Source organism: Alteraurantiacibacter aquimixticola (assembly GCF_004965515.1).
Lineage (GTDB): Bacteria > Pseudomonadota > Alphaproteobacteria > Sphingomonadales > Sphingomonadaceae > Alteraurantiacibacter > Alteraurantiacibacter aquimixticola.
The window spans coordinates 1-114,278 of record NZ_SSHH01000002.1 but is presented as its reverse complement, the minus strand read 5'-3'; the positions used below and the strand labels follow the sequence as shown (position 1 = coordinate 114,278).

Annotated in this window: 110 protein-coding genes, 1 tRNA gene and 2 pseudogenes (1 of these 113 running past the window's edge); 46 read left to right on the top strand and 67 right to left on the bottom strand. The window is 63.9% G+C overall.

What is annotated here, in order from left to right; all coding sequences use genetic code 11:
- Nucleotides 1-734, bottom strand: partial view of a two-component system sensor histidine kinase NtrB gene (locus E5222_RS07005; protein WP_246021596.1) — the 5' portion only. The gene continues 331 nt to the left of window position 1, outside the view; only the first 734 of its 1,065 coding nucleotides appear in the window; its start codon is at nt 732-734; the stop codon falls past the left edge of the window.
- Nucleotides 731-1,753, bottom strand: coding sequence for a tRNA dihydrouridine synthase DusB (gene dusB / locus E5222_RS07000; protein ID WP_136693062.1), 1,023 nt, complete (start codon nt 1,751-1,753; stop codon nt 731-733). Before dusB ends, E5222_RS07005 begins: the two co-directional genes overlap by 4 nt.
- 71 nt (nt 1,754-1,824) lie before the next feature.
- Here dusB and E5222_RS06995 point away from each other — a divergent pair, with 71 nt between their 5' ends.
- The 3 genes from E5222_RS06995 to E5222_RS06985 are packed head-to-tail and all read left to right on the top strand — an operon-like array spanning nt 1,825 to nt 4,007.
- Entirely contained in the window at nt 1,825-2,979 is a 1,155-nt protein-coding gene (locus E5222_RS06995) for a bifunctional 2-C-methyl-D-erythritol 4-phosphate cytidylyltransferase/2-C-methyl-D-erythritol 2,4-cyclodiphosphate synthase (RefSeq protein WP_136693061.1), read from the top strand.
- Between the two features lie 12 nt (nt 2,980-2,991).
- The gene (locus E5222_RS06990) at nt 2,992-3,513 is read left to right on the top strand and encodes a hypothetical protein (protein WP_136693060.1); all 522 of its coding nucleotides are present in this window, start codon (nt 2,992-2,994) and stop codon (nt 3,511-3,513) included.
- Nucleotides 3,513-4,007 carry a CinA family protein gene (locus E5222_RS06985; protein ID WP_136693059.1) on the top strand — a complete coding sequence of 165 codons (495 nt, stop codon included), beginning with the start codon at nt 3,513-3,515 and terminating at the stop codon, nt 4,005-4,007. The genes E5222_RS06990 and E5222_RS06985 overlap by 1 nt, the downstream gene beginning before the upstream one ends.
- Here the strand turns inward: E5222_RS06985 and E5222_RS06980 are convergent.
- Nucleotides 3,968-4,429 carry a type II toxin-antitoxin system RatA family toxin gene (locus E5222_RS06980; protein WP_136693058.1) on the bottom strand — a complete coding sequence of 154 codons (462 nt, stop codon included), beginning with the start codon at nt 4,427-4,429 and terminating at the stop codon, nt 3,968-3,970. The two genes, E5222_RS06985 and E5222_RS06980, sit on opposite strands and share 40 nt — an antisense overlap.
- On the bottom strand, nt 4,429-5,382 hold the full coding sequence (gene lipA, locus E5222_RS06975) for a lipoyl synthase (RefSeq protein WP_281276768.1): 954 nt from the start codon (nt 5,380-5,382) through the stop codon (nt 4,429-4,431). Before lipA ends, E5222_RS06980 begins: the two co-directional genes overlap by 1 nt.
- A gap of 29 nt (nt 5,383-5,411) precedes the next feature.
- On the opposite strand from lipA, the gene E5222_RS06970 reads away from it, so the two are divergent.
- Entirely contained in the window at nt 5,412-6,059 is a 648-nt protein-coding gene (locus tag E5222_RS06970; protein ID WP_136693056.1) for a carbonic anhydrase, read from the top strand.
- Nucleotides 6,060-6,071: 12 nt separating this feature from the next.
- Here the strand turns inward: E5222_RS06970 and E5222_RS06965 are convergent, their stop codons facing one another.
- Nucleotides 6,072-6,728: a hypothetical protein gene (locus E5222_RS06965; RefSeq protein WP_136693055.1), complete on the bottom strand. Its 657-nt coding sequence runs from the start codon at nt 6,726-6,728 to the stop codon at nt 6,072-6,074.
- Here E5222_RS06965 and E5222_RS06960 point away from each other — a divergent pair.
- Nucleotides 6,727-7,443, top strand: a complete 717-nt coding sequence (locus E5222_RS06960; protein ID WP_136693054.1) for an NYN domain-containing protein — start codon at nt 6,727-6,729, stop codon at nt 7,441-7,443. The genes E5222_RS06965 and E5222_RS06960 overlap by 2 nt on opposite strands.
- A 3-nt stretch (nt 7,444-7,446) precedes the next feature.
- Here E5222_RS06960 and E5222_RS06955 read toward each other — a convergent pair whose 3' ends face one another.
- Both E5222_RS06955 and mutL read right to left on the bottom strand, forming a co-directional pair.
- Entirely contained in the window at nt 7,447-7,950 is a 504-nt protein-coding gene (locus tag E5222_RS06955; protein ID WP_136693053.1) for a hypothetical protein, read from the bottom strand.
- Nucleotides 7,950-9,767: a DNA mismatch repair endonuclease MutL gene (mutL, locus tag E5222_RS06950; protein WP_136693052.1), complete on the bottom strand. Its 1,818-nt coding sequence runs from the start codon at nt 9,765-9,767 to the stop codon at nt 7,950-7,952. The genes E5222_RS06955 and mutL overlap by 1 nt, the downstream gene beginning before the upstream one ends.
- A gap of 183 nt (nt 9,768-9,950) precedes the next feature.
- Here mutL and E5222_RS06945 point away from each other — a divergent pair, with 183 nt between their 5' ends.
- The 8 genes from E5222_RS06945 to E5222_RS06910 all read left to right on the top strand — a co-directional run bounded on the left by E5222_RS06945 (nt 9,951) and on the right by E5222_RS06910 (nt 17,941).
- On the top strand, nt 9,951-10,997 hold the full coding sequence (locus E5222_RS06945) for a rod shape-determining protein (RefSeq protein ID WP_136693051.1): 1,047 nt from the start codon (nt 9,951-9,953) through the stop codon (nt 10,995-10,997).
- A 33-nt stretch (nt 10,998-11,030) separates the two neighbouring features.
- Complete coding sequence (gene mreC, locus E5222_RS06940) at nt 11,031-11,924, top strand: rod shape-determining protein MreC (protein ID WP_136693050.1); 894 nt, start codon at nt 11,031-11,033, stop codon at nt 11,922-11,924.
- On the top strand, nt 11,924-12,478 hold the full coding sequence (gene mreD, locus E5222_RS06935; RefSeq protein WP_136693049.1) for a rod shape-determining protein MreD: 555 nt from the start codon (nt 11,924-11,926) through the stop codon (nt 12,476-12,478). Before mreC ends, mreD begins: the two co-directional genes overlap by 1 nt.
- Before the next feature lie 3 nt (nt 12,479-12,481).
- Nucleotides 12,482-14,512, top strand: a complete 2,031-nt coding sequence (gene mrdA, locus E5222_RS06930; RefSeq protein WP_136693048.1) for a penicillin-binding protein 2 — start codon at nt 12,482-12,484, stop codon at nt 14,510-14,512.
- A 47-nt stretch (nt 14,513-14,559) separates the two neighbouring features.
- Nucleotides 14,560-15,627 (top strand): rod shape-determining protein RodA, encoded by a 1,068-nt coding sequence (gene rodA, locus E5222_RS06925; protein ID WP_136693773.1) that lies wholly within the window; start codon nt 14,560-14,562, stop codon nt 15,625-15,627.
- Between the two features lie 87 nt (nt 15,628-15,714).
- Nucleotides 15,715-15,790: transfer RNA gene (locus tag E5222_RS06920), tRNA-Lys, on the top strand.
- 261 nt (nt 15,791-16,051) lie between these two features.
- Entirely contained in the window at nt 16,052-16,780 is a 729-nt protein-coding gene (locus E5222_RS06915) for an SDR family oxidoreductase (RefSeq protein WP_136693047.1), read from the top strand.
- A gap of 6 nt (nt 16,781-16,786) precedes the next feature.
- Nucleotides 16,787-17,941: an alpha-hydroxy acid oxidase gene (locus tag E5222_RS06910; RefSeq protein ID WP_136693046.1), complete on the top strand. Its 1,155-nt coding sequence runs from the start codon at nt 16,787-16,789 to the stop codon at nt 17,939-17,941.
- On the opposite strand, the gene E5222_RS06905 is transcribed toward E5222_RS06910, so the two are convergent.
- The gene (locus E5222_RS06905) at nt 17,942-18,943 is read right to left on the bottom strand and encodes an NAD-dependent epimerase/dehydratase family protein (protein WP_136693045.1); all 1,002 of its coding nucleotides are present in this window, start codon (nt 18,941-18,943) and stop codon (nt 17,942-17,944) included. It abuts the gene before it with no gap.
- 276 nt (nt 18,944-19,219) lie between these two features.
- Between E5222_RS06905 and E5222_RS06900 the strand changes: the two genes are divergently transcribed.
- On the top strand, nt 19,220-20,026 hold the full coding sequence (locus E5222_RS06900) for a M48 family metalloprotease (RefSeq protein WP_136693044.1): 807 nt from the start codon (nt 19,220-19,222) through the stop codon (nt 20,024-20,026).
- On the opposite strand, the gene E5222_RS06895 is transcribed toward E5222_RS06900, so the two are convergent.
- Nucleotides 20,017-20,535, bottom strand: a complete 519-nt coding sequence (locus E5222_RS06895) for a flavin reductase family protein (protein WP_136693043.1) — start codon at nt 20,533-20,535, stop codon at nt 20,017-20,019. The genes E5222_RS06900 and E5222_RS06895 overlap by 10 nt on opposite strands.
- A gap of 119 nt (nt 20,536-20,654) precedes the next feature.
- Between E5222_RS06895 and ribB the strand changes: the two genes are divergently transcribed.
- From ribB to E5222_RS06870, 5 genes are read left to right on the top strand one after another with little or no spacing between them, the layout of a single operon-like run.
- Nucleotides 20,655-21,953 (top strand): 3,4-dihydroxy-2-butanone-4-phosphate synthase, encoded by a 1,299-nt coding sequence (gene ribB / locus E5222_RS06890; protein WP_136693042.1) that lies wholly within the window; start codon nt 20,655-20,657, stop codon nt 21,951-21,953.
- Entirely contained in the window at nt 21,954-22,484 is a 531-nt protein-coding gene (locus tag E5222_RS06885; protein WP_136693041.1) for a CYTH domain-containing protein, read from the top strand.
- Nucleotides 22,484-22,903, top strand: a complete 420-nt coding sequence (gene ribH, locus E5222_RS06880) for a 6,7-dimethyl-8-ribityllumazine synthase (protein WP_136693040.1) — start codon at nt 22,484-22,486, stop codon at nt 22,901-22,903. The genes E5222_RS06885 and ribH overlap by 1 nt, the downstream gene beginning before the upstream one ends.
- Nucleotides 22,900-23,826, top strand: coding sequence for an aldo/keto reductase (locus E5222_RS06875; protein ID WP_136693039.1), 927 nt, complete (start codon nt 22,900-22,902; stop codon nt 23,824-23,826). The genes ribH and E5222_RS06875 overlap by 4 nt, the downstream gene beginning before the upstream one ends.
- Nucleotides 23,827-23,865: 39 nt before the next feature.
- Nucleotides 23,866-24,177, top strand: coding sequence for a hypothetical protein (locus tag E5222_RS06870; protein WP_136693038.1), 312 nt, complete (start codon nt 23,866-23,868; stop codon nt 24,175-24,177).
- A 24-nt stretch (nt 24,178-24,201) separates the two neighbouring features.
- Here E5222_RS06870 and eno read toward each other — a convergent pair whose 3' ends face one another.
- Complete coding sequence (gene eno, locus E5222_RS06865) at nt 24,202-25,488, bottom strand: phosphopyruvate hydratase (RefSeq protein ID WP_136693037.1); 1,287 nt, start codon at nt 25,486-25,488, stop codon at nt 24,202-24,204.
- A 198-nt stretch (nt 25,489-25,686) separates the two neighbouring features.
- On the opposite strand from eno, the gene E5222_RS06860 reads away from it, so the two are divergent.
- From E5222_RS06860 to lexA, 8 genes are all read left to right on the top strand, one after another.
- Nucleotides 25,687-26,199 (top strand): hypothetical protein, encoded by a 513-nt coding sequence (locus E5222_RS06860; RefSeq protein WP_211196114.1) that lies wholly within the window; start codon nt 25,687-25,689, stop codon nt 26,197-26,199.
- 6 nt (nt 26,200-26,205) lie between these two features.
- The gene (locus E5222_RS06855; protein ID WP_136693036.1) at nt 26,206-26,661 is read left to right on the top strand and encodes a phage holin family protein; all 456 of its coding nucleotides are present in this window, start codon (nt 26,206-26,208) and stop codon (nt 26,659-26,661) included.
- 2 nt (nt 26,662-26,663) lie between these two features.
- The gene (locus E5222_RS06850) at nt 26,664-27,056 is read left to right on the top strand and encodes a hypothetical protein (protein WP_136693035.1); all 393 of its coding nucleotides are present in this window, start codon (nt 26,664-26,666) and stop codon (nt 27,054-27,056) included.
- Nucleotides 27,057-27,080: 24 nt separating this feature from the next.
- A complete protein-coding gene (locus tag E5222_RS06845) occupies nt 27,081-27,587 on the top strand; it encodes a hypothetical protein (RefSeq protein WP_136693034.1) in 507 nt (168 codons plus the stop codon).
- Between the two features lie 90 nt (nt 27,588-27,677).
- Nucleotides 27,678-27,905 carry a DUF4170 domain-containing protein gene (locus E5222_RS06840; protein ID WP_136693033.1) on the top strand — a complete coding sequence of 76 codons (228 nt, stop codon included), beginning with the start codon at nt 27,678-27,680 and terminating at the stop codon, nt 27,903-27,905.
- A 62-nt stretch (nt 27,906-27,967) separates the two neighbouring features.
- Nucleotides 27,968-28,438 carry a cyclic pyranopterin monophosphate synthase MoaC gene (gene moaC / locus E5222_RS06835; protein ID WP_136693032.1) on the top strand — a complete coding sequence of 157 codons (471 nt, stop codon included), beginning with the start codon at nt 27,968-27,970 and terminating at the stop codon, nt 28,436-28,438.
- Nucleotides 28,435-29,658 (top strand): molybdopterin molybdotransferase MoeA, encoded by a 1,224-nt coding sequence (locus tag E5222_RS06830; protein WP_136693031.1) that lies wholly within the window; start codon nt 28,435-28,437, stop codon nt 29,656-29,658. The genes moaC and E5222_RS06830 overlap by 4 nt, the downstream gene beginning before the upstream one ends.
- An 88-nt stretch (nt 29,659-29,746) precedes the next feature.
- Complete coding sequence (gene lexA, locus E5222_RS06825; RefSeq protein WP_136693030.1) at nt 29,747-30,439, top strand: transcriptional repressor LexA; 693 nt, start codon at nt 29,747-29,749, stop codon at nt 30,437-30,439.
- Between the two features lie 116 nt (nt 30,440-30,555).
- On the opposite strand, the gene E5222_RS06820 is transcribed toward lexA, so the two are convergent.
- Nucleotides 30,556-32,739 (bottom strand): ComEC/Rec2 family competence protein, encoded by a 2,184-nt coding sequence (locus E5222_RS06820; RefSeq protein WP_136693029.1) that lies wholly within the window; start codon nt 32,737-32,739, stop codon nt 30,556-30,558.
- A gap of 28 nt (nt 32,740-32,767) precedes the next feature.
- Between E5222_RS06820 and gltX the strand changes: the two genes are divergently transcribed.
- Both gltX and E5222_RS06810 read left to right on the top strand, forming a co-directional pair.
- Complete coding sequence (gltX, locus tag E5222_RS06815) at nt 32,768-34,204, top strand: glutamate--tRNA ligase (protein ID WP_136693028.1); 1,437 nt, start codon at nt 32,768-32,770, stop codon at nt 34,202-34,204.
- Nucleotides 34,205-34,248: 44 nt separating this feature from the next.
- Nucleotides 34,249-35,535, top strand: a complete 1,287-nt coding sequence (locus tag E5222_RS06810; protein WP_136693027.1) for a citrate synthase — start codon at nt 34,249-34,251, stop codon at nt 35,533-35,535.
- A gap of 55 nt (nt 35,536-35,590) precedes the next feature.
- On the opposite strand, the gene E5222_RS06805 is transcribed toward E5222_RS06810, so the two are convergent.
- The 4 genes from E5222_RS06805 to E5222_RS06790 are packed head-to-tail and all read right to left on the bottom strand — an operon-like array spanning nt 35,591 to nt 39,504.
- Complete coding sequence (locus E5222_RS06805; protein ID WP_136693026.1) at nt 35,591-36,973, bottom strand: sensor histidine kinase; 1,383 nt, start codon at nt 36,971-36,973, stop codon at nt 35,591-35,593.
- 3 nt (nt 36,974-36,976) lie between these two features.
- Nucleotides 36,977-37,933: a hypothetical protein gene (locus E5222_RS06800; RefSeq protein WP_136693025.1), complete on the bottom strand. Its 957-nt coding sequence runs from the start codon at nt 37,931-37,933 to the stop codon at nt 36,977-36,979.
- A 35-nt stretch (nt 37,934-37,968) separates the two neighbouring features.
- Nucleotides 37,969-39,177: a hypothetical protein gene (locus E5222_RS06795; protein WP_136693024.1), complete on the bottom strand. Its 1,209-nt coding sequence runs from the start codon at nt 39,175-39,177 to the stop codon at nt 37,969-37,971.
- Nucleotides 39,178-39,201: 24 nt separating this feature from the next.
- Nucleotides 39,202-39,504 carry an Hpt domain-containing protein gene (locus E5222_RS06790; protein ID WP_136693023.1) on the bottom strand — a complete coding sequence of 101 codons (303 nt, stop codon included), beginning with the start codon at nt 39,502-39,504 and terminating at the stop codon, nt 39,202-39,204.
- A 72-nt stretch (nt 39,505-39,576) separates the two neighbouring features.
- On the opposite strand from E5222_RS06790, the gene E5222_RS06785 reads away from it, so the two are divergent.
- Nucleotides 39,577-42,201 carry a coiled-coil domain-containing protein gene (locus tag E5222_RS06785; protein ID WP_136693022.1) on the top strand — a complete coding sequence of 875 codons (2,625 nt, stop codon included), beginning with the start codon at nt 39,577-39,579 and terminating at the stop codon, nt 42,199-42,201.
- On the opposite strand, the gene E5222_RS06780 is transcribed toward E5222_RS06785, so the two are convergent.
- The 23 genes from E5222_RS06780 to ndhC form a co-directional block, all read right to left on the bottom strand.
- On the bottom strand, nt 42,198-42,488 hold the full coding sequence (locus E5222_RS06780) for a DUF1467 family protein (RefSeq protein ID WP_136693021.1): 291 nt from the start codon (nt 42,486-42,488) through the stop codon (nt 42,198-42,200). The genes E5222_RS06785 and E5222_RS06780 overlap by 4 nt on opposite strands.
- A 14-nt stretch (nt 42,489-42,502) precedes the next feature.
- Entirely contained in the window at nt 42,503-44,152 is a 1,650-nt protein-coding gene (locus E5222_RS06775) for a ribonuclease J (RefSeq protein ID WP_136693020.1), read from the bottom strand.
- Nucleotides 44,149-44,928 (bottom strand): type III pantothenate kinase, encoded by a 780-nt coding sequence (locus E5222_RS06770; RefSeq protein WP_136693019.1) that lies wholly within the window; start codon nt 44,926-44,928, stop codon nt 44,149-44,151. The genes E5222_RS06775 and E5222_RS06770 overlap by 4 nt, the downstream gene beginning before the upstream one ends.
- A 3-nt stretch (nt 44,929-44,931) precedes the next feature.
- Nucleotides 44,932-45,657, bottom strand: coding sequence for a biotin--[acetyl-CoA-carboxylase] ligase (locus E5222_RS06765; protein ID WP_246021595.1), 726 nt, complete (start codon nt 45,655-45,657; stop codon nt 44,932-44,934).
- A gap of 1 nt (nt 45,658) precedes the next feature.
- Entirely contained in the window at nt 45,659-47,122 is a 1,464-nt protein-coding gene (nuoN, locus tag E5222_RS06760) for an NADH-quinone oxidoreductase subunit NuoN (protein WP_136693018.1), read from the bottom strand.
- A complete protein-coding gene (locus E5222_RS06755) occupies nt 47,122-48,666 on the bottom strand; it encodes an NADH-quinone oxidoreductase subunit M (protein ID WP_136693017.1) in 1,545 nt (514 codons plus the stop codon). The genes nuoN and E5222_RS06755 overlap by 1 nt, the downstream gene beginning before the upstream one ends.
- On the bottom strand, nt 48,663-50,660 hold the full coding sequence (gene nuoL, locus E5222_RS06750; RefSeq protein ID WP_136693016.1) for an NADH-quinone oxidoreductase subunit L: 1,998 nt from the start codon (nt 50,658-50,660) through the stop codon (nt 48,663-48,665). Before nuoL ends, E5222_RS06755 begins: the two co-directional genes overlap by 4 nt.
- 7 nt (nt 50,661-50,667) lie before the next feature.
- Entirely contained in the window at nt 50,668-50,973 is a 306-nt protein-coding gene (nuoK, locus tag E5222_RS06745) for an NADH-quinone oxidoreductase subunit NuoK (protein WP_136693015.1), read from the bottom strand.
- Nucleotides 50,970-51,590, bottom strand: coding sequence for an NADH-quinone oxidoreductase subunit J (locus tag E5222_RS06740; RefSeq protein ID WP_136693014.1), 621 nt, complete (start codon nt 51,588-51,590; stop codon nt 50,970-50,972). Before E5222_RS06740 ends, nuoK begins: the two co-directional genes overlap by 4 nt.
- A gap of 26 nt (nt 51,591-51,616) precedes the next feature.
- On the bottom strand, nt 51,617-52,102 hold the full coding sequence (nuoI, locus tag E5222_RS06735; RefSeq protein WP_136693013.1) for an NADH-quinone oxidoreductase subunit NuoI: 486 nt from the start codon (nt 52,100-52,102) through the stop codon (nt 51,617-51,619).
- Complete coding sequence (locus E5222_RS06730; protein WP_169053513.1) at nt 52,099-52,578, bottom strand: hypothetical protein; 480 nt, start codon at nt 52,576-52,578, stop codon at nt 52,099-52,101. The genes nuoI and E5222_RS06730 overlap by 4 nt, the downstream gene beginning before the upstream one ends.
- An 8-nt stretch (nt 52,579-52,586) precedes the next feature.
- Nucleotides 52,587-53,633, bottom strand: a complete 1,047-nt coding sequence (gene nuoH / locus E5222_RS06725) for an NADH-quinone oxidoreductase subunit NuoH (RefSeq protein WP_136693011.1) — start codon at nt 53,631-53,633, stop codon at nt 52,587-52,589.
- Nucleotides 53,634-53,763: 130 nt separating this feature from the next.
- A complete protein-coding gene (nuoG, locus tag E5222_RS06720) occupies nt 53,764-55,788 on the bottom strand; it encodes an NADH-quinone oxidoreductase subunit NuoG (protein ID WP_136693010.1) in 2,025 nt (674 codons plus the stop codon).
- Entirely contained in the window at nt 55,788-56,603 is an 816-nt protein-coding gene (locus tag E5222_RS06715; protein ID WP_136693009.1) for a hypothetical protein, read from the bottom strand. The genes nuoG and E5222_RS06715 overlap by 1 nt, the downstream gene beginning before the upstream one ends.
- On the bottom strand, nt 56,600-57,892 hold the full coding sequence (nuoF, locus tag E5222_RS06710; protein ID WP_136693008.1) for an NADH-quinone oxidoreductase subunit NuoF: 1,293 nt from the start codon (nt 57,890-57,892) through the stop codon (nt 56,600-56,602). Before nuoF ends, E5222_RS06715 begins: the two co-directional genes overlap by 4 nt.
- Complete coding sequence (gene nuoE, locus E5222_RS06705; RefSeq protein WP_136693007.1) at nt 57,892-58,560, bottom strand: NADH-quinone oxidoreductase subunit NuoE; 669 nt, start codon at nt 58,558-58,560, stop codon at nt 57,892-57,894. The genes nuoF and nuoE overlap by 1 nt, the downstream gene beginning before the upstream one ends.
- Nucleotides 58,560-59,546: a hypothetical protein gene (locus E5222_RS06700; protein ID WP_136693006.1), complete on the bottom strand. Its 987-nt coding sequence runs from the start codon at nt 59,544-59,546 to the stop codon at nt 58,560-58,562. The genes nuoE and E5222_RS06700 overlap by 1 nt, the downstream gene beginning before the upstream one ends.
- Complete coding sequence (locus tag E5222_RS06695) at nt 59,543-59,866, bottom strand: nuclear transport factor 2 family protein (protein ID WP_211196132.1); 324 nt, start codon at nt 59,864-59,866, stop codon at nt 59,543-59,545. Before E5222_RS06695 ends, E5222_RS06700 begins: the two co-directional genes overlap by 4 nt.
- A 22-nt stretch (nt 59,867-59,888) precedes the next feature.
- On the bottom strand, nt 59,889-60,071 hold the full coding sequence (locus E5222_RS06690; protein ID WP_136693005.1) for a hypothetical protein: 183 nt from the start codon (nt 60,069-60,071) through the stop codon (nt 59,889-59,891).
- Entirely contained in the window at nt 60,068-61,273 is a 1,206-nt protein-coding gene (locus E5222_RS06685; protein WP_136693770.1) for an NADH-quinone oxidoreductase subunit D, read from the bottom strand. Before E5222_RS06685 ends, E5222_RS06690 begins: the two co-directional genes overlap by 4 nt.
- 5 nt (nt 61,274-61,278) lie before the next feature.
- Nucleotides 61,279-62,139: an NADH-quinone oxidoreductase subunit C gene (locus tag E5222_RS06680; protein ID WP_136693004.1), complete on the bottom strand. Its 861-nt coding sequence runs from the start codon at nt 62,137-62,139 to the stop codon at nt 61,279-61,281.
- On the bottom strand, nt 62,139-62,693 hold the full coding sequence (locus tag E5222_RS06675; RefSeq protein ID WP_136693003.1) for a NuoB/complex I 20 kDa subunit family protein: 555 nt from the start codon (nt 62,691-62,693) through the stop codon (nt 62,139-62,141). The genes E5222_RS06680 and E5222_RS06675 overlap by 1 nt, the downstream gene beginning before the upstream one ends.
- Nucleotides 62,690-63,064, bottom strand: a complete 375-nt coding sequence (gene ndhC, locus E5222_RS06670) for an NADH-quinone oxidoreductase subunit A (RefSeq protein ID WP_136693002.1) — start codon at nt 63,062-63,064, stop codon at nt 62,690-62,692. Before ndhC ends, E5222_RS06675 begins: the two co-directional genes overlap by 4 nt.
- A gap of 258 nt (nt 63,065-63,322) precedes the next feature.
- Here ndhC and E5222_RS06665 point away from each other — a divergent pair, with 258 nt between their 5' ends.
- From E5222_RS06665 to E5222_RS06655, 3 genes are all read left to right on the top strand, one after another.
- Nucleotides 63,323-64,519 (top strand): thiolase family protein, encoded by a 1,197-nt coding sequence (locus tag E5222_RS06665; RefSeq protein WP_136693001.1) that lies wholly within the window; start codon nt 63,323-63,325, stop codon nt 64,517-64,519.
- 71 nt (nt 64,520-64,590) lie between these two features.
- On the top strand, nt 64,591-64,998 hold the full coding sequence (locus tag E5222_RS06660; protein ID WP_136693000.1) for a hypothetical protein: 408 nt from the start codon (nt 64,591-64,593) through the stop codon (nt 64,996-64,998).
- A 93-nt stretch (nt 64,999-65,091) separates the two neighbouring features.
- The gene (locus E5222_RS06655; protein WP_136692999.1) at nt 65,092-65,487 is read left to right on the top strand and encodes a hypothetical protein; all 396 of its coding nucleotides are present in this window, start codon (nt 65,092-65,094) and stop codon (nt 65,485-65,487) included.
- Between the two features lie 94 nt (nt 65,488-65,581).
- Here the strand turns inward: E5222_RS06655 and E5222_RS06650 are convergent, their stop codons facing one another.
- A complete protein-coding gene (locus E5222_RS06650) occupies nt 65,582-65,974 on the bottom strand; it encodes an SH3 domain-containing protein (protein WP_246021594.1) in 393 nt (130 codons plus the stop codon).
- Nucleotides 65,975-66,191: 217 nt separating this feature from the next.
- On the opposite strand from E5222_RS06650, the gene E5222_RS06645 reads away from it, so the two are divergent.
- Entirely contained in the window at nt 66,192-67,490 is a 1,299-nt protein-coding gene (locus E5222_RS06645) for an ammonium transporter (RefSeq protein ID WP_136692997.1), read from the top strand.
- Between the two features lie 183 nt (nt 67,491-67,673).
- Here E5222_RS06645 and E5222_RS06640 read toward each other — a convergent pair whose 3' ends face one another.
- The 6 genes from E5222_RS06640 to E5222_RS06615 form a co-directional block, all read right to left on the bottom strand.
- On the bottom strand, nt 67,674-68,363 hold the full coding sequence (locus E5222_RS06640; RefSeq protein WP_136692996.1) for an esterase/lipase family protein: 690 nt from the start codon (nt 68,361-68,363) through the stop codon (nt 67,674-67,676).
- A 25-nt stretch (nt 68,364-68,388) separates the two neighbouring features.
- Nucleotides 68,389-69,795, bottom strand: coding sequence for an NAD(P)H-dependent flavin oxidoreductase (locus E5222_RS06635; RefSeq protein WP_136692995.1), 1,407 nt, complete (start codon nt 69,793-69,795; stop codon nt 68,389-68,391).
- Nucleotides 69,796-69,819: 24 nt separating this feature from the next.
- Entirely contained in the window at nt 69,820-70,572 is a 753-nt protein-coding gene (locus E5222_RS06630) for a class I SAM-dependent methyltransferase (protein ID WP_136692994.1), read from the bottom strand.
- Between the two features lie 81 nt (nt 70,573-70,653).
- Nucleotides 70,654-71,781: a peptide chain release factor 2 gene (gene prfB / locus E5222_RS06625; RefSeq protein ID WP_136692993.1), complete on the bottom strand. Its 1,128-nt coding sequence runs from the start codon at nt 71,779-71,781 to the stop codon at nt 70,654-70,656.
- Nucleotides 71,782-71,893: 112 nt separating this feature from the next.
- Nucleotides 71,894-74,461 (bottom strand): penicillin-binding protein 1A, encoded by a 2,568-nt coding sequence (locus E5222_RS06620; protein WP_136692992.1) that lies wholly within the window; start codon nt 74,459-74,461, stop codon nt 71,894-71,896.
- Between the two features lie 61 nt (nt 74,462-74,522).
- Nucleotides 74,523-75,485 carry an N-acetylmuramoyl-L-alanine amidase family protein gene (locus tag E5222_RS06615; protein WP_136692991.1) on the bottom strand — a complete coding sequence of 321 codons (963 nt, stop codon included), beginning with the start codon at nt 75,483-75,485 and terminating at the stop codon, nt 74,523-74,525.
- 468 nt (nt 75,486-75,953) lie between these two features.
- Between E5222_RS06615 and E5222_RS06610 the strand changes: the two genes are divergently transcribed.
- The gene (locus E5222_RS06610; RefSeq protein ID WP_136692990.1) at nt 75,954-78,680 is read left to right on the top strand and encodes an Rne/Rng family ribonuclease; all 2,727 of its coding nucleotides are present in this window, start codon (nt 75,954-75,956) and stop codon (nt 78,678-78,680) included.
- 86 nt (nt 78,681-78,766) lie between these two features.
- On the opposite strand, the gene E5222_RS06605 is transcribed toward E5222_RS06610, so the two are convergent.
- Together E5222_RS06605 and E5222_RS06600 are read right to left on the bottom strand one after the other, a co-directional pair.
- The gene (locus E5222_RS06605) at nt 78,767-79,402 is read right to left on the bottom strand and encodes a class I SAM-dependent methyltransferase (RefSeq protein ID WP_136692989.1); all 636 of its coding nucleotides are present in this window, start codon (nt 79,400-79,402) and stop codon (nt 78,767-78,769) included.
- 81 nt (nt 79,403-79,483) lie between these two features.
- Nucleotides 79,484-80,212 carry an SDR family NAD(P)-dependent oxidoreductase gene (locus E5222_RS06600; RefSeq protein ID WP_136692988.1) on the bottom strand — a complete coding sequence of 243 codons (729 nt, stop codon included), beginning with the start codon at nt 80,210-80,212 and terminating at the stop codon, nt 79,484-79,486.
- 249 nt (nt 80,213-80,461) lie between these two features.
- Between E5222_RS06600 and E5222_RS06595 the strand changes: the two genes are divergently transcribed.
- Both E5222_RS06595 and zapE read left to right on the top strand, forming a co-directional pair.
- Entirely contained in the window at nt 80,462-81,244 is a 783-nt protein-coding gene (locus E5222_RS06595) for a succinate dehydrogenase iron-sulfur subunit (protein WP_136692987.1), read from the top strand.
- Nucleotides 81,241-82,365, top strand: coding sequence for a cell division protein ZapE (zapE, locus tag E5222_RS06590; RefSeq protein WP_136693769.1), 1,125 nt, complete (start codon nt 81,241-81,243; stop codon nt 82,363-82,365). The genes E5222_RS06595 and zapE overlap by 4 nt, the downstream gene beginning before the upstream one ends.
- On the opposite strand, the gene E5222_RS06585 is transcribed toward zapE, so the two are convergent.
- From E5222_RS06585 to E5222_RS06530, 12 genes are all read right to left on the bottom strand, one after another.
- Complete coding sequence (locus E5222_RS06585; RefSeq protein ID WP_136692986.1) at nt 82,362-84,260, bottom strand: XrtA/PEP-CTERM system amidotransferase; 1,899 nt, start codon at nt 84,258-84,260, stop codon at nt 82,362-82,364. The genes zapE and E5222_RS06585 overlap by 4 nt on opposite strands.
- A 10-nt stretch (nt 84,261-84,270) precedes the next feature.
- Nucleotides 84,271-85,827, bottom strand: coding sequence for an exosortase A (xrtA, locus tag E5222_RS06580; protein WP_136692985.1), 1,557 nt, complete (start codon nt 85,825-85,827; stop codon nt 84,271-84,273).
- Complete coding sequence (locus E5222_RS06575; protein ID WP_136692984.1) at nt 85,817-87,052, bottom strand: TIGR03087 family PEP-CTERM/XrtA system glycosyltransferase; 1,236 nt, start codon at nt 87,050-87,052, stop codon at nt 85,817-85,819. The genes xrtA and E5222_RS06575 overlap by 11 nt, the downstream gene beginning before the upstream one ends.
- Nucleotides 87,053-87,057: 5 nt before the next feature.
- Entirely contained in the window at nt 87,058-88,113 is a 1,056-nt protein-coding gene (locus E5222_RS06570) for a FemAB family XrtA/PEP-CTERM system-associated protein (RefSeq protein ID WP_136692983.1), read from the bottom strand.
- Nucleotides 88,110-89,018 (bottom strand): XrtA system polysaccharide deacetylase, encoded by a 909-nt coding sequence (locus E5222_RS06565; protein WP_425456250.1) that lies wholly within the window; start codon nt 89,016-89,018, stop codon nt 88,110-88,112. Before E5222_RS06565 ends, E5222_RS06570 begins: the two co-directional genes overlap by 4 nt.
- A 31-nt stretch (nt 89,019-89,049) precedes the next feature.
- Entirely contained in the window at nt 89,050-90,210 is a 1,161-nt protein-coding gene (locus E5222_RS06560) for an XrtA/PEP-CTERM system-associated ATPase (RefSeq protein ID WP_136692982.1), read from the bottom strand.
- 26 nt (nt 90,211-90,236) lie between these two features.
- Entirely contained in the window at nt 90,237-91,859 is a 1,623-nt protein-coding gene (locus tag E5222_RS06555) for a preprotein translocase subunit YajC (protein ID WP_246021592.1), read from the bottom strand.
- 16 nt (nt 91,860-91,875) lie between these two features.
- Nucleotides 91,876-92,856, bottom strand: a complete 981-nt coding sequence (locus E5222_RS06550; RefSeq protein WP_136692980.1) for a P-loop NTPase family protein — start codon at nt 92,854-92,856, stop codon at nt 91,876-91,878.
- Between the two features lie 10 nt (nt 92,857-92,866).
- Nucleotides 92,867-94,384 (bottom strand): XrtA system polysaccharide chain length determinant, encoded by a 1,518-nt coding sequence (locus E5222_RS06545; RefSeq protein ID WP_136692979.1) that lies wholly within the window; start codon nt 94,382-94,384, stop codon nt 92,867-92,869.
- Nucleotides 94,385-94,409: 25 nt separating this feature from the next.
- The gene (locus E5222_RS06540) at nt 94,410-95,054 is read right to left on the bottom strand and encodes an XrtA/PEP-CTERM system exopolysaccharide export protein (protein ID WP_136692978.1); all 645 of its coding nucleotides are present in this window, start codon (nt 95,052-95,054) and stop codon (nt 94,410-94,412) included.
- A 190-nt stretch (nt 95,055-95,244) separates the two neighbouring features.
- Nucleotides 95,245-96,471 (bottom strand): pyridoxal-dependent decarboxylase, exosortase A system-associated, encoded by a 1,227-nt coding sequence (locus E5222_RS06535; RefSeq protein ID WP_136692977.1) that lies wholly within the window; start codon nt 96,469-96,471, stop codon nt 95,245-95,247.
- Nucleotides 96,468-97,991, bottom strand: coding sequence for an acyl-CoA ligase (AMP-forming), exosortase A system-associated (locus tag E5222_RS06530; protein ID WP_136692976.1), 1,524 nt, complete (start codon nt 97,989-97,991; stop codon nt 96,468-96,470). The genes E5222_RS06535 and E5222_RS06530 overlap by 4 nt, the downstream gene beginning before the upstream one ends.
- Nucleotides 97,992-98,270: 279 nt before the next feature.
- Here E5222_RS06530 and E5222_RS16740 point away from each other — a divergent pair.
- The 4 genes and pseudogenes from E5222_RS16740 to E5222_RS06510 all read left to right on the top strand — a co-directional run.
- A pseudogene (locus E5222_RS16740) lies at nt 98,271-98,852 on the top strand (GNAT family N-acetyltransferase); the annotation flags it as partial.
- Between the two features lie 162 nt (nt 98,853-99,014).
- Nucleotides 99,015-99,311, top strand: coding sequence for an acyl carrier protein (locus E5222_RS06520; protein WP_136693767.1), 297 nt, complete (start codon nt 99,015-99,017; stop codon nt 99,309-99,311).
- A 7-nt stretch (nt 99,312-99,318) separates the two neighbouring features.
- Entirely contained in the window at nt 99,319-99,987 is a 669-nt protein-coding gene (locus E5222_RS06515) for an alpha/beta hydrolase family protein (RefSeq protein ID WP_246021591.1), read from the top strand.
- Nucleotides 99,984-100,781 (top strand): hydrolase 1, exosortase A system-associated, encoded by a 798-nt coding sequence (locus tag E5222_RS06510; RefSeq protein WP_136692975.1) that lies wholly within the window; start codon nt 99,984-99,986, stop codon nt 100,779-100,781. Before E5222_RS06515 ends, E5222_RS06510 begins: the two co-directional genes overlap by 4 nt.
- On the opposite strand, the gene E5222_RS06505 is transcribed toward E5222_RS06510, so the two are convergent.
- From E5222_RS06505 to E5222_RS16905, 8 genes and pseudogenes are all read right to left on the bottom strand, one after another.
- Nucleotides 100,740-101,939: a class I SAM-dependent RNA methyltransferase gene (locus tag E5222_RS06505; protein WP_136692974.1), complete on the bottom strand. Its 1,200-nt coding sequence runs from the start codon at nt 101,937-101,939 to the stop codon at nt 100,740-100,742. The genes E5222_RS06510 and E5222_RS06505 overlap by 42 nt on opposite strands.
- Complete coding sequence (locus E5222_RS06500; protein WP_136692973.1) at nt 101,936-103,327, bottom strand: NAD(P)H-hydrate dehydratase; 1,392 nt, start codon at nt 103,325-103,327, stop codon at nt 101,936-101,938. The genes E5222_RS06505 and E5222_RS06500 overlap by 4 nt, the downstream gene beginning before the upstream one ends.
- A complete protein-coding gene (locus E5222_RS06495) occupies nt 103,314-103,685 on the bottom strand; it encodes a hypothetical protein (protein WP_136692972.1) in 372 nt (123 codons plus the stop codon). The genes E5222_RS06500 and E5222_RS06495 overlap by 14 nt, the downstream gene beginning before the upstream one ends.
- On the bottom strand, nt 103,678-105,543 hold the full coding sequence (gene ilvD / locus E5222_RS06490) for a dihydroxy-acid dehydratase (RefSeq protein WP_136692971.1): 1,866 nt from the start codon (nt 105,541-105,543) through the stop codon (nt 103,678-103,680). The genes E5222_RS06495 and ilvD overlap by 8 nt, the downstream gene beginning before the upstream one ends.
- Nucleotides 105,544-105,652: 109 nt before the next feature.
- Nucleotides 105,653-106,381, bottom strand: a complete 729-nt coding sequence (locus E5222_RS06485; protein WP_136692970.1) for an N-formylglutamate amidohydrolase — start codon at nt 106,379-106,381, stop codon at nt 105,653-105,655.
- On the bottom strand, nt 106,378-107,190 hold the full coding sequence (locus E5222_RS06480) for a 4-(cytidine 5'-diphospho)-2-C-methyl-D-erythritol kinase (RefSeq protein ID WP_136692969.1): 813 nt from the start codon (nt 107,188-107,190) through the stop codon (nt 106,378-106,380). The genes E5222_RS06485 and E5222_RS06480 overlap by 4 nt, the downstream gene beginning before the upstream one ends.
- A 111-nt stretch (nt 107,191-107,301) precedes the next feature.
- A complete protein-coding gene (locus tag E5222_RS16910; RefSeq protein WP_425456249.1) occupies nt 107,302-108,369 on the bottom strand; it encodes an electron transfer flavoprotein-ubiquinone oxidoreductase in 1,068 nt (355 codons plus the stop codon).
- Between the two features lie 474 nt (nt 108,370-108,843).
- A pseudogene (locus E5222_RS16905) lies at nt 108,844-108,930 on the bottom strand (FAD-dependent oxidoreductase); the annotation flags it as partial.
- A gap of 123 nt (nt 108,931-109,053) precedes the next feature.
- On the opposite strand from E5222_RS16905, the gene E5222_RS06470 reads away from it, so the two are divergent.
- The 5 genes from E5222_RS06470 to E5222_RS06450 form a co-directional block, all read left to right on the top strand.
- The gene (locus tag E5222_RS06470; RefSeq protein ID WP_136692967.1) at nt 109,054-109,791 is read left to right on the top strand and encodes a uracil-DNA glycosylase family protein; all 738 of its coding nucleotides are present in this window, start codon (nt 109,054-109,056) and stop codon (nt 109,789-109,791) included.
- Between the two features lie 44 nt (nt 109,792-109,835).
- Nucleotides 109,836-111,548 carry a lytic transglycosylase domain-containing protein gene (locus E5222_RS06465; protein WP_246021590.1) on the top strand — a complete coding sequence of 571 codons (1,713 nt, stop codon included), beginning with the start codon at nt 109,836-109,838 and terminating at the stop codon, nt 111,546-111,548.
- Complete coding sequence (gene moaB / locus E5222_RS06460) at nt 111,548-112,075, top strand: molybdenum cofactor biosynthesis protein B (protein ID WP_136692965.1); 528 nt, start codon at nt 111,548-111,550, stop codon at nt 112,073-112,075. Before E5222_RS06465 ends, moaB begins: the two co-directional genes overlap by 1 nt.
- Before the next feature lie 42 nt (nt 112,076-112,117).
- Complete coding sequence (locus E5222_RS06455; RefSeq protein ID WP_136692964.1) at nt 112,118-113,203, top strand: PA0069 family radical SAM protein; 1,086 nt, start codon at nt 112,118-112,120, stop codon at nt 113,201-113,203.
- Between the two features lie 80 nt (nt 113,204-113,283).
- Nucleotides 113,284-114,278, top strand: a 995-nt coding sequence (locus tag E5222_RS06450) for an outer membrane beta-barrel protein (protein WP_136692963.1), incomplete at its 3' end; no start/stop codon positions are given.

Genomic DNA, 114,278 nt, shown 5'->3' with positions numbered 1-114,278 from the left:
GAGATGAGGTTGATCAGCACCTGCACCAACGCACCCTCATTGGCGAGGACATCGGGCAGGGATGGATCAAACTCTTCTTTTAAATACAATGGCTTGTCTGATGCAGCTTTTACCGTGTCGCAAGCACGATGGATGGCCGCATGGAGGTTGAGCGGACCGACCGGCTCAGCCTTCTCACGTCCCAAGCGCTGCATCCGGTCGATCAGTTGGGCGATGCGGTCCACCTCATCGGCGATAAGGTTGGTGAGGTCGCGCTTGCCCTCATCCAGCTGCCGCGCGATCAGCTGGGCGGCGCCGCGAATGGCGGCGAGCGGGTTCTTGATCTCATGCGCCAAAACTGCGGGACCGCGCAGCGACACGCGCCGCTCCTCGTCTCCGAAACGCTCGCCTTGTCCTGAGTCGGAAAGGGTCACCACGCGCCAGCCGGTATGCGTCTGCAAGGGTGAGATGGTGAGATTGACCGACACCGTCTTGTCCTCGCGCTTCAGCGGCAGGCCGCGCGCGATCAGCTGCTCTTCGGTCTGCTTAATGCGGCGGGTGATCTCCGGCTCGCCGAAGTCGAGTATTTCGGTGACGTCACGGCCCCGTAACCGCTTGGCGCTGCGTCCCAGCAGGTTTTCCGCTGCCGGATTGGCCGAATGGATCAGCAGGTCTGGAGAGACCACCAGCATGGCAAAGGTCAGGCCGGCGATCTGGTCAGCCGCACCCGGTATGCCATTTGCCGGCTTGTTCACGCGGCGCGGCGCCTGAGGAAGGGGGTGTAGAACCGCTCCAGCTCGTCGAGGACCACCTTGGGATCGTCGATGAAATTGGCCTTGTTGCGGAAATCGGCCGAGCCGTGCAGGCCCTTCGTGTACCAGCCCAGATGCTTGCGGGCGATCTTGGTGCCGACATTCTCGCCATAATGGTCGAGCATCGCCTTGTAGTGCTCCACCAGCGTTTCATACTGCACGTCGAAGTTGGGGCTCTCCAGCTTCTCGCCCGTCTGCCACCAATGCATCACCTGGCCGAGCAGCCACGGCTTGCCATAGGCGCCGCGCCCGATCATCAGCCCGTCCGCGCCGGACTGGTCGAGCGCCTTGGCCGCGTCCTCGATCCCGCAGATATCGCCATTGACGATGACGGGGATGGAGACGGCTTCCTTGACCTTGCGGACGAAGGCCCAGTCGGCCTGGCCCTTATACATCTGGTTGCGCGTGCGGCCGTGGACGGTGATCATCTTCACGCCGAGATCCTCGGCGATCTTGGAAAGTTCGGGCGCGTTGAGGCTGGCATGGTCCCAGCCCATGCGCATCTTCACCGTCACGGGGACGTTGACCGCCTTCACCGTCGCTTCCATCAGCTTGCGGGCCAGAGGCACCTCGCGCATCAGGGCGGAGCCGGCATATTGCCCGACCACCTTGCGCACCGGGCAGCCGAAATTGATGTCGATAATGGCCGCGCCATTGTCTTCCTGCAGTTTGGCCGCCTCGCCCATGGAATGGGGATCGCAGCCGACCAGCTGCATCGACACCGGCTCCTCGATCGGAGCCCACTCCGCCTTCTGGATCGACTGGCGCGTTTCGCGAATGGCCGCCTCGCTGGCGATCATCTCGGTCACGTTGAGGCCGGAGCCGAAGCGGCGGACGAGTTCGCGGAACGGGCGGTCGGTCACGCCCGTCATCGGCGCGAGCACGACGGGGCAGTCGATCTGTACAGGACCGACATGGATCGGCTTCATGGCCGGGGGTGTGGGAAGTGTGGCGTCTTGCATGATGTGCCTAAATATTGGGCAGCGCATAGTGGATTGCGAGGGGGGCCGCAAGCCGCTAGCGCGCCAGGGCAATGTCGCAAATGCAAAACAGCGCCAGCCCTGCCCTCGCCGCGGTGATCGTCGCCGCCGGGAAGGGCCTGCGCGCCGGACAGCCTTTACCCAAGCAATTCGCCATATGGCGCGGCAAACCGGTGCTGCGCGACGCGGCGGAAAAGCTGGCGGCGGCAGGTGCCGGGAAGATTTGCGTGGTCATCCCCGAAGGCGCGGACGCGATCGCTGCAGAAACCTTGAAAGGTATCGAACCGCTGATCCTCGTCACCGGAGGCGACACGCGGCAGGAATCGGTGCGCGCCGGGCTGGAGGCACTGGCCGCAGATCCGCCCGCTCACGTCCTCATCCACGACGCCGCCCGCCCGGATTGCCCGCCCGAAGTCGTCGCGCGGCTGGTCGCAGCCCTTGCCGATCACCCAGCCGCCATCCCCACCCTGCCCTTGGTCGATTCCGTGGTCGAAACCGACGGCGCCACCATGGGCAACAAGGCCGAGCGCGAACTGCTGCGCCGCGTGCAGACGCCGCAGGCCTTCCGCTTTGCCGATATCCTCGCCGCGCATCGAGGCTGGACGCGCGAGCCCACCGCAGGCGACGATGCGCAGATTGCCCATTCCGCCGGCCTCTCGGTCGCGCTGGTCGACGGGGACGAGCGGCTGGCCAAGCTGACATTCGCAGGCGATTTCGCCGAAAGGAGCGCCATGATCCGCACAGGAACAGGCTTTGACGTCCACCGCCTTGCCGAAGGTGAGGAATTGTGGCTCTGCGGCTTGAAGATCGAGCATGACAAGGGCCTTGCGGGGCACAGCGATGCCGATGTCGCTCTGCACGCGGTGGTCGATGCCGTGCTGGGCGCGTGCGGCGAAGGCGATATAGGCCAGCATTTCCCGCCCAGCGATCCGCAATGGCGCGGCGCGCCCTCGTCCCGCTTCGTGGAGCATGCCGTCTCGCTGGCGGCGGCGAAGGGATATGCGATCGGCAATGTCGATCTCGCCATCATTTGCGAGGCGCCCAAGATCGGCCCGCATCGGGACGCCATGCGCGAGCGGCTGGCGCAGTTGCTTGGCGTTCAGCCTGATTGTGTCAATGTGAAGGCCACGACCACGGAGAGACTCGGTTTTACCGGGCGCGGCGAAGGAATTGCCGCACAGGCCGTTGCCACGCTGGTCGCCAACTGAAGGATCGCAAACATGGTCAAGAAACTTGCAGCTTCGCTCGCCCTGGCCGCCATGGCTCTGTCCGCTCCGACGCAGGCACAGAACCGCCCCGATTTCACCGAGGACGAGATTACCGCGATGGCGCTCTATGCCATGCCGCTCGCCTTCAGCAGCCTGCAGCGCAAATGCGCCAGCGTGCTCGATCCCCAAGCCTATATCTATGCCTATGGCGATGAGCTTTCGGAGCGCCTGCGCATCTCCGCCAACGGCCAGTTCCCCTATGCCCGCGCTGCGCTGATGAAGTTTGCCGGCGACCGGGAAGACCCGATGCTGACCATGGTGCAGAACCTGCCGCCGGAAACGCTGGAGCCGCTGGTGAGCGAGATGGTGACGGCCAAGGTCTTTTCCGAAATCAAGACGAGCGATTGCGGCGAATATGATCGCGTGCTCGCCCTGCTCGATCCCCTGCCGCCGGAAAACCTCGCCCAGTTGGCGGGTTTCCTGGCGGTCAAAGCCAATCGCGAGGCAAGCACGCAAGGTGCACTCGGACTGTAATGGATAATCTGCTGCCCCCCGAAGTCGTCGCCCTCGCCCGCCGCGTGGTGGAGGAGAACAAGGCCGCCGGTCGCACCATCGCGCTGGCGGAAAGCTGCACAGGCGGGCTGGTCGCTGCCGCGCTCACCGAGATTCCGGGCAGTTCGGCGGTGCTCGACCGGTCCTATGTCACCTATTCCAACAAGGCGAAGCAGGAATGCCTGGGCGTCTCCTCCGACATTATCGATGCCTTCGGCGCGGTGTCGGTCGCGTGCGTTTATGCGATGGCTGACGGCGTGATGGAGCGATGCGACGCCGATGTGGCGGTCGCCATCAGCGGCATTGCCGGTCCCGATGGCGGCAGTGAGGAAAAACCGGTGGGCACGGTGGTATTCGCCCGCCTGAAGCGCGGCGAGGAAAAGCCGGAAGCGGAAAACCGCCTGTTCGAGGAAAAGGACCGTTCCGGCGTGCGCCTTCAGGCGACGCTTTGCGCGCTGGAATTGCTGTTGCCGTAAAGGTCTTCGGCGCGTTGTTCGAACGCGGCGACCATCTTGCGGAAGGCGCGGTCGAAATACTGGCCGGCAAGCGCCTCGAACATCAGGTTCTTGAAGGTGAAATCGACGCAGAAGTCGATCTCGCACCCGCCATCATCGGCCGGCTTGAAAGTCCAGACATTGTCGAGATCGCGCAAGGGGCCGTCGATATAGTGCACGCGCACCGTATTCGGCCGTTCGAGCTCGACCTTGCTGGTAAACTTTTCGCGGACGGCCTTGAAGCCGACCAGCATGTCCGCCTCCAGCTCCGTCTCGCTCTCATCGCGCACGCGCGTGGCGACTACCCACGGCAGGAAGAGCGGGTATTTGGCGACATCGGCCACAAGGTCGAACATCTGCTCGGCCGAGTAGGGAAGCTTACGGGTCTCGCGGATCGACGGCATCAGTTCTTGGCCCTGGCCTTTTCCAGTCGTTCTTCGCGCGCGGCGCGCATTGCGGCAAAATCGTCGCCAGCATGATAGCTGGAACGGGTTAACGGGCTGGAAGCGACCTGCAGGAAGCCCTTGGCCCGCGCCACCGCCCCATAGGCGGAGAAGACTTGCGGGGTGACGAAATCCTCAACCTTCGCATGTTTCGGCGTCGGCTGGAGATACTGGCCCATGGTGATGAAATCGACATCGGCGCTGCGCATGTCGTCCATCACCTGGTGGACTTCCAGCCGCTGCTCACCAAGGCCCAGCATGATGCCCGACTTGGTGAAGATCATCGGATCGTGGCGCTTCACCTCCTCCAGCAGGCGCAGCGAAGCGTAATAGCGCGCGCCCGGGCGGATGGTGGGATAGAGCCGCGGCACGGTCTCCAGATTGTGGTTGTAGACGTCCGGTCCCGCTTCGCAGATCGCCTCCACCGCTTCGCGCATCTTGCCGCGGAAATCGGGGGTGAGGATCTCGATCGTCGTGTCGGGCGTCTCCCGGCGAAGCGCCTTGATGACTTTCACGAACTGGCCGGCGCCGCCATCGGGAAGGTCATCCCTGTCGACACTGGTGATAACGATATGCTCCAGGCCCATCTTCGCGGCGGCGATCGCGGTATTTTCGGGCTCCAGCGGATCGACCTTGCGCGGCATGCCGGTCTTGACGTTGCAGAAGGCGCATGCGCGCGTGCAGACATCGCCCAGGATCATCACCGTCGCGTGCTTCTTGGTCCAGCACTCCCCGATATTGGGACAGGCTGCCTCCTCGCACACCGTGTTGAGGCCGAGGTCGCGCATCAGCTGGCGTGTTTCGTGATAGCCTTTGCTGACCGGAGCCTTGACCCGGATCCAGTCCGGCTTGCGCTGGCGCGGGGCGTTGGAGAGGTCGTTCATGCCGGTCCACTTAGTGACCTCGCTTGCCAGAGGCAATGCCGCGCGGCAAATGGAGCGCCATGAACAGCGAATCTCCCGAACTCGACACCCTGATTGCCGGCTACCGGCGCTTTCGCGAACGAGGCTGGAAGCTCGAGCGTGACCGCTGGGCCGAGCTGAAGGAAGGCCAGGAACCGCGCGTGATGGTGATCGCCTGTTCGGACAGCCGCGTCGATCCCTCGCAGATCTTCGACGTCAATCCGGGCGAGATCTTCGTGGTACGCAATGTCGCCGCGCTTGTCCCGCCTTTCGAGACCTCCCCCGGTCATCACGGCGTATCTGCGGCGCTCGAATTTGCGGTGCAGTTCCTCAAGGTGCGTGAAGTGCTGGTGATGGGCCACGGCCTGTGCGGCGGCTGCCAGGCGGCGCTGACGCGCAACCTTCATGGCAACGAGCCGGGCGAAGGCGGTTTCGTCGCCGACTGGATCGGCATGCTGGACGAAGCGCGCGATGCCGTCGCCCACGAACATGGCACTGAAGGCCGCACAGCCGAACGCGCGATGGAAATGGCGGGCGTGAAAGTCAGCCTCGCCAACCTGCGCACCTTCCCTTGCGTCCAGAGCAAGGAGGGCAAAGGCGAGCTGACCTTGCGCGGCGCCTATTTCGCGATTTCGGACGGTGTTCTCCACCTGCTCGACGAGGCTTCGGGCGAGTTCAACCCGGCCTAGGCCCGCCCTGGATCAGCATTCGCCAAAGACCGGATAGGGTTTCCCGAAACACCGGACGAGCGTGTCGGTCGCCTCGATATTGATTGGCCAAGTCATTTCCTGGCCGGCCTGTTCCCTGAACAGGCGTTGTGTTTCGGACCAGTTGGGCGGTTCCGGCACTGCCAGCAGCCGCTCTCGCGCGGCGAGCAGCGCTTCGCGATCGGACCGGAGGAAGGCGATCATAGCATCGAAATAGGCCTTGCCGGCGGCGTCACTTTCCATGGCACGCCTCTCCTCGATCAACGATATCGCTGCCGCATAGTCGCCACCGCCTGCACGCAGTTGGCCTTCGTGCAAGAGCAGTGCGCCTTGATGGAAGGGATGCAGGTTTGCGCCATTGCGTTCACGCCACTGGGAAAGCAGTACAGCCACCGCGGTGTAGCAGCCCTCCTGCCGCGCCAGGGGGCGCCAGCCCCACTCTTGCCGCGGCCCGTCGCCGTCCGGCCGTACGCCCTGATCGAAATCCTCGAAGCTCATCGCGAGCAAGGCTTCCGGGTCTTCGATACATTCCGAATAGGACTTCTGTGGCGCGAACCCGCACAGGAGGATCAGCGGCAGTATCAGTGGGATTCGCCGCAAAGCCCTCTCCATCTTGCACTCTCCATTTCCACAGGCCACATAACCGGCCATGCCTGAAGCTGAACTCAAGAATATCGCACTGCTGATCGATGCAGACAATGCCAGCCATGCCGGGATCGATCCGGTGCTGACCGTGCTGGCAGAGCTGGGGCAGGTGAATATTCGCCGCGCCTATGGCAACTGGGCCAAGCCCGCGCTCAGCAACTGGAACAAGATCACCCATCGCTATGGCTTGCAGCCGGTGCAGCAGTTCGACCTGACCAAGGGCAAGAACGCCACCGACATGGCGATGACGATCGATGCGGTCGATATGCTGTATGACGGCAAGGTCGATGGCTTCGGCATCATGAGCAGCGACAGCGATTTCACTCCGCTGGTCACGCGGCTCAGGCAGGACGGGCTGATCGTCTATGGCTTCGGCAGCGACAAGGCGCCCGAGGCGTTCAAGACCGCCTGCACCCGCTATATCGATGTCGACCAGTTGATCCGCACGTCCCAGGCTGACGACAGCAAGTCCGGCGCCAGCGCCAGCGAATTCGACAAGGAACTGATCGCCCTGCTCGGCGCCGCATGGAAAGCCTCCAGCCGCGACGATGAGGGATTTGCGCGGCTGCACGAAGTTGGCCAGATCGCCGGCAACCGCTCCAGCTTCGACGTGCGCAATTACGGCTTCAAGCGCCTGTCCGACCTGATGCGCGCGGCCTCCGACCACTTCCTGATGGAACGGCGCGACGACAAGCAGCTCTACGTCAAGCGCCTGCGCTGATCCTCAAGCCCCGCATTGTACGAGGCCGGTGCCGGTATAGACGACGCGGCCCCAGCGGTCGCGCAGGCTGATCGTGCCTTCGTAATCCCGGACCTCGTCGCCCGACTGCGCGCCCTCGCCTTCCACTTCCAGCCGCAGCGAATAGACGCGGCCGTTATAGAGCGAGCGGGTAGCAAAAGGCAGCTCCCGTGCTCCGGGATCGGCGGCAAAGCGGATGATCTCCCCCTCCACCTTCATGAACGCGTCGGCCTGGCGCGCAATCACACGTGCGCCGAGGCTGGTGCCGGGGGCATAGGAGCATGAGGCGCCGTACATGTCGTGCTGCTCGATATCCGGCGTGAGGATCGGTTCGGGCGTGACCGGCAGCAGCGGCGGCTCGCTGTCATTGGCCTGTTCGACCATGGCGACCGCTTCCTCGTCGAACATCGCCTTTTCCTCCGGAGTTACCTCCGCTTGGCAGGCTGCCAGTGCCGCTACCGCCAGCGGCACAAGAACTACGCGACGCATCAATGTCTCCCGAAGAGCTTCTCGACATCATCCATGGACAGTTTCACCCATGTCGGGCGGCCATGATTGCACTGCCCTGAACGCGGTGTCGCCTCCATCTCGCGCAGCAAGGCATTCATTTCCGTGACATTGAGCGTGCGCCCGGCACGGACCGATCCATGGCAGGCCATTGTCGCCAGCACATGCTCGATCTTCTCGCCCAGCAGCAGGCTGTCGCCATGCTTGGCAAGGTCATCCGCGAGGTCCTGCAGGAGCGATTGCGGATCGGCACGCTTGAGGGATGCCGGGAGCGCGCGCACCAGCATCGCGCCGGGGCCGAAGCGCTCGATGACGAGGCCGAGCTCGGCAAATTTGTCGATCTGTTCTTCCAGCCGGTCGCAGGCCGGTTCGTCCATTTCGACCACGTCCGGCATGAGGAGGGCCTGGCTGGCGGCGACCTTGTCCCCCGCACCTGCCGCGCGCAGGCGTTCGAGCACGATGCGTTCATGCGCCGCGTGCTGGTCCACGATGACAAGCCCGTCCTCCGCCTCGGCGACGATATAGGTGTTGGCAACCTGCCCGCGGGCGATGCCGAGCGGATACTGCCGCGCCTCTTCAGACAGGTCCTCCGCCGCCTCTGCCCGGCCCTGCGGCAGCGCCATGACATCGCTTTCCGCACCGCGCCATGCGGCGGCTGGCTCTCCGACGCGAGGTTGCGGGGCTGACCAGTCACGCCCGCCGAAGATAGAGCGCATCGTGTCCTGCACGGGGAAGCCGGGTTGAGGCGCAGCGGCGGGCTCCACCTGCCAGCGGCCCATTGCCGCCGCGTCGGGGGTCTGCGCGCTGCGCCGGTCGCCGGTCGAAAGCGCCTGCCTCAGGCCCGAAACGATGAAGCCGCGCACTCCGGCGGAATCGCGAAAGCGCACCTCGGTTTTCGCCGGATGGACATTCACGTCCACATCTTCGGGCGGCAGGGTCAGGAACAGCGCCAGCACCGCGTGCCGGTCACGCGCGAGCATGTCGGCATAGGCGCCGCGCACCGCGCCGGTAAGCAGCCGGTCCTTCACCGGGCGGCCATTGACGAAGAGGTATTGGTGATCTGCCACGCCGCGATTGTAGGTCGGCAGGCCGGCCACGCCCGTCAGCCGCATCTCCCCGCGCTCCATGTCGAGCGACACGCCATTGTCCGCCAGCTCGCGCGCAACGATCTGCGCCACCCGTTCCTCCACCTGCTGGCCGGGCTGGAGCTGGAAGATACGGCGGTCGCCATGGGTGAAGGTGAAACCGATATCGGGGCGGGCCATGGCGAGGCGGCGCACGACATCCAGGCAGGCGGCATATTCGCTGCGCGATGTGCGCAGGAATTTGCGGCGCGCGGGGATCTTCGCGAAGAGGTTCTCCATTCGCACCCGCGTTCCGGGCGGCAGCGCGGCGGGGCCTTCCTCTGCGACGATGCCGTGATCGACCACACGGCGCCAGCCCTCATCCGCGCCTCTCACCCGGCTTTCGATGGAAAGCCGCGCGACGCTGGCGATGCTGGGCAATGCCTCACCACGGAAACCGAGTGTGGCGACCTGTTCGATCGCCTCGTCAGGCAGCTTCGAGGTAGCATGCCGTTCCAGCGCGAGCGCCATGTCGTCCGCCGACATGCCGCAGCCGTCATCGGTCACCTCGATGCGCGAGAGCCCGCCTTCCACGATGTGCACGGCGATTTGCGTGGCCGCGGCATCGATGGCATTCTCCACCAGCTCCTTCAGCGCGGAGGCCGGACGCTCCACCACCTCGCCCGCGGCGATGCGGTTAATCAGCGTTTCAGGAAGGCGGCGGATTTGCGGCATGGGCAAACCCTAGCGGTGACCTGCCGACATTTCGAGACGAGCGGTGAAAAAACCCCCGGATTGTCCGCACAAAATTTTGGAATTTTCCTGCGCTTCGCGCTAGACAGCGGCTTCCTTCGCACCTCTCGCTGCAAATGGCGCAGATCTTGTCGCCACTTCCCGCAGTAACATACGGAAAATTCAATGGGTTCCTTTTTCTCGAATATGTTCAAGTTCGGTTCGCAAAACATGGCCATCGACCTGGGAACGGCCAACACACTGGTTTACGTGCAGGATCGCGGGATCGTACTGAACGAGCCGTCCGTGGTGGCGATCGAGACGATCAACGGCATCAAGCGGGTCAAGGCCGTGGGTGACGATGCCAAGATGATGATGGGCAAGACGCCCGACAACATCGAAGCCATCCGCCCGCTGCGCGACGGCGTGATTGCCGATCTCGACGTGGCCGAGGAGATGATCAAGGAATTCATCCGCAAGGTGCACGGCAAGCGCACTTTGCTGCGCTATCCGGAAATCACGATCTGCGTGCCTTCAGGCGCGACCTCGGTGGAAAAGCGCGCCATTCGCGATGCGGCCAGCAATGCCGGGGCGTCCGAAGTCTACCTGATCCTCGAACCGATGGCGGCTGCCATCGGTGCGGACATGCCGGTAACCGAGCCGGTCGGCTCCATGGTCGTCGATATCGGCGGCGGCACGACCGAGGTGGCCGTGCTCTCGCTGCGCGGCCTCGCCTATACCACGTCGGTTCGTACCGGCGGTGACAAGATGGACGAGGCAATCGTCTCCTATGTCCGCCGACACCACAATTTGCTGATCGGCGATGCCACGGCGGAGCGGATCAAGCAGGATTACGGCACCGCCGTCGTTCCTGAGGACGGGATCGGCGAGCAGATCACCATCAAGGGCCGCGACCTCGTCAATGGCGTGCCGAAGGAAATCACCATCAACCAGGCGCATATCGCAGAGGCGCTGTCCGAACCGATCGGTGCGATCGTGGAAGGCGTGCGCATCGCGCTGGAAAACACCGCACCCGAACTCGCCGCCGATATCGTCGACCAGGGCATCGTGCTCACTGGCGGCGGCGCGCTGATCCGCGGGCTGGACGATCACCTGAAGGAAGAGACCGGCCTGCCGGTCAGCATCGCCGAGGATCCGCTCACCTGCGTGGCCATGGGCACGGGTCGTGCTATGGAGGACCCGATCTATCGCGGCGTGTTGATGACCGCCTGATAACGGGACAATTTCAAGGAGGGCGTGGCGGTTATGGCGCCGCCGGTTGCACACAGGTCTGGATCGAACAAGCGGGCGCAGCTGGGGCTGTTCGCCGGTTACGTTGTCGCGGGCGCCAGCGCGCTTGTCGGCGCCATCCTCCTCGTAATTTCGATCTGGAGCCCGCAGACCTTCCAGGGCCTGCGTACCATGGCCAGCGACCTTGCCTCCCCCGCCGGGCAGGCCGGTGCCGTTACGCGCACGGGCGGCCGCAGCTTCTTCGAGGCGATTGCCGGATATTACGACGCCGGCAGCAAGAACGCGGAGCTTGAGCGCGAGATCGCCATTGCCCGCGTTCGCCTGGCCGAGGCGGAGGCGCTGCGGCAGGAGAATGAGCGGCTGAAAGGCGTGCTCAACCTGATGAGCGGCGATACCGAACCCGTCGCTACCGCGCGGCTGATCGGTTCGACTTCCTCCAGCACGCGCCGCTTCGCCTATCTCTCCGCCGGGACCGACGACGGGGTGACAAACGGCATGCCGGTCACTTCTCCCATGGGCCTCGTCGGGCGCGTGCTCGAAGCCGGGCGCGACAGTTCGCGCGTGCTGCTGCTGACCGATACGGAGAGCATGGTGCCGGTGCGCCGCGCGACGGACGACGTGGTTGCCTTTGCCGAAGGGCGCGCGGACGGTTCGCTGCGCATTCGCCTCATCAATCTCGGCATCAACCCGATCGAGCTGGGTGATGTCTTCGTCACCTCCGGCGCGGGCGGGCTGTTTCGCCCCGGCGTGGCAGTGGCGATGGCGACCGAGATCACACAGGATGGCGCGATCGCCCAATTGCTCAGTAATCCGGCCGCTACCGATGTCGTGATCGTGGAGCCGATCTGGCACAGTGACGCTTTGCAGGCGAGCGAACAGCCGCCCGAAATCGCGCTGCCGGAAGACTGATGGAGCAATTCAACCCCCGCGCCCGCCGCGATGCCTATGGCAACAAGATCAACCGCGACCATTCGCCCGTGCTCGCCCATGGCATTCCGTGGGCGACGATCCTGATCGGCTCGCTCACGCCCATGTTGCCGGTGATCGCTGCCGCGCCCGTCCTGCCGCCGATGGGCCTGATGTTCCTGATCGCCTGGCACTTGCTGCGCCCGGGCCTGCTGCCGCTGTGGGCGGGCCTTCCGCTCGGCCTGTTCGACGATCTCTATTCCGGGCAGCCTTTCGGGAGCGGGATCATGCTGTTCTCGCTCACGCTGATCGCGCTCGACCTGCTGGAGATGCGCTTTCCCTGGCGCAGCTTCTGGCAGAACTGGCTGGCCGCCGCAGCGATCATCATCACTTACCTGCTCGTCGCTGCGCTTGTTTCCGGCGCGCAGATGACTCTGCTGCGCATGGGCGTGATTGCCCCGCAGCTCTTGCTCTCCATCGTCCTGTTTCCCATTATCGCCAGCATAGTGGCATTGCTGGACCGCATTCGCCTGTTGCGGGTACGGCGCATCGGATAGGCGATGGATACCAAGATCTCGACCAACCAGCTGAAGGACACGTTCGACCGCCGCACCTTTGTGGTGGGCGCGGTGCAGGGCGGCATCGGCCTGCTGCTGGCGGCGCGCATGGGCTATATCGCCGTGGCCGAGAACGAGAAGTACCGGATGGAGGCGGAGAGCAACCGGGTGAACCTCACCCTGATCCCGCCGCGCCGTGGCTGGATCCTCGACCGCAATGGTTCCCCGCTCGCCTCAAATCGCGCCGATTTCCGCGTCGATATCATCCCGGAACGGATGGGCGATGTCGAAGGCACGGTCGATACGCTCAGCGACCTGCTTAATTTCACCGAGGCGGAGAAGCAGGACCTGCTCGACAGGCTGGAGGATTCTGCCGGCTTCAGCGCAGTGCCCGTCGCCAGCGGCCTGCAATATGAGAAATTCGCCGCCGTCAGCGTGCGCTTGCCCGAACTTCCCGGCGTGGTGCCGCAGCGAGGTTATTCGCGCTACTACCCCACCGGCCCCTCCGTCGGCCACCTGATCGGCTATGTCGGCGCGGCGAGCCGCGAGGAATACGAGGAAGAGCCGATCCCGCTGCTGGTCACGCCCGGCTTCAAGATGGGCAAGGACGGTCTCGAAAAGCAGTTCGAGCAGCAATTGCGCGGCGAACCTGGCGCGCGCCGCGTGGAAGTGACCGCCGGGGGGCGGATCATTCGCGACCTCGAAATGCGCGACGACGTGCAGGGCAATGCCGTACGCCTGACGATCGACGGTCCGCTGCAGGACTATGCCGCGCGCCGCCTCGGCCTCGAATCGGGTTCGGTCGTGGTGATGGACTGCCTGACCGGCGACCTGCTGTGCATGGCCTCCATGCCCAGCTTCGATCCGAACAGCTTTTCCGACGGGATCGGCCGCGTCGAATACCAGATGCTGAGCGAGAACGATCGCGTTCCGCTGCGCAACAAGGTGCTGAAGGGGCTCTATCCGCCTGGATCGACGGTAAAGCCGATGGTTTCCATGGCCTTCCTCGAAGCGGGGCTCGACCCGGAGGAAACGGTGTTCTGTGGCGGCGGGCTGCAGGTCGGCAATCGCCGCTTCGGCTGCTGGAACCGGCGTGGACACGGCCAGGTCAACATGGCCAAGGGCATCTACCAGAGCTGCGACGTCTATTTCTATCACTTCGCCCAGCGCCTCGGCATGGATGTGATCGCCCCGATGGCGCGGCGCTGCGGCATGGGGCAGACTTTCCCCCTGCCAGTGGTCAGCCAGTTTTACGGCACCGTTCCCGATCCGGCGTGGAAGCTGGAGAAGTACGGCCAGCAATGGCAGCCTTTCGACACGGTCAACGCCACTATCGGCCAGGGCTATATGCTGGCCAATCCGCTGCAGCTGGCGGTCATGTCCGCGCGGCTTGCGACGGGCCGTGAAGTGGCACCGCGGCTTGTGCTGGACGGTCAACAGCAGCCCGCCTTCCAGCGGTTGGGTTTCACCGATGAGCACGTCCATGTGATCCAGAGCGCGATGAGCGACGTTGTCAACGGACCGGGCACGGCGGGCCGCGCGCGCCTTCCCATCCAGGACGTGCTGATGGCTGGCAAGACCGGTACGGCACAGGTGGTCGGCCTCCATATTTCCGATGGCAAGTCCGGTCCTTGGCGCTATCGCGACCACGGATTGTTCATCTTCTTCGCCCCCTTCGACAACCCGCGCTATGCCGGTGCGGTAGTGATCGAGCATGGCGGCGGTTCGGGCGCAGCCTATCCGGTCGCGCGTGACGTGATGACCTTCCTGCTCGATCCGCAAAAAGGCCTTGAGGCGCTGCATGCGCTTGAGAGGCAATGGGGTGGCACCGCGCAGCAGCGGCTCGATGCCGATTACGCCCGCTATGCCGAGGCGGCGGGGATCGACTTGCCGCCACCGCCAGACCCCATCACGCTTGCCCAACGGGTCGAGGCCGAAGCGCGTGCCGCCGCGACCGAGCCAGAACAGGCGGTGACGGAAGCCATCGCCCCCAGGGGCGAGGCCAACCCCACGGCTCCGGGTATCGCCACGTGAAGGGCGCGGTCACCCTTCCCGCCCCGCTGGCGCAGGTGCCCTGGGCCATGCTGCTGCCTTTGATGGCGCTGGTGCTGTTCGGCGCGGCGGTACTGCATTCGGCGGCGGGAGGATCGCTGTCTCCCTATGCCGATTCGCACCTCATTCGCTTCGGTGTGTTCCTGGTGATGGCGCTGGTGATGTGGCGCGTGCCGCGTGAATGGGCCTTCATGCTCGCCTACCCAGCCTATGGCGCGGTCCTGCTACTGCTGCTGGGCGTGGAGATCATTGGCCAGGTGGGCGGTGGCAGCCAGCGCTGGCTGGAACTTGGCCCTATCCGTATCCAGCCATCCGAGCTGATGAAGCCGACCATCGTGCTGGTTCTGGCGAGCTATTTCCACACCATGCCGGTGGGCATGATCGGCACATGGCGCGCGATCGTCCCGCCTGCTGTACTGATGGCGCTGCCCATGGCGCTGGTCCTGTTGCAGCCCGACCTCGGCACAACGCTAGCCATTGCCTTTGGCGGGACCGTGTTGCTGTTCCTCGCCGGGCTGCCCGGAAAATGGTTCCTCGGTGGCGGCATTGCGGCCATGGTGGTGGCCCCGCTCGCCTATTTCTTCGGCCTGCAGGATTACCAGCGCCGCCGCGTGACGACCTTCCTCGATCCCGAGAGTGATCCGCTGGGCGCGGGCTATCACATCACCCAGTCGAAAATCGCCATCGGCTCGGGCGGCATTCCCGGCAAGGGCTTTGGCGAGGGTTCGCAGAGCCATCTCGATTACCTGCCGGAACCGCATACCGATTTCGTCTTCGCCACCATGGCTGAGGAATGGGGGCTGATCGGCGGCATTTTCGTGCTGCTCGTCTTCGGCATCATCCTGCGCTGGGGCCTCAATGTCGCGCGCGCCGCGCCCGACCGGTTCAGCCGTTTGCTGGCGGGCGGGATGACTGCGACGATCTTCTTCTACGTCGCGATCAACCTGATGATGGTGATGGGTTTGGCGCCGGTGGTGGGCATTCCCCTGCCCTTCATGAGCCATGGCGGATCCTCGATGATGACCAACATGATTTGCATCGGCACGCTGATGATGGTGGACCGCTGGAACCGGAAGGCACGAACTTCTTCGATCTGACCCCTTTTCAGGCGCGAATTCTCCGCTATATGAGCGCCTCACGATGATTCGCCGCACGGCAACATCGGCTCCCGGAATGGCCGGAACGGACGCATAGCTCAGTTGGTAGAGCAGCTGACTCTTAATCAGCGGGTCCTAGGTTCGAGCCCTAGTGCGTCCACCATTCCCCCTCCTTGAGCATCGCTTTCCTACAGCGCGCTGTGGCGCGTAGGTTTGCGCGCATGATCTGCCCTTTTCCGCACGGAACACCCCTTCCTGGAAGGTTACACCTTTGCGGTGCCAATTGGTTCGCGAATGGCGTGATTGCGCGGCTTCCGATGAATAAGCGCCTCCACAAAAACCCCCGTTTCGCGTTCCTTGCCGTTGCCTTTTGCCGCGTCTCTGGCAGTGAGGATGCGAGAGCTGATTATGGGAGAGAGAAGCTGTGAGCATCCTTGAAGGTCGTGTTGCCGTGGTCACCGGCGCCAGTTCGGGCATTGGCGAGGCTTGTGCGCTGGGTTTTGTCGAAAAGGGCGCGAAGGTCGTGCTCGCTGCGCGCCGGGCCGAGCGTCTGACTGCCCTCGTCGACAAGATCGAGAGCATGGGCGGCGAGGCCTTGGCCGTAGCGACCGACGTGACGGACGAGGAAGCGGTGAAGCACCTGTTCGCTTCCGCCGTGGAGCGGTTCGGCACGGTGGACGTGCTCATCAACAATGCCGGCATTGCCGAGAACGTGCCGGTCCATGAGACGTCGCTCGAGCACTGGAACAAGGTGCTGACCACCAATCTGACCAGCGCCTTCTTGTGTTCGAAGCACGCCTGGCCGATCTTCCTCGATGCTGGGCACGGGCGCATCGTCAATGTCGGCTCGATCTCGGCCAAGGTGCCGCGCAGCGAATGCCCCTCCTACACCGCCAGCAAGTTCGGCCTGCAGGGACTGACCCATGCGATGGCGCTGGACGGGCGCGATAACCAGATCGCCGTGTCGATCTTCCATCCCGGCATCGTCGCGACCGAGATCATGCCCGGATCGGTCAAGTTGCCGGACAACTTCGCCGCCACGCCCGAGGAGGCTGCGGGGATCATCATCCACATGTGCGACATGCCCGACCACCTCAACTTCTACGAAGCGTTGATGGTGCAGAACAAGCTGCCCTTCCTCGGCCGCGGCTGACGGCACATGGGGGCGGATCTGGGCTGCTGGAACATTGCCGACTTGCGGGCCAAGGCGCGCAGGCGGCTGCCGAAAGGCGTGTGGGAGTACCTGGAGCGCGGTGTCGAGGACGAGACGGGCATGGCGCGCAACCGCGATGCCTTCAATGCGTTGACCTTCGTGCCGCGCGTTGGCCGAAAGGTCGATGCGGTGGACACAAGCTGCACGATCTTCGGCAAGCCCTCCGCCATGCCACTGGCGATAGCGCCCACCGGCGCTGCGGGGATCATGTGGCACAAGGGCGATATTCACCTCGCCCGTGCGGCGGCCGGCCACGGCCTGCCCTTCACCATCTCCAGCGCCAGCACAATGGATGTGGAGCAGGTTGTGGCCGCTGGCGGCAATCAGTGGTTCCAGCTCTATATGTGGCAGGACCGCGAGCTCTCCTATGGCGTGCTTGAGCGTGCCCATGCACTCGGATGCGAAGCGCTGTTCGTGACGCTGGACCTGCCTGTCGCGCCCAATCGCGAGTATCTCTACCACAACGGTTTCGGCATGCCGTTCGGCCTCAATCGCCGCAATGGCACCGACATGCTGCTCCACCCGCGCTGGCTGGCTGGTGTGATCGGGCGCTACATGCTGGATGGCGGGATACCGGCGCAGGCGAACCTCCCGAAGAAGCTGAAGCATTCGGTGGCGCGCGGAGCCAAGCCGGGAGCACTGTTCAAGCAGGACGATCTCGACTGGGCAGGCCTTGCGGTGCTGCGAGAGAAGTGGCCCGGCAAGCTGGTGCTGAAGGGTGTCCTCCATCCGGACGACGCGAAGCAGGCGCTCGCGATGGGGGCGGACGGGATCGTCGTCTCCAACCATGGCGCCCGCTCGCTCGATGGCGCGATTGCCTCGATCGACGCCCTGCCGGCGATCGTGGAGGCGGTGGGCGGCAGGATGACCGTCTTCCTCGACAGCGGTGTCCGCCGAGGCAGCGACGTGGTGAAGGCCCTCGCCCTTGGTGCCGACGCGGTGATGGTGGGGCGTGCAACTCTCTATGGCCTTGCCGCGGCGGGAGAGGCGGGTGTTACCCGTGCGCTGGAACTGCTGCAGGCAGAGACCGCAAGAGTGATGGCCATGCTCGGCCTTGCCAGCATAGCCGAGATCGGGCCCGAAGCGCTCCGCAAGGAGTAGCTACAGGCCGTGATAGTCCCGATACCAGGCGACGAAACGCGGCACCCCGACATCGACGGATGTGGTGGGCTCGTATCCCAGGTCGCGGCGGATCGCGTCGATATCGGCAAAGGTGCGCGGCACGTCGCCAGGCTGCATTGGCAGCAGTTCGATCTCCGCCTTGCGTCCGCAGGCCTCTTCCAGCAGCGCAATCACATCGGTGAGCTTCTCGCTCACGTGATTGCCGATATTGTAGAGCGCATGCGGTTTAACCGAACCCCCGGCCTTTACCGTCCCATCATCGGCGGGCGGATGATCGGCCGCCGCCAGCACGCCTGCGACGATATCGTCGATATAGGTGAAGTCGCGCCACATCTCACCATGGTTGAAGACGGGGATCGGCTCTCCCGCCAGGATCTTGCCGGTGAAGATCCACATCATCATGTCTGGCCGGCCCCATGGTCCGTAGACGGTGAAGAACCGCAATCCCGTCAACGGAATGCGGTAGAGATGGGCATAGGTTTCGCTCATCAGCTCGTCCGCCTTCTTGGTCGCGGCATAGAGCGAGAGCGGGTGATCGACCCGGTCGTCGACGCTGAAGGGCACCTTGTCCGCCCCGCCATAGACAGAGCTGGAGCTGGCATAGACCATGTGATCGACGCCGCGATGGCGTGCGACTTCGAGCAGGTTCACATGCCCCATCACGTTCGAATCGACATAGGCACGCGGGTTTTCGAGCGAGTAACGCACACCGGCCTGCGCACCCAGATGGATGATGCGGTCGAACTCCTCGCCGGAGAGGGCTTCGTCCAGCGCGCGGTGGTCGGCGAAATCGACCTGGGCGAAGCGGAAGGCGCCTTCAGTCGCGCGGGCTTCGATCCGGGCGATCCGGTCGCGCTTGAGCTGGACCTGGTAATAGTCGTTGAGGCTGTCGATCCCGATCACGCTGTCGCCGCGCGCCAGCAGGGCGTCGGAGACGGCCGCACCGATGAAGCCTGCAGCGCCCGTGACCAGATATCGCATCCACTTCCCCGTTCCTCGCGCGGGACGCAGCACAGGCCCCGCCAATCGCGCGCACCTGTTACAGCAAAATCCGCGGTAGGAAAGGGGCGCGCCTTTGCCGCTTGGATCGCGGCTATTCTGGCGCTTGCCTTCCTACCATCACCTGTCCTGGCCCTTGCTGGTGAAGAGGGACCCTATGCGGCATTGCACGCGCAGGATGAGCGGTTGGCCCGTGTGGCCGGGCGAATCCTGCAGGCGAATGCGCCACTCTGCCGCGAAACGATGCCGGTCACGGGAATGGTACTGCACAGCGCAGACCAGTATGCAGAGCCGCCGGAGCTGTGGTTCGCGCAGGGCGATGTGGCCATTGCAGCCGTCGTCCCCGGCTCCGCAGCAGACCGTGCGGGTCTGATGGCCAGTGACGCGCTGGTACGGATCGATGACGCTCCGCTGGCGAGCCAATCCGTGGTTGCGGGCGAACCGCTGCGCGACACCATACTGGCGCAAATCGCCGGGAGCGATCCGGCGACGGCGCTACGCATCGGCTATCGGCGCGATAGCCGCTTCGCGAGCGCCGTCCTGGATGCACAGGCAGGGTGCCGCGCTCTGGTGGAGGTGCTGGTCGATGGCGATCGCATCGCGCGGTCGGATGGCCGTGTGATCCAGATCAGCCTGGCGATGATGCAACTGGCCGATGACCGCCAGCTCGCCGCCATCTTCGCGCATGAGCTGGCGCATAGCGTGCTGGAGCACCGCCGGAGGCTGGAGGAAACGGGCGTGCGCGGCGGGCTGATCGGCCAGTTCGGAAGGCACCGCAGGCTGGGCCGCATCGTCGAGATCGAAGCCGATCGCCTGTCCGTCCATTTGCTCGCCAATGCCGGATACGATCCGCAAATCGCGCCGGACTTCTGGGAGGCCGAGGCCGGCCGCCGGGTCAGCCGCGGATTGTTCAACGGACGCCGCCATCCTTCGCGTCAGGAGCGGATCGCCCTGCTGGAAGCGGAGATCGCCGAGCATGGCTTGCCGCAGCCGGGGCTCTCAATGCCCGCGCAGCTGCTTGCAGCGAGGGACCTGCCCTTCCCTTCCGGCGAAGATCAGGACTGATCGCGCTCAGGCGCTTCGCTGATATCGATGTAATTGCGGTCGAAATAGGTGAGCGGCGTCGCGTCCTGCCGGTGCTGGGCCGCGACAAGCTCTCCGATGACGATCGTATGCGTGCCGAATTCGTGCGCATGGACAAGGTCGCACACGAAGCTCGATTGCCCGTCCGCCAGCATGGGCACACCGTGGAAGTCCTGCCATTCACCTACCGAGAAACGGTCGGGTGCGGCGGGGTTCATGAAATGCTGAGCGACATGGCGGTTGCCGAGACCCAGCACGTTGACGCAGAACTTCCGCTCCGCCAGCAGCGGATCGTGGAGCGAGGCGCTGCGATTGATGCAGACGAGGAGCGAGGGCGGATCGAAGCTCAGCGAACTGACTGCGGTGGCCAGGATGCCATAGGCCTTGCCCTCATGACGCGTGGTCACCGCATAAACCGTCGCCGCGACATGCCGCATGGCGTTGCGAAATGCGTCGAGCAACGCGTCCCTGTCCTGCACTGAATCGCTCACGGAGCCTCCCTTGGACCCCTCAATGCTTGCGCGCGGGCAAAGGTGCAAGGACAAGATTTGAGCCGATCAATGTGATTCCTGCGCTTGTCATCACATCATAATGTGATAAACGGCGACCCATGGCAGAGAATATCATCCAGCGAGTCCGCAGTTTCGTCTCCGATGGGCGCATGACCAAGGCGGGTCTTGCCCGCGCGGCGGGGCTGCATGTCAACACATTGCGCGATTGTACCGAGGCAACGTGGAACCCGACGGCGGAAACGCTCGCCAAGCTCGACCGTTTCCTGACCGAGAATGATGACACACCCGTTCTGGTCGGGATAGAGGAGATCATCGACGAGGCACGCAATGGGCGTATGTTTATCCTTGTCGATGATGAGGATCGTGAGAATGAGGGTGACCTGATCATCCCGGCGCAGATGGCTACGCCCGATGCCATCAACTTCATGGCAACGCATGGCCGCGGCCTCATCTGCCTCTCGCTGACCAAGGCGCGCGTCGAGACGCTTGGGCTCGATCCGATGAGCCGCAGCAACCGCACGCGGCACGAGACAGCCTTCACCGTCGCTATCGAAGCACGCGAGGGCGTGACCACCGGCATCAGCGCTGCCGACCGCGCGCGGACGATCTCGGTCGCAATCGATGCTTCGAAGGGCAAGGACGATATCGTCACGCCGGGCCATGTCTTCCCGCTCGTCGCGCGCGAAGGCGGCGTGCTGGTGCGCGCCGGGCATACCGAAGCGGCGGTCGATATCTCGCGCCTTGCCGGCCTCAATCCCGCAGGCGTGATCTGCGAGATCATGAACGAGGACGGCTCGATGGCGCGGCTTGAGGACCTCATCGCTTTCGGCCGCAAGCACGGTCTCAAGATCGGCACGATCCGCGACCTGATCGCCTATCGCCGGCAGCACGATCACCTTGTCGAACGGCGCGAGGAAACGCGTTTCAGCAGCCGCTGGGGCGGTGACTGGCGCGCGATCAGCTTCTGGAACAAGGCGACCAAGGGTGAGACCATGGCGCTGGTCAAAGGTCATATCGATCCTGACAAGCCCACGCTTGTGCGCATGCATGCTCTGTCGATCTTCGACGACGTCTTCGCCCAGCAGACCGACCGGTGCGGCCTTTTGGAAGGCGCGATGCGGATCATCGGTGAGGAAGGCGCAGGCGTGGTGGTTCTCATCAACCGGCCCATGCCTGATTACGCCACCCGCTCCATTCGCGGGCAGAAGAGCGGCCCTCCCCCCGTTGGCGCTGACGACGATACCCCTGCCGAGCAGCGCGATTACGGCGTCGGCGCGCAGATCCTGGCCGAACTTGGCGTCAGCGACATGGTGCTGCTGACCAATACCAAGCATGCGCTTGTCGGCCTGGAGGGCTATGGCCTGTCCATCGTTGGCGAGCGGCCGATCGGCGGCTGAATGCCGTCGCCGCGCGATCTCGAGGCCGAACTGGCCGACCCGAAATACGCGCATCTGGAGTGCGAGCGGCGCTGGCTGGTTGAGGCGGGCAATGCTCCCGATATTGCGGGCCTGCCTCGGATAGACATCTGCGACCGCTATCTTGAGGGGACGCGGCTGCGACTGCGCAGCATGGTGCGCGGCTCTGACGTCCCGGTGTTCAAGCTCACCAAGAAATATGAGTGCGCGGACGCGTCCGTCAGGCCGATCGTTACCGCCTATCTCAATCATGCCGAGTATGACGTTTTCCGCACCTTGTCGGGTGCAGAATTGCGCAAGTCTCGCTATCACGTGGTCGATAGCGGCTTGACCTGGACCCTCGACCTTTTCCAAGGGGGACTTGCCGGCCTCGTCATCGTGGAGATTGAGGCCGCCGGCCCGGCCGAGATTGAAGGGATTTCCCCTCCTGCATGGGCTGGCCGCGAAATCACATTTGAACCGGCCTGGCAGGGCGGTTCGTTGGCAATTCACAACGCAATACCGGAGCAATAATGGCCCGTTTCCTTATCGTCGAAGCCCGTTTCTACGCCCATCTCAACGACATGCTGATCGCCGGCGCGAAAGGCGCACTGGAAGCGGCGGGGCACGAGGTCGAGGTACTGACCGTCCCCGGCGCGCTGGAGATCCCCGGCGCCATCGCCACCGCAGCGGAGAGCGGGCGCTATGACGGCTTCGTGGCGCTCGGCGTGGTCATTCGCGGCCAGACATATCACTTCGAGATCGTGGCCGGAGAAAGCGCGCGCGGCATCATGGCGCTGACGATGGACGGCATTCCCATCGGCAACGGCATCCTTACCACCGAGGATGAGGCGCAGGCGATCTATCGCGCCGATCCCGCGCAGGGTAACAAGGGTGTCGGTGCCGCCGAAGCTGCGATGGCACTGCTGGCGCTGCAGGAGAAATTCGCATGACCGACCATCCCTCCATCGACGGAATCCCGCTGGTCCTTGGCGGCAATGTCTTCGGCTTCACCGCTGACGAGGATGCCAGCTTCGCCGTGCTCGACACCTTCTACGAAGCGGGTGGGCGCATGGTCGATACGGCGCAGGGCTATTCGGTCTGGGTCGAAGGTCATGTCGGCGGTGAGAGCGAGGCGGTGATTGGCAAATGGCTCGAGGCGCGCGGCGTGCGGGCCGAGATGAAGATTGCCACCAAGACCGGCATGTTCGGCAAGCCCGGCGACCTCGCCCCGGCGAAGGTTGCGGAGGAGCTGGACAAGTCGCTCGAACGCCTGCGCACCGACTATGTCGATCTCTATTACGCCCATCGCGATGAGGAGGAGACGCCGCAGACCGATGTCGCCGCCGGTTTCGATGCGCTGGTGAAGGCCGGCAAGGTGCGCGAACTCGGCGCGTCAAACTACGATGCAGCGCGCCTCGGCTCGCTCAATGCCGCTGCCGATGCTGGTGGCCACCGGCGCTTCACCGTGCTGCAGAACGAGTACAATATGGTCTGCCGCGAGGGCTTTCCCGAGGACCTGCGCCAGCTCTGCGCGGAACAGGACATCGCGCATTTCCCGTGGTTCGGCCTCGCCGCCGGTTTCCTGACGGGCAAGTATCGTACGCGCGAGGACCTCGAACGCCACAATCGCGGCTCCAGCATCGAACGCTTCTTCGATCGCGGGCTGAAAGTGCTTCCGGCGCTTGATGCCGTGGTGGAGGAAACCGGCGCGGAACATGCGACCGTCGCTCTCGCCTGGCTGCTCGCCCAGCCGGGCATCACCGCGCCCATAGCCAGTGCCAGCAAGCCCGAACAGCTTGCCGCGCAATTCGCCGCGGTGGAACTTGAACTGACCGAGGACCAGCTTGAACGACTGACTACCGCCGGAGCCTGACGCCGGGAACCACGCGCGCCTTCAAGCGCTGGGAGCGGCATGAACGGACCGCTCGAATGGATGGCCGCCATCGGCACGATGCTCGCCGCCGGCCTGATCGCCGCCGACCTTGGCCGCAAGGTAACGGGCTGGGCCTTTGTGCTGTTCTGCGCCGTCGCCGCGACCTGGGTCTATTCCGGCCTCACCTCTGACGCCATTCCCATCGCGGCGATGAACGGGCTGCTGTTGCTCATCAACGCCTGGGGCGTCTGGCAATACCTCCTCAGCCCCAAGAACCGCCGGATCATGGAGCGGATGGAGCAGGTAGAGGAAAAGGTGGAAAAGGAAGTCGAGCGCGAGATGGAGGGCTGACGCGCCCTCCCCGCGCCGCTCGGATTAGCCTGCCAGACGGCCGAAGCAGGCCTTGCCCGCATAGGCAGCGCTATCGCCCAGCTCTTCCTCGATACGGATGAGCTGGTTGTACTTCGCCAGCCTGTCCGAACGGGCGAGCGAGCCGGTCTTGATCTGCCCGCAATTGGTGGCGACGGCCAGGTCGGCGATGGTCGCATCCTCGGTCTCGCCCGAACGGTGCGACATGACCGAGGTATAGCCTGCACGGTGGGCGATCTCGACCGCCTGCAGTGTTTCGGAAAGCGTGCCGATCTGGTTGACCTTCACCAGCAGCGAATTGGCGAGACCCTTCTCGATGCCCATGGTCAGGCGTGAGGGGTTGGTGACGAAAAGATCGTCGCCCACCAGCTGCACACTGCCACCGATCTTGTCGGTCAGGAGCTTCCAGCCCTCGAAATCGTCCTCGGCCATGCCGTCCTCGATCGAGCGGATCGGATAGGCCTTGCACAGGTCTGCGAGGTAATCGGCCATTTCCGCCGGCGAGAGCGAGGTGCCCTCGCCCGCCATGTCGTAACGGCCATCGGCGAAGAATTCGGTGGAGGCGCAATCGAGCGCGAGCGCCACGTCCTCGCCCGGCTTGAAACCTGCCCGCTCGATCGATTCCATGATGAAGTCGAGCGCGTCGCGGGTGCTGGCGAGATTGGGGGCAAAGCCGCCTTCATCGCCGACCGAGGTCGAGAGGCCCTTGTCGGACAGGCCCTTCTTCAGCGTGTGAAACACCTCGGCGCCCCAGCGCACGCCTTCGGCAATGCTGTCCGCACCCACGGGCATGATCATGAATTCCTGGATGTCGATCGGATTGTCGGCATGTTCGCCGCCATTGATGATGTTCATCATCGGCACGGGCAGGACATGCGCCGACACGCCGCCGACATAGGCATAGAGCGGCAGGCCGCGCGCGTTGGCCGCAGCCTTCGCCACCGCCAGGCTGGTGCCGAGAATGGCGTTGGCGCCAAGCTTCGCCTTGTTGTCGCTGCCGTCGAGCCCGATCATCAGCTGGTCGATGTCGCGCTGGTCCTCCGCATCGAGGCCGAGCAGCGCATCGGCGATGTCGTTATTCACTGCGTCGACCGCCTTGAGCACGCCCTTGCCCAGATAGCGGTCCTTGTCGCCATCGCGCAGTTCCACCGCCTCATGCGCGCCGGTCGAGGCGCCCGAAGGCACCGCCGCGCGGCCGAAGCTGCCGTCCTCCAGCAGGATGTCGACTTCGACCGTCGGATTGCCGCGGCTGTCGAGGATTTCGCGGCCGTGAATATCGATGATGGCGGTCATGTCTGGGCTCCGTGACTGGTGGAATTCTGGCGGGTGTTGTAACTTGGCATTACACCCCCATATGCGGGGTAAGCGGCCTCCTATTCCGGGGAACGGATGGGCGCAAGCCGCGTTGATGGGATGAAGGGGTGCAGCCGTGGTGCTGCGCTGAACAAATATGGGGCGCTGCCCCAATGAGACAGGAAGGGGTACAACGTAATGGCTGCCAAGACTGCCAAGCCCAAAGCCGCCAAGGCTCCCGCTGCAGAAACTACCACTGAAGCTCCGACTTCCGAAGCACGCTCGCGTTTCAACGCTGCGCTCGATGAAGCGAAGGCCGGCGCCGCTGCGCTGAAGACCGAAGCCCGCGACAAGGCCAACGCCTATGCCGGCGATGCCCGTGCACGTGGCGAGGACTGGGCTGCCGACGCCAAGACCAAGGCTGGTGAGCTTGCCGTCGAAGGCAAGAACAAGGCCGGTGAGGCCCTGAGCGGCCTGTCGCGCATCGTGGACGAGAACGCGCCCGCGATCGACGAGAAGCTGGGCCAGAAATATGGCGATTATGCACGCAGCGCATCGCGTTCGATCCAGAACACTGCTACCACGCTGCAGGAAAAGAGCGTCGAGGAGCTGGGTGAAAATGCACGCGAATATGTCCGCCAGAATCCGGGCAAGTCGCTGGGCATTGCTGCGATTGCGGGCTTCCTGCTCTCGCGCATCTTCCGCAGGTAAGAGGCCTTGAGCCTGGAGCGGGAGGAAGGGCCCGCGATCGAGCCCGATAGCGGCGAAACCCGCTTGCCCGAAGCGCCGGATGGTGAGGATGTGCCTTCGTCTTCCGGTGCCTCGCGCTCGCTGGTCGATGACATCGAGGACCTGGTCTTCGATGCCAAGACCTATCTCGACGCCGAACTGAGCTACCAGAAGAGCCGCGCCTCCTTTGTGGGCGAGAGCCTCAAGCGGGTGATCGGCTTTGCAGTGGTTGCCGCGATCCTCGTGCTGTTCGCGGCGATCGGGTTGACGGTCGGCCTCATCATTGCCCTCACCCCGCTCATCACGGCTTGGGGTGCCACCGCAGTGGTGGTCGGCTTGCTACTGCTGGGCGCTTACCTGCTGATCCGCAATGCGGGTGCGGCTTGGGGTGATGTGATGGCGGCAGTTCACGATGAGGACGAGAACGGAGAACAGGAAGGGTGACCATGTCGCCATTGAAGAAACGCTGGCTGGAAGATCGCGCCATGCGCGATGCGGCCCGCGAAGTCGTCACCTCCGATGTCTCCTTCATCAAGACCGATGTCGCCCAACAGAGCGTCGGCTCACGCATGGCCGAAAGCGGGCAGAATACCGTACGCATGATGGCTTTGGGTGTAGCCGATGTGGCGGCAGACAATCGCGGCAAAGTCGGCGCGGGGCTAGCGCTCGCTGCCGCGGGCCTTGCTGCATGGGTCTTCCGCAAGCCCATCGCGGAAGCGCTGGAGGGGTTTCTCTCCGAATTCGAAAATGACGTTGCTGACGATGCCGGCGAGGATGCCGATTGTCTGGATAGCGACGAGGAACCGGCTGCCGATCCCGGCATTCCGGAAACAGACTAAACTTTCTGCCAGGGAGCAGTTGCCATGAACGTACCCAAGGACGCCAAGCGCCAGGAAATCAAGAACCGGATCGCCGCCGCGCAGGCGCGCAACCAGAAGCGGCCGGGCGCTGACCTGATGGAATCGGTCAGCACCAAGGCCGTCGAAGCCAAGGACAATTTCACCGCCTTCGCGCGTCAGCACCCGGTGGCAACGGTGGCCGGTGGCGTCGCGATCGGCGTACTCGTCTCCGCCCTGTTCAAGAACTCGCCCACCCGCAAGGCGGGGCGCATCGCGGGCGCCAAGGCCGCGGGCCTCGCCGCCATCGGCAGCGAGATCGCGGTCGCCTTCGCGCAGCAGGTGATGGAAACCGCATCCGAAGCGAAGCAGGCGAGTGCCGACAAGCTGGAAGACATCGGCGATGCCGTGGGCGATACCGCGCGCCGCCTGAAGCGCGAGGCGAATTATCGCAGCGGCAATGCAGGCGATGCAGCGCGTACTACTGCGCGCGATGTCGGAAAGACGATCGCCCGGTCCTTTCGCCGGAATTGACGCTTGGCCGCTGCTCGCTCCCCTTGCCAAGCTGCGGCAAGCGGGTAAGTAGCGGGCGAAACCACATCAGGCAGGCGAAAGGTTCTCCATATGGAACAGCAACTCCTTCACATGGTCATGGGCGGCCGGGTGACAAACCCGCAGGGAACCGAGTTCCAGGATCTGAAGGATATCCATGTGGTGGGCTTTTACGCCAGCTATGCCGAGGCTGAAGAAGCATGGCGCGGTTGGGCGCAGCGCACGGTGGACGATGCGGAGATGAAGTACGTGATCGTTCACCTGCACAAGCTGCTGGAGCCCGAACTGCCGGGCGCCTGACACGCCCTCTGGCCCGCACATTCGCTTGATCCCGCAGGGCCTGCTGGTCCAAGGGAAGTCGAATGAGCAAACTCACCCATCTCGATGAAACCGGCGCGGCCCGCATGGTCGATGTTGGCGGCAAGGCGGAAACGCTGCGCAGCGCCACGGCCGGCGGGCGCATTGTCATGTCGCCGGAAACGCTCGAAGCCGTGCGCAATGGCTCCGGGCCAAAGGGTGATGTTCTTGCAACCGCACGCATCGCCGGGATCATGGCCGCCAAGAAGACGGGCGAGCTTATTCCCATGTGCCATCCACTGGGGCTGGACAGTGTCAGCGTGGATTTCACCTTCGCGGAAAATGCGGTCACCGTGACGGCGCGCGCCTCGCTGACGGCGAAGACCGGCGTCGAAATGGAAGCACTGACCGCCGCCAGCATTGCCCTCCTCACCATTTACGACATGGCCAAGGCGCTGGAAAAGGGCATGGTCATCGAGCAGGTGCGCCTGATCGAGAAGACTGGCGGCAAGAGCGGGGACTGGCGCGCGGAATGAGCGACGCCTCGCCGCCTGCCCCTCCCCCGCCGCTGCCACTGGAAGAGGCGCAGCGGCGCCTTCTCGACAGTGTGGATGCCTTGTCCGCCGAGACAGTCCAGCTGGAGGAGTCGGCGGGGCGATGTCTTGCGACAGACCTATCCTCCAGGCGCACGCAACCTGCGGCAGACCTTTCGGCAATGGATGGATATGCGCTGCGAGCGGATGATCTCGCGGGTCCTTGGCAGGTTGTGGGCGAAAGCGCTGCCGGGCATCCCTATTCCGGCGAATTGCGAGCAGGTGAAGCGATCCGCATCTCGACCGGTGCCATGATGCCCGCTGGTGGCGGAGCTGTCTTGCTGCAGGAGAACGCGACGCGCGAGGGCGACGCAGTTTCGCTCAATGGCGAAGGCGAACCGACGCCCCGCCATATCCGCCGCGCCGGTTTCGACTTTCGCAAGGGCGATGTGCTGCTTCCGCGCGGCACCGGCCTCGACGCTGCCAAGATCGCACTCGCCATATCCGGAGGGCATGAGACTGCGGAGGTTGCGCGTCAGGCGAATGTCGCGATTATCGATAGCGGTGATGAGCTCGCCGCCGAGCCCGGCAATCTCGCCCAGCACCAGATCCCCGCCAGCAATGGCGCGATGCTGGCAGCGCTCGCCGCCCCGCATGCTGCTGAAATTCGCCGTCTCGGCCCCGTTCCGGACAGGCTGGCAGCTTTGGTCGCGGCGTTCGAGGCCGCCGAGGATTGTGATGTCATCGTCACCAGCGGCGGAGCCTCTGTTGGCGATCATGACCTCGTGCGCCCCGCCCTCGAACAATGGGGAGCCGAAATCGACTTCTGGCGTATCGCGATGAAGCCGGGCAAGCCGCTGCTGGTCGCGCGCAAGGGGCACCGCGTGGTGCTGGGGCTGCCGGGCAACCCGGTCTCCAGTTATGTCACGGCATTCCTGTTCCTGCTGCCGCTGCTACGCAAGCTCGGCGGTGCGGGTTCGCCGCTTCCTGTCCGGATCAGCCTGCCCCTGGCCGAATCTCTGCCCGCGGTCGGCAAGCGAACTGAGTTCGTGCGAGCAAGGATCGAAAATGGAGCTGTTCGCGCTCTTTCCGAACAGGACAGCAGTGCACTCGTGTCACTCTCTCGGGCGCAGTGCCTGATTGTGCGCGATGCGGGAAGCAATGCGGTGTCTGCGGGGGAAATGGTGCCGGTCTATCTGCTCCAAAATGGCGGAATTGCTTGACTTGGCCAAATCTGTTTCTTAATTGTTCCTTATTCGTTCACGAATTGGAGCGGATGATGAAGTTTCACGGAAGTGAGGGAACAGACCCATGCTGACTGCCAAACAGCGCGAATTGCTGATCTTTATCCAGCGCAAGCTGGAGGAATCGGGCATTTCGCCCTCGTTCGAGGAAATGAAGGATGCGCTCGACCTGAAGAGCAAGTCGGGCGTGCACCGGCTGATCTCCGCGCTGGAGGAACGGGGCTTCATCCGCCGCCTGCCCAACCGGGCGCGTGCGCTGGAAGTTCTCAAGCAGCCTGACGATGTCGCGGCAACGCGTTCCGTCACGGCCAATGTCGCCAATGACGCTGTCGGCGGCGTTATCGGCTCGGCAGGGACCGTCCCTTCCGCCGCCAATGACGTGATCGAGGTTCCGCTGCACGGCCGCATCGCTGCCGGTGCTCCGATCGAGGCGCTGGAGGACAGCCAGTCGCTGCCGGTTCCGGCTGCGCTGCTGGGCTCTGGCGAACATTATGCGCTCGAGGTCTCGGGCGACTCGATGGTCGAGGCAGGTATTCTCGATGGTGATTTTGCGCTGGTGAAGAAGGCCACCAGCGCGCGCGATGGTGAGATCGTTGTGGCGCTGGTCCGCAATGAGGAAGCGACGCTCAAATATCTGCGGCATGAAGACGGCAAGATCCGGCTCGATCCGGCCAATGCCTCTTACGATCCCCAGTTCTACGAGGATCACGAAGTGCAGGTGCAGGGCAAGCTCGCCGGATTGCTGCGCCGCTATCACTAAGGGTGCTGCGTTTTCCCTGTAAATTCACACTTGTAGGTAGTCTTACGATTGACCGCGAAGGAGCCCGGGGCCAAGGTCCCAATTCTTCGCAACCCGATTGTCGCGCGGGCGGCGGCTTAGTCTCCTGACCGCCCGCGCCACCATCCATGATCCCCCTCAGCATCGGCAACGCTCCGCATCTGCGGACCATCGAGCACGATGGCGAGCCCTCCTGTTTCTTCCAGCATTCGCCGGTCCGCCTTCAGCCAGCGCGGCACGCAGCTTGACGGCAGCCAGCGGTCGGAAACGACGATATCGGCCCTTTCGCAGGCGGCCGCCAGCGTACGCTCGGTCACCAGTTCGTTGCTACGGCTCATCAGCACGTGCCAGTCGCGCCCGCCTCTATTGAGGGTAACGACGCAGAAATCGTCTGAGCAGTCCGCGCCCGGCCACTCGGTTAGCGGGACCGGTTCCGCGGTCACGCCCGCCAGCTCCATCAGATTGTCGCGTGTATAGTCGCTCCTGCTTTCGCGCAGGACCGCCAGGCGGTCGCCTTCTATGGGTATGCCGACATGCCTGCCATCGCCGGAGATCAGCAAGTCCGGCACCGGCGTCACCAGCATCATCATCGTGGCGATGGCCGCGGGCACCAATCCCGACAGTCGCGCCCTTCCCTGCCACAGCGCCAGCCAGAAACCGCCCGCGACGAACAGCGCGAAGGTCAGCCCCGTCATTTGCGGCATCAGCTTCACAGCGCCGGGTTGCTCTGCAGTGAAATGCGCAATGCCAAGCAGCAAGTCGAGCGAGGCACCGACCAGCCACCAGACCGGAGCGCCAAGACCAATCAAGTCGAGCAGCAATGCCACCGCAATCAGTGGCATCGAAACGAAGGTGACGAGGGGAATGGCCACGACATTGGCCAGCGCCCCGTAAGCGCCTGCACGGTGGAAGTGGAACAGCACGATCGGCATCAGCGCGATCTCAATCACCATGCCCGTGACGAGTAGCATGAATGTACGGCRGCCCATGCGCCGGGCCCAGCTCTCCTCGCGCGGGGCCAGGAAACGCTGCACCGGTGCCGCACCATGCAAGGCAATGATCGCGACGACCGCGCTGAAGCTCATCTGGAAGCTCGGACCGACCAGCGATTCGGGCCACAGCAACAGGACGAAGACCGCCGCCACCGCCACCATGCGCAAGGATAGCGGATCCCGTCCCAACGCCAGCGCGCCGAGCACCAGCATGGCGGCGGCACAGCTGCGCACGGTCGGCACTTCCGCGCCCGTGAGCAGCGTATAACCGACGCCCGCCAGCGCCGCCGTCGCCGCCGCAAGGACGGGCAGGCGCACACGCAGTGTCAGCCAAGGCCACAGCGCAAGGAGCCTGATGGCCACGAACCAGGTGCCCGCGATCACCGCGCTCACATGCAAACCGCTGATCGAGAGAAGGTGCGTCAGGCCCGCATCGCGCATCGCATCCTCGTCGGCCGGACCGATTGCGCCGCGGTCTCCGCTGGCGAAAGCCGCCGCGATGGCCCCCGCTCCCCCGCCCAGCTGGCTGCGGACGTGGGCCGAAAGCTCGCGCTGAACTTCCGCAAGCCAGCTGCCCTCGCCTTGCGCGACTTCGACCAGCTCCGGGGAGCCCTGCACTGTGCCTGTTGCCGCGTAGCCGGCGAACCATGCGGTGCGGGCGAAATTGTATCCGCCTGGCAGCATCGGAGGTGCGGGCGGCATCAGCCGCGCCTGGTATCGCAGGATCGCGCCTTCGACGAAGGCCTCGCTGTCCTCCTCCAGCGGCAGGTTGAGGCGCACCTTGATCGCCTCGCCCGACCCCGGATGGCGCATCGCTACCACCAGGCGTGTCCGGTCTTGCGCGGGTTGCTCTATCCGTTCGAGGATTCGCCCATCGAAAGTTCCCGACAAGGCGCGATCAACGGCAGGTTGGCCGACCAGCTCGGAACGGGCCCAGATCAGTCCCACGCCCAGGGCAAACACGAGCGCGAGGGACATCACGGCCATCATCAGCCGGTGGCGGTCGTCCCGCATGCGCCATGCGGCAAGCGCGCCCAGCGCGGCGAATCCCGCAAGCGCCATCGCGATGACCCATTCGGTCGGCGATGGCAGCACGAACCAGGCGGCGATGCCGGCGATCAAGGCCACCACCAGCCAGGGCCCGCGGTCGAAGCCGGCACTCTCGAGAAAATTCTCCGCCGCACTTGCCGCGCTGGACAAAGAGGCGCGGTTTCGCCAAGGCGTATGCCGCATTGCAGCATCGCCGGTCTCCTCCCCCAGCGGGACCAGTGGCGTCAGGCGGGTTGCCATCACGGGATAGGACAGGAATTGGATTATTATGGCAAGCAATAGCGGCACTGGAACTGGAGCGGATCGCCCGGTTGTCACGCGCTTTGCCCCTTCGCCCACGGGTTTTCTCCACATCGGCAATGCTCGCACGGGCCTGTTTTCCTGGCTCTATGCCCGCCATCACGGCGGCAAGGCGCTGCTGAGGATCGAGGATACGGACAAGCAGCGCAGCACGCAGGAAGCGATCGACGTGATTCTCGACGGGCTCGACTGGCTCGGCCTCGATTTCGATGGCGAAACGGTGTTCCAGTCCCAGCGCGCCGATCGCCATGCCGAAGTGGCGATGAAGCTGCTTGAGGCAGGCCGTGCCTACAAGTGCTTCGCCACCACCGAAGAACTGGCCGAGATGCGCGAGCAGCAGCGCGCGAACAAGCAGCCGATGCGCTATGACGGCCGCTGGCGCGATCGCGATCCGTCCGAAGCTCCCGAAGGCGCGCCCTTCACGGTTCGCATCAAGAGCGAGACGAGCGGCGAAACGGTGATCGAGGATGCTGTCCAGGGCCGCGTCGCTGTGAAGAATGCTGAGATCGACGATTTCATCCTGCTGCGCGCCGACGGCACGCCCACCTATATGCTCGCTGTGGTGGTCGACGACATGGATATGGGCTGCACCCACATCATTCGTGGTGACGATCACCTCAACAACGCCTTTCGCCAGCTGCAGGTGATCAAGGCCATGCAGGGCGTCGAGGATGGCTGGGAAGAGCCGGTCTATGCCCACGTCCCGCTGATCCACGGCAATGACGGTGCCAAGCTGTCCAAGCGGCACGGCGCGCTAGGTGTTGATGCCTATCGCGACGAGTTGGGAATCTTGCCCGAAACCCTGTTCAACTACCTGCTGCGCCTGGGCTGGGGCCATGGCGACAAGGAGGAATTTACGCGTGAGGAAGCGATCGAGCTGTTCGACCTTTCCGGCGTGAACAAGGGGCCGAGCCGTTTCGACATGAAGAAGCTGCTCAACATGAACGGCAATTACCTTCGCGCGGCGGACGACGGACGGCTTGCCGCCCTTGTGGCTGAGAAGATTGGGCCGGAAGCCGATGTCACCATACTGACCGAGGCGATGCCGGTGCTGAAGACGCGCGCTCGCGACATGAACGAACTGGCAGATGGTGCGGCCTTCCTGTTCAAGAAGCGCCCGCTGGAGATGACCGAGAAGGCAGCTGCTTTGCTCGATGATGAGGCACGGTCACATCTGGCACAGATTTCGGCGCGCCTGCAGGCGGAATCGGACTGGACAATTGAGGCATTGGAGGCCAATCTGAAGGCCTATGCAGAGGAGCTGGAGCTGGGGCTCGGCAAACTCGCACAGCCGCTTCGCGCGGCACTCACGGGGCAAACCACCTCGCCGGGTATTTTCGACGTATTGGTTCTTCTGGGCCGAGAGGAAAGTCTTGCGCGGATCGACGCGCAGGCCGCTTCCTGACAGGGCACGGAACACACACACGCAGATTCGCAAGGAGACGGGATTTGGCGGACAAGAAGGCGCAACTCACTGTTGGTGGCGAAAGCTACGATTTTCCGGTGCTGGAAGGCAGCACCGGCCCGGATGTCATCGACATCCGCAAGCTGTATGGCCAGACAGGGGCCTTCACTTTCGATCCTGGCTACAAGTCCACCGCTTCCTGCGAAAGCTCGCTGACCTATATCGACGGCGATGAAGGTGTGCTCCTTCACCGCGGCTATCCGATCGGGCAGCTGGCGGAACATTCCAGCTTCATGGAAGTCTCCTACTTGCTGCTGAACGGCGAATTGCCGGATCAGGCGGAGCTGGACGACTTCACCAATACCATCACTTATCACACCATGCTGCATGAGCAGCTGTCGGTGCTCTACCGCGGCTTCCGTCGCGATGCGCACCCGATGGCGGTGATGTGCGGCGTGGTCGGCGCGCTGTCGGCCTTCTATCATGATAGCACCGACATTTCCGATCCGGATCACCGGCGCATTTCCAGCCATCGCCTTATCGCGAAGATGCCGACCATTGCGGCGATGGCCTACAAATACGCGGTCGGTCAGCCCTTCATGTATCCGGATAACTCGCTGAGCTACACCGGCAATTTCCTGCGCATGACCTTCGGCGTCCCGGCCGAGGAATATGAGATCCACCCCGCCGTCGAACGCGCGATGGACCGCATCTTCATCCTCCATGCCGATCATGAGCAGAACGCCTCGACCTCCACCGTGCGCCTTGCCGGTTCGTCGGGCGCGAACCCGTTCGCCTGTATCGCTGCCGGCATTGCCTGCCTGTGGGGCCCGGCGCATGGCGGCGCGAACGAGGCCTGCCTCAACATGCTGCGCGAGATCGGTACGCCCGATCGCATCCCGCATTATATCGAGCGTGCGAAGGACAAGAGCGACCCGTTCCGCCTGATGGGCTTCGGCCACCGCGTCTACAAGAATTACGACCCGCGCGCGACGGTGATGCAGAAGACCGTGCGCGAGGTGTTCGAGGCGCTGAACGTCACCGACCCGGTGTTCGAGACGGCCCTGCAGCTCGAGGAAATGGCGCTGAACGACGACTATTTCAAAGAGAAGAAGCTGTTCCCGAACGTGGATTTCTATTCAGGCGCGATCCTTTCGGCGATCGGCTTCCCGACAACGATGTTCACAGCGCTTTTCGCCCTCGCCCGCACCGTGGGCTGGGTGGCGCAATGGAACGAGATGATCTCCGATCCCGGCCAGGTCATTGGTCGCCCGCGCCAGCTTTATACCGGGCCGACGCAGCGCGATTACGTGCCGATCGGCCAGCGCTGATCCGGCGTATCGTTGAATTGGGAAAGGCCTCCGCGATGCGGGGGCCTTTTTCGTATCAGGCCTCGGGATCGGCCGGCAGGTCGAGCGTGAATCGGGCACCCTCGCCCTTCGCGCTCTCGACCGTCAGGGACCCACCCATCGCTTCGGCGAGGCGGCGCGAAATGTAGAGGCCGAGGCCTGACCCGCCATCGCCACTGCGGCCGAGCCGTTCGAACTTGGCAAAGGCGCGTTCCTGTTCCTCTTCGGACAGGCCCTCGCCCTCATCCGTGACAGTGATGCACGCGCGGCCTCGCGCTGTTCCAACCTGCAACCGCACGGCGGAGCCCTCCGGAGCATAGCGAATGGCATTACCGAGCAGGTTGAGCAGGATCTGGAGCACGCGCCGGAACTCGCCAATGGCCGGAGCCTGCTGATCGAGTGCGGGCGCGGACACTGCGATCCCGCGCTCCTGCGCCCTTACGCCAAGGATGCCGACGGCGCGGCGGGCGACATCGGACAGGTCGATCTGATCGGGTGCGGGCGCGAAGTCCTCATCCTCGACCATTTCGAGCGTGGTCAGATCGTCGATCAGCGCCAGCAGGTGTTCGCCTGCCGTGGCGATGTCGGCGGCGTAGTTGGCATATTCCTCCGCCAGCGGGCCCGCGAGCTGAGTGCGAATGGTCTCGGCATTGGCAATGATGCGAGAGACAGGCTGGCGCAGGACCGGGGCGATCTCGCGGCCGAGGCCGGGCCGGCGCGGTTCCTCGGGCTTTTGCCTTGCGTTCGAGGGTTGCACCGCATCCGGTAGCGGCCGGTCCGCCATCAGGTAGAGTTCGAAGCCGCCGCTTCCCGCGCTGCCACGGCCCAGGGGAACGATCAGCGCTTGCCAATGCCTGTCCGATCCGGGGAGGCGCATGGTCGCACCGTCGAGCAGGCGCCAATGCACGGGCTGGTGATGCCCGGTGCCATCGAGCTCGACGAAATCGGTCCACGCCTTCCCGATCCCCTCACGCATCGCCTCTACCTGGCCCGAGAGGTCCGCCGCGTCGCAATCGACCGTCAGCAGCTGCTGTTCGGGGCCCAGACGCGCGCTCAGCTCCGCAAACTGGCGGGCATAGGCGACCTGCCGGGCGCGTTCCTGCTGTGCATCCTCCTCCGGAACAGGCACGCTCTGCCAGTCGGACACGGTGATGCGGCAACCCTCGCCATTGCCCTGCGGTTCGACCTCGACCCAGGCGGAGACAAGCTCCTCCCCGTCGCGCGCGCTTATCGCGCGGGACAGCTTGAACCCATAGTTGCGCGCCTTGGTCACGAGTTCGAGCAGTTGCGGGGTAACGATGGCTCCCGGCAATTCGCCGCCATTGCGCAGCTGCAGACCGGCAAGCGGCTCGTCTGCCGCTACCAGCCAGTTGCGCGCATCGGTCTGTGCGATCGCGGCAAAGGGAGCCTGGCCCGCCATCGGTCAGCGTTCACCCTCCGCAAATTCGCCGAAAAGCAGCGCCGCCGCTGCATCGGCGCTCAAGGCGGAAATCTCCTCGGGAAGCTTTGCCTCTGGGTGGAAATAGAGGAATTGCGCTTCGACCTGCGCCTGGTTCAAGCCGGTGGCGCGCAACGACACGGCAAGCCGCGCATGCTGGTTACCGCCAAAGCCCAATATGGCAAGGTTGCGGTCCTGGCCCGAAGCCATGCCGAGTGCGGTGGCAAATAGCGCCAGACCCGCATGATCGATGGAGAGCGCGCGATTTGCCTTGGCGCCAAGAGCACTCAACAGGCGCGCCAGAATCCCGATCCTGCCACCGCTTTCATCGAAACCATCGCGCAGGCGGCGCTCCGCGATCTCGGCCGCGCGATTGTCCCCGGCATGCGATCGCATGGTCAGCAGCGCCTTGTGAAACAGATCGCCGGGAAGTTCGCCGAGCGGCAGTTCCATCCGGCGGAAACTCTGCATGAAGCGGGCTTGCGACGCCATGGCGCGCATGGCCACAGTCGCTACCTGTGCATCGCTGCTGGCTACCAGCTCCTGCATCAGCGACGGGAGGACTGCGTCGATGGCATTGCGACGCTGCAGGTGATCGGTCAGCCGTGCTTCCAGTGCCAGAGCATGCGCATGGGTGAGGAATCCTGCGTCCTGCAGCAGCAGACCGGCAAGTTCGCTTGCTTTGCGGCACGCGAAATGATCCGGATCGGCTATGTCGTCTGCCTGCGCGCGGGCCAGCAGCAGTTGCCAGGCCAGATGCGTCACCATCGCGCGCACGCTCGCGATCACCTCGTCGCTGAACAGCGCTTCGTCGCGATTGGCGAGCAAATGGCGCAGGATCGCAGGCGTGCTGGCCAGCACCGTGTCATCCGCTGCCAGCTGCGCCCGCAATTCCTCTGTCCTGGAGGCCGTCGCCTGGTCCGCGGGGATCACGTCAATCATGCGTCCGGCCATAGGAGAATAGGGTTAAATCCATGTTAGTCTCTCGCCTTGGCGAAATACGGCAGGTTGAGGAGGAGCAGCGCCGCTGCCGTCAGCATCAGACCCGTCTGTAAAGTCGAAACGGCGGCGAGCAGGGCGACAAGCCCTGTCGCCAACATACGATCGCGCAACAGGTCGCGCCAGCTTGGTTTGGGACCGGTGGTTGCGTGAAGGGCGGCGAGCAGGACGAATGCCGGGAAAACGCGCTCTATCCACGATCCATCGCTAGCGATGATGGCCGAAGCGAGGATGAAAATATCCAGCAGCCACAGCGATTTGCGCCAATGGAAACTGGGTTCCCGCGGGATGAGCTTGAGCTTGCGCAGGGCGAGGAACAGCTCGACCAGCAAGACCGATCCGGCAAGCGCGGCAAAACTGACCGCTGCAAGCCCCTGGAAGCTGGCCGCCAGCCCGCCTGCCGCAAGCGCGAGTCCGGTGCCGAGAATGGCTGGTATAAGTCGCGGGCGGGCGAGAACTGTTCTACCCACCCGGCGCAGGATGCCAGCAGCGATGCGCCGCGACAGAGGTGATCGCGCCGGAGCGCGAGAGTGGCGGGACAGCCAGGCTTCCTCTACCCTGCGGGCGGAAGAACCATCTCGTACCACTTGCCAGGTTCCATCGGCAAGAAATTGTTCATGCAGTCTTTTTTCGTAAACCCTCGCCTGAAGGGCTATCCGTAGCAGCGCCGATGCCGTCTCGCTATCCTCGGGCAGGTCGTCGAGCCTGCGCGCCAGCTGTGCAGGCATCAGCAATGCGCCTGCCCAGGCCCGGTCGAGGTCGATCCGCTCCAAACCTGCATCGACGCCCACCCCTGCAGGGAAGGTGATGATTTCGCCTTCTCCGCCAGCCCTTGCGGTCCATGCGGCCTGAGTGGGCAGCACGCCTTCTCCTAACACGAGCAGGTGCCCGGCACCGTTCAGCGCCCGCTCAAGTCCGTGCGGTCCGGAAATCTCACGCACAGTCAGGCCCAGTTCCTCCGCACGCAGCCTGGCGGCAATGGCCTCTGGCGTCCCTCCCCCTTCGATCACGATCGCACCGGCTCCGCAGGCCGCGGCGAACTCCACCTGGCGTTCAATGACATAACGCCCCAAAATCCGCGACTGGCCGGTTCCGTCCGCGGGCTTTGGGGAAATAACCAGCGCGCTGAGCGTGCTGCGATGGGTTGTCTGCAAGTTCACCCGGGGAAAATAGGCTGCGCGCTGCAACCTGCCAAGCGGCTGTTTCGCCCCTTATTCGCTGTGGGTTAGGCTTTCGGCGAAGGCGCGCAGCTTGCGCAGGACCGACGGATCGCCCGGCGCGCCATCCAGCGCTTGCTCCGAGAGCGAGGTAAGTTGCGGAGAATGGAAGGACGTTCCCAGCCCACGAAGGCGCATGGCAGCCACTTCCCAATTGCCGTCGCAGCGGGCGCGCTGCAGCAGGTCGATCTGCTTGTTCATGCTCTCCAGGAAGCCGGCAAGAAGCTCCGCGCGCAACTGCGCGTCTTGCCCTGCAGCAGCGGCCAGGGTCGCTTCGAAATCGCCATCTTCCAGCATGGTGCGGGATATATGGGCACTAAATGGTTAAGACCGCTTTAAACTCTGTCCGGCTGCTGTTATCGTAACGCGATGACTGGACGGAAAAGACTTGTCGCTTACGAGGCGGACCAACTTGCCAGCGAGGAGGTGGATACCTCTGCGGTGGAAGAGCAGGTGGAGGAGAGCTCCGCCGATGATGTCGCTGCCGACGATGCGCCCATCGAAGCCCCTGCTGATGCCTACACCGAAGATGCTCCCGCCTTCGAGGACAGCTGGGAAGACGAAATGCCATCCAGCGGCAAGGGATGGATCGTTCCATTCCTCGGCGTAGTGGCGATGCTGGGCTGGACCGGCTTTTTCGCCTGGGTCCATCGCGTCGAGATGCTGGCGGGGGCGACGACCGCCCAATGGATCGACTGGATCGGAAGCTGGTCGCTGCCCATCCTTGTCATCATCGGCTTCTGGCTGCTGGCGCTGCGCAACAGCGTGCGTGAGGCGCACCGCTTCGGCCAGACGGCCCGCATGTTGTCGAATGAATCTTCGCTGCTGGAGCGGCGCCTTTCGGTAGTGAACCGCGAGCTCAGCCTTGCGCGCGACTTCGTCGCTTCGCAATCGCGCGACCTGGAAGCGCTGGGACGCATTGCGACCGAGCGGCTGACCGCCAATGCCGACCGTCTGCAGGAACTGATCCGCGACAATGGCCAACAGGTCAGCAATATTGGCGAGGTCAGCGACACGGCGCTCTCCAATATGGATCGGCTGCGCGACCAGCTGCCGGTGATCTCCAACGCCGCTCGCGATGTGACCAACCAGATCGGCAACGCCGGCAACACCGCGCAGGGCCAGCTGAACGAGCTGGTGTCCGGCTTCGCGAAGCTGACCGAATTCGGCGACAGCAGCGCCGAGAAGGTCGACGGGCTGCGGGCAAAGGTAGCCGAAGTTCTCGACAGCCTTGTCGCGCGCTCGTCCGAAATCGAACAGCAGGCCGAACATCGCTTCGCATTGCTGCGCAACCAGAACGAGGAATTCCGTCTCGAGCTGGAAGCGCGCGAGACCGATGCACTGGCGGCGATCCGCCGCCGCGCCCGCGAGCTGAACGACGAGCTGACGACGGTCGCGGAGGAAAACCGCACGCGCGAAGAAAGCGTCGCGGCCGGACTGCGCAGCCGCCTTGAGGATCTGCGCGGCGAAGGCGCGCGCCTGCTGGAAAACCTGCGCGATGGGCAGGAACAGACGGCGGCAAGCTGGGCCAACTCGATCTCAGCCCTGCAGGAGCGGATGGAAAAGGCCATCACCGATATCAACCGTATCGACGAGGCGGCGATCGCCAATGCCCGCAGGCGGATGGAAGCGCTGTCCGAGGCCGGCCAGAAGCTCGACCAGTCGGTCATCGAAAGCGCCGATGCCTTCGAAGAAGAATTCGGACGGCGCCGTGAGGCCGCGGAAGAAGCAGAGAAGCAGGCATTGGCGACGCTGCAGGAACGCCTCGCCTCGTTCGACATCTCCATATCGGAGCGCAAGGAAGAGCATCTCGCGCATATGGCCACCATGGCTGAACGCGGCGATGCGCTCTCGTCGCGCCTTGCCGAATTCGATCGCGAGATGACGCGCCTGGCCGAGCAGGGCCGCGAAGAAAGCCTGAAGCTGGGCGATGCGACCGACCTCTTGGCCGATCGTCTTTCGCAGAGCCGCGCGATCCTCGAGGAAAGCGGGACCTTCGTGAACCGCCTGACCGATGACAGCGTGCGCCTCCTCGAGATCATCCGGTCGAGTTCCGACCACTCCGAGGGCGCGCTGTCCAATGCCATCATGGCAGCCGAACGCCGCTTGCAGGAATTCGAAAGCCGTGCAGCGGGCCTCACCGCCACGATTGCCGAGGCTGAGGCCAAGGGCGGCGTACTGGCCGAGCATGTCAACAATTCGCGCGAAGCGTCTGTCGCCTCGCTGGAGACGGTCGAGAAGCTGGAGGCGCGTCTCTCCTCCCTTGCAAGCCAATCGCAGGATGTTGCCGAGAAGGCGCGTGGCGAGTTGCAGTCGGCGATCGTGGAGTTGGAGAGCGCCTCGCAGCAGGCGATGGAGAATTTTCGCAGCGGGCAGCTCGATGCGATCCATGAGATTGCCGGGCGGATTGGCGCGGAAAGCAGCGAGACCATCGGCTCTGCGCTGCGTGAAAGCGCCCTCGCCACCATTGCCGAGCTGGAAGAAACCACCGCGCTTGCCAATGAGCGCGGCCGCGATACTGCGCGGCAGATGCGTGACCAGCTTTCGCGCGTGAACGAGCTTGCTCGCAACCTCGAACAGCGCGTCGCGCAGGCGCGTGAACAGGCAGAGGAAAAGGTCGATCACGATTTCAGCCGCCGCATGGCGCTGATCACCGAGAGCCTCAACTCCGCCTCGATCGACATTGCCAAGGCCTTCGATTCAGAAGTGGCCGATACCGCCTGGGCCAGCTATTTGCGCGGCGACCGCGGCATCTTCACCCGGCGTGCGGTGCGCCTGCTCGACGGTCACGAGGCACGTCTGGTCACTGGTGTCTATGAAGAGGATGCCGAAGTGCGCGAAGCGATCAACCGCTACATCCATGACTTCGAGGCGATGCTGCGCAGTGTGCTTTCCACCCGCGATGGCAATGCGATTGCGGTGACGCTTCTTTCGTCCGACATCGGCAAGCTCTATGTCGCACTGGCGCAGGCGATCGAGCGTTTGCGCGACTAACCGGCCGGGCGCTCAAGCTCCGGCGGCGGGGTGAACAGGACGATATCGGCGGCGGTGATCCACCCGTTGAGATAGTTCGCGACGTAGAGCGCGGTCAGCGCCGTAGCAATCAACGTGGCGCGCAAGGCAAGCTTTCCCGGCCGGAAATTGGCTGGCGCACTGTCTGCCTGGCCGGGGATCTTGGCAACGCCCGCCTCGTCATGCGTCTTCACGCCGAAGGGCAGCAGGAGGAAGGCTGTCATCACCCAGAACAGGGCGTAGATGGCAATGATCGAGGTGATCTTCATGGCTGCCCCCTACCCTATTCCTCGGGCAGGATCACGCGCGTCTGCGGCTTCTTGCCGGACCAGCGCTGCGCCGCGCGGCGTGCGGCGAGGCGGGCGGCTTCGTAAATCGTCTCGCGATCGCGCGCTGCGGCACCGCGCAGCTTGGAGAGCGCCTTCTTCACGTCCTCGATCGCCTCATCGATGAAGGCATCGTAGTCCTCATCCAGCGGCAGGCCGACGCCTTCTATCTGGATCGAGCCGCCCTTCCCCAGCACCACCAGCAGGAAACCGTCACGCGACAGGCGGCGGCGCATGGTGATCGCCTCGCCATCGGAGGGAACGATAATGTCGCCATCGAGGACGAGGCGTCCGGTGGCGACTTCGGCGATCCTGCCGGGACTTCCCGGAGCGAGCCGGACGATGTCGCCATTGGACTGGAAGACATTGCGCTCGATCCCGCTTTCCTCACCGAGCCGCACCTGCTCCATCATATGGCGTATCTCGCCATGGACGGGCACGAGGATGTCGGGCCGGATCCAGCTATAGAGCGCTTCCAGTTCGGGCCTGCCGGGGTGGCCGGAGACGTGGATCATGCTCTGACGGTCGGTCACCATCTGAATGCCGCGATGGGCCAGCATGTTCTGCACGCGCCCGATGGCGAGTTCGTTGCCGGGGATCTGGCGACTGGAGAACAGCACCACGTCGCCTTCGTCCAGCGAAATAGGATGGCTGTCTTCCGCAATGCGTGACAGCGCCGCGCGCGGCTCGCCCTGCCCGCCCGTGGCGATGAACATCACCTCGCCGCGGGGCAGGCCCATGGCGGTGTCGAAATCGACCGTCTTCGGGAAATTAGCGAGATAGCCATTGGCCTTGGAGACTTCGATGATCCGATCGAGCGAACGGCCCGCCACGCAGAGCTGGCGCCCGGTTTCCTCGGCAATCTCGCCCAGGGTCTGCAGCCGCGCGACATTGGAGGCGAAAGTGGTGACCAGCACGCGCTTGCCGCCATGTTTCTTCACTTCCTCCAGCAATCCGCGATGGACGGCGCCCTCGCTGCCCGAGGGACTGGGGTTGAAGACATTGGTGGAATCGCACACCAGCGCCAGCACGCCCTCGTCGCCGATCTGGACCAGCTCTTCCTCGGTCGTCGGCTCGCCGATGATCGGTTCCTCGTCCAGCTTCCAGTCGCCGGTGTGGAAGATGCGGCCATGCGGCGTATCGATCAGCAGGGCATTGCCCTCCGCAATCGAGTGGGCGAGCGGGATATAGGTGATTTCGAAGGGGCCCAGCGCGAAGCTGCCGTGATCCCTGTCGATCACGTTGAGTTCCACCTGGTCGGCAATCCCCGCCTCTTCCAGCTTGCGCATGATGAGATCGGCGGTGAAAGGCGTGGCATAGAGCGGCACGCCGAAATCGGCAGCGAAATATGGGATCGCGCCGATATGGTCCTCATGCGCGTGGGTGAGGACGATGCCCAGCAGGTCGTCGAGCCGTTCCTCGATGAATTGCGGGTCGGCGAACATCAGCTCGGTGCCGGGATATTCGGCCTGGCCGAAGCTCATGCCGAGGTCGACCATCAGCCACTTGCCCTGGCAGCCATAGAGATTGACGTTCATGCCGATCTCGCCGGAGCCACCAAGCGCCAGGAACAGCAGTTCGTCTTCGGGCGTGAAATCTTTCTTCATGAAACCCCTGCGCGTGCCGCGATCATGGCCAGTCCCTGCAGGGTCAGGTCGCCATCCACTGCATCGAAAATATCGGTATGCTCATCGAACAATACGGCGAGCCCGCCTGTGGCTATCACCTTGGCCGGACGGCCGATCTCAGCCCTCAACCGGGCAATCAGCCCTTCCATCATCGCGACATAGCCCCAGAAGACGCCGATCAGCATCTGGTCTTCGGTATTACGGCCGATCACGCTGTCACTGTGCGGCTCGTCGATGGCGATGCGCGGCAGCTTGGCCGTGTTGTTGACCAGCGCGTCAAGCGAGAGGTTGATGCCGGGGCAGATGATCCCGCCCTTATAGGCACCGTTGAAGTCCACGACATCGAAAGTGGTCGCGGTGCCGAAATCGATGACGATCAGGTCGCCTTCGTGATTGGCATGCGCGGCAATCGCATTCACCGCCCGGTCCGCACCCAGAGAGCGCGGCTCGTCCACGTCGATCTCGATCTTGTATTCGGCAGCGCCCTCCCCCGCGAAAAGCGGTTCCACGCCGAAATACTTCTGTGCCAGCACGGTCAGGTTGTGGCGCGTGCGCGGGACCACGCTGGAGACGATCATGCCGGTGATGTCCTGCCGCGAGAGCTCTTCGATCTGCAGTAACTGCATCAGCCACACGGCATATTCGTCACCCGTACGGCGCGGATCGGTGGCGATGCGCCAGCGCGCGCGCAGGTTGCTGCCTTCGAACAGCGCGAAGACGACATTGGTGTTTCCGACATCTACCGCAAGCAACATGGCTCAGGACCTCTCCCAGACGACTTCGCCTGCATAGACCACATGTGGGGTCCCGTCTTCCAGCTGCAAACGCAGGGCACCATCGGGTTCGAGGCCGAGGAAGCTTCCAGTGATGGTCTTGCCCTGCTCGTCATGCACCGTGAGCCTTGTCCCTTCAACATGGGCGGCGGCCAGCCAGCGGCGGAACAGCTGTCCGGTCCCGGTTTCGCGCCAGCGGGCGAGTTCGGTTTCGAACTGGCAGGCGAGATCCTGAGCGAACAGGTCGCGATCGGCCCGTGCGCCCTTGTCGGCGAGCGAGATGGTGGCCCGGTCCGCGGTCTGTGGTGCTTTCGCCAAATTGACTCCGATGCCCACCACCGTGTGCCTCCCCTCGCGTTCGAGCAGAATGCCGCACAATTTGGTGTCCGACAGCAGCACGTCATTCGGCCATTTGAGCCGCAATTGCGCAGGGTCGGGCACATGGCTGCACAGCGTTTCGTAGAGCGCCAGCGCCGCGACGAAGGAGAGGCTGGCGGGTACCGGGTCGCCGGCCTGGCCATGAACCACGGTCGAACCCATGAAATTGCCCGGCGCATCCAGCCAGTGCCGCCCCTGCCTCCCCCGGCCCTGCACCTGCCGGTCGGCAATCAGCCAGCTGCCTTCGGGTATGACTTCCCCACCCGCGAGCCGCGCCAGCAGGTCGGCATTGGTGGAGCCGGTTTCAGGAACGATATCGAGGCTAATCGACAAGTCAGCCTGCGGTGGCGAGTGCGGCAGCTGCCGCCTCCGCCAATCCGCCCAGCCACTCGGTGCCGAGGAAGGCGATGGGCGAAATCACCAGCGTGGCGATCACCAGCAGCGCCCAATGCGCCCAGTCCGACTTGCCCTTCACCGCGTCCACCGGCTCATCGAAGAACATCACCTTGATGAACTTGAGGTAGTAGAAAGCGCCGATCACGCTCGCGGCGATACCGATGGCGGCGAGCGCGATCAGGTCTGCTTCCACGGCGGCGCGGAAGATCACCAGCTTGCCGTAGAAGCCCATCAGCGGCGGGATGCCGGCAAGGCTGAACATGATCAGCAGCAGGCACCATGCGAGCGCGGGCTGCGTGGTGGACAGGCCCTTGATGTCGCCGAAGGTTTCCAGCTGGTTGCCGTCCGCATCCTTCAGCATCAGCAGTGCGACGAAGCTGCCCACCGTCATCGCGACATAGAAGGCGAGATAGATCATCATCGCGCTCGCACCCGCCAGTGTGGCGGTGGCAAGGCCGATCAGGATGAAGCCGACATTGTTGATCGAGGAGAAGGCGAGCAGGCGCTTGATGTTCTGCTGCCCGATCGCGCCGAGTGCGCCGACGACGATGGAAGCGATGGCTGCGAAACCGACGATCTGCTGCCACGCCGTTGCCTGGGTCCCGAATGCCTCGAGCGAGAGACGCGCGAGCAGGGCGATGGCTGCAACCTTGGGTGCGCTGGCGAAGAAGGCGGTGACCGGCGTGGGAGCGCCTTCATAGACGTCCGGCGTCCACATGTGGAACGGAACCGCGCTGATCTTGAAGGCCATGCCGGCCAGCACGAAGATCAGGCCGAACAGCTGCCCGCCGGACAGCCCATCGGCAATCGCGACATTGATGCCGGAGAAGCTGGTGGTGCCGGTGAAGCCATAGAGAAGGCTCATGCCGAAGAGCAGGATGCCCGAGGCGAGCGCGCCCAGCACGAAGTACTTCAGGCCCGCTTCGGCCGACTTGTCATCATCGCGCAGATAGGCGGCGAGCACATAGGCAGCGAGGCTGTTGAGCTCGAGGCCGATATAGAGTGCCAGAAGGTCGGCGGCCGAGACCATGATACTCATGCCGAGCGCGGCGAAGAGTACCAGGATAGCGAATTCGGGCCGCATGGCCTTGAGCCGGTCGAAATAAGCAGGGGCGACGACCAGTGCCGCACCGGCGGCGGCATAGATCATGAGCTTGGCGAGACCGGCCCAGGCATCGATCCGCAGCTGGCCGAAAAAGGCGACCGTGTCGGGTCCCGATGCGCCAGCACAAACGGCAGGCGCAGTCAGGAAGAAGGCACCGCCCAGCGCCACGCAGGCGGCGATGGAGACGGGCTTGGAGGCCTCATTGCCGCCCCATGCGGCGACGAGCAGAAGCACCAGCCCGGAGAGCGTCAGCACCAGCTCCGGGATTACCAGGCCGAGGGAGTAGGTCAGGTCCATCAGTGTGCTCCCCCCAGAGCCTCTTCATGCATTTCGTCACCTTCGGCAGGAGCCGGTTCGCCAATCTCGAGATGTGCGTCACCCTCAGGCGCTGTTGCCGCGAGGCGGGCGTCGAGAACCGCGATATCATTGCGCATCGGTGCCAGGAAGCTTTCCGGATAAACGCCCATCCACAGCACGGCTGCGGCAAGCGGGCCAAGCATCAGCCATTCGCGCATGTCGAGATCGGGCATGGCGGCTGCATCGGCATTCTTCTGCTCGCCAAAGGCCACGCGGCGGTAAAGGTAGAGCATATAGGCTGCGCCCAGGATGATGCCGGTGGTGCAGATGAACGCCACCCAGCTCGACGCCTGGTAGATGCCCGCCAGCGCCAGGAATTCGCCCACGAAGTTGCTCGTGCCCGGCAAGCCGACGCTCGCCATGGTGAACAGCAGGAAGAACAGCGCATATTTCGGCATGTTGATCGAGAGGCCGCCATAACGGTCGATCTCACGCGTATGCAGCCGGTCGTAAATCACGCCGACGCAGAGGAACAGCGCGCCCGAAACCAGGCCGTGGCCCAGCATGATCATCATCGCGCCTTCGATGCCCTGCACGTTGAAGGCGAACAGGCCCGCCGTCACCAGCGCCATATGCGCGACCGAGGAATAGGCGATCAGCTTCTTCATGTCGTGCTGGACCAGCGCGATCAGGCTGGTGACCACCACCGCGATCATTGACAGCGCGAAGACCAGCCATGCGAACTCGGCGGAGGCCGCCGGGAACATCGGCAGGCTGAAGCGGATGAAGCCATAGCCGCCCAGCTTCAGCAGCACGCCCGCCAGAATCACCGAACCCGCGGTCGGCGCCTGCACGTGGGCAGCCGGCAGCCAGGTGTGGACCGGCCACATCGGCATCTTCACCGCGAAGCTGGCAAAGAAGGCCAGCCACAGCCAGGTCTGCGCGCCCGCAGGGAAGTCATACTGCAGCAGCGTCGGGATGTCCGTCGTCCCCGCCTCATTCGCCATCCACAGCATGGCGATGAACATCAGCACTGAGCCGAGCAGCGTGTAGAGGAAGAACTTGTAGCTGGCGTAGATGCGGTCATCACCGCCCCAGATGCCGATGATCAGGAACATCGGGATCAGGCCAGCCTCGAAGAAGATATAGAACAGGAACAGGTCCTGCGCGGCGAAGGTGCCGATCATGAGCACTTCCATGAACAGGAAGGCCGCCATGTACTCGCCCACGCGCTTGGTGATCGAGTTCCAGCTCGCCCCGATGCAGATCGGCATCAGGAAGACCGAGAGCAGGATCAACAGCAGCGCAATACCGTCGATACCCAGCGCCCATTGGAAGCCGCCGAAGAGGCCAGCACGCTCGGTAAACTGCCACTGCGCGCCGCCAATATCGAAGTTGAGCCACAGGACAACGCCCAGCAGCAGGTCGATCAGCGTAGCCGCCAGCGCAATCGTGCGCGCCAGCTTCGCCTCGACGAAGAAACAGGCCACCGCGCCCAGCAGCGGCACCAGCATCATCAGGGAAAGGATGGGAAAGCCGCTCATGCGAAGATCACCCAGCTAATCGCCGCGACAAGGCCAAGCAGCATCACCAGCGCGTAGGAATAGAGATAGCCCGACTGGACCTTCTTCGCGAGGACGGCACCCTTGTCGACCACCCAGGCCGCGCCATCGGGACCGAAGCGGTCGATGATGCCGACATCGCCCTTCTGCCAGAAGATCCGTCCGAGCCAGAAGGCGGGCTTCACGAAGACATAGTGGTACAGTTCGTCGAACATCCACTTGCGGGAAACGAAGCTGTAAATCGGCCCGAGCTGTTCGGCGACCTGCTTCGGGAAGCTGGTGTTGCGAATATAGCCATACCAGGCGGTCAGCAGGCCGAGCAGCATCACCACCAGCGCCGAATACTTCACCCAGTAGGGGACCTCGTGCATCGCGTGCATCAGGTGCTCGTTATAGGCGATGGAACCGGCCCAGAATTCCGCACTGTCGAGAAAAGCGGTCTTGAAGACATAGCCGGCCGCGATCGCGCCGATGGACAGCACGCCGAGCGGAACCAGCATGTTGAGCGGGCTTTCATGCGGGTGATAGCCGCCCGTCGTGTCCTCGCCCGCCTGTTCCGGCGTCTTGTGCACCGAATGCTGGATATGCTCGCTCTCGATCCAGCGCGGCTTGCCCCAGAAGGTGAGGAACATCAGGCGCCAGGAATAGAAGCTCGTCAGCAGCGCGGCGAAGACGCCGACCCAGAAGGCGAACATGCCCATCTCGGTGCCGCTGGCGAAAGCGACCTCGATAATCGCATCCTTGGAGAAGAAGCCCGCAAAGCCGAGGCCGAGGTGGTAAACACCCACACCGGTGATCGCCAGCGTGCCAGCCATCATCGCCCAGAAGGTGAGCGGGATTTCCTTACGCAAGCCGCCGTAATAGCGCATGTCCTGCTCGTGATGCATGGCATGGATCACCGAGCCCGCGCCGAGGAAAAGCAGCGCCTTGAAGAAGGCGTGCGTGAACAGGTGGAACATCGCCGCGCCATAGGCGCCGACGCCGGCGGCGAAGAACATGTAGCCGAGCTGCGAACAGGTCGAATAGGCGATCACGCGCTTGATGTCCCACTGCGTTGTGCCGACCGTTGCGGCGAACAGGCAGGTGGCAGCGCCGATGAAGGTGACGAAGGCGAGCGCGGCAGGCGCGGCCTCGAACATGGGCGACAGGCGGCAGACCATGAACACGCCTGCGGTCACCATGGTGGCGGCGTGGATCAGCGCGGAAACGGGCGTCGGGCCTTCCATCGCGTCGGGCAGCCAGGTGTGCAGGCCCAGCTGTGCGGACTTGCCCATCGCGCCCACGAACAGCAGCAGGCACAGGATCGTCATCGTGTCGAGCCGCATGCCGAGAAAGGTGATGTGGCTGGCACCCTGCATGGCGGGGGCGGCTGCGAGGATTTCGGGAATGCTCGTCGTCTGGAACACCAGGAAGGTGCCGAAAATGCCGAGCATGAAGCCCAGGTCGCCCACGCGGTTGACCACGAAGGCCTTGATCGCGGCCGCGTTTGCGCTGGGCTTCTTGAACCAGAAACCGATCAGCAGGTAGGACGCGAGGCCCACGCCTTCCCAACCGAAGAACATCTGGACGAGGTTGTCCGCCGTCACCAGCATCAGCATGGCGAAGGTGAACAGGCTCAGATAAGCGAAGAAGCGCGGCTGATCCGGGTCCTCCGCCATATAGCCCCAGCTATAGAGGTGGACGAGTGCGGAGACGGTGGTGATCACCACCAGCATCACCGCCGTCAGAGTGTCGACACGCAGTGCCCAGTCGAATTCCATCGCACCCGAGCGCACCCAGTCGAGCACCGGGACGACCGAGGCGGTCTCAGACCCCATCAGGAAGCCGATGAAGATCGGCCAGCTGAGCAGGCAGGACAGGAACAGGGCGCCCGTGGTGATGGCCTTGGCCGGCACATTGCCGATGGCGCGGTTGCCCAGCCCCGCGACGATCGCCGCCAGCAATGGCGCGAATACGATGACCGTGATGAAGTTCACTTGGTCCTTACCCCTTCATCCGGTTGATATCGTCCACGGCGATGGTGCCGCGGCGGCGGAAATAGATGACCAGGATGGCGAGGCCGATGGCAGCCTCCGCCGCAGCCACGGTCAGCACGAACATGGCGAAGACCTGTCCGGTGAGGTCGCCCAGGAAAGCGCTGAAGGCCACCAGGTTGATGTTCACCGCCAGCAGGATGAGCTCGATCGCCATCAGGATGACGATCACGTTCTTGCGGTTGAGGAATATGCCCAGCACGCCCAGCACGAATAGGATCGAGCTGACGACGATATAGTGTTCGATGCCAATCACAGCTCGACCCCCTGCCCCACTTCGGGCCGCTTCATTTCGGTCGCATCGTCCGGACGGCGAGCCACCTGCTTGCCGATGTTCTGGTGCGCACGGTGGGCGCGGCTTTCGCGATGCGTCAGCACGATCGCGCCGATCATCGCCACCAGCAGGATGATGCCGGCCATTTCGAACAGGAACAGGTAGCGGCCATAGAGCAGCGCGCCGATATTCTCGATATTACTCTCACCCAGCAGCGGTGCTGCGCTGCCATCGGGCGTGCCGAGCTCGATAATGCCGACGCGATAGGCGCCCACGCCCAGCACCAGCTCCGCCAGCAGGATCAGCGCGATCACCGCGCCCAGCGGCGCATTGCGGATGAAACCGGCGCGCAACTCGGCGAAATCGATGTTGAGCATCATCACGACGAAGAGGAACAGCACCGCGACCGCGCCGACATAGACGATCACCAGCAGCATGGCGATGAACTCCGCCCCCACGAGGACCATCAGGCCCGCCGCGTTGAAGAAGGCCAGGATCAGCCAGAGCACCGAGTGGACCGGGTTGCGCGCCAGCACGACCATCGCCCCGGAGGCGATCACCAGCACTGCAAACAGGTAGAAGGCTAGGGTGTGAATCATGTCGTCCCGTTCAATCCGCCGCGCGCTTAACGATAGGGCGCATCGGCTTCAAGGTTCGCGGCAATCGCCCGCTCCCACTTGTCCCCGTTCGCCAGCAATTTCGCCTTGTCGTAGAGCAGTTCCTCGCGCGTTTCGGTCGCGTATTCGAAATTCGGCCCTTCGACGATCGCATCCACCGGGCATGCCTCCTGGCAGAAGCCGCAATAGATGCACTTGGTCATGTCGATGTCGTAACGCGTGGTGCGGCGGCTGCCGTCATCGCGCGGCTCCGCCTCGATGGTGATCGCCTGCGCCGGACACACCGCCTCGCACAGCTTGCAGGCGATGCAGCGTTCCTCGCCATTGGGATAACGGCGCAGAGCATGCTCGCCGCGGAAACGCGGGGAAAGCGGGTTCTTCTCGAAGGGATAGTTGATCGTCACCTTCGGCTTGAAGAAGTATTTCAGCGTCAGCATGTGGGCCTTGACGAATTCCCACAGCGTGAAGCTCTTGATGAGTTGTGCGGCGGTCATTGAGAAATCTCCTGGTAACCCGAGCCGCTATGGTCGAAGACACAGTTGGCCCAGAATTGCCAACGAGGCCCTTCAGGACCGTCATTGTCCCTAAAACTAAGCTTCAACCTCAATGTAGAGGGCGCACGACCGTCAACGATCTGTGGATTGGACAAGATATCAAGCCTTCCTCCCTCGAACTGCTGAGAATCGAGAATGCTGAAAGCGATCTCGTTTCTGCCAGGGACCTCAATGAAGCTTACATCCAAACTTGGCCAATAGGCTGACGGCACGGTCACTGCATCATCGCGCTGCGGGTCAATGCGCGCACTCCATCCTTGCGACGTATAGCTCAAGGCAAAGGTGTATGGATCGAACGGTGATGGGTCGTCTTCCGGACTACAGATTGCCTGTATCGTTGCAGGCCAAGCCTCATTGCTGTCTTGCGCACGCAATGGCCCAGAAGCACCGAGAATAGATAAGCAGACAAGTGCCATGACAAGCCTCATGCCGCAAACCTCGTCAACATCAGCCAGCCCGAAACGGCGAAGACGAAGAACAGGCTCAGCGGCAGGAAGACCTTCCAGCCAAGCCGCATCAGCTGGTCGTAACGGTAGCGCGGAACGGTCGCCATCACCCAGCTGAACATGAAGAAGAAGAACACGATCTTGCCGAGCAGCCAGACGATGCCGGGCACCACGTAGAGCGGCTCCCAATCCACCGGCGGCAGCCAGCCACCGAAGAACAATATGCTCATCAGCGCGCACATCAGCAGGATGTTGGCATATTCGCCCAGCCAGAAGAGCGCGAAGCTCATCGAGGAGTATTCGGTCTGGTAGCCGGCGACGAGTTCGGACTCGGCTTCGGTCAGGTCGAACGGTACGCGCTGCGTTTCGGCCAGTGCGGAGATGAAGAACATCACGAAGATCGGGAACAGCAGGATATTGAAGAAATATCCGTTCACGAAGCCGAGCCCGTGGCCCTTCTGCGCCAGCACGATCTCGTTCAGGTTGAACGATCCCGCCCACAATACCACGCAGACCATGATGAAGCCGATCGAGACTTCATAGGAGATCATCTGCGCCGATGCGCGCATGGCGGAGAAGAACGGGTATTTGGAGTTCGACGCCCAGCCCGAGATCACCACGCCGTATACGCCCAGCGAGCTGACCGCGAAGATGTAGAGCAGGCCGACATTGATATCCGCCAGCACTGCCTCGGGACCGAAGGGGATCACCGCCCAGGCGAGCAGCGCCACGGTAAAGGTGAGGATCGGCGCGATGATGAACAGGCCCTTGTTCGCGGCCGATGGGATAATCGTCTCTTGCAGGAAGACCTTCAAACCGTCCGCAAAGCTCTGCAGCAGGCCGAAGGGGCCGACCACGTTCGGGCCACGGCGCAGGTTGATCGCCGCCCAGACCTTGCGGTCCATATAGATGATCATCGCCACGCCCAGCATGAGCGGAAGGGCGATCAGCAGAATCCCGGCAATGGTCGCGACGAACCACGCCCATTCATAGTTCATGCCGAGGGACTGGAAGAATTCGGTCACGACACGTACTCCCACACCCGCTCAGGCTGAGCTTGTCGAAGCCCACGCGCCGAAATTCCTCCCTGGTCCAACCCATGGCGCGCGCCCTTCGACAGGCTCAGGGCGAGCGGGGTAGGTGCAATCTGGGCCATCATTCCGCGGCCTCCGCCAGCGTCTCACCCAGCAGCAATTCGTTCGAGCACTGCTGCATCACCGCACTCGCGCGGGCGATGGGGTTGGTGAGGTAGAAATCCTTGATCGGCGCGGGGATTGTGCCCTTGGGTGCAGCATTACCCTTCACGCTCTTGGCCAGCGCGCCGTAATCGGTGACTTCGCCTTCGATGGCCAGGGCCGGGGCATCTGCATACATGGCATCGCGCAGCTCGTGGAAGCTGTCGAAGCCGACGTTCACGCCCAGCGCATCGGCGAGCGCCCGCAGGATCGTCCAGTCCTCACGCGCGTCGCCGGGCGCGAACACGGCCTTGTCGCCACGCTGCACGCGCCCTTCGGTGTTCACATAGGTGCCGGGCTTTTCGGTGAAGGCGCTGGCGGGCAGGATGATGTCCGCCGCATGTGCGCCCTTGTCGCCGTGATGGCCGATATAGACCTTCAGGCTGTCCTCGAACCTGGTGAAATCCACCTCGTCCGCGCCGAGCGCAAGCAGCACCTTCGGCTTGGCCTTCACGATATCGGCAATGCCGCCGTCCTGCGCGAAGCCGAGCATCAGTGCGCCCATGCGAGCAGCGGCCATGTGGAGGGCGTTGAAGCCGTTCCAGCCATCCCGCACCATGTTGAAGTCATGGGCGATCTTGACCGAAGCGGCATGCGCTCCCGCTGCAAAGCCGCCGCCGCCGAGGATGATGGCGGGCTTTTCGGCAGCCTTCAGCGCGTCGGTGACTTCGGCCGGCAGCTTGGAGAGAACGGAGACGTCCTGGCCGATGAAAGTCGCCGGATAGGTCGGCTCCCATTCGGGCCCGACGATAAAGACCTTCGCGCCGCGCTTTGCCGCCTTGCGCAGGCGGACATTCACCAGCGGCGCTTCCCAGCGGACATTGCTGCCCACGATCAGGATCGCGTCAGCCTCTTCAATACCCGAGAAACCGGAGTTGAAATTCACCGCAGCAAGGTTGGACACGTCGTAATCCATGCCCGTCTGGCGGCTCTCGATCAGGGAGGAACCGCTCGCCTTCAGCAGCGCCTTGGCCGCGAACATGGTCTCGCAATCGAGCATGTCGCCAGCGACGGCAGCGATAGACTTACCCGGCTTGGCAGCGGCGATCTTCTTGAACGCCTCTTCCCAGCTCGCCTGAACCAGCTTGCCCTTTGGTCCTTTGGGCTTGCGGATCCACACCTTGTCGAGGCGGCGGCGCGTCAGGCCGTCGACCTGGTAACGCGCCTTGTCCGAAATCCACTCCTCATTCACATCGTCATTGATGCGCGGGAGCACGCGGAGCACTTCCCTGCCCCGGCTGTCGATACGGATGTTGGAGCCGACCGCGTCGGACACGTCGATGCCCAGCGTTTTCTTCAGCTCCCACGGCCGCGCCTCATAGGCATAGGGCCTGCTGGTGAGCGCACCGACCGGGCACAGGTCGATCACATTGGCGGAAAGCTCATGCTTCGCCGCCTGTTCCAGGTAAGTGGTGATCTGCATGTCCTCGCCGCGATAGAGCGCGCCGATTTCGTCCACGCCGGCGATCTCTTCGGAGAAGCGCACGCAGCGCGTGCAATGGATGCAGCGCGTCATGATCGTCTTGATCAGCGGGCCCATATTCTTGGAGGTCACCGCGCGCTTGTTCTCATGATAGCGCGAGGCGCCGCGGCCATAGGCGACGGACTGGTCCTGCAGGTCGCATTCGCCGCCCTGGTCGCAGATCGGGCAATCGAGCGGGTGGTTGATCAGCAGGAATTCCATCACGCCTTCGCGCGCGGTCTTCACCATTTCGCTGTCGGTGCGGATTTCCTGCCCTTCGGTGGCGGGAAGCGCGCAGCTTGCCTGCGGCTTGGGCGGTCCGGGCTTCACTTCGACCAGGCACATGCGGCAATTGCCAGCGATGCTCAGGCGCTCGTGATAGCAGAAACGCGGGATTTCCTTGCCCGCAAGCTCGCACGCTTGCAGCACGGTGGCGCCTGCGGGAACCTCGATTTCCTGTCCGTCTACGGTGACTTTGGGCATTATTCCGTTTCCTCGGGCAAGTCTTCGGCCGGTGGCGTACTGTTATTGGCGGCATGCCACAGGCCTTCGCCCATCCAAATGCGCAGCGATTGGGCCGACATCTCGATCTGCTGGCCTTCGGGAATGCAAGACCCGATCAGCGGCACAAGCTCCTGAATTGCAGTCGCCTCTTCCTCGCTGCCCTCCCCGGTGCGATAGAAGTAGTCGACCGTGTGGGGATCCTGCACAACCACGCAATCCGCGACGTCCATCGCGACGCGCACAGGCATGATGAGAGCGGAGAGCGGATATTCGCGCTCGGCAACCTCGTACCCCGGCTGCAGCCAGCTTGGTCCATCGTCATACATGTCGAGATAGGCTGCCTGGATGTACCAGCGACGCATGGAATCGCCGTTGTAGCTGAGGCGAACCCCGCTACGGTGCGAATTGGCGACACGGCGCAGACAGGTCTGGATCGGGTAGAGGTCGCGAATCTCGCTGGTTTCGATGCCGATCTGTTCGAAGCGGACGAAGCCGAAATCGGTTCGCGACAGAAGATCGAGACCCTTTTCGTTCGAGCGGTCCCACAGGCAACGGGCGAACTGGTCGTCCATCTTCTCCGATCGCGACCGTGTGACCTCGGTCAACCGCGCCGGAGCGAAAGCATTGCGCGGTTCGGTGGGAAACTGCCGGTCGCGGCGAATGCGCGAGTTGAGCGGTGTGTAATCATTGTCGTTGCCCTGCGCATGCGCGGGTGCGGGACTAAGTCCCGTGCCCGGCCCTGCGACGGGCAGCGCCACCGTCAGGGCAGCACACAAGGCGAAGACGCGCCTCATTCGGCGGCCACCTGCATCGAACCGGCGCGCTCGGCAATCCGACGCTCGATTTCGGGGCGGAAGTGCTTGAGCAGGCCCTGGATCGGCCATGCGGCGGCATCGCCCAGCGCGCAGATCGTGTGACCCTCAACCTGCTTGGTGACCTGGTAGAGCATGTCGATCTCTTCCAGCTCGGCATCGCCGGTTTCAAGGCGGGTCATCACGCGCCACATCCAGCCCGTGCCTTCGCGGCAGGGGGTGCACTGGCCGCAGCTCTCATGCTTGTAGAAGTAGCTCAGGCGGCTGATCGCGCGGACGATATCGGTGGACTTGTCCATCACGATCACGCCCGCAGTGCCGAGGCCGGAGCCCAGCTCCTTCAGCCCGTCGAAATCCATATGCGCGTGGCGGATCTGTTCGGCGGGAACCAGCGGGACAGAGGAGCCGCCGGGGATTACCGCGAGCAGGTTGTCCCACCCGCCGCGAATACCGCCGCAATGCTTCTCGATCAGTTCCTCGAAGGTGATGCTCATGGCCTCTTCGACGACGCATGGGTTGTTCACGTGCCCGCTGATCTGGAACAGCTTGGTGCCCTTGTTCCCCTCGCGGCCGAAGCTGGAGAACCAGCTGGCGCCGCGACGCAGGATGGTGGGCACAACGGCGATGCTCTCGACGTTGTTGACCGTGGTCGGGCAGCCATAGAGGCCCGCGCCGGCCGGGAAAGGCGGCTTCAGGCGCGGTTGGCCCTTCTTGCCCTCCAGGCTCTCGATCATCGCGGTTTCTTCGCCGCAGATATAGGCGCCCGCGCCGCGATGCATGAAGACGTCGAAGTCGTAGCCTGTGCCACTGGCATTCTTGCCGATCAGGCCCGCGTCATAGGCTTCGTCGATCGCCGCCTGCAGCGTCTCCGCCTCGCGGATATATTCGCCGCGAATGTAGATATAGGCGGCCCGCGCGCGCATCGCGTAGCCGGCGCAGAGCGCGCCTTCGATCAGCTTGTGCGGATCGTGGCGGATGATCTCGCGGTCCTTGCACGACCCCGGCTCGGATTCGTCGGCATTGATGACCAGGAAGCTCGGACGACCATCCTTCGATTCCTTGGGCATGAAGGACCACTTCATGCCGGTTGGGAAGCCCGCCCCGCCCCGACCGCGCAGGCCCGATGCCTTGATTTCCTCGATGATGTCGTCCTGCGGCTTGGCGATCAGGTCCTTGGTGTTGTCCCAGTCGCCGCGCTTGCGGGCAGCATCGAGGTTCCATGGCTGGAAGCCATAGACATTGGTGAAGATGCGATCCTTGTCTTCAAGCATCACCACTCACTCCGATAGTCGTGATTTTCATCGACCATTTCTTTGAGGTTCGAGAGCGCATTGGCAGGCTCTGAGGTATGACGGCCGGGCTCCTGCGTGCCGGTCTTGGGCGTCTCGCCCTTGGCCAGCGCGTCGAGCACGGCGTCGAGACGTTCGGCGGTCAGGTCCTCGTAATTGTCGTCGTTGATCTGGACCATCGGCGCGGTGGCGCAATTGCCCATGCATTCCACCTCGGTGAACGACCACAAGCCGTCCTCCGAGATATGCCCCGGCTTCATCCCGCGCTTCTTGCAGGCGGCGATGATATCGTCCGATCCGCGCAGCATGCAGGGCGTGGTGCCGCAGACCTGCACGTGGAATTTCCCAACCGGTTCAAGGTTGTACATGGTGTAGAAGGTCGCAACCTCGAGCACGCGGATCACCGGTTGGTCGAGATAGGCGGCGACATACTCGATCACCGGCAGCGGCAGCCAGCCCTGCGTATCGGTCTCCGCCCCAACCTGGCGCTGGGCAAGGTCGAGCAGCGGCATGGTGGCCGACTTCTGCCGTCCTTCCGGATATTTGGCGATATGCTTGTCCGCCTGCGCCTTGTTCTCCGGCGTGAAGGCAAAGCTGCCCCAGCGCTCGCGCAGCTCGGGCGTATCGGGTGCGATGTGACGGGCGGCCATTACTTGTTATCCTCCCGCAACGAGGCGGCATAGGCTTGCACTTGTTCGGGTGTGGCATTGCGGGCAGCAAGCTCGAACGATTGCGGAGTGACATAGATCAACTGCACCGTAGAAATCCTGCTTCCACGAAAGAAAACAAATGACAGCAGGGACTGATGCTGGCGCGCAAACTGCCAACGGCAAACGTTAAGCTGGCCTGGCTCGCACGAATAGCCCAGCGGCTCGCCCAGATCGGCCACTGCACGTGCAAATTGTTCACGTGCGGCGTCAATGCCGTGCCCCTGCAGGTCGTAGACATTGATGCTGTTGAACGGATCGCGGTAGCCATAAGCGAAAGACGCAGTGGGCAGGATGTGATCAACAATCGTATCGGGTGAACCGGCTTTCAAAGCTGCACCCAGATCCTGCAGGACCTTCAACTGTTCGGCGGCGAGGCGCGTAGCGGCAGCCTCCGCCTCGGCGCGCTCTTCCGGTGTTTGCGCACGCCGAAGCGGCGGAGCCGGTGGCGGCACCGTGATTGGGCGCGCGCGCCGCTGGGCGAGCATCGCTTCATCCGCAAAGTCGGCCACTATGATATAGCGATGATTACTATCATTGCTCAACATGGCGGTCAGTTTGCGCTCACGGCAGGTGAATTCCACCGTCAGCAACGCCGAGTCGGCCCCGAAATGGCGCTGACGGGTGATCGTGGCGGGACAAGTGAGCACCATATCCACGAACTGCGCCCGGTTGCTGGCCAGACTCGGTGAGCCACTGAACGTTTCCACGCTTGAAATCATGGCCACCGCCGCCTCACGTTCGCCAGCGCTCAGATTGGCCAGAAACCGCTCGTATAGCCGGAGGTCAACTTCGGCCTGCTGCTGTTCGTCCTGCGCCATGACAATGGTGGGCAAGCCCGTTGCGCCTGCCAGACTAGCACCCGTCAGGGCAGCGCTCATGCGCACCCAGCGGGAAACCTTACTTGCGGACGCTACGGTGCGCATCATCGAATGAACTCCACGCGAGAGCACTTGTCGCCCTCGAACGAATAGACAGCGATCACGTCGAACGGCTCGACCAGCTCTGAGCCATCACTGGCCGGGCCACGGGTGACGTGTTCGCGAAACAGCACGTAATTGCCGATCGCCTGGCGTTCGACGATCTCGGCACGGTTCTGCGGCCATTTGGCGAAAGCGGCGGCGAGACCCGAGCGCGTGCCTTCCTTGCCTTCGCGCACCACATCGCCGCGATAATTCGCTTCGGATGCCTCGTCAGTCATGTACGAAACATAGCGGTCGACATCCTGCGCATTGTAGGCGTCGATCATTGCTTCGGCGGTGGTCATGCGGTCAGCCACGGATAAGCCTCCGCTCCAGATACCGGCCGGCATAGAGGCCGATAACGGCGGCAAACGCAGTGGAGAGTACCTCCTTCAGCGACGCGGCACCGTGAAAGGCGACCAGATAGGCCGACACCGCCGAGGCAAAGGCCGCGAAGGCGGCGATAAAGATGAACAGCTCGCGCAGGATCACCGGTCACACTCCCCGAACACGACGTCGATAGCGCCAAGGATGGCGGTGGCGTCGGGCAGCATGTGGCCCTTGGTCATGAAATCCATGGCCTGCAGGTGACTGAAGGCAGTCGGGCGGATCTTGCAGCGATACGGCTTGTTGGAGCCGTCGCTGACGAGATAGACGCCGAATTCGCCTTTGGGACTCTCGGTCGCCACGTAGACTTCGCCCGCAGGGACATGGAAGCCCTCAGTATAGAGCTTGAAGTGGTGGATCAGCGCTTCCATCGACTGCTTCATCTCGCCGCGCTTGGGCGGAACGATCTTGCGGTCGGTGCTGGCGATCGGCCCTTCGGGCATTTCGGCCAGGCACTGCTTGATGATCTTCGCGCTTTCGTAAACTTCCTTCACGCGGACCATGAAGCGGTCATAGCAATCCGAATTGGTCCCGACGGGAATGTCGAAATCCATGCGGTCATAGACTTCGTAAGGTTGGCTTTTGCGGATATCCCAGGGGATGCCCGCCGCACGGATCATCGGGCCGGAGAAGCCCCACTTCACCGCATCGTCCTTGCTGACAACGGCGATATCGACATTGCGCTGCTTGAAGATGCGGTTGTCGATCACGAGGCTCATCGCATCGCCGAACAGTTCGGGCAGGCGCGTGTCCACCCAGTCGCCGATATCGGTCAGCAGCTTGAGCGGCACGTCCTGGTGCACGCCGCCCGGGCGGAGATACGCATGGTGCATGCGCGCGCCGGACATGCGCTCGAAGAAGTTCATGCAGTCTTCGCGCAGTTCGAACACCCACAGGTTCGGCGTCATCGCGCCAACGTCCATCACATGGGCGCCGATATTGAGCATGTGGTTGCAGATGCGCGTCAGCTCGGCGAACAGGACGCGCAGATATTGCGCGCGGATCGGCACCTCGACATTCAGCAGCTTCTCGATCGCGAGGATGTAGGAGTGCTCCATGGCGAGCGGCGAGCAATAGTCGAGCCGGTCGAAATAGGGCAGCGCCTGCAGGTAGGTCTTGTGCTCGATCAGCTTTTCGGTGCCGCGATGCAGCAGGCCGACATGCGGATCGACGCGTTCCACGACCTCACCATCGAGTTCCATCACCATGCGCAGCACGCCATGCGCAGCCGGGTGCTGGGGGCCAAAGTTGATCGTGTAGTTGGTGATCTTCTCGCCGGTGGTGGTCGGCGATTCCTCGAGCTGCATGCCGCTCATTCGCCTTCCTCCTTCTTGTCGGTTTCAGTCGCCGCCTTCGTCCCGGTCACGCTGCCTTTGCGAGCAGGCTCATCGGGGCGGTCTTCGGTCGGATCGGGCGCGCCCGCATCCTTCGTATCGCTATCCTTTTCCGCGGGAGCGCCTGCACTTTTCTTCTCCGCCGCCTTTGCATCCGCCTTGGCGCCGGCGCCCGTCTGAGAGGGTTTCTCGGTCGTCATGGGTTCGGCGACAGGCGGCACATCGGCCTTCTCGTCACCCGGCAGGATGTAATCCGCGCCTTCCCACGGGCTCATGAAATCGAAGCTGCGGAAGTCCTGCGCCAACTGGACCGGCTCATAGACGACGCGCTTCTCTTCTTCGGAATAGCGCAGTTCGTGATAGCCGGTGAGCGGGAAGTCCTTGCGGAAGGGATGCCCTTCGAAGCCGTAATCGGTGAGGATACGGCGCAAGTCGGTATTGCCGTCAAACAGCACGCCGAACATGTCGAACACTTCGCGTTCCAGCCAGCCCGCATTGGGCCACAGCGTGGTGACGGTGGGAACGGGCGTCGCCTCGTCCGTGCTCACCTTCACCATCACGCGGTGATTGCGGGTGAGCGAGAGCAGCATGTAGACCACCTCGAACCGCTCAGCGCGGCCGGGATAGTCGACACCCGCCATTTCCATCAGCTGCTGGTAATCGTGCTCGTCACGCAGCAGGCGGAGTACATCCTCGATGCTTGCGCGCTTCACGGTCAGCACGATCTCGCCATGCTCTTCCTTGGCGGAAACGAGCATGGCGCCAAGCGCGGTGGACAGCGCGTCCTTCACGCCTTCATTGGACGCAAAGCGCGGTGCGGAATGAAGAACAGCAGCCATCAGCGTTCAATCGTCCCTTCGCGGCGGATCTTGCGCTGCAATTGCATCACGCCATAGAGCAGCGCCTCTGCGGTCGGCGGGCAGCCGGGGATATAGATGTCCACGGGCACGATGCGGTCGCAGCCGCGCACCACCGAATAGGAATAGTGATAATAGCCGCCGCCATTCGCGCAGCTGCCCATGCTGATCACATATTTGGGATCGGACATCTGGTCATAGACCTTGCGCAGTGCAGGGGCCATCTTGTTGCACAGCGTGCCGGCAACGATCATCACGTCCGACTGGCGCGGGGATGCGCGCGGGGCGACGCCGAACCGCTCCATGTCATAACGGGGCATGTTCACGTGGATCATTTCCACCGCGCAGCAGGCCAGGCCGAAAGTCATCCACCACAGCGAGCCGGTGCGGGCCCACTGAAACAGCTCTTCGGTCGAAGTGACGAGGAAACCCTTGTCGTTCACCTCTGTCTGCAGGGCGTTGAAATAGTCCTGGTCGGGCTGGCGAATTTCACCGCCCTGCGCAGCGGGTGCAAGTATGGGGGCTGAAGTACTCATTCCCAATCCAGAGCTCCCTTCTTCCAGACATAGGCAAGGCCGATCAGCAGCTCCACCAGGAAGGTCATCATCGTGATCCAGCCCGGCCAACCGGTCAGGTCCAGGCTGACCGCCCAGGGAAACAGGAAAGCCGCCTCAAGGTCGAAAACGATGAACAGGATAGCGATCAGGTAAAAGCGGACGTCGAAGCGATCGCGCGGCTCCTCGAAAGCGGGGAAGCCGCATTCATATTCGCTGAGCTTTTCGGCGTCGGGATTATGCGCACCCGTAAGGCGCGAGACGCCCATTGGCAGGAACACGAAAAGGGCTGAAAGCCCCACGGCGACGCCGAGAAACAGCAGGATCGGCAGATATTGTGTCAGGTCGACCAAGGTAGACTCGATTTGCTGAGGGTTGCGGTGCGGCCTCTAAGGAATGGCCAGCCATACTGCAAGGCCATTAGGGGCGGAAATCAGGGAGTTTCCGCGCTGGATTGTGGATCGAGCGGAAGACTGCGGATTTCGGTGGTTACCAATTGCGCCCCTTTGATCGTGATGTTGCGCTGCACAATCTTGCGCATGTCACTTTCTGCCCTTAGTTGTTGGCTGAATCCAACCTTTCATCTCACACAGTACTGAGGCAATTCCCCCATGGCCATTTTCAACGAAAACGATCCTGTCGTCATTCTCTCCTACGCCCGCACGCCGATGGGCGCGATGCAGGGCGCGCTGGCCGATGTCGCGGCGACGGACCTGGGGGCGACTGCGGTCAAGGCTGCGTTGGAGCGCGCCGGCACTGCAGGCGAGGATATCGACCGTGTCTATATGGGCTGCGTGCTTCCCGCGGGCCTGGGACAGGCCCCTGCCCGCCAGGCTGCGCTGAAGGCCGGCTTGCCCAAGAGCGCGGAAGCTACCACCGTCAACAAAGTCTGCGGCAGCGGCATGCAGACGGTCATCATGGGGTCAGAAGCCTTGGCGGCAGGCGGTGCCGATATCGTCGTGGCGGGCGGCATGGAGAGCATGACCAATGCGCCCTACCTGCTCAAGAAGCATCGCTCCGGCGCGCGCCTGGGCCATGACACGGCCTATGACCACATGTTCCTCGACGGGCTGGAAGATGCCTATGTCGCCGGTACTGCCATGGGCGTATACGCACAGGAAATGGCCGACAAATACCAGCTGACGCGAGAGGAGATGGACGAATATTCGATCGCCTCGCTCACCCGCGCCAATGAGGCGATCGCGAGCGGCGCCTTCGCCGATGAAGTTGTCCCGGTCACCTGGTCCTCCCGCAAAGGCGATGTCACGGTGGATACCGACGAGTCGCCTGCCAAGGGCCGTCCGGACAAGATCCCGACGCTGCGTCCCGCCTTCGCCAAGGACGGTACGATCACTGCGGCGACTTCCTCCTCCATCTCCGACGGCGCGGCAGCAGTCGTGCTCACGCGCAAGAGCGTCGCCGAGGCCAAAGGTCTGTCGCCTGTCGCGACGGTGGTCGCCATGACCGCCCATGCGCAGGAACCGGCAGCTTTCACGACCGCCCCGGTCGGCGCGATCGAGAAGCTGCTCGAAAAGACGGGCTGGAGCGTTGAGGACGTCGACCTGTGGGAAGTGAACGAGGCCTTTGCCTGCGTGACCATGTTCGCGATGCGCGACATCGGCATTCCGCATGAAAAGATCAATGTGAATGGCGGCGGCACCGCGCTCGGCCATCCGATCGGCGCCAGCGGCACGCGCATCATCGTCACGCTGCTCGCTGCGCTGAAGGCCCGTGGGCTCAAGCGCGGCATCGCCTCGCTGTGCATCGGCGGCGGTGAAGCGACGGCGGTGGCGGTCGAACTGGCCTGATGGGCATAGCCAAGTCCTTACAAATCTGACACTACCCTGCTCCTGACCCGCATGGGAATAGGAGCAGGGACATGAAGAAAATCATCGCATTCGCAGCGGTGCTGGCGCTGGGCGCCTGCGCGCAGGAGAACGGCACGGACGCAGGCCAGGAGATGGCCGCGGCCGGGGACGAGGACGTGCTGGAAGGCAGTGCGCCTGGCTTCGAGGCGGTTGCCCCCGGTGAGTACGAAGTCGTCCATGCGGATGAAAGCGTCGATTCGCTCACCATCCATCCCGGCATGACCTGGTCCATGGTCTTCGCCAATGGCGACGCGGCCGGTGGTACAATCTTCATGCAGGGTGGCGAAACCTGTTTCGTCACAGAAGGCGTCGAGGGCCATGAGTGCTTTGTCGGCGGTGAAGTGGCCGAGGACGGCAGCATGGACAGCACCGCTAGCGACGGTGAAGTAATGACAGTCAGGCCGGTACCCGCGACATAGGAAATTTCCCCGCCATTTCCGATGGATTGGCAGCTTGCACATTTGCTTGCGCATGATACTTAATCGGTTCCTGATTTTTTGGGGGACGCAAAAATGAAGAAGTTTGTTGCACTTGCTGGTGCATTCGCGCTTGCTGCCTGCGGTGGCGATGCGGATGTCGAGGCGCCTGAGGAAGCTGCGGAAGCCACGGCTGAAGCTGTTGTGGAGAGCCCGCTGGTCGGCGCCTATGGCGGCACCACGGACGATGGCGAGGCATGGACCTCCACCATCAATGCCGATGGCACCTATGAAGACACGGTCGCCGGCGAAGTGAGCGAGACGGGCAGTTGGACGCATGAAGGCGACCAGGTCTGTTTCAATCCGACGGTCATGGAAGGCGAAGTTGCCGACCAGACCTGCCTCACGCTGATCAATGTGAATGAAGATGGCTCGCTGGTCATGACCGACCAGGACGGCAACGAAATGACCGTCCCGCGCCTCGTCGGGTAATCATCCGGCACTATCGACTTTCAGGAGGGCGGCTTTCGGGCCGCCCTTTTTCTTTGTCCGCCTCAGGCGCTGAATGAGTCTGCCTGCACAGACCTTACGGCTCGCCGTCGCCCCAAAGCCGATCCTGCGAAACCCAGCCTATGCGGCCGTCCACGTCGAATTCGCACCAGCCTTCCTCGCAGTCGCCCAGAAGGCCGATCACGCCGGGTTCGACATGCCACAGCAGCTGTGATGCTTCCTCGGGCGCTGCGTGCATTGCTGCCTCGCCCTCACCTGTCACGATGGCGGTCCGTTCGAGCGAGAGCAGCCCGTTGAAGACCCAGCCCTGCGTTCCGTCCGGCTCTTCGATCCTGCGCCAGCCCTGCTGGAGGCGGATCACCTTCACCGGCAGGCCCTCGCGGCGGTAGACCCAGTCGATCTGGTAACGCTCGCTGGGACCCACGCGCATATAGACTTCGTCGGCCGAAAGGCTGGCCCAATATGGCACCTCGCGATCCTGCGCCGAAGGGGCCGTCGGGGTGCAGCAAAGTGCTGCAAAAAAAGCGATAAGCAGGAAGCGGGTCCGGGACATGGCCGGCACATTACAGGCGCGTGTGGATTCGCAGCAAGCGTTCACCTTGCCCCACTTGCCCCATTGCAGGATTCTTTCTAGCAGGAGGCGACAGGAGACAGTCCGCCATAGATCGGACCAGCAGGGGGAAACAATGTTTCGCAATTTAGCAGCCTTCGCGGCACTCGCCGCCATGCCCACCATCGCGCATGCGCAGGAGACGGTCGAAGTGGTCGAGAATTCGGGTGATACCGCCTGGATCCTCGTATCTGCGGCGCTTGTCCTGCTGATGACGCTGCCGGGTCTCGGCCTGTTTTATGGCGGCCTCGTCAGGGCCAAGAACTTCCTGTCGGTGTTCCTGCAGGTCGGCGCGATTGCTGCGGTCGCATCGGTGCTGTGGGTCGTTGTCGGCTACACGCTGGCGTTCGGCGACAGCTCGCTCGGCGGGTGGCTCGGCGGCGGGCAGCACTGGATGCTGGAGAACCTGGACGCGGTCTATGACGGGCTGGCGATCCCTGAAAGCACCTTTGCCCTGTTCCAGATGACCTTTGCCGCGATCACCCCTGCCCTGATGGTCGGCGCATGGGTGGAACGTGCGCGCTTCTCGTGGGTGGTGCTGTTCTGCGCGATCTGGGGTCTCGTCGTCTATGCCCCCGTCGCCCACTGGATCTGGGGCGGTGGCTGGCTGGCGGAGCGCGGCGCGCTCGATTTCGCCGGCGGCATGGTCGTTCACACCACCGCAGGCGTCTCCGCCGTGGTCATCGCCATGCTGCTGGGCAAGCGCCAGGGCTTCCCGGGCAGCGCGCTGCTGCCGCATGCGCCGGGCATCACCATGCTCGGTTCGGTCCTGCTGTGGGTGGGCTGGTTCGGCTTCAACGGCGGCTCTGCCCTTTCGGCTACGGCTGACGCGTCCAACGCCATCCTCAACACGCATGTCGCTGCTTCGGTGGCGGCGATGGTGTGGATCCTGATCGAGCGGATCAGCTTCGGCAAGCCGACCACGGTGGGCTTTGCCACCGGCGCGATTGCCGGCCTCGCCACGATCACCCCGGCGGCGGGCTTCGTCTCGCCCGGTGCTTCGATCGTGATCGGCGCTGCCGGTTCGATCGTCTGCTATTACGCGATCCAGCTGGTGAAGATGAAGCTTCACATCGACGATTCTCTCGACGTTTTCGCAGTGCACGGCGTGGGCGGCATGCTCGGCTCGATCCTGCTGGGCGTGTTCATGTCCGAAGGGCTTGGCGGCGCTGGCTATGCCGAGGGCATGGCCATGGGCTCGATGGTCGGCGTGCAGGTACTGGGCGTGGTAGCAGTCGGCGCATTCTCCGCCATCCTCACCGTGTTGATCGCACTGGGCCTCAACCTGTTCGTGCCGATGCGCATTTCGGAAGATGACGAGGTGCAGGGTCTCGACATCACCAGCCACGGCGAGCGCGGTTGGGAATTCGACTGAGCCCGTCACGCCGAAATTGACGAAGTTGACATCGTGACGATCCCCTCGTCGCGGTGTTTCCTTCGCCTTTCCAGAGTGTTGCGGTGAAGATGCGAAGTTGACAACTTGGCGGATCATGAGCGGTTTCCACGTTATCAAAGAACGTGGATGGCGTGGACGATCACTGCTTCTGTAGGAAAGCCCTCAGCCTTTTGCTTCAGCCAGAAGCTGGATGATCCGCTTCACCGTCGGGGCGGAGGTCGCCATTTCCATATGGGTCGCGCTTACCTGCACCTGCCGGTCGCTTTCATCGGGCAGGCCGCGTGCGCTTTCGGGCGCGATCACACCGTCATTGGGTGACCAGACGGCAATGGTCTCCACCGGCGGCTTCTTGCGGATGTCCTCGGGGAACGGCGATTTTGTCACCGGATGGCCGTTCAACAGCTCGTAGAGGCGCCAGGCATGGTTCGCGTGCGGATCACCCGAGAAGGGGCTGCCCAAAGTCACCACCTTGGCGACATCGCCGCAGCAGCGATGGCCGATCAGTCGTGCATAGAGCCCGCCGAGGCTCCAGCCCACGAGCGTGACGGGCTTACCGGTCTCGGCGTGAATGTCGGCCACGGTCTTGCACAACATTTCCACCCGGCGCGGCGTGGCGCCAGTGTTGAAGACGAGGCCGGAAGGCCGCGCATCGAAACCCGATGCCGCAAGCGAGCGGCGCAGGAAGCTGGTGGCATTGTCACCAGACATCATGCCGGGGATCACCACCACGGGTTGGCCCTGCCCCGCCCCGGCAATGCGAATGGGCGGGCGCAAGGGGCTGAGCGCGATCTTGGGCAAGGTCAGCCCGTCGATCACGGCCTTGGAAAAGGGAGGCGGTGTGCCGCCGGTCATCGTGATCCGGTGACTGCCAAGCCGATCAGTCCCCTGTCAGGATCCTGTCCACCAGCTGCTTCACCGTGGGGGTGAAGTTGTTGGAATAGAAGGGGTCCTGCTTGAAGCGATAGGCCGCATGGCCGGCAAAGGCGAGATTCTGGTCCACGTCCCCGCCATGGGCAATGTCCTGCAGCGTTTTCTGGATGCAGAAGCTGCGCGGATCGGCGAGCCGGCCCGTGGTGTAATCGTCATGATCCTTCCACGAGGAAAAGCCGCAATGCGACAGGCAGCCCATGCAATCGGCCTGGTCCTGCCGGATCAGCGCGCGTTCCTCTGCCGAGACGAAGACGACCGTGTCATCGGGCGTTTTCAGCGCTTCGGTATGGCCCTGCGCGGCCCAACTGCGGGCGCGTTCCAGGTCCTTGGGCGTGACCCAGAAGTTCTTGCCCTTCACGCCGACGTCGAGCTGGACGGTATGCTCGCCTGCTTCGACCCGGCTGTAGGGAATCTGCCGCTCGCTGCGCGCCTCGAGGCTGCGCAGGAAAGGATTGCGCACGGCGGAGGAATAGAAGCCCGTCGGGCTGAACTTGTGCAGCAGCACATCGCCTTCATTCAGCGTGCGCAGCATGTCCTTCCACTGCTGCGGGATCGGGCTTTCATGCGTCAGTAGCGGGCGCGTGCCGAACTGGAAGGCGATCTGGCCGAGCTCGGGATTATCGATCCAGTCGTTCCATTCGCGCAGGTACCAGACGCCGCCCGCCATTACGATCGGCACATCGTCGGAAATGCCTTCCGCCCGCATCACGTCGCGCACGGCTTTCACTCGGGGGTACGGATCTTCGGGCTTTGTCGGGTCCTCGGCGTTGGACAGGCCATTGTGCCCGCCTGCCAGCCACGGATCCTCATACACGACCGCCGCCATCAGGTCGGCAACCTTGTGGTAGCTGCGCTTCCACAGTGCACGGAAGGCGCGGCCGGAGCTGATGATGGGCAGGTAGTTGACGTTGAAGCGTGCGGCGATCTCCGCCAGCTTGTAGGGCATGCCCGCGCCGCAGGTGACGCCGGTGACCATGCCCTTGGTCTTTTCCAGCACGCCTTCGAGGACCTGCTGCGCGCCGCCCATTTCCCACAGCACGTTGATGTTGATGGCGCCCTGCCCATTGGCGATGTCATAGGCGCGGCGCACCTGCTCCACCGCGCCGGCGATCGCATAATCGATCAGTTCCTGGTGCCGATCCTTGCGTGTGGCGCCGTGATAGAGCTGCGGGATCGGGTTGCCGTCCGCGTCATAGCTGTCTGCATTCACCGCACTGACGGTACCGATGCCGCCCGCGGCCGCCCATGCGCCCGAGCTGGCATGATTGGTCGCCGAAACGCCCTTGCCACCTTCGACCAGCGGCCAAACCTCGCGGCCACCATAATTGATCGGTTTCAGTCCCTTGAATTCCATCCAATACCCCAGCGGTGCGACCCTTTAGGTGGAGCCGTCCATTCTATCTTCGCCGGGCTGAACGCACGGCTCTATTTCATGTGGCTGTGGGCGGTCGCCCACAGCCTCGAATTGCGCGTAATATCCGGCAATCTCCGGTTTCAGGTCGAAATCGACCAGGCGAAACCCGACGCGCTCGAATTCGCAGAACAAGAGTTGCGGGTCAATGCCATGCTGGTCAGCCGGACGATCGACATCCACCACGATCACCTGCCCGCCGTCACGCAGCGACGGACGCATCCGCCACAGGAAGGCATAAGGCTCTGTGATCTCGTGATACATATGGACCATGAAGACGCGGTCGAAGCTGTTGTCCGGCAGGCGAGGATCGTCCTCCGCACCCAGCTTGATCGAGACGTTGTCCAGCCTCTCGCGCTCCACGCGATTGCCCAGGCGGCGAAGCGCCTCCTCATCGATATCCTGCGCGAGCACACGGCCGTTTTCGCCCACGCGAGTGGCAAGGCGCACCGTATAATAGCCCTCGCCCGCACCGAGATCGGCGACGGTCATGCCTTCGTTGATATTGGCCTTGTCCATCACCGTTTGCGCTTCGCGGCGGTCATCGCGAATCTGCTCGGTGGAGAAGGCGTTGCTGCCGGTAGCGGACACGGGGCGATAGGCGCGCGGGAAATCGCGACTGGTCAGCGGGCGATCCTGGTCCACCGGCTCGCACGCCGTCAGCAGCAGCGCTGTGGCTGACAGAGACAATGCGGAGCAGATGGCGTGCAGTCGTTTCATGATCCCGCTCGTCAGCGTATCGGCAAGTCGGACGAAAGCACAAGAGCGCGCTGGTTTTCGCCCGGCAGCGTGATGCTGCGCCTACTCGACGTCCTCTACCTCCACCGTTTCACCGGTCACGCGCTGGGCAAGGGCTGCAGCGATATAATCGTCGATCTTGCCGTCGAGCACGTCGTCGGGCGCGCTTGAAGTGACGCCGGTGCGCAGATCCTTCACCATCTGGTATGGCTGGAGGACATAGCTGCGGATCTGGTGGCCCCAGCCGATCTCGGTCTTTTCCTGGTACTCGCCTGCCGCTGCCGCCTCACGCTCGGCCATTTCGCGTTCGAACAGGCGCGCCTTCAGCATGTTCATCGCTGTGGCGCGGTTCTTGTGCTGGCTGCGGTCATTCTGGCTCGCCACCACGATGCCGGTGGGCAAGTGGGTGATACGGACTGCGGAATCGGTGGTGTTGACGTGCTGTCCACCCGAACCCGATGCGCGATAAGTGTCGATGCGCAGGTCGCCTTCGTTCACCTCGATCGAGATATCGTCGTCGATCACGGGATAGACCCAGACCGAGCTGAACGAGGTGTGGCGCCGCGCCGAGCTGTCATAGGGGCTGATGCGCACCAGGCGGTGGACGCCGCTCTCCGTCTTGGCATAGCCGTATGCGTTCTCGCCCTTGATCAGCAGCGTGGCGGACTTGATGCCCGCCTGCTCGCCGGCCTGGTATTCCACGGTCTCCACCTTGAAGCCGCGCTGTTCGGCCCAGCGGGCATACATGCGCAGCAGCATTTCGGCCCAGTCCTGGCTTTCCGTGCCGCCCGCGCCGGCGTGGATTTCGAGATAGGTGTCGTTGCCATCCGCCTCGCCCGAAAGCAGCGCCTGCACCTTGTCGGCATCGGCGCGCTCGGCGAGCTTGGCGAGGCTGGCGAGACCATCGGCGACAACCGCATCGTCGCCTTCCATCTCTCCCAGCTCGATGAACTCTACCGCATCGGCCATTTCGGCGGAGATTTCATTCACCGTGCCGATCGCGCTTTCCAGCTGCTTCTGCTCGCGGCTGATCGCCTGCGCTTCCTTGGGATTGTCCCACAGCGAAGGGTCCTGCACGCGCGCATCCAGCTCCTCCAGGCGGCGCAGCGCGCGGTCCCAGTCGAGCGATTTGCGCACCAGCGCCAGCGCGGCTTCGATGCGGTCAATATGGGCCTGCCCTTCGGCACGCATAGAAAGTCTCCAGCAAAGTCAGCCGCGCGGCCTAGCGCAGCGAGCGGACAAGCGAAAGGGGATTGAAGGGCTCATGCCCCGCGCAATAGGCGCCGATCAGCAAAACATCGGGTCAGTAAATGCCGCCCTGCTCTTCGACGAAGTTTTCCGGGCTGTTGGCATTGACCGGAACCGCATTGGCGGCCGCGTCCCGTCGGCGCAGCTGGGCGAGGATCATCTCGCGCATGGCGTCGATCTCGTCCTGCCGCTGGCTGCGGCGCGGTTCGGTATCGGGCTTGAAGGCCTCCCAGATCACATCGGCCATCGGATCGTCGGTGGGCCAGGCATCGAAGACGCGGTGGCCCGTGCGGCGGTCGACACGCACCATGCGCACCCCTGCCGGGGCGATGAAGGGCCTGCCGCTCCAGTGATCACGGGTGTTCTGGATGAACTGCTTCATGATCGGCACGGCTGTGTTACCGCCCTGAATATAGCCGCCGAGATCTCGGGGCTGGTCATAGCCGACATAGGTGCCAGCCACGATATCGGTCGAGCCGCCCACGAACCACGCATCGGTCGGGCCGCTATTGGTGCCGGTCTTGCCGAAGAGCGGGAAATCGAGGTCGCGCAGGCGCGTTGCCGTGCCGCGCTGTACGGTGCCGGTGAGCATGTTGACGATCTGGAAGGCTGTGCGCGCATCCATCACCTGCCGCCCCTTCGGCGCGAGGCGCGGCATGGGCGAGCCGTCCCACTCATCCATGTTGCAGCCGAGGCACTCGCGCTCGTCCGAACGCCAGATCACCTTGCCATCGCGATCCTGCACATAATCGATCAGGCTTGGCGGGTTCAGCCGCCCGTGATTGACCATGGCCGAATAGGCGTTGACCATGCGCATTACCGTGCTCTCGCCCGAGCCCAGCGAGAAAGCCGGATAGGGCTGGTAGAGACCTTCGCTCGGCTCGATATCCAGCGCGCGGAACATGCTGAGGACGTTTTCCATCCCCGTGTCCATCGCGATGTGCACGGTCATCAGGTTCTTGGACTGCTCGAGCCCGTAGCGCATCGGATGCTCGCCGCCGCCACGGCTACCGCCGAAATTGGTGAAGCACTTCTCGCCCAGATTGGCGCCCTGGTAATAGCAATACTGGCTGTCTGGAATCAGGGAGGACGGGGTCATCCCGTTGTCGAGCCCGGCAGCATAGACCAGCGGCTTCACCGTCGAACCGGGCTGCCGCTCGGCCTGCGTAGCGCGATTGAAGGAGCCGAGACGGCTGTCGAAACCACCCTGCATGGCCAGAACGCGGCCCGTATGCGGGTCCTGCGCGACGAAGCCGCCCGAGATGCCCGGTACGCTGCGCAGGCGCCAACCGCTGCCTTGCGGGGAGACGGCGATCACGTCGCCCACTTTCATTGCATTTGGTGCCTCGCTCAACGAACCATCTGCGCCATCGGCAAAACCGATGCTGGCGCTGCTGCCGGATGTCTGGGTGACAACCGCAATGCGCCAGTCCTGGTAGCTGATCGAGATGTTGGAGCCTGCAAGCTGCGATTTCAGGTCACCATTGTCCGGGTTGATCGCCGCAACGCGGCCGCTCCATCCGCGATTGCCGTGATAGCGCAGCAGCGCATCGCGCAAGGAATCTCGCGCTGCATCCTGCAATTCAGTGTCGAGCGAGGTGCGCACCCACAATCCGCCAGCATAGACCGAATTGCGACCGTCCTCGGCTTCCTCGCCGAATTGGGCGATCAGCTGGCGGCGCACTTCCTCGAGGAAATAGCCCGCATCGGCCGACCGGCTTTGCCGCTGGCCCTGCACGATGCCCAAAGGCAGCGCCTTGGCCGCATCGCGCTCGGCAGCACTGATGTGGCCATTATCCTCCATCTGGTCGAGCACGATGTTCCGGCGCACCATCGCCTCGTCGTAATTGCGCTGGCGGCTATAGGTTTCGGGCGCCTTGGGCAGGATGGCGAGATAGGCCATCTCGTGCAGCGCCAGCTCGTCCACATCCTTGTCGAAATAGGCGCGCGCGGCGGCCTGCACGCCGAAGCTGCGGCGGCCGAGCGGGATTTCGTTGAGGTAAAGCGTGATGATCTCTTCCTTGGAGAGCACGCTTTCGATGCGCGTCGCCAGAACCATCTCGCGCAATTTGCGGGTGACCGAATATTCGTCATCCAGAAGGATGTTCTTGGCCACCTGCTGGGTAATGGTGGAGCCGCCAACGGCACGTTCGTCCGAGCCGATCTTGCTGACATAGTCGATGACCGCGCCGATGAAGCCGCCGGCATCGATGCCGCCGTGGCTCCAGAAGGTCTTGTCCTCCGCGCTGGTATAGGCGTTCACCAGCTGGGTGGGCAGGTCCTTGAACTGCAATTCCACGCGGCGCTCGCGCTCGTAGCGGTGGACGATTTCGCCATCCGCGCCGCGTACCACGCTCGGCAGGTTGGGTTCGTAATCCAGCAGCGTTTCGGCATCGGGAAGATCGCGTGCAACCAGCGCCCAGCCCAGGATGAGCATGGCGAGCCCGGCTGCCAGCGCATAGCCGCCCCAGCGCACCCAGCGCTTATCGCGCCAGTGTTCGCGAAACGAAGCCAGATGCGGATTTTCACGCCAGAATTCGCGCACGCCCGCAAAGGCGCCTTCGGCCCCGCGGGTGATGCGATAGCGCAAGTCCTGCGCGCCAGAGTCTTCGGTAGCTGCCATGGTGATCCGCCCTTAGCATGGGGCTTCCGGCTTGCGCCAGAATGAATGCGACGGGCTGCGGTCAGCCGGCGCCGGGTGCGGCTGTTGTCTCGCCTTCGCCCTCCGGTACGACGTCGGTAGAGGACGCCGCATCGACACCGGCGCTTTGGAGCGAAACGTCCGCTTCGCGCGCCAGGTGAATGCGGATGGCCTGCGCCATGGCGCCGGCAAAGGCGCGTTGCCCCTCGACCGAGGCGAGGCGCTCGGCTTCGTCGGGATTGCTGATGAAACCAGCCTCGAACAGAACGGATGGGACGTCCGGTGCGCGCAGCACGGCAAGCGCTGCGGAACGTTCGGATTGGGGGTGGAAGGCCAGGGTGCCCTCCCCTTCGCGCACGATCAATTGGGAAAACTGGGCCGAGGCATCGGAGGTGCGGCGCTGCGACAGCTCTACCAGGATCGCGTTCACGCTCTCCGTCCCGCCCGACAATTCGATGCCGTTGACGATATCGGCTTCGTTCTCGCGCTGGGCGAAGCGGGCGGCCGCTTCGGAGGAAGCCTCCTCCGACAATGTGTAGATGCTCGCGCCGCTGACTTCGTCGCGCTCCCCGGCGGAATCGGCATGGATCGAGATGAACAGGTCGGCGCCCAGGGCACGGGCGATCTGTACGCGTTCGGCCAGGACCAGATATTTGTCCTCGTCGCGGGTCATCGCCACACGAATACCGCCATCGGCCAGCAACTGGTCGCGCAGGTTTCGCGCCAGGCCGAGGGTCAGCGTCTTTTCGCGAAAACCTGCACCGACCGCTCCCGGGTCATGACCGCCGTGACCGGCATCTATCACCACTAGCGGGCGGGTAGGATCGTCGGGACCCAGGACGGGAGGCAGCTCCACCGTCGTGCCCGGTTCGGGCAAGGCTATGCGGACGACATATTCTCGGCCCAGATGCGGCACGGGAACGGCCTTGCCAATAGCATAAAGGCCCGCAAAAAGCAGGACTGGCGCCAGGAAGAGCAGCGCAATCTGGATCCGAAACCAGACCAAGCCTGATCCCCTATTGCCTCGTTAGCCGCGTTTTCACCATGTTCATGGCAGCCAACCAAGGGAAATTTGCGAAAACGCGCAATAAGGTTGCCGAGGCTTTCCCCAAATGCTAGCCGAATACTTGGCCCGGGGAATAGTGCTCCGTGGCCGATCCGGGCCCGCCAATCCTGCGGTTCCGGCTTGATTTACAGGTTGATGCCGCGATGAGAAGCCAGAGCTACAAGGTCAGCCAGCAGTCTGTAGACTGCACCATGGCGACCCCCGCTCTCGCGCAGAACGAAATCCTGCGCCTTCGCTTCGCCGCAGACACATTCCGCAGCGCGAGCTCCCGGCCTACCGGCAGCCGCGCCCAATTATCTCTCCCGCAAGCGCCCGGCCACGGCCCCGCGCCCAGGGGAATTCACACATATCGGCATGCTCTGATGGCGCCTTGCGCCGCACGAGGATCACATGCCTGGAGAAATTTAAATGGCAACGCGCATGCTTATCGATGCGCGCCACCCGGAAGAAACGCGGGTGGCGGTGCTCAAGGGAAACCGGATTGAGGAATTCGATTTCGAATCTGCTGAACACAAGCAGATCAAGGGCAATATCTACCTCGCCAAGGTAACCAGGGTCGAACCGTCGCTTCAGGCGGCTTTCGTCGATTTCGGCGGCAATCGTCACGGTTTCCTCGCTTTCAGCGAAATCCATCCCGACTATTACCAGATCCCGGCCGAGGATCGTGCCCAGCTGCTGGCCGAGGAACAGGCTGCGGCCGAAGAGGAAGCGGCGCTTCGTGCCGCCGAGGACGAGGACGAAGAGGATCTCGATGTCGGCGATGACGGCGACGACGAGGACGAAGGACCCGGCGTCGAGGAAATCGACACCTCGGAAAAGGACGACGTCGCCACGATCGAGGACGGCCAGCTCGAAAATGGCGAGGATGAGGACGAGTCCGACGAGGACGAGGAATCCGAGGAAGAGGACGGTGAAGACGGCGAGTCCGAAGACGACGCCAAACCTGCCCGCTCGCGCCGTGGCCGAGGCCGCGCTCGCGGACGTCGCCAGGGTGGTGGCCGTCGCGGTGGCGGCAGCCGCGCCAAGGAAATCGACGATGTGCGCGCCAAGCGTCAGGCGCTGCGCCGCCGTTACAAGATCCAGGACGTCATCCAGCGCCGCCAGGTGCTGCTCGTCCAGGTCGTGAAGGAAGAGCGTGGCAATAAGGGCGCCGCCCTCACAACCTATCTTTCGCTCGCCGGCCGCTATTGCGTGCTGATGCCGAACTCCAGCCATGGCGGCGGCATTTCGCGCAAGATTTCAAACGGTTCCGACCGAAAGCGCCTGAAGCAGATCGTCAACGAGCTGAGCCTGCCCAAGAGCATGGGCCTGATCGTGCGCACCGCCGGGCTGCAGCGCAACAAGACCGAGATCAAGCGTGACTTCGACTACCTCGCCCGCCTGTGGGACGAGATTCGCGAAAACACGCTGAAGAGCAGCGCTCCGGCGCTGATCCATTCGGATTCGGACCTGATCAAGCGCGCCATCCGCGACATCTACAATCGCGAGATCGAAGAAGTCGTGGTCGAGGGCGAGGAAGGCTATCGCTCCGCCAAGGACTTCATGAAACTGCTCATGCCCAGCCATGCGCGGCGGGTGAAGGCCTATTCCGATCCCGTCCCGCTGTTCCAGCGCTATGGCGCGGAAGACCAGCTGTCGGCGATGTACGAGCCTGTCGTGCAGCTGAAGTCCGGCGGCTATCTGGTTATCAACCCGACCGAGGCGCTGGTCTCGATCGATATCAACTCGGGCCGTTCCACCAAGGAGCATGGCATCGAGCAGACGGCGCTGCACACGAACCTCGAAGCCGCCAAGGAAATCGCCCGCCAGCTGCGCTTGCGCGACATGGCCGGACTGGTCGTGATCGACTTCATCGACATGGAGCACAACTCCAACATCCGCAAAGTCGAGCGGTGCATGAAGGATTCGCTCAGGAACGACCGTGCGCGCATCCAGGTGGGCCGCATTTCCGGCTTCGGCCTGATGGAAATGAGCCGCCAGCGCCTGCGCACCGGCGTGCTGGAAGCGACCACCCGTTCCTGCCCGCATTGCGACGGTACGGGCCTGGTCCGTACAGCATCTTCCGCAGGCCTTTCGGCCCTGCGCTTCATCGAGGATGAGGCCGCCAAGGGTAAAGGCACGGTGATCACGCTCTACGCCTCGACCGAGGCGAGCGTGTACCTGCTCAATGCCAAGCGTTCGGACCTTGCGGAGATCGAAAGCCGCTATGGCGTGACCGTGCAGGTCGTGCCGGAGGGCGAGGATGAAGGCGCCAAGATGCGCGTAACCTCCTCCGGCCCGCGCCCGACCGAAGCGCCCAAGTTCGAACCGATCGTCGACGAGGATGAGGACGAGGCGGATGACGCTGTCGATACCTCCGACGATGAGGACAATGACGACGACGATGGCAATGACCGCAAGAAGCGCCGTCGCCGTCGCCGTGGCGGCCGGAACCGCAATCGCAACCGCGATCGCGAAGAATCTGACAATGATGACGAGGAAAGCTCCTCCGGCGGCGATGCCGATGCAGAGGCTTCCGAGGATTCGGAAGAAGAGCTGACCGAAAAGCCTCGCCGCCGCCGCCGTGGTGGCCGCGGCCGAGGCCGCAGACGTGATGAGGCTGCGGAAGGTAGCAAAGCCGAAGGCGAAGAAGCCGAGGCAAGCGAAGCCGACGCGGAGACCGTCAAAGAGGAAGCACCCGAAGCTCCGGCAGAAGCCGAAGCAGAGGAAAAACCCAAGCGCCGTACGCGTCGCAAGAAGGCTGCAGACACCGACGCTGCAACCGAGGAAGAGGCTGAAAAGCCCGCCGAGGAAGTCGAGGAAAAGCCCAAGCGCCGCACTCGCCGGAAGAAGGCGGACGAGCCTAAGGCCGACGAGCCTAAGACAGACGAAGCCAAGGCGGATGATGCAAAGCCGGAGGAAGCAGCCGAGGCCGATGCGGAAGTGGAGAAAAAGCCCGCCCGCAAGCCGCGGACCCGCCGCAAGAAGGCCGATGAGGTGAAGGAGGAGACTGCGGAGGAACCCGCCGCGGAAACGCCTGCTGCGGAACCGGCCAATGATGCCAACGGCGCGGAAGTTGCCGAGACTGGTGATGAGGCCATAGGCCCCGACGGGGAACCGCGCCGTGGCTGGTGGCAGCGCACTTTCGGCCAGTAAGCCGTAAGAGAGGCCAAGCGAAACAAGTCGGGCCGGAGCATCGCTGCTCCGGCCCGTTTTGTTTCCGCCTTAGATGACTTGCGGGATCAGGCGCCGACCTTGCGCGCCACGCCCCATTCGATCCACCCGGCCCATTTGGGTGCCTTTTCGAAATATTCCTGCCCGATCGGCTCAACCTCGAAGCCTGCGGGACGGATGGCCGCGCCGATCTCGCGCGTCAGGTGGCAATTGCCCATCAGCTTCTTCCACACCGGCTCGATCCGCCTTTGCCATTTCGCCGGCCCGGGATCGGGGGCCTTGCCATGTTCGAGATAGAGCAGCCGGCCGCCCGGTTTCAGGATGCGGCGCAATTCGGACAGCACCTTTGCCTGATCGTCGACCGAACAGAGCGTGTAGGTGCAGACAACTGTGTCAAATGACCCGTCCGGGAAAGGGATGGCTTCGCCTACGCCCTGGCGGATATCGGCCTCCCAGCCCTGCGCCTCCGCCCGCTTGCGCGAGGTATCGAGAAGGCTGGCATTGGGGTCGATCCCGGCGAACTGGGTGATCGCGTCCTTCTTGTAGAGCGCCTGATTGTACCCGCCGCCGCAGCCGATCTCAAACACCTTGCCTTGCGCCAGCGGTACTACGTGGGCGCGCAATTCGCTCACTTCGGGAGACGAACAGCCCGCGGCCACGATTTTGGGCAGGATTGTTTCATCGTACCAGTTGCGCAGACCCATGCGACCGCTCCTCCATTTGCCGGGGCAGATTACCGCAGTCGCAGCGATTGCAAACGGCTAATTTCTGCCTGCGTCGGACAGTCAGGGCGCGATTTCGGCTCCATCCCAGGCGATCAGCTTGCCGCTGTCATCGGGCCGAAGCTGGAGCAGCACTTGCAACAGGTTCATCGCCGCCTCGCGCCTGGGGGTGAGCTGACCTTCGGGGAGGTTGGACTGGAAAGGCTGCGAAAGTTGTGTGTCCACCGTGCCCGGATGCAGCGCCACCACGATGCTCTGCTCATGGGTGCGGGCCATTTCGATGGCGAAGTTCTTCACCAGCATGTTGAGCGCGGCCTTGCTGGCGCGGTAGCTGTGCCAGCCGCCCATGCGGTTGTCCGAGATCGAGCCGACCTTTGCTGAGATCGCAGCGAACACGAAGCGGTCCTGTCGCGGCATCAGCGGGAGGAGGTGCTTCGCGACCAGTGCCGGGCCAATGGCGTTCGCGGCAAAGGCCTCGGCCATGGCGGCCGGGTCCAGCGCCTTGTAACTGCGCTCCGGCCCGGTGCCGTCAGCCAATGTCAGTAGACCGGTGGCGACTATCACTAGCTCGGGCGGTTCGTCGGCCATCGATCGGGCGGCCGTCCGGATGCTGTCTTCATCCGAGAGGTCGAAGCGAAACGGGGTGATCAATTGGTGCCGCGGACATTCCCCGCTGCGCGATCCGGCCATAACCGCCACATTCCTGTCAGCCAAGGCACGGCACAGCGCGGCGCCGATCCCGCCGGTTGCGCCGAATACAGCCGCGCGGCGGGGCCAGTCAGCTGTGGTCATGGCGCTTTCCTATGGGCATGGCGACAATCTAAGGCGACTGGCGATGATGGAAACATGGCCTTTTCGCCATATCGGGCGCGGTCTTCTGGAAAGGCGCTTGGGTTGAAGCGGTATTTGGAACAGGACAGTGTTCCATGTGTTCCATGCCCTCTTGCCTAATGCCCGCTGTCCCCGGGCCGGACCAAGGTCTGCCTTGCCCTTGCGGCACGATTGGCTAGATAGGGCGCAGATCAAGGAAAGTGGGCAATTATGGCGACCTTCACGCTCCCGAAGAACAGCAAGATCAACGGCAAGGGCCACCTCTACAAGGCGGAAGGCGCCACGCGGGTGAAGACCTTCCGCATCTATCGCTGGGACCCGGACAGCGGAGAGAACCCGCGCTATGACACGTTCGAGATCGATATGGACGATTGCGGCCCGATGGTCCTCGACGCGATCATCAAGATCAAGAACGAGATCGATCCGACGCTGACCTTCCGCCGCTCCTGCCGCGAAGGCATCTGCGGCTCCTGCGCGATGAACCTCAACGGCAAGAACGGCCTCGCCTGCACCACCGCGATCGAGGACCTGAAGGGCGATATCCAGATCACCCCGCTGCCGCATATGGAAGTGGTGAAGGACCTGGTGCCCGATTTCACGCACTTCTACGCCCAATATGCCAGCATCCGCCCGTGGCTGCAGACGGTCTCCACCACGCCCTCGGGCAAGGAGCGGCTGCAATCGCCCGAACAGCGCGAGAAGCTGGACGGGCTCTATGAGTGCATCCTGTGCGCCTGTTGCTCGACCTCCTGCCCAAGCTATTGGTGGAATTCGGACAAGTTCCTTGGCCCGGCGATCCTGCTGCAGGCCTATCGCTGGCTGGCCGATAGCCGCGACGAGATGACGGGTGAGCGGCTTGACGAGTTGGAGGATCCCTTCCGCCTCTATCGCTGCCACACGATCATGAACTGCGCCAATGTTTGCCCCAAGGGCCTCAGCCCGGCGCGTGCGATCGCCGAAATCAAGAAGATGCAGGCGGAACGCCAGATCTGACCGGAGTTCTTGCCAGATACGAGGAATTGCTGGAATCGGGCGAGCTTCGCCCCGATCCGCAGCAGCGCGCAGCTGCCGGGCGTCTGGGTGAGCTGCAGGCAACGCTGGAGGCCTCCCGGCAGGCTGATGATCCGGGCCTCATCGACCGGCTGTTAAGGCGCAAGCCCAGGGCGGAAACCGGCATCTACATGTGGGGCGGCGTGGGCCGCGGCAAGTCCATGCTGATGGACCTGTTCTTCGATTGCCTCGACATCCGCCGCAAGCGCCGCGCGCATTTCCACGCCTTCATGCTTGAGGTCCACGCACGCATCCGCGAGGAGCGTAAGAAGGAGGCGGGCGATCCCATCGCCCCCGTCGCGGCCGCCCTTGCCGAGGATGTGCGCTGCCTCGCTTTCGACGAGATGGTGGTCAACAACTCCACCGATGCGATGATCATGTCACGCCTGTTCCGCGCGCTGATCGTCGATCATGGCGTGACGGTGGTGACCACCAGCAACCGCCCTCCCCGCGATCTGTACAAGGACGGGCTGAACCGCGAGCACTTCCTGCCTTTCATCGACTTGATCGAGCGGAGGCTGGACGTGATCGAACTCAATGGCCCCACCGATTACCGGCTCGACCGCATCGGCGGGATGGCCAGCTGGCATGCGCCAATCGGGGATGAGGCTACGGCACAGCTGCGCGAGCTGTTCTTCCGCCTCACCGACTTCGCCCCGGAGGATGCCGAACACGTCCCCTCCGCCGAACTGGACCTCGGCGGCGGGCGGACGCTGTTCGTACCCAAGAGTCTCAAGGGCGTCGCCGTGTTCAGCTTCAAGCGGCTGTGCAAGGAGGCGCGCGGTGCCTCCGACTATCTGGCCATCGCGCGCGAATACCATACCGTCATCATCGTCGGGATCCCGCAGATGGATCGCGAGATGCGCAATGAGGCGGCGCGCTTCGTCACGCTGATCGATGCGCTGTATGAGAACCGGGTGAAGCTCTTCGCTTCGGCTGCGGTGGAGCCTGAGCAGCTCTACCCGTCAGGCGATGGCGCTTTCGAATTCGAGCGCACGGTCAGTCGGCTCAAGGAAATGCAAAGCGACGCATACATGGCGCTCGGCCATGGCGAGGCGGGCTAGGTCGCGATCCCCAGCCGCGACAGCGACTTGTCGAGCATGATCAGCTGCCACAGCAGCCGCGAATGGTCGCTCCGTCCGGAGATATGCGCCTCGGCAATACGTGAGAGTTGTGCGCGATCGAACCACCCCGTGCGGGCTAGCGCGCTGCTGGCGGCAATGGCGCGGGTCTGGCCTTGCAGCGGCCCACGCAGCCACTCGGCAATCGGCGTCACGAAACCCTGCTTCGAGCGGTAGAGAATGTCGGCGGGCAGGTACCGCTCCATCGCCTTCTTCAGAAGCCATTTGCCCTGCTTCCCCTTCACCCGCAGACCTTCGGGCAAGCTGGCGGCGAACTCGACCAAGCGGTGGTCTAACAGGGGTTCACGCGCCTCAAGGCTCACCGACATGCTGGTTCGATCGACCTTGGTCAGGATGTCTCCGGGTAGCCAGAACTTGAGGTCGGCATACTGCGCGGCATCGAGACCAGACCGCGCCGGAGCGTCTCGCATTACCTTTTCCAGCGCGTGCTCAGCGCGGTAATCACCGATCTGCCGACGGAAGTCTTCGCCATAGAGCGACGCGCGAATTGCAGGCGGTACGGTGCCGAGTGCCAACGCATAGGCTTGCGGGCCAGTACCGGCCAGCGCCTGCAAGGTCGACTTCGCGCGCAGCGGTCGCGGTGCCCAGTCCGCCTTAGGCCATGCTTGCGCGAGCGGTCCAATCACCTTTTCCCGCAGCTGAGCGGGTAGCAGCCGCCGCGCGCGCTCCTCATGATGATGGAAGACCTGGCGGCGATATCCCGCCATCGCCTCGTCCGCGCCGTCTCCCGACAGCGCAACCGTCACATTCTCGCGCGCCAGCTGGCATACGCGCCAAGTCGGCAAGGCGGAGGCATCAGCAAAGGGTTCGTCGAACATGGCCGCGATATCGTCGATTGCATCGAACTGGTCGGAGCCGACCTCCCGGCTGACATGATCGGTGCCGAACAATTGCGCCACCTTCGCGGCATGCGACGTCTCGTCCACAGCCGCCACGTCGAATCCGATCGAACAGGTGCGCACCGGATCGCGGCTTGCCTCCGCCATCATCGCCACCACGCTGGAGCTGTCGACGCCGCCCGACAGGAATGCGCCGAGCGGAACATCAGAGACCATCCGCGAAGTTACTGCCTCACGCAGGTGGTGGAGCAATTCCGCCTCCAGGTCGCGCGGCTTGCCCTTGCGCCTCTCGGCAAAGGAGATGTCCCAATATTGCTGCGGATCGGCAGGCGCGGCATCATGCTTCAGCAGGCGGAAATGGCCCGCGGGCAGCTTCTCGACGCCGCGCAGGATGCTGCTATGATCGGGGACATAGCCCCAGGTCATGTAATCCTCGATCGCCCTGGGATCGACCTCACGCCGCAGCAGCGGATGGGCGAGCAAGCCTTTCAATTCACTGGCGAAGGCCATGCTGCCATCGCTCAGCATCGCCATAAAGAGCGGCTTCACCCCAAATCGGTCGCGGGCGAGGAACAGTGTGCGGTCCTTGCGGTCATAGATCGCGAAGGCAAACATGCCGTGGAGGCGCGAGAGGCAATCCGTTCCCCAGCGCTGATAGGCGGCTAGGATCACCTCGGTATCGCCATCGGTGCGGAACTCGGCGCCCAGCCCTTCCAGTTCGCGGCGCAGGGCGCGGAAATTGTAGATCTCGCCATTGAAGCTGATCACGTGCCGCTCATCGGCGGAATGCATCGGCTGCGGCGATCCGGCGATATCGATGATCGAGAGGCGGCGGTGCCCGAGGCCGACGCCCGGCGCGGTCCATACGCCCGATCCATCGGGTCCGCGATGGGCGAGTGCGTCGCACATCCGCTCCACACGCGCCGGGTCCACCGGCTTGATGGTTCCGCAATGGAAAATCCCGGCGATCCCGCACATGCGCGTGGGCTTAGGGCTTTTGCGCGATGCGGTCCATCCATTCGCCGGTGGGCGCGGTGGAAGCGATGAATTCCCGGATCGCCTGCTCCGCCGGGACCGCCCCGCCCTCACGCGCGGAGAGGATCAGCAGCATGGTCGGCTCGGCATCGAAGGTCAGCCGGTCGCGGATATTGGAGAGCTTGAGGCGCGCTACGCTGCCGGTTGCAAGACTGCGATGGCGATAGAGCGTCAGCGTCACGCGCTGCTCCGGGCCGGGGGCTTGCAGGCGCTGCGAAAAGCCCGCGTCGAAGTCCGGCCCCGGCGAATGCCAGCGCCAGTCGCTGCCCGGCATCAGCGCGCCCTCACCGAAACCGCCCGCCTCGCGGCCTTCTTCCTGCGCGGAATAGAGCGCGTAGAACATCTCCACCTGCGCGCCGTCGGCATTGGTGTAGGAACCGATCAGCCGGTGATCCGCCCCGCCTGCGCGCGGTTCCCACCACAGTCCCTCGGTGAAAGGCGCGCGCTGCCATCCGGGAATTTCGGGCAGCGCGATTTGTTGCGGCAGCTCCGCCTCGACACTGCGGGCCTGTACCGACCAGCCAATGGCGACGAGGCACAGCGCTGCAACACCGACCAGCGCCCTCCCCGGTGCAATCGCCATGCGCTCCAGAGCCTCGGGCCAACGGGCAGCGGCAATGGCCTCGGCATCGATAAAGGCCCCGTCGCGCGGTCGGTCGAAGAAGCGCCAGCTCAAGGCTAGCAGCAGGCCCATGACCAGCGCGAAGAAGATCCAGCCATAGAAGATGTGGTCGAAGCCGGCGGCGAATTCGATACCCTGAGACTGCGCGATATAGATCGTGCCCCATGCCCGCACGCCATTGGCAAGGATCGGCAGCGCCATGGCAGCAAGCATGAACAACGCGCGGCGCTTCCAGCTGACAAAGCAGACATGCGCGGCGAGCGTACCCAGTGCGATCATGGCGATGAGGAACTTCACGCCCGAACAAGCCTCCGCCACTTCGAACAGGCCGGCGGGCGTATCGATGAACACGCCCTCGATCACCGCAGGCACGCCGCTCCATTGCGTTAGCGCGATGGTGAGGTCGGCGGTGACCATCTGCAGGGTCGGGACCAGCTCGTCGCCGAAGGGGATGAGGAAGAAGCCATAGGCGAACGGGAATGCCAGCGCCCAGCTGACGCGCGGGCCGAGCATCGTCAGTACCAGCGATTGCAGCATGGCAACGACCGCGAGGTGCGTTGCCAGCGCAATACCGGCGATATCGCCCAGCAGCCAAAGGAACAGCGCTCCGGCAAGGGCAACAAGTCCCGGCCACCATGCCTTCGGCGTGAGCTTGGCCAACTCGCCGCTGCGCTGGGCGACCAGCCATGCAATGATAACCGGTACGAAGAGGATGTGATTGTAGCTGGAGCTGTCCCAGAACTGCATCGCCATGTCGGCAAAGACCGGGGCGAATAGGAGCAGGACGGCGGCGCAGGCGAGCGCCAGGTGGAGCAGGGGCTTGCGCCATTGTGCGGGCAGTTTTTCCGTCAGCGCGGCTTTGGACGGCATGGCGAGATCAAGCGGCATTGCGCGATCCCTCCGTCCCCTTCCCGTCGCAGCCCATCAGTCCGGGGAGCTCGGCCAGCATGGCGGGCCACCCTTGTTGCGACTCGACAAATTCGCGGGCGGCGGTTCCGATGGCCCTCGCGCGCTCCGGTCTTTCGAGAAGGGTGATCGTGCGCACTGCGAACTGCCGGTTGTCTCCCGCAACGACAATCTGTTTGCCGTCCTCCGCCGCGATGCCGGTCGCGGCTTGCGGGCTGGCGACAACGGGCTTCGCCATTGCCATCGCCTGCAGCACCTTGTTCTGCACTCCGCGCGCAAGGGTGAGTGGGGCGACGGCCACGTCGGCTGCACGCAGCCAGGGCCGGATATCGGGCACTGCGCCGTGCACATGGCACCCCGATTGCAGAGCCAGTGCGAGCACGGCGGGCGTGGGCGCGCGGCCGACGATGTGGAATTGCGCCTGCGGATATCGCAACTGGATCAGCGGCATGATTTCGCGCGCCATGCGGGTCACAGCGGTGATATTGGGCGGGTAGTCCATCTGCCCGGTGAAGAGCAGGTGCGGCCCCTTCCCCTTCATCTCGGGCGTCGGATCCACGGAATCGGGTGCGAAACGCACGGTATCGATGCCATTGCCCATGGCGCGGATGTTCCGGGCATCGGGTGCGCGGGAGGCGAAGAGTTCTGCTTCCGGCTCGCTCACCAGAAGCGTGTGGTCGGCGCGTGCGGCAAGCCTTGCCTCCTCGCGCGACAGCAGGCGGGCTTCGCGGCGAAAGAGCCAGCGCCGGTACGGCATAGGATCGCGTGCATATTCCTCGAACTTCGCGGAATCGACATCGACCAGGTCGACGACCAGGCGGCCTTTCCAGCTGGCGGGCACGAATTGTCCCATCTGGCCGGAGAAAACGTAGATCGCGCCGATGCGGCCGCCGGAAAGCATCCTGTCGACCCAGCGCGAAAGCTCGTTGCTGCGATAGGCGGAAAGGCTGACTGGCTCCCCGCGAAGAAGGGCTTCGATGCCAGCCATGGGCAGCGGCTTGGATTTTCGGACAACACAGCTGCTCTGCGCCACCTTGTCGAGCTCAGCACCATAGGCTGCGTCCTCCTCACTATCGGCGAAGCAGCCGACGTGGACGGGAGCCAGTTGCGCCAGAGCCTGCAGTACATGGCACGAACGGATACGGTCCCCGCGATCGGGCGGGAATGGCAGGCGATGTGCCAGGAAGAGGATGTCCGAGCCCGGCATCCGCCCTAGCCCAGCCCGCGCGCGATGATGGGGCCGAGGCAATTGGCGATCCCCAGCGGCAGGTGCTGCCATGCGGCGATGCGCGCGGCGTGCCGATCGCTGTTCGGATCGGCGTCGCGCTTCGCCGCTCCCGGCGCGGTCCAGCTGGCATAGGTGAGCGGCTGTGGCTCGAACCCCCAGTTCCTTTTGAAGCTGAAGGCACCGCTGCCCGTCTTGCTGCGCCCGAAATCGAAGTGGGTGCAACCGCGAATGCGCGCATGGTTCATCAGCGCGAAGTACATCACGTCATTGGCGCGAAGGTGCCGTGCTGCAAGCGTGCCTCCGCCCCAATAGGGCATCACCGCGCCATCATGGTGGAGCGAGAGCACGCTCGCCACCGGGCGGCCTTCGTGGCTCACAGTCAAGATATCGGCATCCAGACCGTCGAGCACCGCATCGAATAACGCGCGCGGGAAGACAGGCGTACCGAGATTGCGGACGCTTTCGGCGTAGATGGCATAGTGCGCTTCGCGGTCGGCTTCGGACGTGCCGATGCTGACGCGTAGCCCGTTCTGCAGGCCCTTGCGAACCTCGGCGCGCTGCTTGCGCGGGATGGCGAGCAATTGCGCCTGCTCATCCTCGGCCAGTTCGCAGACGAACCCGCAATGGCTGTCCGTACGCTCGTCCCATCCCTCAGGCGCGAGGCCGCCGCGCAGTTCGATGGTCGTACAGTTACGCCGCACGGCCAGTTCCTCCGCCGCGCGGCACAGCTCCAGCGAACACATGGGGTCCGCCGCCAGCGCCCCGCCGCCCACGGCAAAACCGCTCGATGCGAGCATGCGGCCGAAAATCGCAGAATGGACTTCGGTGAGCGGCAGCCATCCGGCGATCTCTCCGCCACGCTCGGCAACAAGGCCCAGCGCGCGATTGCCCGTGCCTTCCTCCACCGCATGGAGCCATGCGGGGCGATGGAAGATCGAGCCGCCCTGACCGAAGACAAAGGCCTCTATCCGCGCGACCTCTTCTGCTTGCGAGAGGTCCGCCACACGCATGCGGGCCGGGAGGGCAAAGGGCGCATTCACGCGGCCTCGGCTTCCACCCGGTTGCGTTCGCGATGGGCGATCACGTCCATCCGGCCCCATGCGAATTCATGGATCAGCTGGCGGAGCTTGGGGGCCATCTTGTCTAGATTGGTGTAATGCCGCAGGCGCGACTTGATCGGCGCACCAGCCACGCGTGGCTGACCGGGATCGATTTCCCACGGATGGAAATAGAACACCGCCGGTCGCCCCTCGCGGCGGTTCACCTGCCGGATCGCCCATCGCGAGAAGCCATAGGGGAGCACGCGGAAGAAGCCGCCGCCGCCTGCCGCAAGGCGCTTGCCGCCGAACATGGCGGTGGTCACCGGAATCTCCATCAGGTCCGCCCAGGGCAAGGGCTGGAAGGCGAAGCGCGGTGCCTCGGGCCAGCCATAATGGTCATGCGCGACCGGCGCGACGCTGGAGGAATAGGTATAGCCCTGCTCCACCAACTCCATGAATGCCCACGGTGTGCGTTGGTCGATGGAAAAGCTGGGCGCGCGATAGCCGGTGACCCGCGTACCGCTGGCATCCTCGATCTCGGTGCGCGCCTTGCGGATATCCTCGGCGAATTCGGTGCGGGTCATCGTATGGACGCGGCGATGGTCCCAGCCATGGCTGGCGATCTCGTGCCCGCGCTCGGCCACTTCGCGCAGCAGCGTCCCGTGCCGTTTGGCGACCCAGCCCAGCGTGAAGAAGGTGGCGCTGGCCTCGGCCTCGTCGAACAGATCGAGAATTTCGCGAACATTGCGATCGACGCGGTCATCCAGCCCGGCCCAGTCGCCGCGCTCGATCACATCCTCGAACGCGCCCACCTGGAACCAGTCCTCGACATCGACCGACAGGCCGTTGACGATGCGCTGGTCCCTATCCTGGTCCGGCTTGGTCTGCAGCTCGATGGCATCCACCACGGTACGATTATTCCTCAGTCGCGGGGCGTCAGGCCGCCTTGGTCTCGTCCATTTCGCCCTCGATCCACTCGATCAGCATGGTCAGGGTCTGGCGGATCGTGCGCTCCTGCTCGAAGCTCTTCGCTTCAAGGCGGGCGATCTGTTCCTGCATGGCCTGGAGCTCCGGGCGGACGGCAGCGGCAATCGCCTCGTCCTGATGGTTCGAGAGTTCCACCACGGCCTGCTGCAATTCCGCGATCTGCGCATCGCGCGCGGCCAGCATCTTCTCGACCTCTTCCATTGAGAAGCCGGGCACCATGGGCGCCGCAGGTGCGACTTCGGGAGCTGCGGCCGCTGCCACGGCTTCGGGCGCTTTCTCCGAAGTATCCGGCAGGGCCTTCTCGTCCTCCATTTCGGCCAGGACGGCCTTCAGCATCGCGTCATCGATGCGCGAGCGTTGCTCCACCGCGCCCAGCAGCAGCAGGCGGTTGGCGATCTGGTTGACGCGGCGCGGAATGCCGCCCGATGCCTCGAACATCCCGGCAAACACGCGCTGGTCGAAGGACGGGTTCCCCTTCCAGCCCACGCGTTGGAGGCGGTGAGTGATGTAAGGCTCGATCTCGCCTTGCTGCATCGGTTCGAGGTGATGCGCTGCGATCACTCGCTGGCGCAGCTGTTCGAGGTTTGGATCGCTCTGCAGGGTGATGCGGAATTCAGGCTGGCCCAGCAGCATGGTCTGCAAGAGCGGGTGGCTGCCGAGCTGGAAGTTGGAGAGCATGCGCAGCTCCTCCAGCGCCTTCACCGAAAGGTTCTGCGATTCGTCCACCACCAGCAGGCAGCGGCGGCCTTCGCGGGCCTCTTCATGCAGCAGGCTCTCGATCGCGCCCAGCGCGCTCGCCTTGTCATGCCCCTCGATGTCGAGGCCGAAGGCCTGCGCCACCACATGGACGATCTCTTCCTCGTCCAGCTTGCTGGTGACGACCTGCGCCACTGTCACCTGCGACGGATCGATGCTGGCGACCATATGGGCGACCAGCGTGGACTTGCCGGCGCCCACCTCGCCGGTGATGACGATGAAGCCCTCACCCTGCGCCAGGCCGTATCCGAGATAGGAAAGCGCCTTGCGGTGGGTGATCGAACGGAAGTAGAATTCCGGATCGGGCGTCAGCTGGAAAGGCTTGCCGGTGAGGCCGTAGAAGTTCTCGAACATGGGTCTGCGCTCCTCGGTTGGACCCGTCAGAATGAATAGCGAAGGCCGACAAGGGCCGATGCGTTGGAATAATCGGGCAGTTCGTCGCGCGCGACCCCGTCGAGGCCGACGGCGGCGGTGCCGCTCAGCCCGGCGATGATCTCGCGGTTGTAGGAAAGCGATGCGCTGTAACCCATGCCGGTGCCAGTGCTGTCGAATCCACTATCGAACCAATTGACATAGGCATTTGCCCCGATGCCGGAGCGGCGGTCCAGCTGGTGGCCGGCATAGGCGCCCAGCCACACATTCTCGTCGACAATGCCATCCACAGCTTCCAGCGCGGTACCGGCGGCGGCGATATAGGCCCGGCGATCATATCCGCCGGCAATGCCGTAAGAAGTGCGGCCATTGCTGCGCGAGAGGCTGGCGGTCACCCCGCGGCTGCGGAAGACCGCGCTGCGCAGAGAGCCAAAGGAGCCGAGTGCGCAGGTGTTGCCCTCAAGCGAGGCAACGCACGCGCCAAGATCGCCGGTCAGCATGTTGCGAACGGCCTCGAACTCGGTCGGCAGGTTGGAGAGATTGTCTGCCAATACGCCGCCGAAACCGGTGAGATTGTCGTAAACGCCGATATTCAGGCTGGTGCGCGGATTCGGCGCATAGGAGAACGATCCGGTATAGGTGGTCGAACCATAGCGGCGGCCCACCATGGCCTGCAGCGACGTGCGGCGGGAGGGACGCCACATGATCCCTGCATCCCAGATCAGCCCGTCGGTCTCATAGGCGATGACACGCGGCGAGCTCTCATCCGTGACGAGGCGTCCGTCGCTGCCGATCACCGGAATGCCATCGGTATCGCGCACCGCATCGCGGCTCGACACTTCCACCTCCTCGTAACCCACACCGCCAACCAGGGCGAGCGTGCGGGAGACCGGAACGGTCACGTCGGCGCGCACATGCCGATCGTCGATACGTTGGTCCAGATTGGACACATCCTGCCGGTTCCACCCTGCCCCGACACCCACGCCCACGGGTAGGACCGTGCCCGGCGCGAAGCCTGCGCGGATGGTCGCTTGCTGCGTTACCGAATCGTCGAAGAGGTCCACCGGCTCGTCACCCGGCGTCAGCACCACGGCATCGGGCGCTTCGACACGGGTGTAGCCGATGCGATAGGCGCCTGTGACCAGCAGGTCGTCCACATTGGTCTGCAGCGTCGGCCCGGCATAGAGCGAATAGATCTGGCTGGTGGAGCTGTCGTCGGCATCGAACCCGCCGAGCGAGGTGGCGCCGCCGCTTTCGACACGTACCTGCGATGCGAGTGCGCCCGCCTCGAAAGTCAGCCTGCGCGGCACCAGGGCGAGCGAACCACGGGCAATGCCGGTGATCGTATCGCCGTCCGAAACCTCGCCATAGCCGATGCGCCGCTCATAGCGCAGCGAGGCCGAGGCCGCGCTGTTGCGGCCCGCGATCATGGCATCCACGCCGGCGGCGAGCTGCGTATAGGTGAGCACGTCGTCGCCCGGCGAAAGCTCCGCCGTCAGGACCTGCGCCGCCTCGATATAGGGCTGCACATCCACGCGGCTGCCGCGCACGGCTTCGGGTTCGGCAGCATCCTGAGCCAACGCAGGCAGCGGCGCGAGTAGCGCGAGGGCCAGCAAGAGCGATCGGTGCATTGTGCGGACCATCGCCCTAGTCTCCATAACCGTAATAGGCCCCGAAGCGGCGACCGCTGGGGCTGAAATGTGCATCGTTGAGCAACAGCTTGAGGTCGGGGCAGTTCGACAGCAGCGTCAGCGCGTCTTCCAATGCGCTCTGCCCGGTCTTGTCCGCACGGGCGACGACAAGGGCCTGCCCCACATGGTGCGCAAGGTCCGCCGCGGGAGAGGCTGCAAGCGCGGGCGGGGAATCGAAGATCAGCACACGCTCCGGCGCGCCCTGTGTCAGGCGGGACAGCACCTCGCCCGTATGCGCGGCTGCGAGATATTCGCTGTCCGTATGCGTCTGGTTCCCGGCGGGCAGGACATGCAGGCCGGCAATATCGGTGGCGATCACGCAATCCTCGATCGCGACATCCGGATTGGCCAGCGCGTCCATCAGGCCCGGACCCTTGGGCAGGCCGAGGAGCGATAGGATCGAGGGCTTGGCGACATCGGCATCGACCAGGATCACTTCGCAATCGCGCTCGGCCGCCATGGCCAGCGCCAGGTTCACGGCGCAGAAGGTCTTGCCTTCGTCGGGCAAAGCGGAACTGACTAGGATGCGCCGTGCGAGCCCGCTCGCATCGGCGCGCGCGGCCTTGAGCAGCTGGCGCTTCACGATGCGGAATTCCTCGAGCAGCGCGGTGACCGGACCATCCGGGTTGATCAGGCCATACTGCGTCAACGCGTCGCGATCGACGGGATGTGCATTGCCTGGCAGCGCGATGCGGGGCTGTTCCGGTAAGGGCGCGGGCTGCGGCGTGGCGGCAGGTTCGGCGGAGACAGGTGCTTCTGCAGGGGCAACCGGCTCGCTCCGCTTCTGCTTCACCACCTTGCGGTTGACCGGGCGCGCCAGATCTCTCGGCACAGGAGCGGGCGTGTAGCCCTTCTCGCCGAACATGCTTTCGGCACGCTCGAATAGCGACTTGCCTTCACCCTTGCCGGGTACGGGGATCTTGCTCTGCTCGGTCATGCCAGCCCCCTCACGCGATCATTCCGCGCTGGACGAATTCCACGCCCAGCAGGATTACGAACAGTGCGCCCAAAGCACCTCCGGCGGCGGCGAAGTACTTCAGCCGCTGGCGTTCCAGAGCACGTGCAGTCTCGGTGACGGTGTGCGAAATCGTGCCGACCACCGGCAGGTCGAAGGCGCGTTCCAGCTGGCTGGCAGTGGCATAGGTCGAACCCAGCTTGCCCATCGCGAAAGCCGTTCCTGCCCCTGCTCCCAGCCCGAGGATCAACACCGCCACCAGCAGCAGCGGACGGTTCGGTGCGGCGGGCGTGCGCGGCGTGGACGGCGGATCGACCACTTCGAACTGGATCGCGCTGCGTTCGCTTTCCACCTGCCCGCGCAGGCGGAGTTGCTCCCGGTCCTGGAGGAGCTGGTCATACTGCTCGCGCAGCACGTCGTAATCGCGGGTGATCCGCTGCGCCTCGGCGGAAACGCCGGGTTCGCGCGACTGGCTGTCCATGATGCTGGAAATTTCGGAGCGCAGAGCCGCCGCACGCGATTCCAGCGCCTGCACATTGGCAAGCCGCTCGGCGCGGATAGAGACAAGCGAACTGTAGGCAGGGTTGGGCGTGCCGGTCGCGCCGCCATCGGCTGCTGCCCTTTCGCGCAAGGTCGCCAGCTGGCGGTTGAGCGCAACGACGTCCGGATGCTGGTCGGTCAGGCCTTGCGAGCGGTATTGCGCCAGCATCGCCTCCGCTTGTGCCAGCGCCGCCTGCGGGCCGCCCGAACCGGGCGTGAGCATGGTGCGCGGCGTGCTGGACAGCTGGCCCTCGACAGCTGCCAGTGCGCTTTCGGCCGCGGCAAGGTCGGCCTCCACGCTGCGCAATTCAGCACGGGTGGCGGTGAGTTCCTGCTGCAGGCCTGCGGTTCCGCCGATCAGGTCGGGATGCAGCGCTTCGAATTCCAACCTGCGCTGCTCCGCCTCTTCCAGTTCGCGCTGGCGCAGTTCCAGCTGGGCGTTGATGAAATCCAGCGTTTCGCGCATGTCGCCGCGAGCTCCGCCAAGGTTTTCCTCGCGGAAGATGTCGATCATCCGCTGCACGATCACCTGCGCCAGCTGCGCGTTCTCTGCATCGGAGAGGTCGCTGCGGCCACTGACGGCGGCGATCTCGAACAGGTTCGCACCCTCCGAGACGACAGTGATGTCGTCTTCGAGCTGCGTGATTGCGCCTTCCATCTGGCCTGCATTGGTGATCGTGTCGCCAAGCCGCGTGGAGCGGACGACCTTTTCGAGGTTTACCGAGGAAACCAGCGTCTGCCGCACCCGCTCGATATCGCGCTGGCGACTGGCCGCGCCGATACCGATTTGCTCGGCCAGCACATCGTCCAGCTGCACGAAGATGCGCGATTCCGATTCATAGGAATTGGGGATCAGCGCCACCGCCAGCCACCCCAGCAGGCAGACGCCCCAGGCGACGGCCAGGGCGAGCCAGCGCCGGTTCCACACCGACCAGAGCGCTGCGCGCAATTCCTCGACAAGCTGGTTCAAGTGGTTCGCCCCCTGCCCGCCAGCCTCAGAACATGCTTTCCGGGATGATGATCACATCGCCCGGCATCAGCATCACATTCGCCTCGCTCTCACCCTTGCGCAGCAGGTCGCCAAGGCGCAGCGCATATTCCTGCTGGCCGCCCGTGGTACGATCGAAGCGGATCAGCTTGGCGCGGTTGCCCGATGCATATTCGGACAGCCCGCCCACAGCGATCATCGCGTCGAGCAGCGTCATGTTGGCGCGATAGGGCAGCGATGCGGGCTGCTCGGTCGCACCGACGACGCGGATCTGCTGGCTGAACGTGCCGGCAAAGCGGTTGACGATCACGGTCACCAGCGGATCGGCGATATATTGGGAAAGCTGCAGGCGGATATCCTCCGCCAGCATGGTCGGCGTCTTGCCCACGGCGGGCATGTCCGACACCAGCGGCGTGGTGATGCGGCCATCGGGTCGTACCTGAACTTCGGCACCCAGCTCGTCATTGCGCCAGACATGGATCGTCAGCTCGTCCAGCGGGCCGATCACATATTCCTCGCCCGGCCCTTCCTGCATCGCGACGAAGGTCGCTGGGGCCAGTTGAGGTGCATCGCCGGTGGTCGCGCATCCGCCAAGCGTCAGCGCCGAACCGCAAAGCACGGCCAGCAGGCGGAGAGCAGATATCAATCGCATTGTCGCGTCCTCAAGGGTTTCGGGCAGGAACGGGCGGCGCTGCCAAACGCCACACATTCTCCACCCGCGGATCCGCCGATCCTTGTGTGGGGAAAGGGTGAACAATGCGTTAGTCTTTCGGCCCAAAACGCCCGGATTTCGCGGGTTTTGGAGGCGCTGTCCCGATCAGGGACGCACTTGCGGCAAAGCCTTAAACCAGCAGCTCTCGCGCAGGTCCCTGGCCCAGGAAGGCGCTGGGGCTGGCGGAAGCGCCATAGGCTCCTGCGCAGAACACCGCGACAAGGTCTCCCACCTCGGCGCGCGGCATCATCACATTGTCGGCCAAGCGGTCGAGCGGGGTGCACAGGCAACCGACGATGCTGACCTCCTCCACAGGCTCGGCACCGAAGTGGCTGGCGATGGCCACGGGGTAGTTCCGCCGCACGACCGTGCCGAAATTACCTGAGGCGGCGAGCTGGTGATGCAGCCCGCCGTCGGTGACGAGATAGGTCACGCCATGGCTCACCTTGCGATCGACGATCCGGGTCAGGTAGACGCCCGCCTCGCCGACGAGATAGCGACCGAGTTCGATAGCGAATTCAGTCTGTTGCAGGATGTCGGGTAGCTTCGCGAATTGCTCCGACAAGGCGCTGCCCACGGCACCGATATCGAGCGGCTGATCCTTGTCGAAATAGGGGATGCCGAAGCCTCCGCCCATGTTGAGATGCGGCAGTTCCGCGCCGATCTGGGAGGAAAGCTCCGCAGCCAGCGAAAGCACATTGGCCTGCGTTTCGATGATGGCAGCAGCGTCGAGCGCCTGGCTGCCGGTGTAGATATGCAATCCGCGCCAGTCGGCTGCTGCAGCGATGATTTCCTTGGCGACGTCAGCAACCTGCGCCTGGTCGATGCCGAAGGGCTTGGCTCCGCCGCCCATCTTCATCCCCGATCCGCGCATCTCGAAGTCAGGATTGACGCGGATGGCAAGGCGTGGCGTGACACTGAGGAAAGAGGCAACATCCAGCGCGCGTCGCGCCTCATTGGCGCTTTCTAGGTTGATCGTGACGCCTGCTTTGATCGCCGCTTTCAGCTCCTCGTCACGTTTGCCGGGCCCGGCGAAGCTGATTTCGCGCGGGAGGAACCCCGCCTCGCGTGCCATCACGAATTCGCCTCCTGAGGCGATATCGAGGCCGTCGACCAGCTCGGACATGAACTCCAGCAGTGGTGCGAAGGGGTTGGCCTTCATCGCGTAATGGATTTTCAGACGCTCCGGCATCGCCTTGCGCAGGCCTTCCATCCGTGCGGCGACGATATCGCGCGAATAGACGAAGAGCGGCGTGTCGCCAGCCTCTCGCACCAGTTCGCTGGCGACCTTACCACCGATGGTAAGTTCATCATCCATGATTTTGAAATCAGGTGGAATTGGCCCGGACGGCTTCATGCCACGCTCTCCCGCTCCGTGCGAGCCAGAAGCGCGCGATCGATCTTGCCATTGGGGTTGAGCGGCATGGCCTCCATCCAGCGGATGACCGAGGGCTGCATGAAATTGGGCAATTCGCTTCTCAAGGCTTTTCGCAGGCCTTCCTCGTCGCCCGATCCGCGCAGAACCAGGTGGATCGCATGACCCAGCCTGTCATCCGGCACGCCGATAGCCACGGCTTCCTCGGCAAATCCGCTGGCGATGGCGGCTTCCTCCAGTTCCTGCGGGCTGATCCGGTTTCCCGCCGTCTTGATCATGGCATCCCTGCGCCCGACAAAATAGAGCAGGCCTTCCTCGTCGCGGCAAACCCTGTCGCCCGACCAGACGGCGGTTCCGCCGTAAGAGGACATGGCGGGCGCGGGGCGAAACCGCTCCGCCGTCCGTTCCGCGTCCTGCCAATAGCCTTGCGCGACCAGCGGGCCGCAATGGACTAGTTCGCCTTCCTCACCCGGATCGGCAAGCTCGCCACCGTCGTCGATCACGAGGATTTCGGCGAAGGGAATGGCCTTGCCCATGGAGGTCGGATGGCTGTCCACCAGCGTGGGATCGAGATAGGTGGAACGGAAAGCTTCGGTCAGACCGTACATCTGAAAAAGACGGGATTGCGGGAAGATGGACCGCAAACCTCGCACCAGATCGGTGGTCAGTGCGCCACCGCTATTGGTCAATCGTCGCATTGCTGCGACAGCTTCCTCTGGCCATTCCTGCTCGACCAGTTGGACCCACAGCGGCGGGACGGCCGCCAACGTGGTGATCTGCTCGCGCGCGCAAGCCTTGATCACATCGCGCGGCGTCAGATAGTCGAGCGGCACAACGCATCCGCCCGCATACCAGGTCGAAAGCAGCTGGTTCTGGCCGTAATCGAAGCTGAGCGGCAGGACGGCCAGCGTCACATCGTCGCTCTCCATCCCAAGATAATACGCCACGCTGACCGCGCCGAGCCACAGATTGGCATGGCTGAGCATGACGCCCTTGGGCCTGCCTGTGGAGCCGCTGGTATAGAGAATGGCGACAAGGTCCTGCGGGTCGGCCTCCGAAGGCGGTAGCGAGCCGCCAAGGGCCTCGGCCGCTGCCCAAGCCTCGCCCTCGCCCAGTACTTGGCAGGTTTCAGGCACATCTCCCGGCTCGAGGCTCTTCACCCGCGCCTCGGTCGCGATCAGCACGCTGGCGCCGCTGTCGTGGAGGATATGGTTCACCTGCGCATGCTTCAGCAGCGGGTTGATCGGCACATGCACGACGCCCGCTCGCGCTGCGGCGAGCGGCATCAGGCAAGTCAGTTCCCCCTTGGCGCACCAGCTGGCGATGCGCGCGCCCTTCTCCGGCGCCAGCTCCGCCAGCCATGCGGCGAGCAGCGCGACACGATTGCGTAAGTCATTCCAGCTTAAGCTTTGCCCGCGAAGAACAAGCGCTCTATCCCCGTCGCTCCCGCATGATGCGAGATGGTCGAGAGGCCGCGGCACGGGATCGGGTGAAGGGGGCATGCTGCTCCAGGATGGGGACAGGAAGTGGCGGCGATCAGCTATCACGACAGCGTGAGCGATCTCAATGGCTTTGGCCTTTCCGGCCAGGGACCGTTCGCGCAGCTGGAATGGTTTGCCCTGCTGGAACAGGCGGGCCACCGCCCCTTGCTCGCCCTCGCCCGCGACGATCACGGTGCCATCTGCCTCCCCCTTGCCCAAGGTGCAGACGGGCTGACCGCGCTTACCAACTGGTATGCCTTCACCTGGTCGCCGCTGGTTTCCGGCAAGCCATCACGGGCGATGTGGCAGGCCCTTGCGGACGATCTTTCCTCCCGCACCCACCGGATCACGCTGGGCAAGCTGGCGGAGGAGCCTGACGAGGACATGATGACCGCCTTCCGCGATGCGGGCTGGGCCGCCAAGGCCGAGATTTGCGATACCAACCATGTTCTCGATATCGGCGGACGCAGCTACGGGGATTACCTCGCCTCCCGCCCGGGCCCGTTGCGCACTACCTTGCGTCGCAAGGCGAAGAAGATTGAAATCACGCTCAACCGCCAGTTCGATCCGGCCGATTGGGCCACCTATGAGGCGATCTATGCCGAGAGCTGGAAGGGCGAGGAGGGAGACCCCGCCCTGCTGCGCGCCTTTGCCCAGTGGCAGAGCAAGGCGGGGCACTACCTCCTCGGCATTGCCCACGCCGAGGGGGAGCCCGTCGCAGCGCAATTCTGGACGGTGGAGGACGGCACCGCCTACATCCACAAGCTGGCGCATCGCGAAAGCGCAAAGCCGCTCTCGCCCGGCACCGTTCTTACAGCGGCGCTGCTGGAGCAGGTGATCGACCGCAATCGCGTTTCGCTGGTCGATTTCGGCACCGGCGATGATCCTTACAAGGCAGACTGGATGGAACTGGCGCGCCCGCGCTGGCAGGTCACCTTCCTGCGTCCGGGTGAGGCGCGCAACTGGCCCATGCTCGCCAAATGGCGGGCGAAACGCTTGTTTCACCCGGCCCAGCAGCGTAATGGCGCCCCAAACGGGGAGCTTATGGCCGAAAACCTGCCTGCAATTCGCGATGAAGACGATATCGATACCGAACTGGTTCTGCGCCAGGTGCTGCAGGACGTCCTCGGCCTCGATGCAGAGCGGGTCGCCGAGTTCGACGCCGATACCGGCCTGTTCGGCCACCTGCCGGAACTCGATTCCATGGCGGTCGCGGGCCTGCTGACCGAGGTGGAAGATCGGCTCGGCATATTGATCGAGGATGACGAGGTGGACGGCGAAATGCTGGAGACTTTCGGCGCGCTGCTCGCCTTCGTGACCGCCAAGCGCGAGGGAGACTGACCGCGCCATGCTCCGGCCGCGGACTTGGCAAGCGCCTTCCGGCCAGCATGAACTTGCCCTCTGCACCGGTCCCGGCGCGCGTGCGCAATTGCTGATCCTGCCCGCTTGGTTCGACGAAGCGAACAAGCTGCGCCATCTCACGGTCGCCACGATACGCGCGTTGGAAGCGGCGGGGATCACCAGCGTTTTGCCCGACCTTCCCGGCTGCAATGAAAGCCCTTCCCCGCTGGAGGAGCAGGACCTCGACAGCTGGCGCAAGGCTGCCCGTCTGGCTGCCGAGCAGCACGGCTGTACGCATGTGCTGACGATCCGTGCTTCGGCGCATATCGCTCCGGACCTGCCGGGTTTCGCCTATGCGCCGATTGCACCTGACACTGCCTTGCGCGCCCTCACCCGCGCCCGTGTGATCGCTTCGCAGGAAGGTGGACGGAAAGAGAATGCTGCCAACCTGATCGAGAGCGGACGGCAGGACGGCCTAGAACTGACGGGCTACAATCTCGGATCGAACATGATCGCGCAGATGAGCGATAGCGCTGCAGTCCTTCCCGAGGCCCTGCGCGTCATCCGTCAGGCTGAAATCGGCGGTGCCGCGCTCTGGCTGCGCAGCGAGCCCGATCATGACCAGGCGCAGGCGGAGGCGCTTGCAAGGCTTATCGCCGCGGAGATGGCCACATGACCCGCGAGCACTTCGTTTTCGAGTGCGAGGGAGAGCAACTCCACGCAACACTCGACGATGCGCCCGGCAAGACGGGCCTGCTGATCGTTTCGGGCGGCAATGAAACGCGTGCCGGGGCGTTCTCTGGCCATGCCCATCTTGCGGCTGAGATCGCGGCCGAGGGCTACCCCGTGCTGCGTTTCGACCGTCGCGGCGTGGGCGACAGCAGCGGCGAGAATGCAGGTTTCACGGGGAGCGCACCTGACATCCGCGCCGCCGTCGCGACCTTGCGGAACCGCCGCCCCGATCTCGCGCGCATCGTCGGTTTCGGCAATTGCGACGCGGCTAGCGCGCTGATGCTGGGCGATGGTTGCGGTCTCGATGCCTTGGTCCTCGCCAATGTCTGGACCTTCGACGGGAACGATAGCGGGCATGCGCCCGAGGCTCTCCGGGCGCGTTATGCGTCCAAGTTGCGCAACCCCGCCGAATTGGCGCGACTGTTCCGGGGCGAAGTCTCCATCGACGGCTTGCTGCGCGGGTTGAAGAGCGCGCTGTCACCCGCCCCAGCTGCGACATCATTATGCGGCTCGCTGCGACGGTTCACCGCAGCCCCGCCTGTTCCCACGCACTATCTCGTCGCGGAAAAGGACCGTACCGGACAGGCCTTCCTCTCTGCCTTTCCCGAATTGCGGGAAGCGAGCCATGTCTGCAAGAACGCCGGCCATTCCTTTCCCGAGCCGCATGCACGTGCGTGGTTGCGGGAGAAAATCCTGTCAGCCCTTCACGAACAGGCTCGCCAGCTCGACATGGGTTGACCAGCGGAACTGGCCCACCGGGCGCACTTCCGCGAGCCTGTAGCCCTGCTCTACCAGCAGCGCCCCGTCGCGTGCCCAGCTGGAGGGATTGCAGCTGACATAGGCGATGCGCGGCACACTGCTCTTCGCCAGCTGTTCAACCTGCGAGCGTGCACCCGCACGCGGCGGGTCGATCACCACGCCATCGAAAGCGGCCAGCTCCTCCGGCCTTAGGGGATTGCGGAAGAGGTCGCGATGCTGCGCGTCGACCGGAACGCGGGCGCGCAAGGCGGCGGTGCGGCAGGCAAGCATGGCATCGCGTGCGGCTTCCACCGCCGTCACTTGCGACGAACCGGCGAGCGCGAAGGCGAAGGTGCCCAGCCCCGCGAAGAGATCCGCAACCTGGTTACAGTCTCCCAACCATTCACGTACTGCGCCGACCAGTGCGGCTTCGCCATCCGCAGTCGCCTGAAGGAAGGATCCGGAGGGATAGGGAACCGCGATACCGCCCAGCTTGACAGTCACCGGTTCCGGCTCCCAGAAGGTCTCCGGCCCATAACCCTGGTCGAGACCGAGCCGCGCAACGCTATGCTCGCGGCAGAAGTCGAGCAGGTCCTCGGTCTGGTCGAGCCCTTCGATGGCGATATTGCGGATCGCGCAATCCACGCCCTGATCGGCCAGCGTGAGGTCGATCTCTGCCGAATAGCGGTCCTTTCGGTGCGAGAGATAGGCACGCAGCGGCTCGACCAATGCGAACAACTCCGATGCAAGCACGTGACACTCGCGCAGGTCGACAAGGCGGTGCGATCCGGCCTCGCGAAAGCCGATAACCGCGCGCCCGCCGCCATTGATAGCGTGGAGCGTGGCGCGGCGGCGGCTCCTTGGCGGAGACAGATGCACCGGGACCATGACCTCCGGCTCCATGCCCTGCGATTGCGCGGTAAAGGCGATGCGCGAGGAGATGTAATCGGCAAGCGCTGCATCGTCGCAATGCTGCAATTCGCAGCCTCCGCAACGATCAAAATGGCGGCAAACAGGCTCGACGCGGTGAGGGCCACGCGTGACGATCTGACCATCCGCCACCATGTCGCCCGGTGCGGCGCCCGGAACATGTTGGCCGGTCGCGGTCACTCCGTCACCTTTGGCGGCGATGCGGATAATTTCTTCGGTTTCACTCACAGGAAGTTGCCGTAAGCTGCTGGAATATAGTCAATGAGGTCACCTGCCGTAAAAGCGGGCCCGGCAAGCCGCGCCGCTTCGGCATGAAGCCAGCACGCTTCCACCGCATGACCGGACGGCGAGTCCGACCCGACCGCAAGGCGGCTGCCGATCAGTCCCGCCAGCACATCGCCCGTACCTGCCGCGCTGAGCCAGCTTGTCGCGGGAGGCATGATCAATACCGGATCGCCCGGCGCATCGATCATCGTATCGGGTCCCTTGGCGACCACCACGCCCTCGATTGCTTCGGCAAGCTCGGTCAGCTGGTCGATCCGGTCGAGCCCGACAGAGCCGAAATTGTTGCCCAGTGCTTCCAGCTCTCCGGCATGCGGCGTCACGATCAAGGGCGCGGTCCGCCCCTCCACCATCACCGGTTCGAGTAGGTGCAGCGCATCGGCATCGCACACGGTGGGAAGGTCGCAACCGAGCGTCCAGGCGAGCTTGGCATGCGCATCGGCATCCCTGCCCAGCCCCGGCCCGATCAAGATGGCAGCAAGCCGGTCATCCGCCAGCAGGGACGAAAGCGACTCATGCTCCACCACCAGCTCTGCCGGCGCCTGCGGGACCGGATGCGTGGTAAAGAGCTTCACATAGCCTGCCCCGCCATGCATTGCCGCGCGCGCCGCCAGCAGCGAGGCACCGGGCATCACGCCACCGATCACGCCCAGCAGCCCGCGCGAATATTTGTGTGCATCCATTTCCGGCGGAGAGAGATGCGGGCGCCGCGCCAGTCTCGCCGTCTCGCCATCCTCGCCGACGCCGATATCGACGAGCCGGCGCGCGCCCATCATTTCCATTGCCGGCATCATCCAATGGGCGAACTTCCATGCGCCCAGCGCAATGGTGAGGTCATAGATTGGCAGGACGTCATTGAGCACTTCGCCGCTATCGGCATCGATCCCGCTCGGCAGGTCCACCGCGATATGCAGGTCATGCGCCCGGGCGAGGCGGAGGAGCAGGTGCTCCAGCCCCTCATCAAGACCGCGCGTCAGCCCGCTGCCAAACAGGCAATCGACGAAAACGGAGCCGGTGGCGTGTTCGACCGGTTCGCCACCCCAAGCGGCGCGAGCCTTGCGCGCGGCATCGGTCTTGGGCTCGAGCGGCGCGACGACCGAGACCTTCAGGCCCCGTTCCGTCAGTACGCGCGCAATCACATAGCCATCGCCGCCATTATTGCCGGGGCCGCACAGCACGGTGACGGGCCTCCCCGCAGCCATGCGCCACACCCAGTCGGCCGCGCCCGTGCCCGCCTTCTCCATCAGGCTGGAGACGCTCTCGCCCTCATCGATCAGCGCCTGTTCGGCTGCCTGCATCTGGGCGACGGTGAGGATTTGCCTATTGGACAGCATCGGTGGCCGTGATCGTTGCAGGGAGCAGATAGTGGTCGCCGCCCAGCTCCACCTCGATTTCACCGTCGAACACGGTAATCCGCGCATCGTCCGCGCCATCGGCTGCAGTGACCCCGCTGCCGTCCTCCATCACGCGCAGGCGGCGGAACCCGCCGTTTTCGTGGTGGATGGTGAGGAAGAGCGCGCCGTCCTCTATGGCCCGCTCGACGCGGCAGCTCATGCTCATGCTGCTGGCGGGAGAGATGGCGCAGGAAATCGGTTCACCCGCTTCCATGGCGTCCCCCTCACCCGCACCGCCTTGCTGGCCACACGCGGCGAGCAGCGGCAGCAAGGCCAGCGCCGCGCGCCTGTCAGCCATTGCGATTGGGCTTGATCTGCGAAACGTCTCGCACGGCGCCTTTCGCAGCACTGGTGGTCATCGCGGCATAGGCCTGCAATGCGGGCGAAACCTTGCGCGGCCGCTCCTGCGCCGGGGTCCAGGCGGCTTCGCCTTTCGCCTCCATCGCCTCGCGACGGGATGCCAGCTCGGCATCGGAGACCGCGAGGTTGATCGTGCGGCCGGGGATGTCGATCTCGATCATGTCGCCTTCCTCGACCAGCGCGATATCCCCGCCTTCCGCCGCTTCGGGCGAGACATGGCCGATCGAGAGGCCCGACGTGCCGCCGGAGAAGCGCCCGTCAGTCAGCAGGGCGCAAGCCGCGCCCAGGCCCTTCGATTTGAGGTAGCTGGTCGGGTAGAGCATTTCCTGCATGCCCGGCCCACCGCGCGGACCTTCATAGCGGATAACGACGACGTCGCCCGCCTTCACCTGGTCGGTGAGGATGGCGGTGACGGCAGCGTCCTGGCTCTCATAGACCTTGGCCGGGCCGGAGAATTTCAGGATGCTCTCATCCACGCCCGCAGTCTTTACGATGCAGCCATCGCGGGCGATATTGCCGTAGAGAACGGCAAGGCCGCCGTCCTGGCTGAAGGCATGTTCCTTGCTGCGGATCACGCCGTTCTGCCGGTCGCGGTCGAGCTCATCCCAGCGGCGCGACTGGCTGAAGGCGGTCTGCGTCGGCACGCCGCCCGGCGCGGCCTTGAAGAATTCCTGCACCTTGGGATTGTTGGTGAGCGTGATGTCCCAGTCCGCCAGCGCATCGCCCATAGTCGGGCTGTGCACGGTGGGAAGCGCAGTGTGGAGCAGGCCTGCACGGTCGAGCTCGCCGAGGATCGCCATGATCCCGCCTGCGCGGTGGACGTCCTCCATATGTACGTCGGCCTTCGCGGGCGCGACCTTGGAAAGGCACGGCACCTTGCGGCTCAGTCGGTCGATATCCTCCATGGTGAACTCGACCCCCGCCTCATTCGCTGCGGCGAGCAGGTGGAGCACGGTGTTCGTCGATCCGCCCATCGCGATATCGAGGCTCATCGCGTTCTCGAAAGCTTCGAAGCTGGCGATCTTGCGCGGGAGGACGCTGTCATCGTCCTCCTCGTAATAGCGCTTCGCCAGCGTCACGACGAGGCGACCGGCGCGTTCGAACAGGCCCTTGCGGTCGGCATGGGTCGCTAGCTGCGAGCCGTTGCCGGGGAGCGAGAGGCCCAGAGCCTCGGTCAGGCAATTCATCGAATTCGCGGTGAACATGCCGCTGCACGATCCGCAGGTGGGGCAGGCAGAGCGTTCGATCGCGGCGACATCCTCGTCCGAAATGCGATCATCGGCGGCGGCGACCATGGCATCGACGAGGTCGAGCGCCCTTTCCTCGCCATCGAGCACGACCTTGCCCGCTTCCATGGGCCCGCCGGAAACGAAGACGACCGGAATGTTCAGCCGCATCGCGGCCATCAGCATGCCCGGCGTAATCTTGTCGCAATTGGAGATGCAGACCATCGCATCGGCGCAATGGGCGTTGACCATATACTCGACGCTGTCGGCGATCAGGTCGCGGCTCGGCAGCGAGTAGAGCATGCCGTCATGGCCCATGGCGATACCGTCATCCACCGCAATGGTGTTGAATTCCTTGGCGACGCCGCCTGCCGCCTCAACCTCGCGCGCGACCAACTGGCCAAGGTCCTTCAGGTGGACATGGCCCGGCACGAACTGGGTGAAGCTGTTGACCACGGCGATGATCGGCTTGCCGAAATCCTCGTCCTTCATGCCCGTGGCGCGCCACAATCCGCGCGCGCCGGCCATGTTGCGGCCGTGGGTAGTGGTTCTGGAACGATAGGCGGGCATGTCGGCTCCGTGGGTATGACTATGTATCTGCTTGCGCCCCTAGACCAAGCGCGCAGCTATCTTAAGCGAAAATGCGGTTGCAATGGCAACCGTGGGACTTCTGGAGCGTCTAGTTGCTCGCTAGCGCCGACAGTACCCGTCCGGCGACATCGGCGATCATCGCTGCGTAGCGCGCCTGTCCAGCTTCGTTCGCAATCAGGTCGTTGCGGATTTCGATCGCGCAATAGGGGCGGCCATGCGCCTCCGCATGGCGGTTCATCGTTGCGTTGAGGAGCTTGCCCGAATAGGGCTCGTTATCGCCCACGGTCACGCCGAGTTCGCCGAAGAGGCGGATGGCGTGCTGGGCGGCGCGGTCATCCTCATTGTAGAGCAGGCCGATTTCCCACGGACGCTCCTCGCCCGGCTTGCTTTCCAGTTCCGGCGTGAAACTGTGGATCGAGAGGATCAGCTGCGGGTCCTGCTCGTCGAGCCATGCGGCGAGCGCATCGTGATAGGGCCGATAGTATTTCTCGATCCGCCCTTCCCTGTCGGCACCGATATTGCCGGGGATCAGGATACCGTCACTGGTCGTGGGGATCAGGCCGTCGACCTCCTCCTCGCGGTGGAGGTCGATCACGAGGCGGCTGACTTCGCCCAAATGTGCAGGAATGCCGTGACGACGCGCCATCCGCTCCACGACACCAGCCGCGCCAATGTCCCGGGCGATGTGCTTCTCAAGCACCTCGGAGCCGACCCCGAGCTCTATACCATCGGGCACGTGGTTCGACGCATGATCGCACACGGAAACGATACCGTGCGTGTCGAATGCGGGGATCTGGCGGTAGGATGTTTCGGTCATCGCAATTGCCCTACCATCTGCCACCACTCGGGTTCCAGCCTTGCGATGGTTTCGGCGGCGCGGTCACGCTGGCCGATATCCTCATAGAGGGCAAAGCAGGTTGCGCCCGAACCCGACATTTCGCTCATCCACGGATCGGTTTGGTCCAGCGCGTCCAGCACATCCGCGATGATCGGGCACAGCGAGATCGCCGGGAGCCGCAAGTCGTTCCGCCCCTCGCGAGCAATTTGCCGGGCCGAACCTTCCGGCAGCGCACCACGATCCTTCCCGTCCCACGCCTTGAATACCGGCCCGGTCGCCAGCGGAACGCGTGGATTGACCAGCAGCACCGCCATGCCCGCCATGTCGTTCTCGACCTCAACGCGTTCCTCGCCCACGCCGCGGCCTATATGCATGGTTGAATCGACGCAGGCGGGGACGTCCGCGCCGAGTTTCGCCGAACGCTCACGCCAATTATCAGGCAGGCCGTAAGCTTCGCGCATCATGCGAAAGACCGCGCCCGCATCGGCGGAACCACCGCCCAGCCCTGCGGCTACCGGAAGGTTCTTCTCCAGCGTCACGCACAGCCCGTCAGGATGCTGCAGCGCGCTGAGTGCGCGGGCGACGATATTGTCGAAGGGATCGGTCAGCGCCCCCGCAAACTCGCCGGTCACGGTGACGCGGTCGGCGTCGCATGTCTCGGCAACCAGCCTGTCCCCCGCATCGACGAAGGCGAACAGCGTCTCCAGCTCGTGATAGCCATCCTCCCGCCGCCGCCGCACATGCAGCGCCAGGTTGATCTTGGCATAGGCGGTTTCGCGAAGGGTCATTGGTCAGAATATCGTCATCGCGAGCGAAACGAAGCGATCCAGTGCGTCTCGCGTCCCGCCCTGGATTGCTTCGTCGCTACGCTCCTCGCAATGACGAAGCCACCGGAATTCTCACATATTCGGATACATCGGGCCGCCGCCACCTTCGGGCGTGAGCCAGGTGATGTTGCCGTTGGGATCCTTGATGTCGCACGTCTTGCAGTGGACGCAGTTCTGCGCGTTGATCACATATTTGGGCTCCGCACCCTCCTCGACCAGCCACTCATAGACGCCCGCCGGGCAATAGCGGGTGGAGGGTCCGGCATAGACGCCCAGCTCGCTCTCCAGCTGCAGCTCCATGTCCGCCACTTTCAGGTGGCAGGGCTGGTCCTCTTCGTGATTGGTCCCGCTGAAGGAGACCGAGGTCAGGCGATCGAAGCTGAGCACGCCATCGGGCTTGGGATAGGCGATGGGCTTGTAGAGATCGGCGCGGTTGAGGCTCTCGGCATCCTTGTGGTGGCCGAGCGTGAACGGCAGGCGGATCTTCAGCGTACGCAGCCACATGTCGATACCTGCCAGCGCGGTCCCCAGCCCCTCGCCGAACTTGGCGACCAGCGGCTGCGCGTTCTTCACCTTCTGCAGCTCGTCCGCGATCCAGCTGGAGCGGACGGCGGCATCGTAATCCTCCAGCGCATCCTTCTCGCGGCCCGCGGCAATGGCAGTGGCAATGTTTTCGGCGGCGAGCATCCCGCTCTTCATCGCCGTATGCGTGCCCTTGATGCGCGGGACGTTCACGAAACCGGCCGAACAGCCGATCAGCGCACCGCCTGGGAAAGCGAGCTTGGGCACGCTCTGCCAGCCGCCTTCATTGATCGCGCGCGCGCCATAGGCCACGCGCTTGCCGCCTTCGAGCACTTCGCGGATCGCCGGATGGTGCTTCCAGCGCTGGAATTCCTCGAAGGGGAAGACATAGGGGTTCGCGTAATCGAGGGCGGTAACGAAACCCAATGCTACCTGCCCGTTGGCCTGGTGATAGAGGAAGCCTCCGCCCCATGTGTCGCTTTCCGACAGGGGCCAGCCTTGGGTGTGGATCACCCGGCCCGGCTCATGCTTGTCGGGATCGATATCCCACAATTCCTTGATCCCGAGACCAAAGACCTGCGGCTCGCAATCGGCCTCGAGGTCGAAGCGGTCCTTCATTAGCTTGGTCAGATGGCCGCGAGCACCCTCGGCAAAGAGCGTGTATTTCGCATGTAGCTCCATGCCTGGCTCGTGATCCGGCTTGTGCGAGCCATCGGCGGCGACGCCCATGTCCTGCGTGGCGACGCCCATCACATTGCCCGCTTCGTCGAACAGCACTTCGGAAGCGGGGAAGCCGGGGAAGACCTGTACGCCCATGGCCTCGGCCTTTTCGCCCAGCCAGCGGCACAGATTGCCGAGCGATCCGGTGTAATTGCCCTTGTTGGACATGAGCGGCGGCAAAGCGAGATGCGGCATCTCCCACTTCCCGCCCTTGGTGAGCACCCAGTGGAGGTTATCCGTGACGGGCGTTTCGGCCATCGGGCAGCCATCCGTCCGCCAGTCGGGCAGCAGCTCGTCCAGCGCGCGCGGATCGATCACCGCGCCGGAGAGGATATGCGCGCCGATCTCCGCGCCCTTTTCCAGCACGACGACCTCAAGCTCTTCGTTCAGCTGCTTGAGCCGGATCGCCGCCGACAGGCCAGCGGGGCCGCCGCCAACGATGACCACGTCCACCGGCATGCTCTCACGTTCGCTCATGCGTCCCTCTCCATAAACGGGCATTGCTTTGCCTAGGCACTTGATCGCTGGCCGTGTGCAGGTCAAGACCGCCCTTGGACTGTCTGCCAAAGACCGATCGTGAATATGCAACAGCAACCCGACCTTGCCGAACAATTCGCCGCCGCCCTCGACTGGTGGCGCGAGGCGGGCGTCGATCACGATTTCCGGGATGAGGCGGAGGCCCTGCTGCAGGAGCCCAAAGCGGCCAAGGCTGCTGCCGAAAAGCTGCAACAGGCCAGGAAGGTCGAGGAAGAGAAGCCCGCACCGCCTGCCATCGGCGGCGATCGCGCCAATTGGCCGGGCTCGCTGGAAGGTTTCGCCAGCTGGTGGATGACCGAACCCTCGCTCGATGGCGACGCTGTGCGCGACCGGGTTGCACCGCGCGGTGTGGTCGAGGCGGACCTGATGGTGCTCGTCCCCATGCCCGAGGCACAGGATAGCGAAAAGCTGCTCTCCGGCCCGCAAGGCACGCTGGTCAGCAACATGCTTCGCGCAATGGGCGTTGCCGAGGAGCGTGCCTATATCGCCAGCGCCCTGCCCCGCCATATGCCGCTGGCCGACTGGGATGGCCTCGGTTCAGCTGGCCTTGGCGAAGTGCTGCAACACCACATCAAATTGGCCGCTCCCAAGCGCCTGCTGGTCCTCGGACGCGACCTGATGCCCGTGCTCGGCTTGGAAAAGCGGCAAGCCGTGGCGGAATTGAGTCTGGGCGATAGCGCGATTCATCTGCTGGCAAGCTTCGGACCGGAAAATCTGCTCGAGAACGCAAGGCTGCGCGCACGCCTGTGGCACAGCTGGCTCGACTGGACGGGGAATAGATGAGGACATTGGCATTGGCCGCCGCTGCAACACTCGCGGCGACTGGCATGGCAACCACCGCGCAGGCTCAGGACTCGCGCGAATATTTCATTGCTCATGTTTCGCAGAATGACGCACCGCGCCAGCTGTCGGAGGACGATGCACGTTATTATCGCTCGGTCTTCGCGAGCATCAAGGGCGAGCGCTGGGGCGAGGTGCAGGAACTGCTCGCCCAGCGTCAGGACGGGCTGCTCCACCGCGTGGCGCTGGCCGAATTCTACCTCCACCCCAATTCACCGCGCGTGGAACTCGACCAAATCCTCCGCTGGCTCGATGGCGGACAGGAACTGCCGATGGCCGCGCAACTGGTGCGGCTTGGCCAGACGCGCGGGCTGGAGGCACGTCCCTACCTTCCGGTGGAACGCCAACTCCGCTCGGTCGGCAATTTCCCCCGCCGAGACCGGCCGCGTTCGGTCAATGACGGGACCATGCCGTCCGACGTCAGCTCCGGCATCCTCGCCGCGATTTCGAATGACGATCCGAATACGGCACGCCTGCTGCTGGACGGCGTGGATGCCTCGCTCAGCTCCGAAGCACGGGCGGAATGGCGTCAGCGCGTCGCCTGGTCCTATTTCATCGAGAACATGGACGCAGAGGCGCTGGCCATGGCGCGCTCCGTCGCCGCAGGCAGTGGCGCATGGCTGGCTGAAGGCGAATGGGTCGTCGGCCTTGCCTCATGGCGGCTGAACGATTGCGAGGGTGCGGGCGAGGCCTTCCGCCGCGCGGCATCGATGGCGGAGAACGTCGAATTGCGCGCGGCTTCGCTCTATTGGGCGAGCCGCTCGGTGTTGCGGTGCAGGCAGCCGGAATTGTCCTCGCAACTGCTGGCCGAAGCGGCGGGCAACGACCAGACGCTCTATGGCATGCTCGCCGCCGAGCAGCTGGGCAGGAAGCTTCCCGATCGCGTGTCGCGTGCGGATCTGTCGAACGATGACTGGCGCCGCATCAGCAATAACCAAAACGTCCGCATCGCCGTGGCTCTGGCTGAAATTGGCGAGGACGTGCTGGCGAGCGAAGTCCTGCTCCACCAGGCAAAGATCGGCGATCCGGACGATTACGAGGCGCTCTCCCGCCTTGCGCGCGAGTTGAGCCTGCCGCAGACGCAGCTCTACATGGCCTATAACGCACCGCAGGGTGGTCGCGCCGATCCGGCGAGCTTCTACCCCGCGCCACGCTGGGAGCCGATGAACGGATGGCGCGTCGATCCCGCGCTCGCCTATGCGCATATCCTGCAGGAATCGAATTTCCGCGCCAATGCGCGCAGCCCCGCCAATGCGCAGGGCCTGATGCAGATCACCCCGATTACGGTGCGCGAACATGCCCCGCGCCTGGAAATGAACGCAGCGGCCGTCGATATCTACGATCCCCGCGTCAACCTCGCCTTCGGCCAGCGAAATCTGGAAATGTTGCAGGAAGATCCGGCCACGCGGAACCAGCTGCCAAAGATCATGGCTGCCTATAATGCGGGCCTCACCCCCGTGCGCCGGTGGGAGAGCGAGGTGCGCGACATGGGCGACCCGCTGCTTTACATGGAGGCGATCCCCTATTGGGAGACGCGCGAATATGTCGCCATCGTGATGCGCAATTACTGGATGTATGAGCGGCAGGCGAATTCGCCCTCGCCCAGTCGCACATCGCTGGCCGAAAATGGCTGGCCGGCCTTCCCCGGATCGGGCAGTGGCGCTAACGGACGCGTCTACATGTCTTCCGGAAGCAAATGATGGCCATCGATCCCGACCGCACATTCAAGCCGATCAACATCGCCCTGCTCACCGTCTCCGATACGCGCGGACCGGATGAGGATACGTCGGGCGATATCCTTGCGGGGCGCATTATCGGCGCGGGACACAACCTCGCCGCGCGCACGATCCTGAAGGACGATGCCGATGTGATCGAGGCGCAGCTGCGCGCCTGGATGGCGGACGGGAATGTCGACGCGGTCGTCTCCACCGGAGGGACGGGCCTCACCGGCCGCGACGTCACGCCCGAGGCGCTCGACCGCGTGAAGACGCGCGAGATCCCCGGTTTCGGGGAGCTGTTCCGCTATATCAGCTTCAAGACCATCGGTACCTCCACTGTGCAATCGCGCGCTTGTGCTGTGGTGGCGGAGGGGACCTATATCTTCGCCCTGCCCGGCTCGAATGGCGCGGTGAAGGACGGGTGGGACAACATCCTTGCCGAGCAACTGGACGCCCGCAACCGGCCCTGCAATTTCGTCGAGCTGATGCCGCGCCTCAAAGAGGTCTGACCCTCTTTCCAAGCCCCTTTGTTCCGTGTATGTTCCATCCTCATGGGACATACACGAGACCCAATCGTCCGCGGACGCGGCGCGCAATCCTCTGCGCGATCAGAGCGCTTCGACCTTCCGCAGCGAGAGGTCGATGACGACTGGCGTGAGGCCATGCGCATGCTCGATGGCGACCCGCCCAAGCTACGCACCACGGTAACAGAGGAGCGGCCCAAGTCGATCCTGACCTTCAACCAGTCTCCCGACATCGGCTTCGACCGTTCGATCAATGCCTATCGCGGCTGCGAGCATGGCTGTGTCTATTGCTTTGCACGCCCCACCCACGCCTTTCACGACCTCTCACCGGGGCTCGATTTCGAGACGCAGCTCTTCGCCAAGCCCGATGCGGCGCGGCTGCTGCGGGAGACGCTCGCGCGCCCGAAATACATTCCCGCCCCCATCGCCATGGGCACAAATACCGATCCCTATCAGCCGATAGAGGCGCGCTACCGCATTACCCGCCAGGTTCTCGAAGTATGCCTGGAGGCGCGGCACCCGGTGATGATCACCACCAAGTCCGACCGGGTGCTCCACGATCTTGACGTGTTGAAGGAGCTCGCAGCGTGTGGGCTGGTGGCGGTCAGCATATCGGTGACGACGCTCGATCCGAAGCTCTCCGGAAAGCTCGAACCGCGCGCAGCTTCGCCAGGCAAGCGACTCGCTGCATTGGCAAAACTGGTCGAGGCAGGCGTGCCCGCCCACTGTTCGGTTGCACCGGTTATCCCCGCGATCACCGATTGCTTCATGGAAGAGATTTTGGCCGAGGCCGCCAAGGCTGGGGTCACTTCGGCAGGCTGGATCATGCTGCGCCTTCCGCATGAAGTCGCCCCGCTGTTTCGTGAGTGGCTCGACGTGCATTACCCGGACCGCGCCAGCAAGGTGATGGGCATCGTGCAATCGGTGCGCGGCGGGAAGGACAATGACAGCCGCTTCTTCCACCGCATGCGGCCCAGCGGCGTGTGGGCGGAGCTGTTCCGCACGCGGTTCCGTATTGCCTGCAAGCGCGCGGGGATCGCGAAGCAACGTTTCAACCTCGATTGCAGCCAGTTCCGCCCGCCTTCGACCAACGGCCAGCTAAGCCTTTGGTGACCGTCTCCGGATTGTCGCAAAACGGACCTAAGGCATGAACATGCCGTGTTTCCTCACGGGTCCGACAAAGGGGAATTGCGATGAAGAAATCAGTATTGGCGATTGCGCTGGCCTCCAGCATGCTCGCCACACCCGCCCTTGCCCGCGATGGCGAGGTCTATGCCGGCATCGAAGGCGGCGTCCTCATTCCCGACGATATCGACTACACGGTGCAGGGAACCGGACAGGCGATCACTGGCGAGGCCGACGACATGGGATGGGACCTGGGCGGCATCGTCGGCTATGACTTCGGTCCGGTCCGGCTCGAAGGTGAAGGCGCCTATAAGCGCTTCGACCTCGAAACGATCAGTGGCCCGGTTGGCCCGATCCCGGTCGAGGGGACCGACTTTGCCACCGGGTCCTTCACTGCGGACGGCAATGTCGAGATCTGGAGCGGCATGGTGAACGCGCTGCTCGATTTCGGCGGCAATGACGGCATTGGCTTCTCGCTGGGCGGCGGTGTCGGAATTGCCAATGTGCGCATGTTCGACATTGGCGTGCCGGGACGTACTTTCCTCGACGATAACGATGTGCGCTTCGCATGGCAGGGCATTGCCCGCGGTTACATGCCGCTTTCCGAGGATTGGGACCTCGGTCTTCAATACCGCTACTTCCGCGTCGACAATGCGACGGTGGTCGACCGCTACGATGTGAATGAGGCGACGGTGCTGGGCGCCAATAGCCGCAATCTCGACTTCGACCTCGTCACCCATTCGGTGATGGCCGTGCTGACGCACAATTTCGGCGGTTCCGAGCCGGTGGCCCCGCCGCCGCCTCCGCCCCCGCCTCCCCCGCCGCCGCCTCCCCCGCCGCCTCCGCCCCCTCCGCCGCCGCCTCCGCAGGCAGTGTGCAACCAGGGGCCCTACATCGTGTTCTTCGACTGGGATCAGTCGGCGATCACGCCGGAAGCGGCCACGGTGCTGGACTCGGCGATCACCGCCTATGGCGATTGCGGTACGGCAGCTATCATGCTGGCAGGCCACGCCGACCGCTCGGGTTCGACGACCTACAATGTCGGCCTGTCCGAACGGCGTAA

Coding starts and splice junctions, on each gene's coding strand:
- dusB (WP_136693062.1), bottom strand. CDS start 1,753: ATGCAAGACGCCACACTTCCCACACCCCCGGCCATGAAGCCGATCCAT.
- E5222_RS06995 (WP_136693061.1), top strand. CDS start 1,825: ATGTCGCAAATGCAAAACAGCGCCAGCCCTGCCCTCGCCGCGGTGATC.
- E5222_RS06990 (WP_136693060.1), top strand. CDS start 2,992: ATGGTCAAGAAACTTGCAGCTTCGCTCGCCCTGGCCGCCATGGCTCTG.
- E5222_RS06985 (WP_136693059.1), top strand. CDS start 3,513: ATGGATAATCTGCTGCCCCCCGAAGTCGTCGCCCTCGCCCGCCGCGTG.
- E5222_RS06980 (WP_136693058.1), bottom strand. CDS start 4,429: ATGCCGTCGATCCGCGAGACCCGTAAGCTTCCCTACTCGGCCGAGCAG.
- E5222_RS06970 (WP_136693056.1), top strand. CDS start 5,412: ATGAACAGCGAATCTCCCGAACTCGACACCCTGATTGCCGGCTACCGG.
- E5222_RS06960 (WP_136693054.1), top strand. CDS start 6,727: ATGCCTGAAGCTGAACTCAAGAATATCGCACTGCTGATCGATGCAGAC.
- E5222_RS06965 (WP_136693055.1), bottom strand. CDS start 6,728: ATGGCCGGTTATGTGGCCTGTGGAAATGGAGAGTGCAAGATGGAGAGG.
- E5222_RS06955 (WP_136693053.1), bottom strand. CDS start 7,950: ATGCGTCGCGTAGTTCTTGTGCCGCTGGCGGTAGCGGCACTGGCAGCC.
- mutL (WP_136693052.1), bottom strand. CDS start 9,767: ATGCCGCAAATCCGCCGCCTTCCTGAAACGCTGATTAACCGCATCGCC.
- E5222_RS06945 (WP_136693051.1), top strand. CDS start 9,951: ATGGGTTCCTTTTTCTCGAATATGTTCAAGTTCGGTTCGCAAAACATG.
- mreC (WP_136693050.1), top strand. CDS start 11,031: ATGGCGCCGCCGGTTGCACACAGGTCTGGATCGAACAAGCGGGCGCAG.
- mreD (WP_136693049.1), top strand. CDS start 11,924: ATGGAGCAATTCAACCCCCGCGCCCGCCGCGATGCCTATGGCAACAAG.
- mrdA (WP_136693048.1), top strand. CDS start 12,482: ATGGATACCAAGATCTCGACCAACCAGCTGAAGGACACGTTCGACCGC.
- rodA (WP_136693773.1), top strand. CDS start 14,560: ATGCTGCTGCCTTTGATGGCGCTGGTGCTGTTCGGCGCGGCGGTACTG.
- E5222_RS06910 (WP_136693046.1), top strand. CDS start 16,787: ATGGGGGCGGATCTGGGCTGCTGGAACATTGCCGACTTGCGGGCCAAG.
- E5222_RS06905 (WP_136693045.1), bottom strand. CDS start 18,943: ATGCGATATCTGGTCACGGGCGCTGCAGGCTTCATCGGTGCGGCCGTC.
- E5222_RS06900 (WP_136693044.1), top strand. CDS start 19,220: ATGGTACTGCACAGCGCAGACCAGTATGCAGAGCCGCCGGAGCTGTGG.
- ribB (WP_136693042.1), top strand. CDS start 20,655: ATGGCAGAGAATATCATCCAGCGAGTCCGCAGTTTCGTCTCCGATGGG.
- E5222_RS06885 (WP_136693041.1), top strand. CDS start 21,954: ATGCCGTCGCCGCGCGATCTCGAGGCCGAACTGGCCGACCCGAAATAC.
- ribH (WP_136693040.1), top strand. CDS start 22,484: ATGGCCCGTTTCCTTATCGTCGAAGCCCGTTTCTACGCCCATCTCAAC.
- E5222_RS06875 (WP_136693039.1), top strand. CDS start 22,900: ATGACCGACCATCCCTCCATCGACGGAATCCCGCTGGTCCTTGGCGGC.
- E5222_RS06870 (WP_136693038.1), top strand. CDS start 23,866: ATGAACGGACCGCTCGAATGGATGGCCGCCATCGGCACGATGCTCGCC.
- eno (WP_136693037.1), bottom strand. CDS start 25,488: ATGACCGCCATCATCGATATTCACGGCCGCGAAATCCTCGACAGCCGC.
- E5222_RS06860 (WP_211196114.1), top strand. CDS start 25,687: ATGGCTGCCAAGACTGCCAAGCCCAAAGCCGCCAAGGCTCCCGCTGCA.
- E5222_RS06850 (WP_136693035.1), top strand. CDS start 26,664: ATGTCGCCATTGAAGAAACGCTGGCTGGAAGATCGCGCCATGCGCGAT.
- E5222_RS06845 (WP_136693034.1), top strand. CDS start 27,081: ATGAACGTACCCAAGGACGCCAAGCGCCAGGAAATCAAGAACCGGATC.
- E5222_RS06840 (WP_136693033.1), top strand. CDS start 27,678: ATGGAACAGCAACTCCTTCACATGGTCATGGGCGGCCGGGTGACAAAC.
- moaC (WP_136693032.1), top strand. CDS start 27,968: ATGAGCAAACTCACCCATCTCGATGAAACCGGCGCGGCCCGCATGGTC.
- E5222_RS06830 (WP_136693031.1), top strand. CDS start 28,435: ATGAGCGACGCCTCGCCGCCTGCCCCTCCCCCGCCGCTGCCACTGGAA.
- lexA (WP_136693030.1), top strand. CDS start 29,747: ATGCTGACTGCCAAACAGCGCGAATTGCTGATCTTTATCCAGCGCAAG.
- gltX (WP_136693028.1), top strand. CDS start 32,768: ATGGCAAGCAATAGCGGCACTGGAACTGGAGCGGATCGCCCGGTTGTC.
- E5222_RS06805 (WP_136693026.1), bottom strand. CDS start 36,973: ATGGCGGGCCAGGCTCCCTTTGCCGCGATCGCACAGACCGATGCGCGC.
- E5222_RS06800 (WP_136693025.1), bottom strand. CDS start 37,933: ATGATTGACGTGATCCCCGCGGACCAGGCGACGGCCTCCAGGACAGAG.
- E5222_RS06790 (WP_136693023.1), bottom strand. CDS start 39,504: ATGCTGGAAGATGGCGATTTCGAAGCGACCCTGGCCGCTGCTGCAGGG.
- E5222_RS06785 (WP_136693022.1), top strand. CDS start 39,577: ATGACTGGACGGAAAAGACTTGTCGCTTACGAGGCGGACCAACTTGCC.
- E5222_RS06780 (WP_136693021.1), bottom strand. CDS start 42,488: ATGAAGATCACCTCGATCATTGCCATCTACGCCCTGTTCTGGGTGATG.
- E5222_RS06775 (WP_136693020.1), bottom strand. CDS start 44,152: ATGAAGAAAGATTTCACGCCCGAAGACGAACTGCTGTTCCTGGCGCTT.
- E5222_RS06770 (WP_136693019.1), bottom strand. CDS start 44,928: ATGTTGCTTGCGGTAGATGTCGGAAACACCAATGTCGTCTTCGCGCTG.
- nuoN (WP_136693018.1), bottom strand. CDS start 47,122: ATGGACCTGACCTACTCCCTCGGCCTGGTAATCCCGGAGCTGGTGCTG.
- E5222_RS06755 (WP_136693017.1), bottom strand. CDS start 48,666: ATGAGCGGCTTTCCCATCCTTTCCCTGATGATGCTGGTGCCGCTGCTG.
- E5222_RS06740 (WP_136693014.1), bottom strand. CDS start 51,590: ATGATTCACACCCTAGCCTTCTACCTGTTTGCAGTGCTGGTGATCGCC.
- nuoI (WP_136693013.1), bottom strand. CDS start 52,102: ATGACCGCCGCACAACTCATCAAGAGCTTCACGCTGTGGGAATTCGTC.
- E5222_RS06730 (WP_169053513.1), bottom strand. CDS start 52,578: ATGGCACTTGTCTGCTTATCTATTCTCGGTGCTTCTGGGCCATTGCGT.
- nuoG (WP_136693010.1), bottom strand. CDS start 55,788: ATGCCCAAAGTCACCGTAGACGGACAGGAAATCGAGGTTCCCGCAGGC.
- E5222_RS06715 (WP_136693009.1), bottom strand. CDS start 56,603: ATGAGGCGCGTCTTCGCCTTGTGTGCTGCCCTGACGGTGGCGCTGCCC.
- nuoF (WP_136693008.1), bottom strand. CDS start 57,892: ATGCTTGAAGACAAGGATCGCATCTTCACCAATGTCTATGGCTTCCAG.
- nuoE (WP_136693007.1), bottom strand. CDS start 58,560: ATGGCCGCCCGTCACATCGCACCCGATACGCCCGAGCTGCGCGAGCGC.
- E5222_RS06700 (WP_136693006.1), bottom strand. CDS start 59,546: ATGATGCGCACCGTAGCGTCCGCAAGTAAGGTTTCCCGCTGGGTGCGC.
- E5222_RS06695 (WP_211196132.1), bottom strand. CDS start 59,866: ATGATCGACGCCTACAATGCGCAGGATGTCGACCGCTATGTTTCGTAC.
- E5222_RS06685 (WP_136693770.1), bottom strand. CDS start 61,273: ATGCAGCTCGAGGAATCGCCGACCACCACCGGCGAGAAGATCACCAAC.
- E5222_RS06680 (WP_136693004.1), bottom strand. CDS start 62,139: ATGGCTGCTGTTCTTCATTCCGCACCGCGCTTTGCGTCCAATGAAGGC.
- E5222_RS06675 (WP_136693003.1), bottom strand. CDS start 62,693: ATGAGTACTTCAGCCCCCATACTTGCACCCGCTGCGCAGGGCGGTGAA.
- E5222_RS06665 (WP_136693001.1), top strand. CDS start 63,323: ATGGCCATTTTCAACGAAAACGATCCTGTCGTCATTCTCTCCTACGCC.
- E5222_RS06660 (WP_136693000.1), top strand. CDS start 64,591: ATGAAGAAAATCATCGCATTCGCAGCGGTGCTGGCGCTGGGCGCCTGC.
- E5222_RS06655 (WP_136692999.1), top strand. CDS start 65,092: ATGAAGAAGTTTGTTGCACTTGCTGGTGCATTCGCGCTTGCTGCCTGC.
- E5222_RS06645 (WP_136692997.1), top strand. CDS start 66,192: ATGTTTCGCAATTTAGCAGCCTTCGCGGCACTCGCCGCCATGCCCACC.
- E5222_RS06640 (WP_136692996.1), bottom strand. CDS start 68,363: ATGACCGGCGGCACACCGCCTCCCTTTTCCAAGGCCGTGATCGACGGG.
- E5222_RS06635 (WP_136692995.1), bottom strand. CDS start 69,795: ATGGAATTCAAGGGACTGAAACCGATCAATTATGGTGGCCGCGAGGTT.
- E5222_RS06630 (WP_136692994.1), bottom strand. CDS start 70,572: ATGAAACGACTGCACGCCATCTGCTCCGCATTGTCTCTGTCAGCCACA.
- prfB (WP_136692993.1), bottom strand. CDS start 71,781: ATGCGTGCCGAAGGGCAGGCCCATATTGACCGCATCGAAGCCGCGCTG.
- E5222_RS06620 (WP_136692992.1), bottom strand. CDS start 74,461: ATGGCAGCTACCGAAGACTCTGGCGCGCAGGACTTGCGCTATCGCATC.
- E5222_RS06610 (WP_136692990.1), top strand. CDS start 75,954: ATGGCAACGCGCATGCTTATCGATGCGCGCCACCCGGAAGAAACGCGG.
- E5222_RS06605 (WP_136692989.1), bottom strand. CDS start 79,402: ATGGGTCTGCGCAACTGGTACGATGAAACAATCCTGCCCAAAATCGTG.
- E5222_RS06600 (WP_136692988.1), bottom strand. CDS start 80,212: ATGACCACAGCTGACTGGCCCCGCCGCGCGGCTGTATTCGGCGCAACC.
- E5222_RS06595 (WP_136692987.1), top strand. CDS start 80,462: ATGGCGACCTTCACGCTCCCGAAGAACAGCAAGATCAACGGCAAGGGC.
- E5222_RS06585 (WP_136692986.1), bottom strand. CDS start 84,260: ATGTGCGGGATCGCCGGGATTTTCCATTGCGGAACCATCAAGCCGGTG.
- xrtA (WP_136692985.1), bottom strand. CDS start 85,827: ATGCCGCTTGATCTCGCCATGCCGTCCAAAGCCGCGCTGACGGAAAAA.
- E5222_RS06575 (WP_136692984.1), bottom strand. CDS start 87,052: ATGCCGGGCTCGGACATCCTCTTCCTGGCACATCGCCTGCCATTCCCG.
- E5222_RS06560 (WP_136692982.1), bottom strand. CDS start 90,210: ATGTTCGAGAACTTCTACGGCCTCACCGGCAAGCCTTTCCAGCTGACG.
- E5222_RS06555 (WP_246021592.1), bottom strand. CDS start 91,859: ATGCACCGATCGCTCTTGCTGGCCCTCGCGCTACTCGCGCCGCTGCCT.
- E5222_RS06550 (WP_136692980.1), bottom strand. CDS start 92,856: ATGACCGAGCAGAGCAAGATCCCCGTACCCGGCAAGGGTGAAGGCAAG.
- E5222_RS06540 (WP_136692978.1), bottom strand. CDS start 95,054: ATGCGATTGATATCTGCTCTCCGCCTGCTGGCCGTGCTTTGCGGTTCG.
- E5222_RS06535 (WP_136692977.1), bottom strand. CDS start 96,471: ATGAAGCCGTCCGGGCCAATTCCACCTGATTTCAAAATCATGGATGAT.
- E5222_RS06530 (WP_136692976.1), bottom strand. CDS start 97,991: ATGCCCCCTTCACCCGATCCCGTGCCGCGGCCTCTCGACCATCTCGCA.
- E5222_RS06520 (WP_136693767.1), top strand. CDS start 99,015: ATGGCCGAAAACCTGCCTGCAATTCGCGATGAAGACGATATCGATACC.
- E5222_RS06515 (WP_246021591.1), top strand. CDS start 99,319: ATGCTCCGGCCGCGGACTTGGCAAGCGCCTTCCGGCCAGCATGAACTT.
- E5222_RS06510 (WP_136692975.1), top strand. CDS start 99,984: ATGACCCGCGAGCACTTCGTTTTCGAGTGCGAGGGAGAGCAACTCCAC.
- E5222_RS06500 (WP_136692973.1), bottom strand. CDS start 103,327: ATGCTGTCCAATAGGCAAATCCTCACCGTCGCCCAGATGCAGGCAGCC.
- E5222_RS06495 (WP_136692972.1), bottom strand. CDS start 103,685: ATGGCTGACAGGCGCGCGGCGCTGGCCTTGCTGCCGCTGCTCGCCGCG.
- ilvD (WP_136692971.1), bottom strand. CDS start 105,543: ATGCCCGCCTATCGTTCCAGAACCACTACCCACGGCCGCAACATGGCC.
- E5222_RS06485 (WP_136692970.1), bottom strand. CDS start 106,381: ATGACCGAAACATCCTACCGCCAGATCCCCGCATTCGACACGCACGGT.
- E5222_RS06480 (WP_136692969.1), bottom strand. CDS start 107,190: ATGACCCTTCGCGAAACCGCCTATGCCAAGATCAACCTGGCGCTGCAT.
- E5222_RS16910 (WP_425456249.1), bottom strand. CDS start 108,369: ATGAAGGACCGCTTCGACCTCGAGGCCGATTGCGAGCCGCAGGTCTTT.
- E5222_RS06470 (WP_136692967.1), top strand. CDS start 109,054: ATGCAACAGCAACCCGACCTTGCCGAACAATTCGCCGCCGCCCTCGAC.
- E5222_RS06465 (WP_246021590.1), top strand. CDS start 109,836: ATGGCAACCACCGCGCAGGCTCAGGACTCGCGCGAATATTTCATTGCT.
- moaB (WP_136692965.1), top strand. CDS start 111,548: ATGGCCATCGATCCCGACCGCACATTCAAGCCGATCAACATCGCCCTG.
- E5222_RS06455 (WP_136692964.1), top strand. CDS start 112,118: ATGGGACATACACGAGACCCAATCGTCCGCGGACGCGGCGCGCAATCC.